Raw genomic sequence first — 115,343 nt, forward strand, 5'->3', positions numbered from 1 at the left:
TTTCATCAGACAATCTGTGTGGACACTGCACAATGCGTATCTTTAGGTAAGGAGGTGATCCAACCGCAGGTTCCCCTACGGTTACCTTGTTACGACTTCACCCCAGTCATGAATCACAAAGTGGTAAGCGCCCTCCCGAAGGTTAAGCTACCTACTTCTTTTGCAACCCACTCCCATGGTGTGACGGGCGGTGTGTACAAGGCCCGGGAACGTATTCACCGTAGCATTCTGATCTACGATTACTAGCGATTCCGACTTCATGGAGTCGAGTTGCAGACTCCAATCCGGACTACGACATACTTTATGAGGTCCGCTTGCTCTCGCGAGTTTGCTTCTCTTTGTATATGCCATTGTAGCACGTGTGTAGCCCTACTCGTAAGGGCCATGATGACTTGACGTCATCCCCACCTTCCTCCGGTTTATCACCGGCAGTCTCCTTTGAGTTCCCACCATTACGTGCTGGCAACAAAGGATAAGGGTTGCGCTCGTTGCGGGACTTAACCCAACATTTCACAACACGAGCTGACGACAGCCATGCAGCACCTGTCTCACGGTTCCCGAAGGCACTAAGCTATCTCTAGCGAATTCCGTGGATGTCAAGAGTAGGTAAGGTTCTTCGCGTTGCATCGAATTAAACCACATGCTCCACCGCTTGTGCGGGCCCCCGTCAATTCATTTGAGTTTTAACCTTGCGGCCGTACTCCCCAGGCGGTCGACTTAACGCGTTAGCTCCGGAAGCCACGCCTCAAGGGCACAACCTCCAAGTCGACATCGTTTACAGCGTGGACTACCAGGGTATCTAATCCTGTTTGCTCCCCACGCTTTCGCACCTGAGCGTCAGTCTTTGTCCAGGGGGCCGCCTTCGCCACCGGTATTCCTCCAGATCTCTACGCATTTCACCGCTACACCTGGAATTCTACCCCCCTCTACAAGACTCTAGCTTGCCAGTTTCAAATGCAGTTCCCAAGTTAAGCTCGGGGATTTCACATCTGACTTAACAAACCGCCTGCGTGCGCTTTACGCCCAGTAATTCCGATTAACGCTTGCACCCTCCGTATTACCGCGGCTGCTGGCACGGAGTTAGCCGGTGCTTCTTCTGCGAGTAACGTCAATCGCTGCAGCTATTAACTACAGCGCCTTCCTCCTCGCTGAAAGTGCTTTACAACCCTAAGGCCTTCTTCACACACGCGGCATGGCTGCATCAGGCTTGCGCCCATTGTGCAATATTCCCCACTGCTGCCTCCCGTAGGAGTCTGGACCGTGTCTCAGTTCCAGTGTGGCTGGTCATCCTCTCAGACCAGCTAGGGATCGTCGCCTAGGTGAGCCATTACCCCACCTACTAGCTAATCCCATCTGGGCACATCCGATGGCGTGAGGCCCGAAGGTCCCCCACTTTGCTCTTGCGAGGTCATGCGGTATTAGCTACCGTTTCCAGTAGTTATCCCCCTCCATCAGGCAGTTTCCCAGACATTACTCACCCGTCCGCCGCTCGTCACCCAGAGAGCAAGCTCTCCTGTGCTACCGCTCGACTTGCATGTGTTAGGCCTGCCGCCAGCGTTCAATCTGAGCCATGATCAAACTCTTCAATTAAAAGTTCGATTTGCTTAAACACGTTAAGCGGTGCTCAAAGATTACTTCGTAATAATTCAACTAAATGAATTACTGCTTGGTCACTCTAAGACTTGATATTTTTTTGCCACCGAGATGGCTGATATCGTCTTGTGAGTGCCCACACAGATTGTCTGATAAATTGTTAAAGAGCGTTCGTTGCGAGACTTAACTCAGCAACGTGGGAGGCAGATAATACGCCTTCCCACTGAAGAGTCAACCTTTTTCTCATCGAGACGCGGTGTTTTCACCGGGTTGATTCTTCCTGACTGGGCGACTTAATTCTCGTTAGAGGAGTCGTTATTCCCGGTCAGTGGAGGCGCATTATAGGGAGTTCTCAGAAGGTCGCAACCCCTAATTTCAATTATTTTATCAACCGTTCACAAATTCAACAAAAAAGCCCGAAATGGAGGATTAATCAACGAAACCCGCTCAAAACACGCCTGTTTAAAGCCCAAGGCTGGAGTAAACTCGCTTAATAATAAAGAAAGATATTCAGGAATACCCTACATGCTACTTAATGCACATCAACAAGCTGCTCAGCGAAACCTTTCCTATTTACTGGCGGAGAAGATTGCACAACGCGTTTTATCCGGCGATTACCCTGAGGGGTCGATACTTCCCGGCGAGAATGAGTTAGGGGGAATTTTTGGCGTCAGCCGGACAGCCGTGCGTGAAGCGGTGAAAACACTGGCGGCTAAGGGCATGCTTTTGCCCCGCCCGCGCATTGGCACGCGAGTCATGCCTCAGTCCTGCTGGAACTTTCTCGATCAGGACCTGCTGACCTGGTGGATGACCCGCGAAAACTTCGATCAGGTCATGGCACATTTTATCGTGCTGCGCAGAGCGCTTGAACCTCAGGCTTGTGCATTAGCCGCTGTCTCAGCCAGCAAAGAACAAAAGCATCGGCTTTCACTCTATATGAATGAAATGCGCCAGCTGCACAAAAGCTTTGACCGGGAACAGTGGATTACGGTGGATACGCACTTTCATCAACTGATCTATGAAGCGGGGAAAAACCCTTTCCTGACATCGTTCTCGAATTTATTCAGTTCGGTCTATCAGAGTTACTTTCGGGCGATCACGGGCAATGAGGTTATCAAGCTGGAACATCATCAGCGCCTGACCGATGCCATTCTTGGCGGCGATGCCAATGCGGCGCTGAAAGCCTGTCAGCATCTATTATTTAGCGACGAATGAGCCCACGGATTGACGGACCACTAATTCCGGCGTGAGCACCAGAATCTGAGGCTCTGCTTGTGGGTCTTGCAGACGGTGTAATAAGGCATCGACTGCCAGCTCACCGAGTGAATCTTTAGGCTGATGGATAGTTGTCAGCGGCGGCATCATATACTGCGCCAGCTGGATATCATCGTAGCCGATTACTGCGACATCATCCGGCACACGCAATCCACGTTGATACAATGCCTGATACGCACCGACTGCCATTGCATCATTCCCCGCAAAGACCGCATGAGGCGGCTCGGGTAACGACAGCAATTTCTCCATCGCCGGTACGCCTCCTTCGAATTCAAAATCACCGCTGACTTCATAACCGGGAGGGATGACCAGCCCGGCTTTATTCATGGCCTGACGATAACCGTTCAGCCGTTCCTGCGCGGTGGTTTTATCCAGCGGTCCGGTGATGCAGGCAATTTTGCGATAGCCCTGACGGATCAGATACTCCGTCGCCATTTCTCCGCCCAGAAGCGCATTGTCCTGAATCACATCATTCGCGCCATCAAACGGTGACCAGTCCATCATCACAATAGGTAAGGAAGGATAGCGGCTGATGGCATCTTTCGATGGCCGGTGATTTTCCGTACACATCAACAGCAGGCCATCGACACGCTTTTGCAACAGCGTTTCCAGACTGCGGTTCATGCGTTCGGCATCGCCGTCGGTATTACATAAGATCAGGCTGTAGCCACGTTCATAGCAACTGCGTTCAACACCGCGCACCACTTCCGCATAAAACGGGTTGCTGCTGGCCGTCAGTAACATGCCAATGGTGCGGGTTTGATTTAGTTTCAGGCTGCGTGCCAGCGCGGACGGTGCGTAGTTGAGCTGTTCAACGGCGGCATTCACCTTGTCGGCGATGGCATCACTGACGAACCGATTTTTGTTGATGACGTGGGAAACAGTAGAAGTTGAAACGCCCGCCAGACGGGCGACATCTTTCATGGTGGCCAATCAGGCCTCCTGCTGCGTGAGGAAATCGTCGATTTCTTTGCGCCATGGTACGGAAGGCTGAGCGCCAGGACGTGTCACTGCAATCGCGGCAGCGGCGTGAGCAAAGCGTACCGCGCTGTCCATTGCCTTACCCTCCAGTAACGCAGTCACCAGTGCGCCATTAAAAGTATCACCGGCCGCAATAGTATCCACGGCTTTGACGCGGAATCCGGCGACCTGCTTGCCTTCCCCGTTTTGGCTCAGCCAGACACCTTTACTGCCCAGCGTGATGATAACCGTCGCGATGCCTTTGTCGTGCAGGGCTTTGGCTGCTCTGGCCGCATCGTCATTATTCTCGACCTTAATCCCGGTAAGCTTCTCAGCCTCGGTTTCGTTCGGGGTGATGATATCGACCCGCGACAGCAGTTCGTCCGGCAATTCACAGGCCGGGGCAGGATTAAGAATGACCTGCGTGCCGTTTTCTTTAGCTAACTTCGCCGCCGCAATCACCGTCTCTAACGGTGATTCCAGCTGCATTAATAGAGCAGAAGCATTGATGACTTGCTGTTTATAGCGTGCAAGGTAGTCCGGCGTCACCGCACTATTGGCACCCGCATCGATACCAATGACGTTCTCACCTTCTGCATTCACGAAAATCAACGCGACGCCGGTGGTCGTTTCTTTGATGGCTTCGACAGGTTGCGTATCAATGTGGTCGCTGGCCAGCTGTTTACGCACACGCTCACCAATATCATCGTCACCCACACAGGCAATAAAAGAAATATCTGCGCCACTGCGACCGGCGGCGACCGCCTGATTCGCACCTTTGCCACCGAAAGCCACGGTGTACTGCTTGCCGATCACCGTTTCGCCCGGTTGCGGGAAGTGGTTGATATTCAGAATGTGGTCAGCATTAATACTTCCGAGTACCACCAGTTTGCCTGTTTTCATGTGGAGATCCCTGAGTCAAAGAGCGCCCCCAAAAGGAGGCGCGGGTTACAGCATCGAGCATGCGGGTATTACGGCTGAGCAACCAGTTTCAAATCAACAGGAATAACAGCCGGGACTTTTTCGCCTTTCAGCACTTTGTCAGCTGTCTGAACACCGATCACGCCGATTTGTTCCGGACGTTGTGCCACAGTCGCGCCCATTTTACCGCTGTTTACAGCTTTGATACCGTCTTCTGTGCCGTCGAAGCCGACAACCAGCACGTCAGTTTTACCGGCAGTTTGCAGGGCACGCAATGCGCCCAGCGCCATTTCGTCGTTCTGAGCGAAGACGGCTTGTACGTCCTGATGCGCAGTCAGCAGGTTCTGCATAACGTTCAGGCCTTTGGTGCGGTCGAAGTCAGCAGGCTGGCTGGCGAGGATCTGGAAATGGTGTTTCTCAGCGGCCTGGGCGAAACCTTTACCGCGTTCGCGGGCAACGGAAGTCCCGGCAATGCCTTCCAGTTCGATCACTTTGGCGTTTTCGCCCAGTTTCTTCGCGATGTAGTCACCGGCCATTTTGCCGCCGAAGGCGTTATCAGATGCCACGTGGCTGGCAACGACGCCTTTAGTCGCCTGACGGTCAAGGGTGATCACTGGAATTTTCGCCTGGTTAGCCATCGCGACAGCATTGCCTACGGCATCAGAATCGGTCGGGTTAATCAGCATCAGCTTGGTACCACGAACGGTAAGGTCCTGCACGTTTGCCAGCTCTTTCGCCGGGTTGTTCTGCGAATCGAGAACAATCAGGTTGTAGCCCAGTTTGTCGGCTTCTTTTTGCGCACCGTCTTTCATAGAAACAAAGAACGGGTTGTTCAGCGTTGAAACGACCAGCGCGATGGTGTCTTTCGCCATAACGTTAGCACTGAAAGACGCGGTGATCGCTGCGGCGGAAACCCAGACAGCCAGTTTTTTCATATTCATGGTCATAAGTCCTGTAGGAGAGTTTATTTGTTGCTTTTGTTATCCACCAGAACCGCCAGCAGAATGACAACTGCTTTCACGATCATCTGGTAGTAGGAAGAAACACCTAATAAGTTCAAACCGTTATTCAGGAAGCCAAGGATCAATGCACCGATCAGCGTTCCAACAATACGCCCTTTACCCCCGGACAGGCTGGTTCCCCCTAAAACAACGGCGGCAATCGCATCCAGCTCGTAGCCTGTACCTGCGTTAGGCTGCGCTGAAGACAAGCGCGCCACTTCGATGATACTGGCCAGAGCGGCTAACAAACCACACAGGGAGTAGACGATAATTTTGACTTTATCGACGCTGATACCTGACAGACGCGTGGCGGATTCATTGCCGCCCAGCGCGTAGATATAACGCCCTAACCGGGTGTGATGCAGCATGTACCAGGCTGCAATAAACACCACGGCCATCAGCCAGACCGGTGTCGGAATCCCCAACGGGCGCCCGATACCAAACCAGCCAAACACATCTGCCACATCATTAAAGCCGGTGCTTATAGGGCTGCCGTTGGTGTACACCATGGTGATACCGCGCAGCAGCAACATCATGACCAGCGTGGCGATAAACGCCTGCACCTTACCTTTGGCGACAATCATGCCAGTGACGGCGCCGATACCTGCGCCCAGCGCCAGCGCGCCTGCCACGGCAACCAGCGCATTCACTTCAAGCCCGACGATAGAGGCCGCAACCGCACCGGTCAGCGCCAGCAAAGAACCGACGGATAAATCAATACCTGACGTCAGGATCACCAGCGTCATGCCCACGGCCATAATGGCGTTGACGGACGTTTGCTGAAGGATGTTAAACAGGTTATTCACGGTGAAGAAATTCGGGCTCATAGAAGAGACCACGGCAATCAACACCAGCAGCGCAATCAGAGACTTCTGCTCCAACAACCACTCTTTACTGATCCAGCGCTTTTTGGCTGACAATGTCTGAGAACTCATATCTGATTACTCCTGCGTCACGCGGTATTGCTTGCCGACAGCGGCTGCCATCAACACCTCTTGCGTAGCCTGTTCTATCGGGAATTCACCGCTTAAATGACCTTCATGCATCACAAGAACCCGGTCGCTCATACCGATCACTTCCGGCATTTCTGAGGAAACCAAAATGATGCTCAGCCCTTCGCGCTTGAACTGGTTAATAAGCTGGTAAATTTCTTTTTTGGCACCGACGTCAACGCCGCGCGTCGGTTCGTCGAGGATCAGGACTTTTGGCCGCGTCATCAAACCGCGGGCAATCGCCACTTTTTGCTGATTACCACCGGAGAGCAAACCAATCGGCTGCATCATCGATGGCGTTTTAATATTGAAGAGACGGATGAAGTCGCCGACGGCCTGTTGTTCATCCGCATGCTTGAGGCGTCCCCCGCCGTGGCTAAAATAACGCAGTGCGGTCAGCGACATATTTTCTTTCACCGACATCCCGAGCACTAAGCCATCGCGTTTACGATCTTCGGAGATATAAACGATACCGTTCGCCAGACCGTCCTGCGGTGAGTGAGTCACCACTTCGCGGCCATCAAGAGAAACGTATCCACTTTTACGCGGCAGCGCGCCGTAGAGGATTTTCATCAGCTCGGTGCGACCGGCACCCATCAGCCCGGATACCCCGAGGATCTCGCCGCTGTGCAAATCAAAACTGACGTTATCCACGCCCGGCCCGCAGACATCGCGAACCTGCAAGCGCAGCGCACCGCGCTTGTGAACAATACGCGGATACTGCTCTTCCAGACGACGGCCAACCATCATTTCGATTAGGGTGTCTTCTTCCAGCTCGCTGACCGGACGCTCGGCGATAAACTGCCCGTCACGGAATACGGTGACGTCATCGCAGATCTCAAAAATTTCTTTCATGCGGTGCGAGATGTACACCACGCCGCAGCCGGCCGCCTTCAGTTCGCGAATAACGCTAAACAGGGAGGCGGTTTCAGTATCGGTCAGCGCATCCGTCGGTTCATCCATGATGATGACTTTGGATTCAAAGCTCAGCACTTTGGCGATTTCGACCATCTGCTGATCGCCAATCGATAGTTCACCGACCAGACGATCGCTTTTGTAGCGCAGATTCAGACGGGCCAGGAGTTTGTCCGCTTCGGCATACATCTTTTTCCAGTTGATGCGGCCAAAACCGTTTACAAACTCACGGCCGAGAAAAATGTTTTCAGCGATAGTCAGCTGAGGGATCAGGTTAAGTTCCTGATGGATGATGCCGATCCCCGCTTCCTGCGAAGCTTTCGGGCCACTGAACGCGGTTTCCTTGCCGAGGAAATGCACTGAGCCGGCATCTTTTTGGTAGATGCCGGTCAGCACTTTCATCATCGTGGATTTACCCGCGCCGTTTTCACCCACCAGCGCCATGACACGTCCCGGATAAACGCTGAGCGCCGCGCCGGAAAGTGCTTTTACGCCGGGGAAGGCTTTATCAATCCCTGTTAGTTGCAGCAAAGGTTGCATAAAGGCCTCAGAAGGTTACGCCGGCACACAGGATCACATTCGCATACGGCGAACATTCCCCGCTGCGGATGACAGCCCGACTTTTTTCGGTTTGCGCTTTGAATGCCTCATGACTGACGTAATCCAAAGCAATGGTGTTTCCCTGGTGTTGTTCGAGTTGTGTCAATCGGGCGAGTAACGCTTCATGGAGTTGAGGATTTTTAGTGAGGATTTCCTCTGCGAGGATAGCCCGCTCAACCTGCATCTCGTGTGTCACTACCTCTAAGACTTGTAAAAAGGTGGGAACTCCCTGGGTTAGCGCCAGATCGATGCGCTGGCAAGCTGCTGGCACCGGAAGTCCGGCATCGCCAATAACCAGCTGATCGGTATGACCTAACCGGGCAATAACAGTTGAGATTTCGGCATTTAACAGCGGTGACTTCTTCATTTTGACTCCTACAGCGAAACGTTTCGCTCACCACTGAGTTTATGAGACTGGCCGCACAAGGCAACGAAGATGTGATGGAATTGTGATCAACGTCGAAACGTTTCGCTGAATGATTCAGAAATCGGGAGGCAATTTGAGTTAGTCATTTCACAAAGGAGAAGATACAAACAAAACAGGGTACCCGAAGGTACCCTGTGAGCGGCAAAAAGCAGGATTAAATTTCCACCTGCGTACCCAGTTCGATAACGCGGTTGGGCGGGATCTCAAACTGGTCCGGCGCGCGCAAGGCGTTACGACTGAGCGCCATGAACAGCTTGCCACGGAAGTAGAGATACCATGGACGCTTGGTCAGGATCAGCGATTCATGCGACATGAAGAACGACGTTTCCATCATCCGGCACGGCAAACCTTCCAGACCACAGCGGTGGAAAATCTCTTCCACGTTCGGCGTTTCTTTAAATCCGTAACTTGCCACCACGCGCCAGAACGTCGGTGACAGCTGCTCGATAGTGACACGCCGGACGTTGTGTACATAAGGCGCGTCTTCCGTTCGCAGCGTCAGCAGTACCACGCGCTCATGCAGCACCTTGTTGTGCTTGAGGTTATGCAGCAATGCGAACGGAATGACGTTGATGGCTCGCGACATATACACCGCAGTTCCCGGAACGCGAACCGGCGGAGATTTCTCGAGCGAAGCGATCATTGCCTCCAGCGAATTCCCATGTTCGTTCATGCGGCGCATAAGACGAAAACGCTCGCTTTTCCACGTGGTCATGACGATAAACATGCACAGGCCAAGCGTCAGCGGCAACCAGCCGCCAGAGAACAGCTTAGTGGCGTTCGCTGCAAACAGCGGGATATCCATAAACAGCAGACCGATCAGCAAAATACCTACCAGGAACGGTTTCCAGTGCCAGTTTTTCAGCGCCACCGTGCAGGAAAGAATGCTGGTGAGCACCATCGTACCAGTCACCGCAATTCCGTACGCCGCGGCAAGATTGCTGGAATGTTCAAAGCTGGCAATCACAATCACCACTGCGAAATACAGCAACCAGTTAATGGCCGGGATATAAATCTGACCGGCTTCCATTTCCGAGGTGTGAATGATGCGCATCGGCGGTAAATAACCCAGTCGCACAGCCTGACGCGTCAGGGAGAACACACCGGAAATCACCGCCTGAGAGGCAATGATGGTCGCTAACGTGGCTAATACCAGTAACGGAATTAACGCCCAGTCAGGCGCCAGAAGGAAGAAGGGGTTTTTAATCGCTTCCGGATTTTTCAGCAGCAACGCGCCCTGACCGAAGTAATTGAGCACCAGGGACGGCAATACCACCGTGAACCACGCCAGACGGATCGGGAATTTCCCGAAGTGCCCCATATCGGCATACAACGCTTCCACACCGGTAATCGACAGAACGACAGCGCCGAGTGCCAGGAAGGAGAAGGATTTATGTTCGATGAAGAAGTTAACCGCCCACATTGGGTTCATGGCGCGTAAAACTTCAGGGTTCTGCATGATGCTGTTAACCCCCAGAACGGCGAGCGTCAGGAACCAGACCAGCATTACCGGGGCGAAGAGTTTGCCCACGATACCGGTCCCGTGTTTCTGAATAATGAAAAGCAGCGTCAGAACAGTAATAGAAAGAGGAACGATATAAGGATCGAGTGACGGCGCTGCAATCTCCAGACCTTCCATTGCGGAAAGTACCGAAATTGCCGGAGTGATCACCACTTCGCCATAGAAAAAGCTACCACCGATCAGGCCAAGAATCACCAGCACCGCCGTGGTGCGTGACGACGTGTTTCTGCCCGCCAAAGACATCAGCGTCAGTATACCGCCTTCCCCCGCATTGTCCGCCCGCATCACATACGTGAGGTACTTGAGCGACACAATAAGGATAAGCATCCAGAAAATCAGAGAGAGAAAACCAAATACAACGCTAGGCTCAACATTGAAACCGTAGTGTCCGGAAAAACACTCTCTTAAGGTATAGAGAGGACTGGTACCAATGTCGCCATAGACCACACCAATGGCGGCCAGGGTTACTGCTGGGAGTGACCGTTTATGTTCAGTGCTCATATTTCGTTTCTTTTTTGCTCGAACATCCGTAAGCGATGCGTGCGCTCAGTCCAATGATGCCCACTAAAAGGCGCACAGTATGCACGAATAAATCAGATTGCCTACCCTTAAATGTGCAGCTAAACCGGCGTTCAGAAGAACGAGGTCACAAATCTGATAATAGAAAATTTTTAGTAATCAACAAGCTATACAGTGAAAAATAATCATGGCTTATCGCTGCGAGCCAGTACACTATTCAATATCTAAATGGAAACCGGAAGAGACAGTATGGCGCAATCTCCCCTTCTGGCAGAACGGATCGCCCGTCTTGCTAACGCATTGGAACATGGCTTGTACGAACGACAGGACGCCATTCGTTTATGCCTGCTGGCCGCACTGTGCGGCGAAAGCGTTTTTCTGCTCGGCCCGCCGGGCATTGCAAAGAGCCTGATCGCGCGCCGTTTAAAATTCGCCTTCCGTCATGCACGTGCTTTTGAATATCTGATGACGCGATTTTCCACCCCGGAAGAAGTCTTTGGCCCGCTCTCAATTCAGGCCCTGAAAGATGAAGGCCGATATCTGCGTCTGACCGAAGGTTACTTACCGGAAGCTGAAATCGTCTTCCTTGATGAAATCTGGAAAGCGGGTCCTGCGATCCTCAATACCTTGCTGACCGCCATCAACGAACGCCGTTTCCGTAATGGCGAACGCGAAGAGCCGATCCCTTTACGCCTGCTGGTCAGCGCCTCTAACGAACTCCCTGAAGCCGACGGCAGTCTGGAAGCGTTATACGACCGTATGTTGATCCGTCTGTGGCTGGATAAGGTACAGGATAAGCAAAATTTCCGCTCACTGCTGACCAGCCGTACCAACGAAAGCGCCAATCCTGTGGCCGAATCACTGAGTATCAGTGATGAAGAGTATCAACAATGGCAGCCAGAGATTGATAAAGTCAATCTGCCGGATGCGTGTTTTGAACTGGTTTTCCAGCTTCGTCAGCGTCTTGATGCACTCGACACCGCACCTTATGTTTCAGATCGCCGCTGGAAAAAAGCGCTACGTCTGTTGCAGGCCTGCGCGTTCTTCAGCGGGCGAAACACCATTACGCCTGTTGATCTGATCCTGCTTAAAGACTGCCTGTGGCATGACCTCAATACGTATCAGCTGTTGCAAACTCAAATCGAGCAGTTGATCACCGAGCAGGCCTATCAGCAGCAAACATTACTGATGAAAATCCAGCAGTTAGATCAGCAGTGGATGCAGTACCAGCAGCAGCAAAGCTCGCGTCAGTCCGTCAAGCTCGGCAAAAAAGCCGGGATGTTCAGCCGCAAACCACAACACAGCTTGCCGGACAGCCTTTCCGCCACTCACCTGACGTTGTTACTGCAAACGCCTTTGCACCTGCATGAAATCAAAGTCACGCATTTGCTCTTCGACCGTATCACGTTGGAAGAATGGCTGAATAAAGGCGGCGTTCTGAAAGCTAAACTGAACGGCATCGGCTTTGCGCAAACCATCGATGCAGAGATTGATGATAAACAGCAGCTGCTGGTGCTGGATGTCAGTCGCCAGAGCACGCCGCTGACTCTGCCAGGCAACGAACATATCGCCGTTCCCGACGAGATGAAGAATACGCTGAGCGATCTGAGCGCAAAACTCGCCCAGCAGCGGCATGAATTTGGCCAGCAGCAAAACTGCCTGTTTGTTTCGGCGCAATGGATGGCGAAAATCGAAGCCAGCCTGCTGCAGGTCACCGAACAGCTGCGCCATCAGCAGCAGACGTTCAGCGGACACTAACAATGTTCAGCCTGGAATCTCTGGATCTGCTGCTGGCAATCAGCGAAGCCGAACTGATCGAGGAACTGATCGTCGGATTACTGGCCGCCCCCGCGCTGGCCGTTTTCTTTGAGAAATTTCCCCGCCTCAAACGCGCGCTGACCAAAGATCTTCCCGAATGGAAGCTGCGGCTGCGCCAGAGGATCCATGAAACGCCGGTCCCCCCCGATCTGGCGAAAGAATTCTACCTTTACCAGCACTGCCAGCAGACCGATATCACCACCTTTCAGACCGGGCTGCCGGAGCTGATTGATGAGCTGTTCCGACTGAACTCTCCTTTTACTACCGAGGCCCGTACATTATTCGAGAACTATGAGGAATCGCGAACGGCGCGAACCGGCAACAGTTTTCAGACTCTCTTCCTCCAGCGCTGGCGCCTGAACCTGACATTCCAGACGGTGAACGTTCATCACCAGTTACTGGAGCAGGAACAGGAGAAATTGCAGGAGGAGTTACTTCAGCGTCTTGAACTGAGCAGCGAGTTGTCTCCTTTATTAGCAGAGAACGATACCGCGGCGGGACGTCTTTGGGATATGAGTAAAGGAAAGCGTCTGCGCGGAGATATCCAGTCGCTGGCCCGCTTTGGTGCTTTCCTGCAACAACAGCCTGAGCTGGTTCAGCTGGCAGAGCAGCTGGGGCGCAGCCAGACGGTAAAAACCAGCCCGCATGAAGATGCCAAAATGGAAACGCATCGGCTGATGGTCCGCGAACCTGCGACAGTACCGGAGGAAGTGAATGGCATTCACCAGAGTGACGATATCCTGCGGCTGATGCCAACCGAACTGGGTACGCTGGGAATTCCTGAGCTCGAATATGAATTTTACCGCCGGTTACTGGAAAAAAGGCTGATGACCTATCGTCTGCAGGGCGACGTCTGGCGCGAAAAAGTGGTTAAGCGTCCGGTGGTGTATCAGCAACAGGAACCGCAGCCCCGTGGCCCGTTTGTGGTGTGTGTGGATACCTCCGGCTCGATGGGGGGATTCAATGAACAGTGTGCGAAAGCCTTTTGCCTGGCGCTGCTGAAGATCGCCCTGGCCGATAACCGTCGCTGTTACATCATGTTGTTTGCCAGCGAAGTGATCCATTATGAACTGACGTCCGCCGGTGGACTGGATCAGGCATTGCGTTTTCTCGGGCAGCATTTTCGCGGCGGCACCGATTTGGCGGCCTGCCTGAATGCTACCTTGGACAAACTGGCCTCACCGGAGTGGCATGACGCCGACGCAGTGGTGATCTCCGATTTCATCGCTCAGCGGCTGCCTGACGAGGTACAGAAGAAGGTCAAAATGCTTCAGCGGGAGAGACAGCACCGCTTCCATGCGCTGGCGATGTCACATTATGGCAAGCCCGGGATCCTGCGTATTTTCGATCATATCTGGCGCTTTGATACCGGTGTGAAAAGCCGTGTACAACGCCGCTGGCAAAGAAATTAACCTTAAGGAGAAAGAACACTATGTCTGAAATCTATCAGCTCGACGAGTTGGATCGCGGGATCCTCAATGCGTTGATGGACAACGCCAGAACACCTTACGCCGAACTTGCCAAAGTCTTCACAGTCAGCCCCGGCACCATTCACGTTCGCGTCGAAAAGATGAAGCAGGCTGGAATCATTACGGGTGCGCACATCACCGTGAATCCTAAGCAACTCGGTTACGACGTTTGCTGCTTTATTGGCATCATATTGAAAAGCGCCAAGGACTATCCGTCTGCGCTTAAAAAACTGGAAAGTATCGAAGAAGTGGTTGAAGCCTATTACACCACCGGCCACTACAGCATCTTCATTAAGATCATGTGCCGCTCCATTGATTCTCTGCAACACGTACTTATCAACAAGATCCAGACCATCGATGAGATCCAATCAACAGAGACTCTGATCTCCCTGCAGAACCCCATCACACGCACTATCCAGCCCTGAGTACTGAATTCTATACCCCTATTATCCACAGGTAGATCCCAGCTCATTCACAGCGTACAATGTCTTCCTTTTCTCGGGTGAGAGTTCTATGTCTGACGTAACCCTGATCAGTGGAAGTACACTTGGCAGTGCCGAATATGTTGCTGAACATGTGGCAGAGAAGCTGGAAGAAGCCGGTTTCTCTGCACAGATGTTTCATGGCCCGGAACTGTATGAAGTCCCTTTAGAAGGGATCTGGCTGGTGGTGTGCTCCACACACGGTGCAGGGGAGTTGCCTGATAACTTGCAACCCTTCCTGGAACAGCTGGAAGATCAGCAACCGGATCTGTCAAAAGTTCGTTTTGGTGCCTTAGGTTTAGGCAGCAGCGAATATGACACTTTCTGTGGCGCAATCAATTCTCTCGATCAGAAACTGACGTCATTAGGCGCCAAACGGATCGGCGATCGACTTGAGATCGACGTGACTCAGCATGAAATTCCTGAGGATCCCGCAGAGGTTTGGGTGATCAACTGGATTAATTTACTCAAATAAGTGTAAATTTCAGGCGATCAGATGTGGATAACTATGCTTTAAAGCAGTGTAAAACCGGTAGTTATCCCTCTAACAACTGCTGTACGCTTTTCAGGCTGTGCATAACTCTCAATTTTGATCCCAGCTTATACTGTCCAGGATCACCGATCATTCACAGCATACGATCCTTCTTAGCATATTGATCTTCATTGATAAAAATGACTTATGCACAGAGGATCGCGATCCTAATAGAAGTATTAATAAGAGATCTTTAAATAAAAAAGATCTTCTTTTAATTAGGGAAGATCCTCCGGGGCTTGTGGAAGATCTAAACTTGAGTAGAATCCCTCCTCCCAACGCCATACAAAGAAAGTTCGCTTGAACGCTGAGGTGCAGTCGCATGTTTTATCCGGATCAATTTGACGTCATTATCATCGGTGGAGGTCATGCAGGTACTGAAGCTGCCATGGCATCTGCACGTATGGGACGTCAGACCTTATTATTAACCCACAATATCGACACGCTGGGACAGATGTCGTGTAACCCGGCGATTGGCGGGATCGGGAAGGGACATCTGGTAAAAGAAGTGGACGCTCTCGGCGGACTGATGGCCACAGCTATCGACCATGCGGGCATTCAGTTTAGGATACTAAACGCGAGCAAAGGCCCTGCCGTACGGGCAACCCGTGCTCAGGCTGACCGTGTACTTTACCGTCAGGCAGTTCGTACTGCCTTAGAGAATCAGCCGAACCTGATGATCTTCCAGCAGTCAGTCGAAGATCTTATCGTGGAAAACGATCGCGTTGTTGGTGCTGTGACAAAAATGGGGCTGAAATTCCGCGCCAAAACGGTAGTACTGACCGTTGGGACCTTCCTGGACGGGAAGATCCACATTGGCCTTGAAAACTACAGCGGCGGCCGCGCAGGTGATCCTCCAGCTATCTCCCTTTCACAGCGTCTGCGTGAATTACCGTTACGTGTGAACCGCCTTAAAACAGGTACACCGCCGCGTATCGATGCCCGCTCTATTGATTTCAGCGTGCTGGCTCAACAGCACGGCGATAACCCGGCTCCGGTATTCTCTTTCATGGGTAACGTGTCGCAACATCCGCGTCAAATCCCGTGTTACATGACTTATACCAATGAAAAAACGCATGATGTGATCCGCAATAATCTGGATCGCAGCCCGATGTATGCCGGGATCATTGAAGGGATCGGCCCGCGTTATTGTCCGTCGATCGAAGATAAAGTCATGCGGTTTGCCGATCGCAATTCCCATCAGATCTTCCTCGAACCGGAAGGCCTGACCAGCAACGAAGTCTATCCAAACGGGATTTCAACCAGCTTGCCGTTTGATGTACAGATGCAGATCGTACGTTCCATGCAGGGGATGGAAAATGCGGTGATCGTTCGTCCCGGCTATGCCATCGAATATGATTTCTTTGATCCGCGGGATTTGAAACCGACGCTGGAAAGCAAATTTATCGCTGGTCTGTTCTTTGCCGGACAAATCAATGGCACAACCGGCTACGAAGAAGCGGCGGCACAGGGCCTGCTGGCAGGTATGAACGCCGCACGCAGCGCCACCGACGATGAAGGCTGGGCGCCACGCCGTGATCAGGCTTATCTGGGGGTGCTGGTAGATGACTTGTGTACTCTGGGTACCAAAGAACCGTACCGCATGTTTACCTCGCGTGCTGAATATCGTCTGATGCTGCGTGAAGATAACGCCGATTTACGTCTGACGGAAAAAGGGCGTGAATTAGGTCTGGTCGATGATGCCCGCTGGGCACGCTTTAACCAGAAGCTGGAGATGATCGAGCAGGAACGTCAGCGTCTGCGCGGGATCTGGGTCAATCCTCATCACGCACAGGTCAGTGAAATCAACACACACCTTTCCGCGCCGCTCTCAAAAGAGGCCAATGCTGAAGAGTTGCTGCGTCGGCCTGAAATGACGTATGCGCTGATCACCACATTGTCTCCATTTGCGCCGGGCGTGCCAGATATACAGGCTGCAGAACAGGTTGAGATTCAAATCAAGTACGAAGGCTACATTGCACGTCAGCAGGAAGAGATCGACAAACAGCTGCGCAATGAAAACACTTTGCTGCCAGCAGATCTGGATTACCGTCTGGTGAACAGTCTGTCGAACGAAGTGATCGCCAAGTTAAACGATCACAAGCCGACGTCGATCGGTCAGGCTTCGCGGATCTCCGGTATCACACCGGCGGCCATCTCAATTCTGCTGATCTGGCTTAAAAAACAAGGTTTGCTGCGCCGTAGCGCCTGAATAACATCTCTGATGACCGCCCTTTGATCCCAAGGCGGCGGTCATTTCTCGCTTTCCCCGCCTTTTTGGCTGCTTTATCATTCCCCCACCGGGCTGTTCCCGGAATATCGACTCTGTCAGAGGATTTTCACTGTGCAAAATAAACTGGACTCGCTGCTTGCTGCGGCAGGAATAGCGTTACCCGATCAGCAAAAACACCAACTGATTGCCTATGTTGAACTGCTGCATAAGTGGAACAAAGCCTATAACCTGACGTCGGTGCGCGATCCGATGCAAATGCTCGTGCGCCATATTCTGGACAGTATCGTAGTAAATGAGCATTTGCAGGGCAGCCGTTTCATTGATGTGGGTACGGGGCCCGGCTTACCGGGCATACCACTGGCTATCGTCCGTCCGGACTCGCATTTCACATTGCTGGACAGTCTGGGCAAGCGTGTACGCTTCCTGCGTCAGGTTCAGCATGAGCTGGGGCTGAAGAACATCGAGCCTGTACAAAGCCGTGTGGAAGAGTTTGAGCCTGAGCCGCCGTTTGATGGTGTGATAAGCCGTGCATTTGCCTCGCTGCAGGACATGTTGTCCTGGTGCCATCATCTGCCTAAGAAAGGGCAGGGCAGGTTCTATGCCCTCAAAGGTATACGTCCTGATGATGAACTTGCCACCTTACCTTCAGGTATCACTTTGGAAAGCGTGGTGAAACTGCAGGTTCCGGAACTTGACGGAGAACGTCATCTGATAATTCTCAGGGCAAACTAAAGTTGAGAATTATCAAATAATCCTTAAAAAATATGTGTGTTAACAGAGTTAAAATGAGCAGGCTAATTAAATAACGGTGACTTTCGACCAAACACCTATTTTTTACACACTGTTAGCAATTAGGTGACGTTTATTTTTAATCCGCACCGAGATAGTCACTTGTGAAATTTAACCGGCACCAGGCCGATGAAATTCAACTTGTAATGAAAATGTTGATATTTGTTGGGTAGTTGTATCATCGGATGATGTCTATTTTTAAATAAGATGTTTTCTCAACCGCATTTTTCTTAACAAATTGATTTATATCGTTTTTAAAAGGCCGGTTTAGCTAAAGACATTCGAGCGGTGCAGGGTATATAAATAGGGTCGCGTTAATTATGTGATCCAGTGCACGCTTCTTTGTCGGGTGATGAAATAACCGCAGCAAAGTAAAAAGGGCAAATTCAGCTATAGTTTCGTAATCAAAATAGTGATGAAGAGGAAAATTTAAATAATTGTTCACCTTTTCGCTACTTATCCATTGAATTCGTTCCTGTGCACCGTATAATTTGCTCGGTTTTTGCTGCTTGACTCAAAACAGTAAAGGCAGTGATATACGGCATTCAGTATACCTCCAGCTAGGTACTCGATACGGAGAGAACAAACGTCATGTCTGTATCCGGTATTTTACACAGTACGCATAGTGTGAAGGTTGCCAGAAAGCTGTTACTACTGCAGTTATTGACCTTTGTTCTGCTCAGTGCAGTCTTTGGCTTTAAAAGCCTGGAATGGACCACTTCGGCTCTTATGGGTGGTTTGGCCGCCTGGCTGCCAAATGTACTGTTCATGCTGTTTGCATGGCGCCATCAGGCGCAAACAACGGTCTCTGGACGGGTTGCCTGGTCCTTTGCTATCGGAGAGGCGCTGAAGGTGCTGGTTACGATAATCTTAATGATTGTCGCACTTGGCCTGTTTAAGGCGGCGTTCGCTCCGTTGGGGTTGGCCTATTTATCGGTGTTGATGACTCAGATTTTGGCACCGGCCGTCATTAACAGTTACCGTACTTAACTACTAAAGGGTAAGAGGCATCATGTCTGCATCAGGAGAAATCTCTACTCCACAAGAGTATATCGGTCACCATCTGACTCAGCTTCAGATAGGGACGGGATTCTGGTCGATTAACATCGATTCGATGTTTTTCTCCGTGTTCCTCGGAGTACTCTTTCTGGTTATCTTCCATCGCGTCGCTAAAAACGCCACCAGTGGTGTTCCGGGAAAACTGCAAACGGCCATCGAGCTGGTTGTGGGCTTCGTCGATAGCAACGTGCGTGACATGTATCACGGCAAAAGCAAAGTCATAGCGCCTTTGGCTCTGACTGTCTTCGTCTGGGTGTTCATGATGAACATGATGGATTTGCTGCCAATCGATTTGCTGCCGACTATCGGTGAAAAATGGCTTGGTTTGCCTGCTCTGCGTGTTGTACCCACGGCTGACGTGAATATCACGTTGTCCATGGCGCTCGGCGTATTCATTCTGATTCTTTTCTATAGCATTAAGATGAAAGGCATTGGCGGTTTCGTTAAAGAACTGACAATGCAGCCATTCAATCATCCGGTTTTCATTCCGATTAACCTGATTCTTGAGGGTGTCAGCCTGCTGTCTAAACCAGTTTCACTGGGTCTGCGACTGTTTGGCAATATGTATGCGGGTGAGTTGATCTTCATCCTTATTGCTGGCCTGCTGCCGTGGTGGTCACAGTGGATCCTGAGTGTGCCTTGGGCCATTTTCCACATCCTGATCATTACGCTGCAAGCTTTTATCTTCATGGTTCTGACGATTGTCTATCTCTCGATGGCATCTGAAAAACACTGATTTTTCTTTCAACACTACTGCGTTTTAACTGAAACAAACTGGAGACTGTCATGGAAAACCTGAGTATGGATCTGCTGTACATGGCTGCCGCTGTGATGATGGGCCTGGCGGCAATCGGTGCTGCAATCGGTATCGGCATCTTGGGTGGTAAATTTTTGGAAGGTGCTGCACGTCAGCCTGACCTGATCCCTCTGTTGCGTACACAGTTCTTTATCGTTATGGGTCTGGTCGATGCAATCCCAATGATTGCTGTTGGTCTGGGTCTGTACGTGATGTTTGCTGTCGCTTAACTCTGAGCTTGCTCACGGTTAAACGAACTACATCAAATATTTCACTTTGAAAGAGGCATTGTGCTGTGAATCTTAACGCAACAATCCTCGGCCAGGCTATCGCGTTTGTCCTGTTTGTCCTGTTCTGCATGAAGTACGTATGGCCGCCGATTATGGCAGCCATCGAAAAACGTCAGAAAGAGATTTCTGAAGGTTTGTCTTCCGCAGAACGTGCCAAAAAAGAATTGGACTTAGCGCAAGCCGATGCGACCGACCAACTGAAGAAAGCCAAAGCTGAAGCTCAGGTAATCATCGACCAGGCGAACAAGCGTAAAGCACAGATCGTCGACGAAGCGAAGACCGAAGCCGAGCAGGAACGTAACAAGATCGTAGCGCAAGCTAAGGCAGAGATTGACGCCGAACGCCAACGTGCACGTGAAGAGTTGCGTAAACAGGTCGGGATTTTGGCCATTGCTGGCGCCGAGAAGATCATCGAACGTTCCGTGGATGAAGCTGCTAACAGCGACATCGTTGATAAACTGGTCGCTGAACTGTAAGGAGGGAGGGGCTGATGTCTGAATTTGTAACTGTAGCTCGCCCCTACGCCAAAGCAGCTTTTGACTTTGCCGTTGAGCACCAAAGCTTAGATCGCTGGCAGTCTATGTTAGCGTTCACGGCTGAAGTCACGCGCAATGAAATGATTGAAGAACTGCTTTCCGGTGCAACAGCACCAGAAACGCTGTCTAAGACATTTATTGCCGTATGTGGTGAACAACTCGACGACGCAGGCCAGAACCTGATTAGGGTTATGGCTGAAAATGGACGTTTACGCGTTCTTCCGGAAGTGTTGCAGCAGTTCATCGAACTGCGCGCCTCACTGGAGGCTAGTGCTGAGGTTGAAGTCACTTCAGCAAGTCCACTGACGGAAGAACAGCAGGCAAAAATTGCTGCTGCTATGGAAAAACGTTTGTCTCGCAAAGTTAAGCTGAATTGCAAAATTGACAAGTCTGTTCTTGCCGGTGTCATTATCCGTGCAGGTGATATGGTGATTGATGGCAGCGTTCGCAGTCGTCTTGAACGCCTGGCAGACGTCTTGCAGTCTTAAGGGGACTGGAGCATGCAACTGAATTCCACCGAAATCAGCGAACTGATAAAGCAGCGCATTGCTCAGTTCAATGTAGTGAGCGAAGCTCACAATGAAGGTACTATCGTTTCCGTCAGTGACGGGATCATCCGCGTGCACGGCTTAGCCGATGTCATGCAAGGGGAAATGATTGCGTTGCCGGGTAACCGTTACGCTATCGCCCTGAACCTGGAGCGCGACTCCGTAGGTGCTGTTGTTATGGGCCCTTACGCTGACCTCGCCGAAGGGATGAAAGTAAAATGTACTGGCCGTATCCTGGAAGTTCCAGTTGGCCGTGGCCTGTTAGGTCGCGTTGTTAACACACTGGGTGCGCCAATCGACGGTAAAGGTCCGGTAGAGCATGACGGCTTCTCAGCTGTCGAAGCAATCGCACCTGGCGTTATCGAACGTCAATCCGTAGACCAGCCTGTGCAGACAGGTTACAAATCCGTTGATGCCATGATCCCAATCGGTCGTGGTCAGCGTGAACTGGTCATCGGTGACCGTCAAACCGGTAAAACTGCTCTGGCGATCGATGCGATCATCAACCAGCGCGATTCCGGCATCAAATGTATCTATGTGGCTATCGGTCAGAAAGCGTCCACCATTTCTAACGTGGTTCGTAAACTGGAAGAGCACGGCGCACTGGAAAACACCATCGTTGTTGTTGCGACTGCATCAGAATCTGCTGCACTGCAATACCTGGCACCGTACTCCGGCTGCGCAATGGGTGAATACTTCCGTGACCGCGGTGAAGACGCACTGATCGTTTATGATGACCTGTCTAAACAGGCTGTTGCTTACCGTCAGATTTCCCTGCTGCTTCGTCGTCCACCAGGTCGTGAAGCTTACCCAGGTGACGTTTTCTATCTCCACTCCCGTCTGCTGGAACGTGCTGCGCGTGTAAACGCTGAATACGTTGAAGCATTCACTAAGGGTGAAGTGAAAGGCAAAACCGGTTCCCTGACTGCGCTTCCGATCATCGAAACGCAAGCGGGCGACGTTTCCGCGTTCGTTCCAACCAACGTAATCTCGATTACTGATGGTCAGATCTTCCTGGAATCCAACCTGTTTAACGCCGGTATTCGTCCTGCGGTTAACCCGGGTATCTCGGTATCCCGTGTTGGTGGTGCTGCTCAGACCAAGATCATGAAAAAACTGTCCGGTGGTATTCGTACCGCGCTGGCACAGTATCGTGAACTGGCTGCGTTCTCCCAGTTCGCTTCCGATCTGGATGAGGCAACCCGTAAACAGCTGAACCACGGTCAGAAAGTGACTGAGCTGCTGAAACAGAAACAATACGCTCCGATGTCAATCGTGGCGCAGTCTCTGATCATCTTCGCAGCAGAACGTGGTTATCTGGAAGACGTTGAGTTGTCCAAAGTCGGTAGCTTCGAAGCGGCACTGTTGGCGTTTGCCGACCGTGAGCACGGCGAGCTTCTGCAGCAAATCAACCAAACTGGTGCGTATAACGATGAGATCGAGGGTAAATTCAAAAATATCCTCGATACCTTCAAAGCAACCCAGTCCTGGTAACACTAAGCGGCCTTGCTGTCCTGCTTTTGGCAGATAAGCAGCGGGCCGTTTGGTAATGAGGAGAAGCAGAGATGGCCGGCGGAAAAGAGATACGTAGTAAGATCAGCAGCGTGCAAAACACGCAAAAGATCACTAAAGCGATGGAAATGGTCGCCGCCTCCAAAATGCGTAAAACGCAGGAACGTATGGCGGCCAGCCGTCCTTATGCAGAAACCATTCGTGAAGTGATTGGTCACCTTGCGTTAGGTAATCTGGAATATAAGCACCCTTACCTGGATGAGCGTGACATTAAGCGCGTCGGGTATCTGGTGGTGTCTACCGACCGTGGTCTTTGTGGTGGTCTGAACATTAACCTGTTCAAAAGACTGCTGGCAGAGATGAAAGGCTGGTCCGAAAAGGGTGTTGAAGTTGATCTCGCACTGATCGGTTCCAAAGCAGCCTCTTTCTTCGGCTCCGTGGGTGGCAACGTTGTTGCTCAGGTCACTGGCATGGGGGATAACCCTTCCCTGTCAGAACTGATCGGACCGGTGAAAGTGATGTTGCAGGCTTTCGACGAAGGTCGTTTAGACAAGTTATGCGTTGTTAGCAATAAATTCGTCAATACCATGTCTCAGGAACCACGCATCGTGCAGCTGTTGCCTCTGCCACCAGCAGAAGACGGCGCACTGGCGAAGAAATCCTGGGATTACCTGTATGAGCCGGACCCTAAAGCGCTGTTGGATACCCTCCTGCGTCGCTATGTGGAATCTCAGGTTTATCAGGGCGTCGTAGAAAACCTGGCCAGCGAACAGGCCGCGCGAATGGTAGCGATGAAAGCCGCAACCGATAACGGCGGCAGCCTGATCAAAGAGCTGCAGTTGGTATACAACAAAGCTCGTCAGGCCAGCATCACTCAGGAACTCACCGAGATCGTCGGGGGAGCCTCCGCGGTTTAAGCTAGGTTTACGAATTACGTAGAGGATTCAAGATGGCTACTGGAAAGATTATCCAGGTAATCGGCGCCGTGGTGGACGTCGAGTTCCCTCAGGATGCAGTACCGAACGTGTACAATGCTCTTGAGGTAGAAAACGGTACCTCCAAACTGGTGCTGGAAGTACAGCAACAGTTAGGTGGCGGCGTTGTTCGTTGTATCGCAATGGGTACATCAGATGGCCTGCGTCGCAATCTGAAAGTGAACAACCTGGAACACCCAATTGAAGTTCCGGTGGGTGTAGCGACTCTGGGTCGCATCATGAACGTATTGGGTGAACCAATCGACATGAAAGGTGAAATCGGCGAAGAAGAACGCCGTTCAATTCACCGTCCTGCTCCTTCTTACGAAGAGCTGGCGAACTCCCAGGAATTGCTGGAAACCGGTATCAAAGTTATGGACCTGATGTGCCCGTTCGCTAAGGGCGGTAAAGTCGGTCTGTTCGGTGGTGCGGGTGTAGGTAAAACTGTAAACATGATGGAGCTGATCCGTAACATCGCGATCGAGCACTCCGGTTATTCTGTGTTTGCAGGCGTGGGTGAACGTACTCGTGAGGGTAACGACTTCTACCACGAAATGACCGACTCCAACGTTATCGACAAAGTTTCCCTGGTTTATGGCCAGATGAATGAGCCACCAGGCAACCGTCTGCGTGTAGCACTGACCGGCCTGACCATGGCGGAGAAATTCCGTGATGAGGGTCGTGACGTCCTGCTGTTCATCGATAACATTTACCGTTATACCCTGGCCGGTACTGAAGTGTCTGCACTTCTGGGCCGTATGCCTTCTGCGGTAGGTTATCAGCCAACACTGGCGGAAGAGATGGGCGTTCTGCAAGAACGTATCACCTCGACCAAAAGTGGCTCTATCACCTCCGTACAGGCCGTTTACGTCCCTGCGGATGACTTGACTGACCCATCTCCAGCCACCACCTTCGCTCACTTAGATGCGACCGTGGTACTGAGCCGTCAGATCGCGTCACTGGGTATTTACCCGGCGGTAGACCCACTGGATTCCACCAGTCGTCAGCTAGATCCACTGGTTGTTGGTCAGGAACACTATGATGTGGCTCGTGGCGTGCAGTCTATTCTGCAACGTTATCAGGAACTGAAAGACATCATCGCGATCCTGGGTATGGACGAGTTGTCAGAAGATGACAAACTGGTTGTATCCCGTGCGCGTAAGATTCAGCGTTTCCTGTCCCAGCCATTCTTCGTGGCCGAAGTCTTCACCGGTTCTCCGGGCAAGTTCGTTTCGCTGAAAGATACCATCCGTGGTTTCAAAGGCATTATGGACGGCGACTACGATCACCTGCCGGAACAAGCGTTCTACATGGTTGGCACCATTGAAGAAGCAGTGGAAAAAGCCAAGAAACTGTAACGCTAGTTTGTTGTGGTATTGAGAGAGGATGACATGGCTGAAAAAGCTTACCATCTGGATGTAGTCAGTGCGGAAAAGAGAATGTTTTCCGGCATGGTACAGAAGATCCAGGTGACGGGTAGCGAAGGCGAACTGGGTATTTTCCCGGGGCATGCTCCGCTGCTCACCGCCATCAAGCCTGGCATGGTGCGCATTGTTAAAGAACACGGGGAAGAAGAGTATATCTATCTTTCCGGCGGCATCCTTGAGGTGCAGCCGAATGCAACTACCGTGTTGGCTGATACTGCAATCCGTGGGCAAGACCTCGACGAAGCGCGCGCGCTTGAAGCTAAGCGCAAGGCGGAAGAACATATTAATAGTTCTCACGGCGACGTTGACTACGCTCAGGCGTCAGCAGAACTGGCTAAGGCGATCGCGAAACTTCGCGTTATCGAACTGACCAGGAAAGCGATGTAACGATATCAGTGTAAAAGGCGACCTTCGGGTCGCTTTTTTTTTACCTTTAAATAAGACACTTTTCAGCGTTTATCCGAAGGCGTGAATTCACGTTAATGGAATACTTGCGGAATAAGTGGACGTTTTACCCTCAGATTTTTTGCTGTAGTCTATACCGTGCTCAACCCTTACAGGCTGCGGCCTGCAGGTGGTTTTTGAAGCGAAATATGTAGTAATCCGTGCACTGAACGGGTTACTTTTGTCACTCAAATTGGATTTGTCAGGTTACCTATGTCGAACAGCACACTGAGTGTGGTGATCCTTGCCGCGGGCAAGGGAACACGCATGTACTCCAACCTTCCTAAAGTTCTTCATTCCTTGGCGGGTAAGCCAATGGTGCAACACGTGATTGATGCCGCCACGCAGGTGGGGGCGAAGAACGTGCATCTGGTCTATGGCCATGGTGGAGACTTGCTGAAGAAAAATCTGGCGGGCAGTGAACTGAACTGGGTATTACAGGCAGAGCAACTGGGTACCGGCCATGCTATGCAGCAGGCTGCGCCTTTCTTTGCAGATGATGAAGATGTGCTGATGCTGTACGGCGATGTTCCGCTGATTTCCGTCGGTACCCTGGAAAAACTGCTGAAAGCTAAACCGGAAGGCGGTATTGGTTTATTGACCGTCGTGCTTGATGACCCAACCGGCTATGGTCGCATCGTGCGTGAAAACGGCACGGTCACTGGCATTATCGAACAAAAAGATGCCAGCAAAGAACAGCTTGAAATTCAGGAAATTAACACCGGGATTCTGGTTGCCAACGGGGCATCTTTCAAACGCTGGCTCAGCAAACTGAACAACAACAATGCGCAGGGTGAATACTACATCACCGATATTATTGCGATGGCACATGCCGAAGGGCACCAGATCGCCACCGTTCATCCGGCGCGTAACAGTGAAGTGGATGGTGTGAACAACCGCCTGCAACTTTCCCGCCTTGAGCGCGTGTATCAGAGTGAACAGGCTGAACGCTTGCTGTTGGAAGGTGTGATGTTGATGGATCCTGCGCGCTTTGATCTCCGTGGTGAACTCTCCCATGGCATTGACGTGCTGATCGACACCAACGTGATTATCGAAGGCCACGTCAAACTGGGCGATCGCGTGAAAATCGGTGCGGGCTGTGTGCTGAAAAACTGTGTGATTGGCGATGATTGTGAAATCAGCCCTTACAGCGTTTTCGAAGATGCGGTGCTGGAAAGCGGTTGCACCGTCGGCCCCTTCGCCCGTTTGCGCCCTGGCGCTGAATTGGCCGAGGGCGCACACGTGGGCAACTTCGTTGAAATCAAAAAATCTCGTCTGGGCAAAGGCTCTAAAGCGGGTCACCTTTCCTATCTTGGCGATGCCGAGATAGGTGACAACGTCAATATCGGCGCGGGCACCATCACCTGTAACTATGACGGTGTGAACAAAAGCAAAACGATTATCGGCAATGACGTGTTTGTCGGCTCCGATACTCAGCTGATTGCGCCTGTTACCGTCGGCAATAACGTGACCATCGCGGCGGGCACCACCGTGACGCGCGATGTTCCTGATAACGGTTTACTGTTAAGCCGGGTGCCTCAGGTGCATAAACCTGACTGGCAAAAACCGGTGAAGAAATAATAAGCATTACATAATAATCCCCAACTTCTACAAGGCTCGGGGAACCGTAAGTACACCGGAAAACGGGGCTCGCGGATAAATCAGGTCAGGCATCAAAAAAGGTCCCGAAAGACCTTCAATAGGAATAAAACTGATGTGTGGAATTGTAGGCGCAGTAGCGCAACGCGATATTGCTGAAATTCTGTTAGAAGGTTTACGCCGTCTCGAATACCGCGGTTATGACTCAGCCGGTCTGGCTGTGATTGATGCGCAAGGGAAAATGGGCCGTTTGCGTCGTCTGGGCAAAGTCCAGATGCTGGCTGACGCGCTGGATCAACATCCACTGCACGGCGGCACCGGTATTGCGCACACCCGCTGGGCAACCCACGGCGAACCTTCAGAAGCGAACGCCCACCCGCATGTGTCCGATTACATCGCGGTGGTGCATAACGGCATTATCGAAAACCACGAACCTTTGCGTGAATTACTGATCGAACGCGGCTACCGTTTTGATTCTGAAACGGATACCGAAGTGATCGCGCATCTGGTGCATTGGGAACAACTTCAGGGCGGCACGCTGCTGGAAGTGGTTCAGCGTGTTATCCCGCAACTGCGTGGCGCATACGGTACTGTCGTGATGGACAGCCGTGATCCGTCCGTTCTGGTCGCTGCCCGTTCCGGCAGCCCGCTGGTGATCGGTCGTGGTGTAGGTGAAAACTTCATTGCTTCCGATCAGCTGGCATTGCTGCCGGTCACCCGCCGCTTCCTGTTCCTTGAAGAAGGCGATGTCGCGGAAGTGAAACGCCGCTCGGTCAGCGTGTATGACAAAAACGGTCATGCGGTTGAGCGGGAAGAAATCGAATCTAAAGTGCAGTACGACGCGGGTGATAAAGGCGTTTACCGCCACTACATGCAGAAAGAAATCTACGAACAGCCTCTGGCGATCAAAAACACTCTGGAAGGCCGTTTCAGCCACGGTGAAGTGAATCTGAGCGAACTGGGCGAAAAGGCTGACGACATTCTGTCTCGCGTTCAGCATATCCAGATCATTGCCTGCGGGACGTCGTATAACTCTGGTATGGTCGCGCGTTACTGGTTTGAATCATTGGCCGGTATGCCTTGTGATGTTGAGATCGCGTCTGAATTCCGCTATCGCAAATCTGCCGTGCGTCCGGGCAGCCTGATCATCACGTTGTCTCAGTCCGGCGAAACTGCCGATACGCTGGCTGCACTGCGCCTGTCCAAAGAGCTGGGATATCTCGGTTCTCTGGCCGTGTGTAACGTTGCCGGTTCGTCTCTGGTGCGTGAATCCGATCTGGCGCTGATGACCAAAGCGGGCACCGAAATCGGCGTGGCCTCCACCAAAGCCTTTACCACTCAGCTGACCGTTCTGCTGATGCTGGTGGCGCGCATGGGCCGTCTGAAAGGTATGGCGCCGCAGGTTGAGCACGACATCGTTCATGCGCTTCAGGCACTGCCTGCGCGTATCGAGCAGATGCTGTCGCTGGATAAAACCATCGAGTCTCTGGCAGAAGGTTTCTCTGACAAGCATCACGCCCTGTTCCTCGGTCGCGGCGATCAATATCCGATCGCGATGGAAGGAGCACTGAAGCTGAAAGAGATCTCCTATATTCATGCCGAAGCTTACGCGGCGGGTGAGCTGAAACACGGCCCGCTGGCGCTGATCGACGCGGATATGCCGGTGATCGTGATTGCACCTAATAACGAACTGCTGGAAAAGCTGAAGTCGAATATCGAAGAAGTGCGCGCCCGTGGCGGCCTGCTGTACGTCTTCGCCGATCAGAATGCCGGTTTCACTGACAGCGAAGGTATGAAGATCATCCAACTGCCACACGTTGAAGAAATCGTCGCACCGATTTTCTACACCGTTCCGCTCCAGCTGCTGTCCTACTATGTTGCGCTGATCAAAGGCACCGACGTAGACCAGCCGCGTAACCTGGCGAAGTCCGTGACGGTAGAATAAGTCATTAGGATTTCTGCTTCCGAGCGCCCCACGTGGGCGCTTTTTTTATTTCTGCAACGCAACAAGGTATAGTCCGCCTTTTACAGAGGTTCTCTGCGCAATGCCGATCTCTTCTTCCATTCGGATTAACAAATACATCAGCGACAGCGGCATATGTTCGCGGCGTGATGCTGACCGTTATGTCGAAAACGGGCGGGTATTGATTAACGATACGTTGGCCGGATTTGGCGCACAGGTCTTTGACGGCGATGTCGTGAAGGTCGATGGCCAGCCTATAGAGCAACGAGATGAAACCGATCTGGTGCTGCTCGCGTTGAATAAACCCGTGGGTATCATTACGTCGATGGATGAAAATCTGCCGGATAACATCGGTACGCTCATCCATCACAGTAAGCGTATCTTTCCGATCGGGCGATTGGATAAAGATTCGCAAGGGCTGATTTTACTGACCAATCACGGCTGTCTGGTGAACAAAATTCTGCGCGCCGGTAACAATCACGAAAAAGAATATGTGGTGACCGTCAATAAGCCAGTGACCGACGCATTTATTCTGGGCCTCAGTTCCGGCGTCCCGATGTTGGGCACGGTGACCAAAGCCTGCAAAGTGATGAAAGAGTCGGAATATGTCTTTCGTATCACGCTGATGCAGGGACTTAACCGTCAGATCCGCCGTATGTCGAAGCATTTTGGTTTTGAAGTGACACGGCTTGAACGTGTGCGGATCATGAATATTCATCTGGATAAGCTGCCGTTGGGGGAATCGCGTGAACTGACCAGTGATGAACGGACCGCATTATTTAGACAGCTTGAAGGCTCCGTGTCTGAAGAGTGACGGGTTAAAGAGTGCTTTAATTCCTCGCCGGCTCAGTAGTTAATTTTTTCGTGCTTTTCCAACGTTCAAATCAGAGCCTTCCAGCGTCACCGGAATTTTTCCTGTTCCCATCAGGAACAGCAGTGTCATTATCGTCATCGAAAACAGCCCTGCGCGGGTAACTCTCGCACGTGAACGCTGATAAATCGGCGTCAGTGCTACAAGGTCCTGCGGATTAGCCCCCTCTTTTACAATCATCAACTCAAACCCTGCATCGCTAAGATAAGGAATAACCGTCAGGTTTTTTACCGTCTGAAAGGTTTGCAGACTCATTGTTGAAACTTCGGCTGTAAATTTCTTCATGCTAAATGTCATAGCGGTCAGCATCACCATACTGACTAATGCCACGCCCAATGCCTGCCCGATATCTCTGGCTGCCGCCTGAATCCCTCCGGACTGCTGAGCGTCACGCTCCGGCAGCGCGCTTGTGATAAGAAAGGGGGCGTTTGCTGCTACGGTGCCCATGCTGGCTCCGATCAGACAGAGTCCCGACGTCACTATTGTCGTGTTAAAACTCAGTCCGTGAATGCCCAAAGCAGTGATCGCCGATCCAGCCATTCCCAGCAGTAATCCAGCCCGGCACTGACGGCGTGGATTACGCTGTCGGAAAATCAGCGGTAAGCCCATCGACGAACCGGCCAGGCAGACGGCAAATGGAATGATCATCAGGCCGGTATGTACGGCGTCCAGCCCTGCCACCACCTGCACAAAACTGACGACGACGAAAATCCCCGAACTGTACGCGAAGAAAATATACATGGTCAGATAAAGCCCGGCGCGAACCTGTGCCGTGCGTAAAAATGACTGTGGGATCATGGCACTGCCAGTGACTGTTTCGCGGAATTTTTCCCAACGCAGCACGACGACCAGAATAAGCAGGCCGCTTGCGACCAGCATCAAAGCCGGACTGAGGCCGAAAAAAGTGAAAGGAGGATTGAACGGAGTGATGAGACCCCAGGTTGATATTTGCAAAATTCCAAACACGACTAAAAACAGGCCGAGTGTTGAGAGGATAAAACCTGCAAAATCAAAGTTAACGCGTTTTTCGGGTTTTGCCGGGGAGGGAACCCTGCTTGAGCAAACCAGTATCACAATCGCCAGCCCGGCCAGAACGCCAAAAGCCCAGCGCCAGCCCAGCGTATCGAGCAGCAAACCGCACAACACCGGGCCCATCGCAAAAGAAAAACCGCTGGCAGCCCCAAGCGCACCAAAGGCAATTGCTTGCTCCCGCCCCTGAAAACTGCCAGTAATAATCCCAAACACCGCCGGGATCATCAGACTTCCGCCTATGCCTGCCAGTATCCTTGCCGCCCAGATGAAAACCGTTATTGAAGGCGAGAAAACCGCGATGATCTCAGCTAAAAAATAGAGAATGCAGCCGGTGCGGAAGGTTTTACGCCAGCCAATAATCAATCCCAACATGCCACCGGCAATCATAAATGTGCCCGCAACCAGCGGATACATGGTGTTTGCGGTGCTGATTTGTGACATTGAGGCACCGAGATCGCGGATAAGTGCGCTGGTGGCAATGCTTAGGGTAACGTTATCTGCCGACGCCAGAAACTGAGCCAGGCACAGAACCAGAAGGGGCAAGCCAATGGCCTGTCGGTTAAGGCGTATTTTCTCAGCCATAGTATTTTCCTAATGATTTCAGCTACGCAAAAGCGCGCAACCTGCAAACAGGGTGCGCGCTAAAAATATCGGATAATAATTAGGCTATTACCCGAGCTATAACATTAGTTTTTCTTTTTACGATCCTCTGCGAGGTTATCTGACGCTGCAACTTTGGTTTTAGTTGGCAGATTACGCGTACCGAACAGGAAGAGGACTGTCATTAGCGCGGTGGCAATCATCCCGGCACGAGTCGCGTTTAATCTGGACGTCTGATAAACCTGCGTCAAAGCAGGAACGTCTTTTTGTACAATGCCATGGTCAAGCATCAGGGCAGAGAAGCCCGCGTCACTCAGGTAAGGGATCACGGTCATTTCAGATACTTTGGTCTGAGTGTCCGGGCTTAAAGCCGGATCGCTACGCGCTGCCCCCTGCACACCCATGGTCACTGCTGTCAGCATCACCATGCCGCATACTGCAACACCAATCGCCTGGCCGACATTACGGGATGTTGCCTGTACGCCGCCTGACTGCTGTGCATCCCTTGATGGCAATCCACTGGTTACAATATAGCTGGAATAGGCCGAGACGATTCCCATACTCACGCCAATCAAACACATACCTATCGGTACAATCATAGAGAAGCTGGAAGGGCCGAAGCCGAAAATGCACAGCACCGAGCCGAGAGTACCTATCAACAATGCTGACTGACACATACGTTTCGGATTGGCATTTTTCCACACCACCGGTAGCCCCAGCGAGAAGATAACCACGCCTAAAGCGAACGGTAATATCATCAGGCCTGTTTGGATACCGTTCAGTCCCGCCACAACCTGCACAAAACTGACGGTCACAAAAATACCTGAGCCATAGGCCAGGAAGATAAAGGCGGTCAGATATAAACCGTTGCGAACTTGTGGTGTCGATAAGAAGGACATCGGGATCAGTGCGCTACCAACAGAAGCCTCACGATGACGTTCCCATTTCAGCATCAAAGCCAGCACGACTAAACCAAACAGCACCAGGAATGGCGCAGGGCTTAACCCAAAGAGAGTGAACGGCGCAGCAAACGGCGTGAACAAACCCCAGCTGGAAACTTTCAGGAAGCCAAGAATGACGCTGAACAGACCGATGACAGTCAACACGACGCCCGGTAAGTCGAATCGTACTTTGCGTTCTGGTTTTGCCGGCGTTGGGATGATGAAAGAACCGACGAAAATTACTACGCACAGGCAGGCGATTGCTGCGAAAGCGTAACGCCAGCCAAACTGATCTACCAGCGTGCCGCAGATAAGAGGGCCAGCTGCAAAAGAGACACCGCTGGCCGCGCCGATGGCGCCGAAAGCGACGGCCTGATCACGGCCTTTAAAGTTACTGGCGATGAGCCCCAGAACCGATGGGATCATAAAGCTGCCGCCGATACCGGAAAGCAGACGGGCACCGTAGGTGAAAATTTGCATATTCGGTGAGAAGAAGGCAGTCAGTTCGGCGCAAAACAGCAGTGCACAGCCGATACGGAAAGTTTTTTTCCAGCCGATAATCAGCCCGACCATTCCGGCCGCGACCATCAGTGAGCCTGCCGCCAGAGAGTACATGGCGTTAGCAATGCTGATTAAATCCATGGAAGCATGGAGATCTTTAACCAGCGCACCGGTGGCGATACTCAGTGTGGCGTTATCACCTGAAGTGGACAGCTGGGCCAGGCAAAGCACCAGTAAGGGAAGCCATTTGGCCCATCCTGACACCGAAGCGGTGGAGGAAGGTACAGCCAGTGGCTCGGTGGCATGTGTCGCCATAAAAAATACCTCATCAAATTTTGTTAAAAATGGGCAGCAGGAAGCCGTCCGGCTGTTTCCAGGCGGATAGGCATCCTGTCTAAAAAGGGGTTCCCTGACCGGTCAGGTCAGGGGAACAGACTATCGGGAAATTGGCTGTACTTTGCCGCCAAGCACCGTGCCCCAGACCTGAATGTCTTTCAGATGCATCGGTTCAACGGTCAGAGGGTTCTCTTCCAGAATGGTGAAGTCAGCCAGTTTGCCGCACTCAATGCTGCCAATCAGATGATCGACCTTCATGGTGTACGCGGCGCCGACGGTCATGGCATGCAGAGCATCCTCAACGCTGATTTTTTCGCGCTCGCCCAATACCCGCCCTGAGGCGGTCACACGGTTCACGGCGCACCAGCCGGTAAACAGCGGGTTAATTGGTGTGATGCCGCAGTCGCTGTGGAAAGCAAACGGAACTCCGTGGCGAACCGCGCTGCCACAGGCATTCATCCGATTAGCACGTTCCGGCCCCATGGTTTTACTGTAATGTTGATCACCCCAGTAGTAGATGTGGTTACTGAAGAAGTTAACGCACATGCCGAGGCTTTTAATGCGTTTGAACTGATCTTCACGCAGCATCTGAGCATGCTGCATGGTGGCGCGATGATTCGCTGCCGGAATGCGGTTCAGGGTTTTCTCGACGGCCTGGATAAAAGCTTCCGAGGCTTCGTCACCGTTGCAATGGCAGTGGATCTGATAACCGCGTTTCATGATTTCGTACACCTGATTTTCAACTTCGGCAGGGGTAGCATTCCAGGCGCCATTCTTCTGGGTTTTGAAATAACCCGGAGCTAACATTCTGCCTGAACCGCCCTGAATCGAACCATCGAGGAAAATCTTCATCGGGCCGAAAATCATTTTGTCATGACCGTGCTTCATCACATCGACCGCGAACTCTACGGCTTCAATAAAAGGTTTTTTCACAAACGGAGGGCCGTAAGCCACCAGCAGGCGGATGGGGAAGTCTTCAGCGCGGGTCATACGGATATAGTTGGCGGCCAGCTCAGGGTTATCGAAATCCGTTAAGCCCATGTCGGCGGCTGAAGTACAGCCTGCGCGGAAAGCTTCCTGACCAAAATTATGGATAGCTCGCTCGGTGGTCAGTGCGTCCCAAAAACCGTACTTTTGCAGCACCGGACCCATGGCAGCAAACTCAACCAGCTCACCGTGCAGCGAACCATCTTCGTTTTTAACGATGCCTTCGATCTCGCTGTCAGCAAAAATGCCGCAATCAGCCAGTGCTGCTGTGTTAGCGCCCATCAAGTGGATGCTCATGTGGATCACGGCCACCGGGCGGGTGGTCGACACGCGATCCAGATGCTGGCGGCCCAGTTTTTCGCTGCCGAAGTAGATAGGGTCGACGCCCCAGGCAATCAGTGGCGCGTTTGGATCAGTCATGGTTCTTTCGACTTTTTGCAGCGCTTCAACTACTTCATCAAAGGAGCGGCAGCCTTTCCAGATTTTACCCGTGTAGTCAGGGCGATCATAAAAACCGACATAAGGGAATTGCCACATACCGCCACCGGTGGCGTGTGAATGGGCTTCAATCAGGCCTGGAATAATAACTTTGTCGGCAAAGGTGTTATCAACAACACATTCGCCCCATTCTTTTAGCTCATCCAGTGAACCAACACCCAGGATCCGTCCGTCTTTGACTGCCACATGACTTGCTTCCGGTTGAGAAGGACACATGGTGATGATTTTTTTGGCCGAGTAAATCACAGTAGTTGGAGCAGACATAAATAATCCTCGCAGAGATGGAGTCCCTTTGGTTGCGCAAAAAAAAGCATATCCATAGGGTTTAACATTATGGAGCTATGCTATTCCTGGTATTGGATGTATAAAAGAGCCAAAACACCCCTATATAAAGGTGCCAATTTGCCCGCTTCCTTACCTTTTGAAATTACCGGACTGACCCTAAAGCCTGGACGAAAGCTATCCATACAGCTTTATGACGCATTGCGTGAATTGATTATAGGGAACCCGAGAAGCAGCGGGGTGAAACTTCCTGCCAGCCGCGAGCTGGCGGAAATGCTCGATATCTCCCGTAACACGGTGGTTAACGTCTATGAACGCCTGTTCGCTGAAGGTTTTATCGAAACGCGGGTGGGTGATGGTACCTACGTCGCGCAGCTACACTCGCCGCCGAAAACCTTGCACCCCGGCGATAACTCCATGGCTGAGCCGCAACTGCACATTGGTTACCGCCTGCCCATGGCGTCGTTGTTCAACCAACACCGTATCCACGAAGGAGTGCCCAAAGCATTCCGTATTGGTATGCCGGCAATAGATCTTTTTCCTTTTGATATCTGGAGCCGGTTGCAAACCCGCTTCTGGCGCAGTGAACCGATGTCCCATATGGGTTATGGGCATCCTGCGGGGGAGCCGCAGTTGCGGGAGCTGATTGCGCAATATTTGCGCCATTCCCGTGGTTTAAAGTGTGATCCTTCACAAATCGTCATAACGCTGGGCGCGCAACAGGCGATTATGATCTGCTCAGCATTATTGTTACGCCCCGAAGATGAAGTCGTCATTGAAAACCCCTGCTACTGGGCTGCCGCAGGGGCATTCTCCTGCCTGGGTGTCAAAATGCATGGGATAGGAGTCGATGAGGAGGGACTACAGACCGGGCATTTACAACAGATCCCCAAAGCGCGTATGGCCTATGTCAGCCCGTCCTGTCAGTATCCGACGGGAGCGACGCTCTCTATGGCGCGCCGGATGGAGATTCTGCAATGGGCAGAACAGAACAAAGCCTGGATTATTGAAGATGATTACGATGGAGAATACCGTTACAGCGGTACGCCACTCACTCCTTTGGCGGCTATCGATCAGAGCAACCGGGTGCTGTATATCGGTTCTTTCTCTAAGGTAATGTATCCGGGATTGCGTTTAGGTTATCTGGTGGCACCGAAGCAGCTGGTGGAGCAATTTTTGCTGGTGCGCACAATGGCCAGTCGTCAGCCACCGATGAATGACCAGATGGCAATGGCACTTTTCCTTAGCGAAGGGCATTTCCAGCAGCACAGCCGCCGAATGCGGCGCGCAGCGCTGGCCCGGCGCAATGCCTTGCTCGACGCCTGGAACCAGCATCTCGGCCACATTGGTCACATGCCGCAGGTCTCCTCCGGTCTGCATGTCACCATTCGTTTAGCGAACCTTGAAACAGAACAGCGTTTAATTGCACAGGCACTCTCTGTGGGTATTGAAATCACACCACTCAGCGCTTCGTGGCTGCCTGACAGCTCAGAGGAACAAACGGGACGCTATGGGCTGGTGCTGGGTTTTGCTTGTGTAAAAGTCCCCGATATTGTTCTGGCCGTCGAAGCCTTAAAGCGCGCATGGCAATAGCGTTTGCCTAAATGGCGACCTCTGTCATAAAACTGTCATATTACGTACATTTTACTGTCACCAAACTGTCCTATTTTCCTCCTGTGCCAAACACTTTAATTAACGTCGACATAAGTCGGGAAGTTTAAAACCACCAGGAGTGGAACATGAAATTGATGCGTAACACCGTCGCCGGTCTTGTAGCAGCGACTTTTTCCCTCACAGCAATGTCTGCTTTCGCTGCCTCTAACCTGACTGGCGCTGGCGGTACCTTCCCTGCACCTGTTTACGCTAAGTGGGCGGATGCTTATCAGAAAGAAACTGGCAATCAGGTTAACTATCAGGGTATCGGTTCTTCCGGCGGCGTGAAACAAATCATCGCCAAAACCGTTGATTTCGGCGCGTCCGACGCCCCGATGAAAGAAGAAGATCTGAACAAAAACGGCCTGTTCCAGTTCCCTACCGTGATCGGTGGCGTGGTACTGGCTGTGAACATCCCTGGCATCAAATCCGGTCAGCTGACGCTGGACGGCGCAACGCTGGGTGATATCTACCTCGGTAAAATCAAAAAGTGGAACGACGCGGCGATCACCAAGCTGAACCCGGGCGTGAAACTGCCAGACACCAACATCGCGGTTGTTCGCCGTGCTGACGGTTCCGGTACCTCTTTCGTGTTCACCAGCTATCTGGCGAAAGTGAACAACGAGTGGAAAGAGAAAATCGGTTCCGGCTCTACCGTTAACTGGCCTACCGGTCTGGGCGGTAAAGGTAACGACGGCGTGGCCGCATTCGTACAGCGTCTGCCAGGCTCAATCGGCTACGTAGAATACGCTTACGCAAAACAAAATAATCTGGCTTACACCAAACTGGTGGATGCCGACGGCAAAGCTATCACCCCGACTGAAGAATCCTTCAGCGCAGCGGCTAAAGGCGCTGACTGGAAGAGAACCTTCGCTCAGGATCTGACCAATCAGAAAGGTGATAACGCGTGGCCAATCAGCTCCACCACCTTCATCCTGATTTATAAAGACCAGCAAGATGCAACGAAAGGCGCTGAAGTACTGAAGTTCTTCGACTGGGCTTACAAAAACGGTAACAAGCTGACGACCGATCTGGATTACGCCGCACTGCCTGATTCTGTGGTTGAACAGATCCGCGCAGCATGGAAAACCAATATTAAAGATTCCAGCGGCAAAGCACTGTACTAGGATCTGACCTTCCGTCTGATATAGAGTACAAGTCTTCTGCTTCATTCCCTCTCCGGCCGGGGAGGGAATTAAATCTGAATTAAAAGAGAGTGGTATGGCTGAATACAAGCCGGCTATTAAGGCACCAAGCAAAAACGGTGACATCATCTTTGGCGCGCTGGTTAAACTGGCAGCGCTGATCGTGTTATTAATGCTGGGCGGTATTATCGTCTCGCTGTTTATTGCTTCTTTACCGAGCATTGAAAAGTTCGGTTTATCCTTCCTCTGGAATAAAACCTGGGACGCCCCGAACGAGCAGTTCGGCGCACTGGTGCCGATTTACGGTACCGTCGTAACCTCGATTATCGCCTTGCTGATTGCTGTACCGGTCAGCTTTGGTATCGCGTTATTCCTCACCGAACTGGCACCGAACTGGCTGAAACGTCCGCTGGGCATCGCCATTGAGCTGCTGGCGGCTATTCCCAGCATTGTTTACGGCATGTGGGGTTTATTCGTTTTTGCACCGCTGTTTGCCCAATACTTCCAGACGCCGGTCGGTGACGTACTGTCCGGCATCCCGATTGTTGGCGCCCTGTTCGCCGGCCCCGGATTTGGTATCGGTATTCTGGCTGCGGGTGTGATCCTCGCCATCATGATCATCCCTTACATCGCCTCGGTAATGCGCGACGTGTTCGAGCAAACGCCGGTGATGATGAAAGAGTCCGCTTATGGCATCGGTTGTACGACGTGGGAAGTGATCTGGCGCATCGTGTTGCCGTTCACTAAAAACGGCGTGATTGGCGGTGTGATGTTAGGGCTGGGACGCGCGTTGGGTGAAACCATGGCCGTGACCTTTATTATCGGCAACACCTACCAGCTCGACAGCGTCTCGCTGTACATGCCGGGCAACAGTATTACCTCAGCGCTGGCTAACGAATTCGCCGAAGCTGAAGCCGGTCTGCACACCGCCGCGCTGATGGAACTGGGCCTGATTCTGTTCGTGATTACTTTTATCGTTCTGGCGCTGTCGAAAGTGATGATCCTGCGTCTGGCTAAGAAAGAGGGCCGTTAAGATGACGACACTCGAAATGCAAAGCACCCCTGAACTGCTGGAGTCGCGCCGTAAACGTCAGGCATGGCGTCGCCAGAAAAATCGTCTGGCGCTGCTGGTTTCAATGATGACCATGGCGTTCGGTTTGTTCTGGCTGGTGTGGATCCTGTTTACCACCGTGGTGAAAGGCGTCGACGGAATGTCACTGGCGCTGTTCACCGAGAATACTCCGCCACCGAATACGGCGGGCGGCGGTCTGGCGAACGCCATCGCGGGCAGCGGATTACTGATTTTGTGGGCGACCGTGATCGGTACGCCACTGGGCGTGATGGCGGGGATTTATCTGGCTGAATATGGCCGCAAATCCTGGCTGGCGGAGTTCATTCGTTTCATCAATGACATTCTGCTTTCCGCGCCTTCTATCGTCGTCGGCCTGTTTGTGTACACCATTATGGTAGCAAAAATGGGGCACTTCTCCGGCTGGGCGGGCGTCCTGGCGCTGGCGCTGCTGCAGATCCCTATCGTTATCCGTACCACTGAAAACATGCTCAAACTGGTGCCGGACAGCCTGCGCGAAGCGGCTTACGCACTGGGTACGCCAAAGTGGAAGATGATCTCTGCCATCACGCTGAAAGCGTCGGTGTCCGGCATCATCACCGGTATCCTGCTGGCAATTGCCCGTATCGCCGGTGAAACCGCGCCGCTGCTGTTCACGTCACTCTCCAACCAGTTCTGGAGCACCGACATGATGCAGCCGATTGCCAACCTGCCGGTGACTATCTTCAAGTTTGCGATGAGCCCGTTTGGCGAGTGGCAACAACTGGCGTGGGCGGGCGTGCTGCTGATTACTCTGTGCGTGCTGCTGCTGAACATTCTGGCGCGTGTGATTTTCGCGCAGAAGAAACAATAATTCATGATTGACGGTAGCCGATAACGGCTGCCGTCACTGTTTTCCCGGCGTCGCGATGCGGCGCACGAATAAGAGAGATGTCTGAGAATGACTGACGCATCCAACAGCAAGATTCAGGTACGCGATCTGAACTTTTATTACGGCAAATTCCACGCGCTGAAAAATATCTCCCTGGATATTGCCAAGAACGAAGTGACCGCCTTTATCGGTCCGTCCGGCTGTGGGAAATCCACGCTGCTGCGCACGTTTAACAAAATGTATCAGCTGTATCCTGAGCAACATGCAGAAGGCGAAATCCTGCTCGATGGCGAAAATATTCTGGTCGATAAACAAGATATCGCCCTGCTGCGCGCCAAAGTCGGCATGGTGTTCCAGAAGCCAACGCCATTCCCGATGTCGATTTACGACAACATCGCGTTTGGTGTGCGTCTGTTTGAGAAGCTTTCCCGTACCGATATGGACGAACGCGTGCAGTGGGCGCTGACCAAAGCGGCGCTGTGGAATGAGTCCAAAGACAAACTGCATCAGAGCGGCTACAGCCTCTCCGGCGGCCAGCAACAGCGTCTGTGTATCGCGCGCGGTATCGCGATCCGCCCTGACGTGCTGCTGCTCGACGAACCTTGCTCGGCGCTGGACCCGATTTCCACCGGCCGTATTGAAGAGCTGATCACTGAACTGAAATCCGATTACACGGTAGTGATTGTGACGCACAACATGCAGCAGGCTGCGCGTTGTTCAGACCGCACTGCGTTTATGTATCTGGGCGAACTGATCGAATACAGCGACACCGATTCGCTGTTCACTTCGCCAGCGCGTAAACAGACTGAAGATTACATTACTGGCCGCTACGGTTGAGGTAAGAAAAATGGATAACCTGAACTTAAACAAACATATTTCCGGCCAGTTCAACGCAGAGCTTGAGCACATCCGCACCCAGGTGCTGGCGATGGGCGGTCTGGTTGAACAGCAACTGACGGATGCTATTACCGCGATGCACAATCAGGACGCGGAGCTGGCGCAGCAGGTCATCAAAGGCGATGACAAAGTGAACATGATGGAAGTGGCGATCGACGAAGCCTGCGTGCGCATTATTGCCAAGCGCCAGCCGACTGCCAGCGACCTGCGTTTAGTCATGGCTATTATCAAAACCATTTCCGAGCTGGAACGTATCGGCGACGTGGCGGATAAAATCTGCCGTACCGCGCTGGAGAAATTCTCGCATCTGCATCAGCCATTGCTGGTCAGCCTGGAATCACTGGGCCGCCACACCGTGCAGATGCTGCATGACGTACTGGATGCGTTCGCGCGCATGGATCTGGACGAAGCGGTACGTATTTACCGCGAAGACAAGAAAGTGGATCAGGAATATGAAGGCATCGTGCGCCAGCTGATGACCTACATGATGGAAGATCCGCGCACCATTCCAAGCGTCCTGACCGCGCTGTTCTGTGCCCGTTCTATCGAACGTATTGGCGACCGTTGTCAGAACATTTGTGAGTTCATCTTCTACTTTGTGAAAGGTCAGGATTTCCGTCACGTTGGCGGCGATGCATTAGATAAGCTGCTGACAGACAGCAAAGAAGCTAAAAAAGACTGATCGGTCAGCGAAATCCTGAAAACAAAAAAGGCCTCACACGAGGCCTTTTTGCTGTCCGATCAGCGGTTACTTCATCACATATCGCAGCGCCACCATCACCGCCAGCTGGCGATAATGCGCGACCTGCAGATCCACTTCGTCAGGATTTTCAAACAATGCGCCGAAAGTGTACTGGTTAGCCACCTGATGCACACACAGGCTGCTGATTAGCCGGTGAACGTCACGCGCCTGCGCGTCGTCCTTAAACAGATGGCTCTGTTTGCCACGCTCGAGAATATCTTCCAGCACCGTTAAGGCCGATTTGTTGATCTCACGGATGCTGGTGGACTGGCGGATGAAGCGCCCGCGCAGCATGTTTTCGGTCGAAACAATACGGATAAATTCCGGATGCGAGACGTGGAAATCAAAACTGGCTTCTACCAGCTTGACGATCGCTTCGGCGGGCGGAAACGCCGATAAATCCAGGTCCAGCTCGTGCTGGCGGATCCCACGATAAACGTGTTCCAGCACCAGTAAATACAGCGCTTCCTTGGTCTTATAGTGGTAAACCACCATGCGTTTTGTGGTGTTGGCGTTGGAGGCGATATTTTCCATCCGCGCGCCCATCAGGCCAGACTCGGCGAATTCGGCCAGCGCGCTGTCAAAAATACGCTGTTTCAGGCCTATCGGATCATTTTTACGTCCCGGCGCCGGGGAACTTTGGCTGCTCAGCGTCTTACCCTCATCATTAACCACATTCACGCCCCAGAGATTAACCATTGATTCGCTCAGTTACAATCCGCCGGGCGACAATCCGTGCATTCACACCCGCCCGTGGCACTTGACGAACCGGGGATCAGGGTCCACTACTGTAAGAACCGAAACCTGAAAAAAAGGATGCTATTTTGCCAGTAACTTCACGATTGCGCTCCATTGCGACGGTTTCTGTGCCCGGAACCTTGCCTGAAAAACTTAAGGCCATCGCCGCGGCGGGATTTGATGGCGTGGAAATCTTCGAAGATGACTTGTTGAAAAATCCGGTTAAACCGGTCGCTATCCGTAATCTGGCCGACTCCCTGGGATTGCAGATTTTCCTGCAGCAGCCTTTTCGCGATTTCGAAGGTGTTGCGCCGGAAAAACGCCCGGAGAAGCTCGCCAGCGCGCGACGTCAGTTTGATCTGATGAGCGAACTGGGTTGCGATCACCTGCTGGTATGCAGCAATACCGATGCCGACAGCTCAGCCGAACGTGACGTTCAGATTGCCGATCTCGCTGCGCTGGCAGAAATGGCGCAGCCGTACGACATTCGCATCGGTTATGAAGCGCTGGCGTGGGGGAAACACGTTAACCGCTATCTGCAGGCATGGGATCGCGTACGCGAAGTGAATCATCCGGCTCTGGGCATTGTGCTCGACAGTTTTCATGTTCTTGCTGTCGGTGACAATCTCGACCGGCTGGACGAAGTGCCGCTGGATAAAATCAGCTTCCTGCAACTGGCCGACGCGCCCTATAAAGACATGAACGTCCAGCAATGGAGCCGCAGTTACCGTTGTTATCCCGGACAGGGTGATTTACCGCTGGTGGATTTTGTCAGTACGCTGAATCAAAAAGGCTTCAGCGGCCCATGGTCGCTGGAAATCTTCAATGATAAAACCCTGCCGCTGGCCGATGGCTTGCGCTCGCTGGTAGAGCTGGAAAAACGGATGCTGGCGCATGACCTCGCGGTGCTTAAAGACTGATTTATCGCCAACGTGGACTGACCGCTACTGCGGTCAGTCTTCCTGCCCCCATCCAGTGCTGGCGCTTTCCGGCTAAAATCCTTAGGATACCCCCCGATTGTTTTTCCCCCATTTTGGAACTCACACATGAGCACACCACACAGCAACGCGACCGGTGGAAAAGGGCTGGCTGAGCGTTTGTTTAAACTGACGCAGCACGGCACCACGGTTCGCACTGAAACTATCGCGGGTTTAACCACCTTTCTGACTATGGTCTACATCGTTTTCGTGAACCCGCAAATCCTGGGCGTGGCGGGCATGGATAAGCAGGCCGTCTTTGTGACCACCTGCCTGATCGCCGCGTTCGGCAGCATCCTGATGGGTGTGATTGCTAACCTGCCGGTAGCGCTGGCACCGGCGATGGGGCTAAACGCGTTCTTTGCATTTGTCGTCGTGGGCGCGATGGGCGTGTCGTGGCAAGTCGGGATGGGGGCGATTTTCTGGGGCGCTGTCGGTTTGCTGCTGCTGACCATCTTCCGCATCCGCTACTGGATGATAGCCAATATTCCCATCAGCCTGCGCGTGGGGATCACCGCCGGTATCGGGCTGTTCATCGGCATGATGGGGCTGAAAAACGCCGGGATCATCGTGCCGAACCCGGACACTATCGTGACCATCGGCAATCTGACCTCGCACAACGTACTGCTTGGCGTGTTGGGCTTCTTCATTATTGCCGTGCTGGCGTCGCGTAATTTCCACGCCTCGGTGCTGGTGTCTATCGTCGTTACGACGCTGATTGGTCTGGCGATTGGCGATGTGCATTACACAGGTTTCTGGTCGATGCCGCCGAGCATCACCACCGTAGTTGGTCAGGTGGATCTGAAAGGCGCACTAAACATTGGTCTGGCAGGCGTGATTTTCTCCTTTATGCTGGTTAACCTGTTTGACTCCTCCGGTACGCTGATTGGCGTGACCGACAAAGCCGGGCTGGCCGATGCGCAGGGTAAATTCCCGCAGATGAAGCAGGCGCTGTATGTCGACAGTGTGGCCTCTGTGGCGGGCGCATTCATCGGGACATCATCAGTGGGTGCTTACATCGAAAGCACCTCAGGCGTCTCTGTGGGTGGCCGTACCGGCCTGACGGCTGTGGTCACCGGTTTGCTGTTCCTGCTGGTTATCTTTATTTCACCGCTGGCAGGCATGGTTCCGGAATACGCCGCTGCGGGCGCGCTGATTTATGTCGGCGTTCTGATGACCTCAAGTCTGGCGCGCGTATCGTGGGATGACCTGACCGAAGCCGTTCCGGCGTTTGTGACAGCCGTAATGATGCCGTTCAGTTTCTCCATTACCGAAGGTATTGCGCTGGGCTTTATCTCTTACGTCGTGATGAAACTGGGCACCGGCCGCTGGAGAGAAATCAGCCCGTGCGTGGTGGTCGTGGCGTTGCTGTTCGTGCTGAAAATCGCGTTTGTTGACGGGCATTAATTCGTAAGAACACCGTCTTCGACATTAAGAAGCCCGCTCACTTTTAAACAGTGAGCGGGCTTTTTGCATTGGGTAATGCGGGAATTATTTACTGACGCGATGGGTGTAATCAGCAAAGGCGGTGAGCTGGCCTTTAAGGAAATCCAGCGTGCCCTGGTCGATCACTTCGCCGGTCTGTTCATCGACTTTACTTTGGATCACGCCGCCCATGAACTCCGGTTTGTTCATCACCATCGCATCGAGGAAGACCAGAATCTGACGCAAATGATACTGGCAGCGAGCACCGCCAACCGGCCCCATTGAACTGGTCTGGATCAGTACCGGTTTACCGGCCAGCGGCTGGTTTGGCAGACGGGAAATCCAGTCGATGGCATTTTTCAGGCCACCCGGTACCGAGTAGTTATATTCTGGCGTCACGATGATCACACCATCGGCCTGACGAATTTGTTCCGCAATGGCCTCGATATCTGCCGGGAAACCCTCTTCCTGCTGAACGTCGGCGTCGTATAGCGGCACTGAGCCGATAGAGGGTAGTGCCTCAATGGTGACGCCGGCTGGCGCGACTTTCGGCAGCGAGCGCGCCACCATAGCGTTGTAAGACCCTTTACGAAGACTCCCTAACAGTGTGACAAACTTCAGTGGCTGAGCTGACATGGCTTTCTCCTGCTTTGGTTAACGTAGGGTTCTACCATAAACGAAAAGCCGCACCACGATATACAACGTTAATGAAAACATTGGTGAAGTTTTATTTAGCTGGCGGCAGGCTGATAAATTTCATGTAGTGCGGCGATTCAGATTGCTGATCCACTGACAGGGTTTGCGTGCGGGTAAATCCGTTTTCCGGTTCATAGCGCCAGCACTGCAAACGGATAATCGACGGTGACTGCGCGCAGGCCCAGGTTATCGATCCTTCAATGTCGCTCATCACCTGCGCTTCCGGCGTGACGGTGGAGCGTAAACGCCCGGAGGCCGGATTTAAGCTGAGCGTCAGCGGATTTTGATCGTTGATGCCAGACATCTTCAGCATGCTCTGGCGAATGCACCACAATTGCAGCGAGGACTCGATCGGATCGGATTGCATGGCAATCCAGGTTTTTTCGACGGCGGACAACTGCACCTGCTGCTGAGGATTCACCAGCGCGCTGCGGGCGTGAATAATTTCGAGATCCAGCCCGACTTTGCCTTCGCTGCTGATCAACACCCCGACCGTGCTGCCGGCATAGGCCAGGCTGAAATCCGGCAAATCGGGAGATTCAAAGCTTGGACGACCGCTGGGTAAGGTGATGACGTTTGGCAACTCGGGAATGCCGTACAAATAGAAAATCATTTCTGCCAGCAGAACGCGACCGTTCAGAAAGCGCCGGCACTGTTTTTCGGAAAGGTTTCTTGCGGATAATACGATGTCTCTGGGCACCCGGTGTGTATCAGGTTCTGCGTCCGTTACTGCCCATCTTGCAAAATGGCACGCCATTGTTCACTCCATGATTAATGGTTCGACCATATTTTCTCAACATGCGATAAGAATAACATTAAGAGAAATCATTAAAAACCGCTTAAAACCCGCGATACACCACAGTTTTTTTACGTTTCAGAAAGTTTTTCATAACGCTTTAGTGAACGCTATCACGTTGTTAGCTTCATAGTGAGAAAGAATCTCATGCGCACGATGTTCTGGTTTTTCACCCCGATGATCGGACCACCAGATATATCTACTATAGCAACATAAAGAAACATCAGAAAATGCCGTTAGTAGTTAAGCAGCGATCTCGCTGCTTTGCCGGTGAGTACCCTAATATGTTAAAAACAACACAGTCTCGCTTTATCGCATTGATCAGCTTGTTTTTTATTGTGCTGGTCATCGTTACGCTCATTGTTATCCAGGTCTTTATCGCTCCCCAACTGAAACAAACAGAAAGTGATCTGGTTGCTAATCAGGTAGATGATGTGGCGGTCGCCATCAACGATCGTCTGAATAAAGTAGAGTCACAGGTGCGTACCATCACGCAAACCGTGGCACAGATGGACAGCGACAGCATTGATCGCCTGCTGCCTGCGCTGGTTGATCAGTATGGTGACGCCGCAGTCTTTGGCGGGGGTATCTGGCCGCTGCCAAACCAGCGCGATCCCGCAAAAATTAAATTCAGCACCTTCTTTGCTCGTAATAATAATAATGAACTGACGGTCAACACCTTCTGGAACAGCGCGGAATCGCCAAATTACTTCGAACAATCCTGGTATATGGCGGCGTCAAAAGGTGAAAAAGGGCAATGCGTCTGGGCTCCGGCCTATTTCGACGACGCCAGCACCCAGCCGCGAACCAACTGCGCGATGCCGATTTACAAAGGCGACAAACAGTGGGGTGTAGCCACCATCGATGTCACGCTGGGCTTCTTTAACCAGCTGGTGACGGGGATGGAGAAAAAGGTCAATGCGACGATTTACATCGTTGAGAAAGACGGCACGATTGTCGGCACCAGCCACACCAGCGATGAAAAGCTGCCAAAACTGGCGTCACTGGGAGAACAATCCCAGCTTGCCGCGCAAATCCGCAAAAGCCTCGATCAGATCGAGGGGCAGTCGAATCTGGTAGCAGATTATGACAACGATGGCACGTCCCACACGATGTTTATGAGCAACATTCAGGGGCCGTGGTACATCGTCACGGATATGCCGACCAGCCAGTTGCTGACGCGCACGCACAGCATTCTTGCCAGTCTCGGGATGGTGCAAATCCCGATGGTCTTGCTGTTGTTAATCGTACTGATCGTCGCCATCAAAATTTTCATGCGCCAGCTGTCTGCGCTGCATAAAAACATCAGTCAGCTCTCTGCCGGGGGCGCGGATCTTACCCGTCGTTTACCGGACAGTCGCAGCCCTGAGTTCAATGCTATTAACCAGAGTTTCAACAGCTTCCTGACTTTCCTGCAATCTATCTTGCGCCAGGTCGGTGACAGCAGTATGGCCATTACCTCGGCATCGCGGCAAATCGCCAGCGGAAATCTCGATCTCTCCGCGAGAACCGAAGAACAGGCCAGCTCGATTGTGCAAACGGCCGCCTCGATGGAAGAACTTACCAGCACGGTGAAACAAAATGCCGCAAATGCCGAAGGAGCAAACCAACTGGCTCGCGATGCGTCTGCCGTTGCTGAGAAAGGGGCTGACGTAGTGAAACAAGTGGTTGTGACCATGGGCTCTATCACCCGTTCATCACACAAGATTGTCGATATCATCAGCGTGATCGACGGAATCGCTTTCCAGACTAATATTCTGGCGCTTAATGCCGCGGTGGAAGCCGCGCGTGCCGGGGAACAGGGGCGCGGTTTTGCGGTGGTAGCGTCGGAAGTACGCAGTCTGGCACAACGTTCGGCCACGTCTGCCCGGGAAATTAAAAAACTCATCGAAGACTCGGTGGCGGATATTGCCACCGGCAGCCAACTGGTGGCCACGGCGGGTACGACGATGGATGAAGTGATGGGCGGCGTAAATAACGTGGCGACGTTGATGAACGAAATCATGTCCTCCAGTCAGGAACAAAGTCTCGGCATTGAGCAGGTTAATATAGCGATCACCCAGCTGGATAACGCCACGCAGCAAAACGCCGCGCTGGTGGAACAGGTGTCTGCCGCCGCTCAGGCGATGCAGGATCAAACCGTTCAGCTGGAAACCGTGGTCGCGGGTTTCAAGCTCTGAACAAGATTGAACGTTAACGTGCAGACCGGACGAGTTTATAAAGTGCGGTCAGGGCATTGAGTGAAAGATAATAAAAAACCCACATTTTGCGATGTGGGTTTTTCCGTTCAGGCGGCTAAATCACTTACCAATACAGAAACTCGAGAAGATCCTTCCCAGCAAATCATCGGATGTGAATTCGCCGGTGATTTCGCTGAGCGACTGCTGCGCAAGACGCAACTCTTCTGCCAGCAATTCACCGGCCCACGCGCCTAACAGCTGGTCTTTACCCTGAACCAGATGCTGTGCGGCGTCTTCCAGCGCATGCAGGTGACGGCGTCGGGCGAGGAATCCGCCTTCCATGTTGTGATTGAAACCCATGACCTGTTTAAGATGATCACGCAGCAAATCGACACCGTCACCGGTGCGGGCGGAAAGGCGAATAAGTGAGTGACCATTCACTTCGGTCTGGCCTAACGCTTCGCCGGTAATGTCGGCTTTGTTGCGTACTACGACGATAGGCAATGTAGCGGGCAGGCGCGCCATAAACTCTGGCCAGATGTCAGCAGGCTCTGTCGCGGCAGTTGTCGTGCCATCCACCATGAACAGCACTAAGTCAGCCTGTTCGATCTCATTCCATGCACGTTCGATACCAATACGCTCAACTTCGTCGCTGGCTTCGCGCAGACCGGCGGTATCGATAATATGCAGAGGCATGCCATCAAGATGAATATGTTCACGCAGCACGTCGCGGGTGGTACCGGCGATATCGGTGACGATTGCCGCCTCGCGCCCCGCTAAGGCGTTCAGCAGGCTGGATTTTCCGGCGTTAGGACGTCCGGCAATCACCACTTTCATCCCTTCACGCAGCAGGCTGCCCTGACGCGCTTCGGCACGTACTGCATCAAGATCGCCCATCACGGTGTTGAGTTTGGCTTCGATTTTACCGTCAGACAGAAAGTCGATTTCCTCATCCGGGAAGTCGATCGCCGCTTCCACAAAGATTCGCAGGTGAGTGAGTGCTTCCACCAGATGATGAATTCGCTGAGAAAACGCGCCCTGCAAGGAGTTGACCGCCGAACGGGCCGCCTGCTCGGAGCTGGCATCAATGAGATCGGCGATCGCTTCGGCCTGTGCCAGATCGAGCTTATCGTTGAGGAAGGCACGTTCAGAGAATTCACCGGGACGCGCGATACGTACGTTTTCCAGCGCGATAATGCGACGGAGCAGTAAATCGAGGATCACCGGGCCGCCGTGGCCCTGTAGCTCCAGCACGTCTTCGCCGGTAAAGGAATTCGGGCCGGGGAACCACAGCGCGATGCCCTGATCCAGCGTACTGCCGTCTGCATCCTGAAACGGCAGATAATCGGCATAGCGGGGTTTGGGCAGCTTACCTAAGACAGCCAGTGCCACATCCCGCGCCGCACGGCCTGAAATGCGCAAAATGCCAACGCCGCCGCGACCGGGAGGTGTTGCCTGGGCAATAATGGTATCTGAGGTGCTCATAGCGTTTATCTCTTTTGGTCTTTTACTGATGTGCAAAAGGCGGTCAAATGACCGCCTTTGTCTTTTTATCATCAAGTTTAGCTGTCAGGACGGAAGCCGCCCTGACAATCACTTATGACTTTTTCTTGTCGCGGCTGTGCAGGCCACGTTTTTCCAGCCCGCGATAAATCAGCTGCTGCTGGAGGATGGTCACCAGGTTACTGACGATGTAGTACACCACCAGACCAGACGGGAACCACAGGAAGAACACGGTGAAGATGACCGGCATGAAGGTCATGATCTTCTGCTGCATCGGGTCGGTCACGGTCGTCGGCGACATCTTCTGAATGAAGAACATCGTGATACCCATCAGAACCGGCAGAATGTAGTACGGGTCTTGCGCTGACAGGTCATGGATCCATAGGATAAACGGCGCATGACGCAGTTCAATGGAGCCAGACAGCATGTAATACAGTGCCAGGAAGATTGGCATCTGAATGACCAGCGGCAGACAGCCACCCAACGGGTTCACTTTCTCAGACTTGTACAGCGCCATCATTTCCTGACTCATGCGCTGTTTGTCATCACCGATACGTTCACGCATGGCCGCCAGTTTCGGCTGCAACATACGCATTTTCGCCATCGAGGTGTACTGCGCGCGGGTCAGTGGATACATGATACCGCGGACAATAAAGGTGATAACGATGATCGAGAAGCCCCAGTTACCGACAAAACCGTGAATGAATTTCAACAGTTTGAACAGTGGCTGAGAGATGAACCATAACCAACCGTAATCCACTGTCAGGTCAAGGTGAGGCGCGATAGCGGCCATCTTGTCCTGAATTTCAGGGCCAACCCACAGGGTGGAAGCAACTTGTTGCTGTGCGCCCGGTGCTACGGTAAACGGTGTGCCTTTAAAGCCAATCGTTGAAATACCGTTGTTGGTCGTGGTGAAGAAAGTGTTGGTGTCTTTCGCAGAGGGGATCCACGCAGTTGCAAAGTACTGCTGCAACATCGCAACCCAACCGCCCTGAGTGGTGACATTCAGCGCTTCGCTCTTATCGAACGCATACTTCTGATATTTGTCATCGCTGGAGGAATATGCCGCGCCGCGGAACGTGTGCAGAGCAAAGTTATTGCTACCGGTATCACGGTGCTTAGGCAAATCGGTGGTTTGTTTCAGTTGGCCAAACATAGTCAGTTCAAGCGGGGCTGGCGAGGTGTTGTTGATATTGTATTCAACGTTCACTGCGTAAGAGCCGCGTTTGATCACGAAGGTTTTGGTGTAAACCGCACCGTTCTGAGCCGTATAGGTCATCGGGATGCGCAGTTCAGACTGGCCTTCAGCTAATGTGAAAGAATCCGAGCTTGCCTGGAACAGAGGACGTTCGCCGTTAGCCGGATTGTCTGGACCGTTTTTGCCTGTCAGACCGCTTTGCGCCTGATAGACGAAATTAGGAGTGGTTTCCAGTAACTGGAAAGGCTGGTTAGAACCCAGAGTCGTTGGGTAAGCAGTCAGCAGAGCCTGCTCAATGTCGCCACCACGGGTGTTGATAGTTAATGACAGAACATCACTGTTAACTGTAATTAATTTACCCTGACCGCTGTCAGGAACAGCCTGGTTAGCAGCATCACCGTTTGCAGTGTTCGCAGTCTGTTGCGTGGTCTGGTTGGCCGGTTGCGGAGCGTGGTCCGTTTGCCATGCCTGCCAGATCATGAAAGACACGAACAGCAGAGCGATGAGGAAAAGATTGCGTTGCGAATCCATCGTTAGAGTTCTCTGTTATTGTCGGTTTTCGGCGGTACGGGGTCATCACCACCTGGGTTCAAAGGATGGCATTTTAATACGCGTTTCAAAGTCAACCAACTGCCTTTTAACACGCCAAAACGACCAATTGCTTCAATACCGTATTGAGAGCAGGTTGGTCGAAAGCGGCAATGCGGCCCGAGCAAGGGACTGATGAACAACTGATAACCACGTATCAGTTTAATCAGGATGCGGGTGCCTGTCGGCAATGTCGACGCCATAATTTCTCCAACGCTTCCGTCAGCGCGCGATTATCTAAATCGGCGACACCCTTTTTGGCTACCACTACAAAATCCATCGCCGGCAGCGCGTGCTGATTCAGTCGGAAACTTTCGCGGGTAAGGCGTTTGATCCGATTGCGTTCATGAGCGCGTTTGACGTGTTTTTTTGCGACGGTAAGACCGATGCGGGGATGCCCCAGCTCGTTCAGGCGGCCGAGTATCGTAATTTGCGGCGTGCCAGCCCGTTGTGGCTGCTGGAAGACGAAAGTGAAATGACGGGGAGTTAACAAACGTAACTCCCTGGGAAAAGCGAGCTTAACCACTAATTCGATTAGCTTTATTACTTGGAAGCAGCTGACAGACGAGTACGGCCTTTCGCACGACGGCGGGCCAGAACCAGACGACCATTTTTGGTTGCCATACGAGCACGGAAACCGTGGGTGCGGTTGCGCTTCAATACGGACGGTTGGAAAGTGCGTTTCATAGCGATTTCTACCTAAACTTAAATTATTACTGATCAGTAAACGCGAAGACATTTCGGCGAAAATACGACCGATGCCCTTGTCGCAACATATAAAGAAGCGGGATTGTAATAACTGTACAGTCCTGAGTCAATTTACATTGCCAGAAAGGGTCCAAATGTTTACCAGAATGGCCCGTGGTCACACCGCAAATCCATCTGGTTATGACCATCAGGAACACAGGCTTGACACATAGGGCTGAGAATTATACGGACTCTGAGGCAAATCGCAAGGATCCTCGTCTGATCCTTATCCACAGGCCTGAGATCTTGTGTACGATCTGCTGAAAAATGCCTCAGCGGAGTCCTATTTTTTCACCAGAGTGATGATTACATCGCCTAATTTTAAAAGGATCGGCTAAGCTTACCCACTTGCCGACTGCTGCCTGTGGATAAAAAGGATCTAAACTGTCAGGAAGGGGAGGATCTCTGTGCCGGATTGCGTTATGATCCGCCATTCCGATCGCGATCCCAGCCGGGATGCCGTCGACAAAAACCGCAAAAAGCGGTTCGCACGTGACTTTATGCCGCTGACAGGGTGGCGAAAGAAATTTCCCCCATTCACCGGGCGGGACGTGTGTCAAAAATCATGATTTAAAAAATATCCTGATCCTTTTCTTTTTTGATCTTGTTCGAGTGGAGTCCGCCGTGTCACTTTCGCTTTGGCAGCAATGTCTTGCCCGTTTGCAGGATGAACTACCTGCCACAGAATTCAGTATGTGGATACGCCCCCTACAGGCGGAACTCAACGACAATACGCTGGCGCTTTACGCCCCGAATCGTTTCGTCCTGGATTGGGTTCGTGACAAATATCTAAATAATATTAATGGTTTGCTCAATGATTTCTGCGGTGCAAACGCGCCGTTGCTGCGCTTTGAAGTAGGCAGCAAACCATTAATTCAGCGCGTCAGTCAGCCTGTTGCGGCCAGCGTCAGTTCGCAGTCAGCACCGGCGATCCCACGTCTCGCTCCTTCTCGTCCAAGCTGGGACAGCTCGCCGGTACAACCTGAGCTGTCTTACCGTTCTAACGTGAATCCGAAACACACATTCGACAACTTCGTTGAAGGTAAGTCTAACCAACTGGCCCGCGCGGCGGCGCGTCAGGTGGCAGATAATCCGGGCGGCGCGTACAACCCGCTTTTCCTTTATGGCGGCACCGGTCTGGGTAAAACCCACTTATTGCACGCCGTCGGCAACGGCATCATGGCGCGTAAAGCCAATGCGAAAGTGGTGTACATGCATTCCGAGCGTTTTGTTCAGGACATGGTCAAAGCGTTGCAAAACAATGCCATCGAAGAGTTCAAACGCTACTATCGCTCCGTCGATGCGTTGCTTATCGATGACATTCAATTCTTTGCGAATAAAGAACGTTCACAGGAAGAGTTCTTCCACACCTTCAATGCGTTGCTGGAAGGTAATCAGCAGATCATTCTGACGTCGGATCGTTATCCGAAAGAGATCAATGGTGTTGAAGATCGTCTGAAATCCCGTTTCGGCTGGGGCCTGACGGTGGCGATCGAGCCGCCTGAATTAGAAACCCGCGTGGCGATCCTGATGAAAAAGGCCGACGAGAACGATATCCGTCTGCCGGGCGAAGTGGCTTTCTTTATTGCTAAACGTCTGCGTTCCAACGTGCGTGAGCTTGAAGGCGCACTGAACCGCGTGATTGCCAATGCCAACTTTACCGGGCGCGCGATCACCATCGACTTCGTTCGTGAAGCGCTGCGAGATTTGCTCGCGCTTCAGGAGAAGCTGGTCACTATCGATAATATTCAGAAAACAGTGGCCGAATATTATAAAATCAAGGTCGCTGACCTGCTTTCCAAACGGCGTTCCCGTTCGGTAGCCCGCCCACGCCAGATGGCGATGGCGCTGGCGAAAGAGCTGACCAACCACAGCCTGCCAGAAATCGGCGATGCGTTCGGTGGTCGGGACCATACCACGGTGTTGCACGCCTGCCGTAAAATCGAGCAGTTGCGTGAAGAAAGTCACGACATCAAAGAAGATTTCTCCAACTTAATCAGAACATTATCTTCCTAGCGCTATGAAATTTATTGTTGAACGTGAGCATTTGCTGAAACCACTGCAACAGGTCAGTAGCCCGCTGGGTGGACGACCGACGTTGCCTATTCTGGGTAACCTGTTATTACAGGTGACGGATGGCGCGTTGTCGCTGACCGGGACGGATTTGGAAATGGAGATGGTGGCCAAAGTCGCGCTATCTCAGCCCCATGAAGCGGGTGCCACCACGGTACCGGCGCGTAAATTCTTTGATATCTGCCGTGGATTGCCTGAAGGCGCGGAAATATCCGTCGCTCTCGACGGTGATCGCATGCTGGTACGCTCAGGCCGCAGCCGTTTCTCGCTGTCGACCCTGCCGGCAACAGATTTCCCTAATCTCGACGACTGGCAAAGCGAGGTGGAATTCACCCTGCCGCAGGCCACGTTGAAACGTCTGATCGAAGCCACGCAGTTCTCAATGGCACATCAGGATGTTCGTTATTATTTAAACGGCATGCTGTTCGAAACCGAAGGTGAAGAACTGCGTACTGTCGCAACCGACGGCCATCGCCTGGCGGTGTGTTCCATGCCCATCGGTCAGTCACTGCCGTCGCATTCGGTGATCGTGCCTCGTAAAGGTGTGATGGAGCTGGTGCGTCTGCTCGACGGCGGCGACACGACATTGCAGCTGCAAATTGGCAGCAACAATATCCGTGCTCATGTCGGCGACTTTATCTTTACGTCTAAACTCGTTGATGGCCGTTTCCCTGACTATCGCCGCGTATTGCCGAAAAATCCCGACAAAACGCTGCAGGCCGGGTGTGATTTGCTGAAACAGGCATTTGCCCGTGCAGCGATCCTGTCCAATGAAAAATTCCGTGGCGTGCGTTTGTATGTCAGCCATAACCAGCTGAAAATCACCGCCAATAACCCGGAACAGGAAGAAGCGGAAGAGATTCTGGACGTCGGCTACGAAGGCACCGAAATGGAAATCGGCTTCAACGTCAGTTACGTACTGGATGTGCTTAATGCCCTCAAGTGCGAAGACGTGAATCTGCTGCTGACCGACTCTGTGTCCAGCGTGCAGATCGAAGATGCCGCCAGCCAGTCTGCGGCCTATGTCGTTATGCCGATGAGGCTTTGATCTGAATTAATGGCCTTAACGCGCTTACTGATAAAAGATTTCCGCAACATTGAGGCGGCGGATTTAGATCCCTCGCCCGGTTTTAACTTTCTCGTCGGTCCCAACGGCAGCGGTAAAACGAGCGTGCTCGAGGCGGTGTATACGCTCGGGCACGGCCGCGCTTTTCGCAGTTTGCAGGCAGGGCGCGTAATCCGTCACGACCAACCGGAGTTCGTTCTTCACGCCCGCGTGGATGATGGCGGCGATCGTGAAGTGTCGATCGGCCTGAGCAAAAGCCGTCAGGGCGACAGTAAAGTGCGCATCGACGGCAGTGACGGCCACAAAGTGTCCGAACTGGCGCAGATGTTGCCGATGCAACTTATCACGCCCGAAGGCTTCACCCTGCTCAATGGCGGGCCGAAGTACCGGCGGGCGTTTATCGACTGGGGTTGTTTCCATCACGACCCCGGTTTTTTTATCGCCTGGAGCAACCTGAGACGGTTACTCAAGCAGCGCAACGCCGCGCTGCGTCAGGTGAGTCGTTATGCGCAAATTCGTGCCTGGGATCAGGAATTGATCCCGTTAGCCGAGCGTATTAGCGAATGGCGGGCAGCGTACAGCGAAGCGATCGCGGCTGATATCAGCGCGACCTGCGCGCAATTCCTGCCCGAATTCGACCTCAGTTTTTCTTTCCAGCGTGGATGGGACAAGGAAACTGAGTACGGCGAGTTGCTGGAGCGTAACTTTGAACGCGACAGAGCCTTAACCTATACCGCATCAGGTCCGCATAAAGCGGATTTCCGCATTCGTGCCGACGGCACGCCGGTGGAGGATTTGCTGTCCCGAGGGCAGCTGAAATTGCTGATGTGCGCGCTCCGGTTAGCGCAGGGTGAGTTTCTTACCCGACAGAGCGGGCGGCGTTGCCTGTATCTTCTTGACGATTTTGCCTCCGAGCTGGACGCCGACCGACGTCGGTTGCTGGCCGATCGCCTGAAAGCCACCCAGGCACAGGTTTTTGTCAGTGCGATAAGCGCTGAACAAGTGACCGATATGATGGGTGAAAAGGGCAAGATGTTCCGCGTGGAACAAGGTAAAATAGCCGTTCTATCACAGGACTAAAAATGAGCGAGAAACGTTGATGTCGAATTCTTATGACTCCTCAAGTATCAAGGTATTAAAAGGGCTGGACGCGGTGCGTAAGCGCCCCGGCATGTATATCGGCGATACCGATGACGGCACTGGTCTGCACCACATGGTATTCGAGGTTGTGGACAACGCTATCGACGAAGCCCTCGCGGGCCACTGTAAAGAGATTCAGGTCACGATCCATGCGGATAACTCTGTTTCCGTACAGGATGATGGTCGTGGTATTCCTACCGGCATTCACGAAGAAGAGGGCGTTTCTGCTGCTCAGGTCATCATGACCGTACTTCACGCCGGCGGTAAATTTGACGATAACTCGTACAAAGTCTCCGGCGGTCTGCATGGCGTGGGTGTTTCCGTCGTTAACGCCCTGTCGGAAAAACTTGAACTGGTTATCCGCCGTGAAGGCAAAGTGCACACCCAGACTTACGTCCACGGTGAGCCGCAGGATCCGCTGAAAGTGGTCGGTGATACCGAAGCAACCGGCACGACCGTGCGCTTCTGGCCAAGCTATGCCACTTTTACCAATCAAACGGAATTCGAGTATGACATTCTGGCGAAACGCCTGCGTGAACTGTCATTCCTGAACTCCGGTGTGGCGATCCGCCTGCTCGACAAACGTGACGGCAAGAACGATCACTTCCATTATGAAGGCGGTATCAAAGCTTTCGTGGAATACCTGAACAAAAACAAAACCCCAATCCACCCAACCGTGTTCTATTTCTCCACCGTGAAAGACGATATCGGTGTGGAAGTGGCGTTGCAGTGGAATGACGGTTTCCAGGAAAACATTTACTGCTTTACCAACAATATCCCTCAGCGCGACGGCGGCACCCATCTGGTCGGCTTCCGTTCTGCGATGACTCGTACGCTGAACGCGTATATGGATAAAGAAGGCTACAGCAAGAAATCGAAAATCAGCGCCACCGGTGATGATGCCCGTGAAGGCCTGATCGCCGTGGTTTCGGTAAAAGTGCCGGATCCTAAGTTCTCTTCTCAGACCAAAGACAAACTGGTTTCTTCCGAAGTGAAGACCGCCGTTGAGTCTCTGATGAACGAGAAGCTGGTTGATTATCTGATGGAAAACCCGGGCGACGCGAAAATCGTTGTCGGCAAAATCATCGATGCAGCCCGTGCGCGTGAAGCCGCGCGTAAAGCACGCGAAATGACCCGTCGTAAAGGCGCGCTCGATCTGGCCGGTCTGCCAGGCAAACTGGCTGACTGTCAGGAACGCGACCCGGCACATTCCGAACTGTACTTAGTGGAAGGGGACTCAGCGGGCGGGTCAGCAAAACAAGGCCGTAACCGTAAGAACCAGGCGATTCTGCCGTTGAAAGGTAAAATCCTCAACGTTGAGAAAGCGCGCTTCGACAAAATGCTCTCTTCTCAGGAAGTGGCGACGCTTATCACCGCACTCGGTTGCGGTATTGGCCGTGACGAATACAACCCGGATAAACTGCGCTATCACAGCATCATCATCATGACCGATGCCGACGTCGATGGTTCGCACATCCGTACCCTGTTACTGACATTCTTCTACCGTCAGATGCCTGAGATTGTTGAGCGTGGCCACGTGTTTATCGCGCAGCCTCCGCTGTACAAAGTGAAGAAAGGCAAACAGGAACAGTACATTAAAGATGATGAAGCAATGGATCAGTATCAGATCTCCATTGCGATGGACGGGGCAACGTTACACGCCAACGCCCATGCTCCGGCACTGGCGGGTGAACCGCTGGAGAAACTGGTCGCTGAACATCACAGCGTGCAGAAAATGATTGGCCGTATGGAACGTCGTTATCCGCGTGCGCTGCTGAACAATCTGGTCTATCAGCCAACGCTGGCGGGTGCTGAACTGGCCGATGAAGCGAAAGTGAAAGAATGGATCGAAACGCTGGTGTCTCGTCTGAACGAGAAAGAGCAGCACGGCAGCAGCTACAGTGCGATCGTGCGCGAAAATCTTGAACACCAGTTGTTCGAGCCAATCCTGCGCATTCGTACTCACGGTGTGGATACCGACTACGATCTCGATGCAGACTTCATTCAGGGCGGCGAATACCGCAAAATCTGTACGCTGGGTGAAAAACTGCGCGGCCTGATCGAAGAAGATGCTTACATCGAACGTGGTGAACGCCGTCAGCCAGTGACCAGCTTCGAGCAGGCGCTGGAATGGCTGGTGAAAGAGTCGCGTCGCGGCCTGTCGATTCAGCGTTATAAAGGTCTGGGTGAAATGAACCCAGAGCAACTGTGGGAAACCACGATGGATCCTACCCAACGCCGCATGCTGCGCGTGACGGTGAAAGATGCTATCGCGGCAGACCAGCTGTTCACTACGCTGATGGGCGATGCGGTTGAACCGCGCCGCGCTTTCATCGAAGAGAACGCCCTGAAAGCCGCCAATATCGATATCTGATTGAACGCTGGCTGAATGGCAGAACAGAGTCCGAAACGGGAAACCGCTTCGGACTTTTTTTTCGTCTGACGCGACCCGCATTCTGTCTGGCTTTACAGGTTGTGATCGCGTTAGCATTGAGAAAGATTATTCCAACTCTGAGGATGCTATGGCTATTGAATTGATTGCAATTGATATGGACGGGACGTTGCTCAATCCGCAGCACGAAGTCACGCCTGCCGTGAAAAAAGCGTTATCCGACGCACGTGCAAAAGGCGTACAGATCGTTCTGGCGACCGGGCGTCCTTTTATCGGCGTACAGCGTTATTTACAGGAACTGGATTTGCAGCAGGACGGATGTTACTGCATTACTAACAATGGCGCGCTTGTTCATAACGCGAAAGATGGCAGCGTGATCGCCGAAATAGCTCTGACGATTGATGATTATCACTACTTCGAACAACTTTCCCGTCAGCTCGGCGTACATTTCCATGCGCTGACCAAAACCGATCTGTTCACCGCGAACCGCCACGTCAGCAGCTATACCGTGCATGAGTCCTTCACCACCGGTATTCCATTGCAGTTCTGCCCGGCAGAAGAGATGGATCCGACGCTGACTTTCCCGAAAGTGATGATGATTGACGATCCGCAACTGCTGGATCGCGCCATCAGCCAGCTGCCGGAAGAAGCCAAAGCGCGTTACACCATCATGAAAAGCTCGCCGTATTTCCTCGAAATCCTCGATAAGCGCGTGAATAAAGGCGAAGGCGTGAAAGTACTGGTGGAAAAACTGGGTCTCGCACGCGAAAGCGTGATGACGCTGGGCGATCAGGAAAATGATATCGCGATGCTGGAATATGCCGGGCTCGGCGTGGCGATGGGCAATGCGCTCGACAGCGTGAAAGCCGTCAGCCAGTTCGTCACCAAAACCAATACCGAAGACGGTGTGGCGTTTGCGGTGGAGAAGTTTGTCCTGAATGTCTGAGATTGCTGAAAAGGAGCCCGCCGCGGCCATGGAAAAACAGTTAACTTCTGATGCCCGCGGGCATCAGCTGACCAACATCAACGTCTGGACGCCGGACAGCCAGTGGCTGGTGTATGACGTGCGTCCGCACGGCGGCTCTTTTACCGGTTCAACCATTGAGCGGGTGAATATCGACAGCGGTGAAACGCAAGTGATATACCGCGCTCCTGAAGGCGCACACGTCGGTGTGGCCACCGTCAGCGCGGTTCTGCCGGTACGTTACACCTTTATTCATGGCCCGGAAAACCCGGATGCCAGCTGGGAATATGATTTCCATCACCGCCGCGGTGTTATCGTCTCAGATCCATTTCGCAATGAAGCCGTCACGCTCGATGCGATGGACATCACCCCACCTTTCACACCGGGTGCGCTGCGCGGCGGTACGCACGTTCACGTCTTCAGCCCTGACGGTTCACGTCTCAGCTTCACCTATAACGACCACGTTTTGCATGAGTTGGATCCGGCTCTCGATCTGCGCAACGTCGGCGTCGCGCTGTCCGGATATCCGGTGGCTCCGGCAAAACATCATCCGCGTGAATATGATGGCAGCCATTTCTGCGTGCTGGTCAGCGAAACTACCGCGACACCTGCGCCTGGCAGTGACGATATCAACCGCGCTTATGAGGAAGGCTGGATTGGCACCGAAGGGTATCTGAAACCTGACGGCAGCCCTCAGCGTTGGGCGCTGGCGTTTATCGGCGATACGTTGTCAGCAAACGGCGAAAAACACCCTGAAATCTTCGTGGTGGATTTGCCATACATCGATGAAAATTATCTGCGTGCAGGCGAAAAACTGTTGCAGGGTACACCGGAAACGCTGCCAGCACCGCCTGCGGGCGTGAAGCAGCGGCGCATCACATTCACCGAAAAAGGCATAGCGACGCAGCCGCGCCACTGGCTGCGCACGTCGCCAGACGGCACACAGATTGCGTTTCTGATGAAAGACAAGCAGGACGTGGTGCAGGTGTGGACGGTCTCACCGAATGGCGGCGAGCCGCTGCAAATCAGCCATACGGCAACGGGCATTCAGTCTGCTTTCAGCTGGAGCCCTGACGGTAAATCGCTGGCGCTGGTGTGTGACAACAGCGTGATGCACCTTGATGTGGCAACGGGTGAGATGAACCGGCTGACGGACAGAACCGAAATTGCACCCTGCGCCGATGCGGTAGTGTATGCGCCGGATGGCAGCAAAGTGGCGTTTATGCGCCAGTGCGGTAAGTTTGCTCAGATTGCGGTGACATCAAGCTGCTAGCGCGGCTTACAAAAAACAAACCGGCCTGCGTTGGCCGGTTTGTTGATGTCTATACAGGCTATTTTTTGTGAATCGATGATTGCTGCGAATGCGTGGTTGCAGACATCGGCGGCACATGGTCGATATCGACGCCGTTACTCAGCGCGAGATTACGTTCTTCGCTGGCCTTAATGCGATCCCGGGCTGTCACGGTGCCGCTGCGGAAATAGTCATACGGCAAAAGTACGGTATCAAGCACGGCGCTGAACGGCAGATCCAGCAATAACAGAGGCGTCATCGCCCAGCTGGTGTCATCACTTTTTATCATTTCCACGTCCGAGCGTGTGCCAGAATAATATCCCGTATCGCCGCCCGTATGGGTCATGACGCTGGAACAGCCACTGGTTGCTAAAAATGCGCATCCGGTTATCAGCGGCACTAGTACAAATTTCTTCATGTTAGAACTCATCTTATGCTGTCAGGCTGAGTTTTTTCGTCAAAACGACTTATACCACTCAACTAAAAAATTTAACAAAGCATGCTGTAGCTCTGTGGCTGCGATCTCATTAAGTGTAATGACTATTTGAAATCTTGCTGAAAACTGTCCGTATTCGCTGGCAGCTCTCCGTCACGCATTTTGTCTTTTACTGTTCAAGCCAACCCAAAAATTTTCGATTTTTTTGTGGCGGCGGACTTGAAAATTTTTCTTTAGTCGCCATTTTTAATTTACGACGCAGGAAGAGATACGCCGGAAGGGTATTTCCTCTTTCTGAAAGAAATGTGTCGCGGGCCTGTCCCAAGGGAAGGTCTTAAACAAATATACTCGCTGAATATCAGGAGAAGTAGTAATGCGTAATTTTGATTTATCCCCGCTGTACCGTTCTGCTATTGGTTTTGACCGTTTGTTTAATCTTATCGAATCGGGTCAGAATCAGGGCGGCGGATATCCCCCTTACAATGTCGAGCTGGTGGATGAAAACCATTACCGGATTGCGATCGCGGTAGCCGGTTTTGCCGAATCCGAGCTGGACATCACGGCCCATGACAACATGCTGGTGGTCAAAGGTGCACATGCACCGACAGAAACCGACCGCACGTATTTATATCAGGGCATCGCTGAACGTAATTTCGAACGCAAATTCCAGCTGGCCGAACACATACAGATCAAAGCCGCCAACTTAGCGAACGGTTTGTTGTATATCGATCTGGAACGCATCGTTCCTGAATCATCCAAACCGCGGCGTATCGAAATTCTCTAATCAACGGGCTGTCTGAATTTTAAAAAACGTATGTGAAGACAGCCAGAAAATGAAAAAGTTTAGGCTTGCCGTCAGGGAGCTGCCCCGTCACATCTAAAACGGATGACGGGATCATTAATCTCGCTTCAAAGAAGGAGTTACACCATGCGTAATTACGATATTTCCCCATTACTGCGTCAGTGGATTGGTTTCGATAAATTAGCCAGTTCCATGCAGGGGGCCGATCAGGCATTTCCGCCGTACAACATCGAGAAATCAGACGATAACCATTATCGCATCTCGCTGGCGTTGGCCGGATTTAAACAAAGCGACCTGAATATTGAAGTAGAAGGCCCGCGACTAACCGTCAGCGGTACGCCGCAGCAGCCGGAAACCGAAGTCGAGTATCTGCATCAGGGGCTCGTCATCAAGCCGTTTACTCTGAGCTTCACGCTGGCTGAACATATGCACGTTTCAGCGGCGGAGTTCGTCAACGGCCTGCTGCATATCAGCCTGGTGCGTGATGTACCGCAAGCGCTGCAACCGCAGAAAATTGCTATCGGAACAGACAAGCCTGCGTTAGAAAGCTAACCGGATATATGTCGAATGAATGAAATAAAAAGGGAGGACATCACGTCCTCCCTTTACTTAACTACTTTTTATTAAATGCAACTGTTCCGGCTTTAGTACTTAACCGTTTTGATATATGTCCAGTACTTGTTGTCTTTCTTATCGGTTGGGAAGTAACCGTATTCACCGGTTTGCTTCAACTCAAAGAGTTCAGTGTCATTATTGTAAGGGTTGTAATAGACATAAATGTCCTTAGCAGTACCCTGATGATTATTAGAACTCCAGTTTTTATAACCTTTGAGATCTGCTATGTGTTGTAATGCATCTTGCTTGTTGGTACCCAGGTAGCGCCAGTAGTTATTATTGGTTTTATCCGTTGGGAAATACCAGTAGCGGCCATCAGATCGCAGCCCAGACAACATAAAGTATTCAGTCTGATAATTGTAAGGGTTATTATAAACGTACAGATCACCGATGGTACCTTTGTGATCGTTATCCGACCAATCAAAGGCGTGCTCAGAAAGAATATCAACATCAGGATAAACAGTTTTTATCCAGTCGATATATTGTGATACGCGAGGACCTGTACTGCTTTTTTCGCCACCACCATTGGTTACTGCGATAATGGTTTTTATGCCGTGATGCGTTTGCCACCAGGCAGAACCACTGTCTCCAGGGGTTGTACTACCCCATTGCTCACTTTCTTTGACCGGTTCATATCCTGCGGAAATTCCATGGTCTTGCTCAAAAATACTGTCGATGATACTCGAGGTTGTCATCCGACTTTCAATTGTCGTAAGGGCTAAACCCACACCCCATATGCCATACCCTACGAACTGAACCGGTAAACCTTTTTCTTCCATACCATCATAAAGAACAGGTTTAACAACTTTTTTGCCATTGGAATCCACGAAGTCCGCAACTTTAACTAATTTGAGGATCTCAAGGTCGGTTGAAGCGCCACCGTATCCCGCTGGCTTGTTATTTCTTTCTGGAACCGTATAAATTTTACCCGGACCTTTACCGATAATAGTTTTATAATCATCAGCGTAAAATATATAGCCAGTGTCTGCAACATCAGTTTTAGCATTATTGCAATGTGCTGCTGAAAGAATATAAACCCATTCATCATCATCACCCAACCAGGTCGCGGTGCAGCCAGAGATGTGACCTACGGAGTTGAATTCAGGCATGTGACTTTTTTCTACCAGTGATCCATTTGCTGCAGCAATGGTTCCGTTTATATTATTCAGGTCACCACCATTCTTAGTGAAAACGTATTCACTAACAGCCTGAGAGTGTGCCAGACAGGGAACTATAAGCGACATCAATACAACCGCTTTCTTTAACTTGATTTTCATAAGGCTCCTTCCTTTTATTAAATAAACCCACTTGCCTTTTATATGGGAAGGTATTTAAAGTCAACGGAAGCTACCGGTTTTACTGTTTGTCGTGTGTTTTTATACCAAAAATATTCACCTAATAAATATTTTTCCTATATATATATTTAAACTCTATTGTTAGCCAGCCTTCCGCTGATTATTTATATTATTCACGGTGTGCCGAAATTGCTCCGTAACCATAATAAATCATTATGATCAGTGGTAAACCGGTGCTGCTAAGCACCGGTATATACATGTGATAAATAGACGAAACCCAAAATAAATTATTGATTTTCCGCGTGCGCTTTTTCCACTTCTTCCGCCAAAATCTTCACGCCGCGTTCGATCTGCTCTGAATCCGGCACGTAATTCATGCGCATACACTGGTGTGTGTGCGCCCACGGATGCTCCAGCCCTGGGAAGAAGTAATCGCCCGGCACCATCAGCACGCCGCGTTGTTTCAGGCGCTGATACAGTACTTCGGTGGTGATCGGCAGATCTTTAAACCACAGCCACAGGAATATCGCGCCTTCCGGTTTATGGATCAGACAGCGTTCTTCCGGCAAATAACGGCGCAGCGTGGCAATGGTTTCCAGCACCCGCTGATAATAGAAAGGTTTAATCACCTCTTCGGAAAGTCGTAACAAATCGCCACGTACAATCATTTCATGCGCAATCGCCGGGCCGACGCTGCCGGGAGACAGGCTGATAATCCCGTTCATGTTACTGATCGCTTTGATGATTTTCTCATCGGCGATCACAATACCGCAGCGTGAACCCGGCAGGCCGAGTTTCGACAGGCTCATACACAGAATGATATTCGGGTTCCACAGCGGCGTGGCCTCGGTGAATACGATGCCCGGGAACGGCACGCCGTAGGCGTTATCGATGAGCAGCGGGATATTCTTCTGCTGCGCCAGTGCGTCGAGGCGGATCAGCTCTTCGTCGGTGATCACATTGCCGGTCGGATTGGTCGGGCGTGAAACGCAGATCAGTCCAATGTCATCGGTAATGTTGAGATGATCAAAATCGACGTGATATTTGAACTGGCCTTCCGGCAGTAATTCGATGTTCGGTTTGGCGGAAACAAACAGATTTTCATCCAGCCCGGCGTCGGCATAGCCCAAATATTCCGGTGCCAGTGGGAACAGGACTTTGGACATGCTGCCGTCGGCGCGCCGTCCGGCGAACAGGTTAAACAGGTAGAAAAAGGCGCTCTGGCTGCCGTTAGTCAGCGCGATGTTTTGCGCGTCGAGCTGCCAGCCCAGTTCTTTTTGCAACATCCCGGCCAGCGCGTGACGCAGCACGTCTTTGCCCTGCGGGCCGTCGTAGTTACACAAGGCTTCCGTCAGTTTGCCTGCGGCCAGCATTTCGCTGAGTAACGTCTGGAAATAATCCTGCATCTCAGGAATTTGCGCCGGATTGCCGCCGCCAAGCATCACAGCGCCTGGCGTGCGTAAACCGTCATTCATGTCGCCCATCAGGCGGGTGATGCCTGAAAAACGGGTAAATTTGTCACCGAAAGCAGAAAACGTCATAGAAAGCTTTGTATGTTATCGAAATGTGATGCCCACAATAACGCCTGCGGCAAAGCAGTGCAATCGGACCACCGGGTTTTGAAATGTCCTTCCCCGCCGGACGTGCAGGCAGGGAAGGAGTGAGGCAGGATTTTTTGTGAATTACTTCTTCAGCACTTCCGGGTTCACGCAAAACTCTTTCACGTCACCTTTCAGGGCGGCAATCAGGTTATCGACGGCACAGGCGGCCATGTCATAACGGGTTTCATGCGTAGCGGAACCGATGTGCGGCAATGCAACCACGTTCGGCAGGCTCAGCAGCGGGGAGTTTTTCGGCAGCGGTTCAGTCTCGAATACGTCCATGCCTGCACCATAAATTGTACCGGCTTTCAGGGCATCAATCAGTGCGGGTTCATCGATCACCGGACCGCGACCGGCGCTGATCAGGATTGCGCTGGATTTCATCTTCGCCAGCTCCTCTTTGCCGATCAGGTGGAACGTTTGTTCGGTCATCGGCAGCAAAATACACACGAAATCAGATTTTTTGAGCAGTTCATCCAGCTCGCATTTGCGGGCGCCAAACTTCTCTTCCGCTTCTTTATGCTGGCTGCGGGCGTTGTACAGAATCGGCATGTCGAAGCCGAAATGCGCGCGCTGTGCTAATGCCAGACCAATGCGGCCCATACCGATGATGCCCATGGTTTTGTGATGTACATCGATGCCGAACCAGTCCGGGCCGACGTTATCGGTCCATTCACCGGCTTTTACACGCTCGGCGACATTTACCACACGACGCGCAGTGGAAAGCACCAGTGCCATCACGGTGTCGGCCACGGTATCGGTCAGCGCGGTCGGGGTGTGCATCATCGGGATTTCACGACGCGTCAGCTCCGCCACGTCGAAATTATCGTAACCGACGGAAATGGTGGATACCGCACGCAGGCGCGGCGCATGGTCAAACAGCTCTTTATCAATCTTTCCGCCAGATCCCAGCAGCCCTTCGGCGTTTTGCAGCGCATCAAACACGGCAGGACGGTTTTCGTCAGTAATGCCATCAAATTCGGTGATAGCGAAATGCTGCTCGAGACGTTGATGCAAATCGGTTGGCAGTTTTTTGTACAGAACGATAGACGGCTTCATCAATTATTACTCCCCTGAGTTAAGGAAACATCTTCGGATTTTGTGGCGGCCTGTCGCGGTTTCACCAGCAGAGTTAACCCTGCGGAGAGCACGAGTGACACGGCCATAAAAATAAAGGAGGCGGAAGGGCTGCCGGTATTGCCGTTCAGATACCCGACAAACCAGGAACCAAAGAACGAGCCCAGCGCGCCAAGGCTGTTGATCAGAGCCATAGCGCCACCGGCGACATTCTTGGGCAGCATTTCAGGAATGATGGCGAAGAACGGGCCGTAAGGCGCATACATCGCAGCGGCGGCAACCACCAGTAAGCCATAAGACAGCCAGAAGTGGTGGCTGCCAGCGGCCCAGGAACCAAAGAACGCCAGTGCACCGATCAATAAAAGCGGCCAGACGAACAACTTACGGTTTTGCATTTTGTCGGAGGCCCACGACACCACAATCATAGCGATGGTCGCGGCCAGGTACGGCGCGGAGGACAACCAGCCCGCTTCGACCATCCCCATCTCTTTGCCATCGTGCAGAATCGACGGCAACCACAGCACAAAGCCGTAAACGCCGATACTCCAGAAGAAATATTGCAGGCAAAGCAAGACCACGCTGCGCGAGCGGAAGGCTTCGCGATAGCCGCCGACCGCCTGAATATCTTTCTGCTCTTTTGCCAGCTGGTCGCTCAGGGCTTTTTTCTCCTGCTCGCTGAGCCAGCCGACTTGTTCCGGCTTATCCTTGACGGTGAACCACCAGATAATCGCCCAGATCACCGCCGGAATGCCTTCAAAGATGAACATCTCGCGCCAGCCAAAGGATTCAATCAGATAGCCGGAAAGCACCGACATCCACAGCACGGTAACCGGGTTTCCGAGGATCAGAAAGGTATTGGCGCGGGAGCGTTCAGATTTTGTAAACCAGTTGCTGATGTACACCAGCATGGCGGGCATGACTGCGGCTTCCACTACACCAAGTGCGAAGCGTATCGCCGCCAGCACCGGAATATTGTTGACCACGCCGGTGAGAGAGGCAAATCCGCCCCACAGCAATAAGCACCAGAAAATCAGTTTCTTAACGCTGCGGCGCTCGGCGTAAATGGTGCCGGGGATTTGGAAAAAGAAATAACCCAGGAAAAACAGCGCGCCCAGCAGCGACGACATTCCTTTGGTGATACCGAGATCATCATTAATTCCGGCGGCCGAGGCGAAGCTAAAATTCGAGCGGTCAACATATGCCAGACTGTAGGTGATAAACACGATCGGCATGATGTACCACCAGCGACGCGGCGCGATCCTGGACGGCTTCATAACGGTTTCTCCTGATTATTCGTCAGAATGACTTACACCACTTTCTTTGCGATTACTCAGCGCGTAACAAGTCGACGTAATACTTAGTCACAGCGGTCAAATCTTCCCCTTCAAGCGGGAATTCGATACCGCGCGGTACACCTTGCGGCAGCGCTTTGAGCAACGTTTTCCAGCTGCCGTCGCTGTCATCGAGTGCCACGGCGTGCCATTTCCCAGCGCGTTTTTCCGCCGCTTTTACATGCACGTACCCGACGTGGCGCGCCAGACGCTCCGCCGCGGTGGCCGGATCTTGTCCGACCCACAACCAGTTCGCCATATCGAAGGTCATCGTCAGCGGCAGGCGCAGCGATTCAGCCGCAAACATAAAAGCGTTAATGCGCGAAAGAATCCCACATTCGCTCGACTGGTCATTCTCGACCACCAGTTTCACCGGCTGCGAGGCCAACAGCACTTTCAGCGGCGTCAGATCGGCACCCGGCTCAAACTCACCGAGTGAAAACTTAATGGTACGGGCGCCTAACACATTGGCCTCTTCAAAATACTGCTCAGCGTCCGGGTTCAGCTTGCCGCCCGTAACGAACAGTGCGAAGGGGACGGAATACACCGCAAACAACCCGTGTTGTTGAATTTTTTCCGCCAGCTGGGGCAATGCACCCAGTTCCGTATCGGAGAATAATTCACGGCGGATCTCCACTCCGTCAGCTTTTGCACCGGCGATAATTGAAAGCAGTTCTGCCTGCCCGCCAAGGGCTTTCACTACGCTGTTACCGTACGCGGCGGTAACGATGACGATCTCTCTTTGCATGACTCTCTATCCTGTTAATACGCACCGAATTGCGGTGCCAGCGACCGTTTAGAAGACCTAATCTTAGTGGAACAAATGGCTAAACGTGTTCTTGTTAATAATTTGTTTCGCTTTATACAACCTAATTGGAACCGGTTCCAATCGAAAGGCCGGAAAGCCAGAAACATGATCCCGCTCACGAAGAACGGGAGAGAAAAGGGGGAAGGAAAAGGAAATCAGCGGGCGGCAGTCGATGCGCGCGCAATCAGTTCGCCGGAGAATTCGATGTCTTTAACGGGTTCAGTATTGCCCTGAATACGCGTCACCAGCTGGCCAATCGCCGCAACGCCCATGTCGTAGGTCGGCTGTTTAAAGGTCGTTATCCCAACGCCCGCGAGATCGGCCCACACCAGTTCGTCAAAACCTGACAGACCAATATCCGGCCCCCAGGTAATATCCAGACGGCGTAACGCGCGCGCGACCTGAAGCGTCAGCGCACCGTTCACGCACATCACCGCTTTAGGTTTATCCGGGTGGCGAGCGACAAAATCGCGCAGCAGCGTTTCCAGCCCTTCGGTATTGCTCAGCTCGATTTCACCCTGTTCGGCGATGCACTGCGGCGATTGCTGCATACGTTGCAAAAAGGTGCGCAGGCGATCCAGACGGGTGTTGATGGTGGCGGGTTCGGTGACGAAAAGCAGCGCTTCAAAACCATTTTGCAGCAGATGATCGGTCATCATCTGTGTGGCTTCCACATTATTCAGCGCAATGACGTCGCAGGCGAAATCCGCAACTTTGCGGTCGATCAGCACCATCGGCAGGTTCGCCTGTTGCAGCGTGGAAATCGCCGCTTCGCGCATCCCGACGGCGTTCACCACAATGCCGTCTACGCGGTAGCTGCTGAGCAACTGGAGATAATGTTTTTCCTGATCAAGTTCGTTGTTAGTGTTACACACCAGCAGCGTCAGCCCTTCCTGACGGCACGCGGCTTCGACGCCACGCATCACTTCGACAGAATAGGGGTTGGTAATATCGGCGAGGATCAGCCCCACCAGACGCGTCTGACCGCTTTTCAGGCTGCGTGCCATCTGGCTGGGCTGGTAATCCAGCAGGGAAATTGCCCGTCCGATGCGCTCTTTGAGATCATCGGACAGCAGGTGTTTTTCACCGTTGAGATAACGCGAAACGCTGGTTTTGCCGGTTTTTGCTGCACTGGCCACGTCACGTATCGTGGCGCGACCCGCTGCGCCCGGCTCCTGTTTTTTGCTCACAACCTTTCTCCCCTCATGCTTATTTCACGGAGACTAGCACAGAGTGTCGAAAGGCTGTAAACGTTACTCAGCGCAATCCCTCCACCGGTCTCGCCGCCGGAACTGCCTGTTTCTGCGGACGGCTGCTCAGCGTGAAGGCGGAAATAATGGTCACACTGAAGGCAATTCCCCCGAGGATCAGGTAGGTATCGCTGAACCCGATGCGGTCGTACAAACTGCCTGCAAAGGCGGAAAGGAAAATCGCCGCCAGCTGTTTGGCGAAGTTAAAGCCGATCAGATAAATGGTCGCCGAGAACCGGACATCAAATATCTGCGTGATGTATTTGAACACGCCGACCAGCAGGAACGGCACTTCCAGCGCGTGCAGCATTTTCAGCAGAATAACTTCTGCCGCCGTGGTTGCAAACGAAGAGCCGACGATGCGAATCGACATAATGGTACCGGCCAGCAGCAGCGTATTTTTCGCGCCAATGCGGTTAATGATCCAGGGTGAACAGAACATAATCAGCGCGTTACAGAGCTCACCGGCGGTAGTGACATAGCCGAACATTTCGGTGCCGTGCTGCGGCGAGGAGAAGAACGTTTTGAAGAAGGTGGCGAACTGCTGATCGAAAACATCGTAAACGCAGGCGACGCCCACCACATATAAAATCAGCATCCACAGTTTGCGCTCTTTCAGCAACAAAGCCGCCGTTTTCAGCGAGAATTGCGACTGATTAGCGCCGAGTTTATCCAGTACCTGCGCATTTTTGTTTTCCTGCGGACGCGAAATCAGCAGCAAAATCATCAGAATGACCGCTGCGCCGGATCCCATCCAGAACACGATATCCGGGTTGATGTTAAACAGTACGCCCGCCGTTGACGCGCAAATCCCCCAGCCGAAACAGCCGAACATCCGCGCCTTGCCGTATTCGAAGGCGCTGTTGCGACTGACCCTTTCGATGTACGCCTCGGTCGCGCCCGAACCACCCGCAAAGACGAAGCCGATGTAAGCGCCGCCCAGAATAGCGCCGAGCACAATATTGATTTTCAGCAGCGGCGCGAACACGTAAATAAAGAACGGTGCGAAGAGGAACAGCAGTACGGCGATGATCCACAACAGGTGTTTCTTCAGGCCGAGTTTGTCAGAAATAATGCCGAAGAATGGCTGAAACAGAATGGCAAACAGCGACATGCTGGAGAACACGATGCCGGTTTCCGTTTTGCTCAGGCCGATAACGTCAGACAGCCAGATCGGTAAAAACGGATAACAGGTTGCCATAATGAAGAAATAGAGGAAGAAATAGCTGCCAAATATCCAGAAATTCGCATTTTTTTTATAGAAGCAACGATCGCCAGTTTGTGTAGGATTCATAGTGATTTCCTTGCCGAAACCATCAAAAACGGCACCGTAGTGCCGGCGTTTTTTATGTTTATGTATTCTTTAACTAACCGGATTACACCTGTTCAAAACCGAGCAGCAGGGCGCTTTCCGGATCCAGCACCGGCAGCGTCAGCCCGGCGTTCGCCAGCCATTCACCGCTCAGCACCGGCGCTTCATGCAGCCATGCCGGTTGCACGCGCATGGTGTGTCCGCTGCCGCCACCGGCCAGCAGCGCCGGTTCGTCCAGCACCGTCACGCGATAACGCGCATCGGCCTGCAGCCCTGGCACCCTCAGCGTTCCCGGTAATGACCAGGTTGGCATCGCCAGCTGACTTACCAGAAACACCGCGCGATCGCCGCTCTGGCTGACCACGCCGTTGACCAGCATCGCGTCATCACGGCTATCGACCCGATAGACGTCGCCGCTGTGCAGTAACGGCCTCAGCTGCTGATGCAGCCGGGTATATTTCGCGAACCCGGCACGCTCCTCCTCGCCTTCTTTCACCGGATCGAGCTCGATGCCCATATGGCCGAACAGCGCCGTCAGGCCGCGAAATTCGATGCTATGCTGGCGCGACGTGGCGTGGCACAGCTTGTTACCGATGTGCGAGCCCATCACTTCCGGCGGGAAGAAATAGCTCATGCCGCGCTGAATTTTCTGCCGCTCCAGCGCGTCATTGTTGTCCGACGTCCAGAAGCGATGGCTGCGTTTCAGCACTTCATAATCAATACGGCCACCGCCGGAGGCGCAGGATTCGAATTCAATCTGCGGGAAGCGTTCACCCAGTACGTCGAGCAGGCGATAGAACTGCTGCGTTTGTGCCGTCAGCGCCGCGCGGCCTTCATGCCCCGGCTGGACGATTTCGCGGTTCATGTCCCATTTCACATAATCAACGTCGTGCTCGCCGAGCAACCAGCTCATACGTTCTACAAGATAATCAAAGACCTGCGTATTATTGAGATCGAGCACGAACTGATGACGGCCGCTTGGTTGCTGATAACCCGGCAGCGCCAGCAGCCAGTCCGGGTGGGCGCGATACAAATCCGAATCCGGGTTAATCATTTCTGGTTCGACCCAGATACCAAACTCCATGCCGAGATTTTTAACGTGGTCGATCACCGGTTTCAGCCCGTTCGGGTATTTCCTCTCATCGAGATACCAGTCGCCAAGCGCGGCACGGTCGTGGTCGCGCCCGCGGAACCACCCATCGTCGATAATGAAGCGTTCAACGCCTAACGCGGCAGACTCCGTCGCCATTTGCATGATGTAGTCGGGATCGTGATCGAAATAAATTCCCTCCCAGGTATTGAGATGTACCGGGCGCGGTTTCTCCGTCGGGAAGCGTAAAATTTCCTCACGCACGAAGCGGTGAAACTGCTGACTCATGCGATTCAGCCCGCTGGCGGAGTAGCTGGCGTACAGCCACGGCGTTTCCAGCGTTTCACCCTGTTCGAGGCGTTGCTCGCCCGGCAGATACAGCGCTTCGGCCTGCACCAGACGGCGGCCGTCGATTTTGATGTCGGCACGCAAACGGTGGTTACCGCTCCAGCCCAGATGGATCCCCCAGACTTCGCCCTGTTCTTCGCTAAAACCCGGATGACCGATCATCATCGCCGGGAAATATTCGGAGGAGGTTTTGCCGCGACGGTTTTCCTGAATGATGCCGCCGTGATCCAGCTGCGTGCGGTGCGGCTGGAACTCTTTGATCCAACGGCCATGAAACGCCATTACTTCGGCGGCGCGTTCAGGCAGCGGCAGCGTCACGGCAAGGCGCGTCAGCTGATAGGTGCCGGATTTGAGATTGGTCAGGGCATTGCGGGTTTGCAACACGCCGCTGTCATCGAGGCGCAGTTCGCTGCGAAATTGCAGGCCGGCTGTCGCATCCTCGGTAGTGATTGTCAGCTGATTTCCCTGGTGGCGGACGTCAACGGTATCAAAGACCGGCGACCAGTCCAGACCGTCACGATGGCCTTCAACGCCCGGTGTACCGAAAGACCCGCGTCCGGTGTCAGCGCTGAAATTTAGCGGGGCTTCCACGTCCAGGCGGCCATTGGGTACCGCGCGGGCAAGGGAAATGACGTCATCGGCTGAAAACTGGCTCAGACGATTTCCCCAGTACAGGATTTCTGCGAACGGTGTGCAGCGCACGATCAGGCTGGTGTGTTCGCTGGTTAAATGGACGATCTGGTTTTCCAAAGTGTCACGACTCCACAAGGTAATTTGCAGCGATAAAACGCTATCTGGTGGAGTCACTATTGATCCGAAACGTTTCGGATGGGAAATTCGTTGATGCAAATTTGTGATATAGGGTGGAAAAATAACCTAAAGAGGAATTATAACTGTGGTGGATGAGCGGTGACGCCCGCCTGCAATTCCGGCTGCCAGAGAACCTGCAAATGGCTCATCGGTTCGTTACGGATCAGTGCCATCGTCATCTCGGCGATTTGCAGCCCGACCGCTTCGCGGGTGCCCTGACGAATAGCGGTGACGGCCACGTCGGGCAGGCTGTCAGAGGGTAAACCATCGTAGATAATCAGCGAAACCGCTCCACTTTGCAGCAGTCCGGCTTCGTACAATGCCAGCGCCGCGCCTTCGCCATGCATATTGCAGTCGCAGACCATTGCCGTAGGCGGCTGCGGTAAGGCCAGCAGCGCCTGCGTTGCCTGATAACCGGCGCGGCGGCTCGGGCTGACTTTGTTCACATACTGCGGGTTCAGCGGCAGTTTATTCGCCTTCAGGCCGTCGATATAACCCTGATGCCGCTGGCTGATAAAAGATTGCTGATTGTTTTCGCCGAGAAAGGCAATGCGCTGATGTCCCAGCCCGGCGAGATGATCGACGGCCATTTGCATACCGGCGCGGTTATCGAAATCGAACCAGGCATAATCCTGAGTCAGGCAGGTGCTGCGACCGAGTGCCAGAAACGGGAAATTGCGTTGCTGCAAATCCAGCAGGCGCGGATCGTCATTGAGCGTATGCGCCACCAACATGGCGTCCACGCGTTTGCTTTCGATCAGCCGTCGCCATGAAAAGGTTCCCAGCTCGTCCGGCACCAGCAGCAAGTCGATCTCATGTTTTGCCAGTTCGCGGGTAATACAGCCGACCATTTCGACAAACGCAGAATTGCTTAACGGATGGGATGTGAAGGGAAAGATGAGGCCAACGGCGTCGATCTTGCCCATTTTCAGACGGCGGGCGAGGGTATTGGGCCGGTAACCGCGTACATCCGCTGCCGCCTGCACCCGCGCTTTGGTATCGGCTGAAACGTCATCGTAACCGTTCAGCGCACGGCTGACGGTGGTCACAGAGAGACCGAGATCTTTGGCGATAGCTTTCAGAGACATACTGGCATCCGTTGCGCAGGTGAGATAAGCGGTTGCCGGAGGATAACATAAACGCAAAACGGAGCCTCGCGGCTCCGTTCATATTTTGTATTTCAGCGGTTTTACTGCAACGGGCTGAGGGTAATCTCAACGCGGCGGTTCTGCGCTTTACCGGCTTCGGTGCTGTTGCTGGCGATCGGATTATCCGGGCCTGCACCGGTGGTGCGTACACGACTGCCGTCGACGCCCTGAGTGATCAGCGCGCTGCCGACGCCGTCAGCACGTTGCTGGGACAGCTTCATGTTGAGCGCACGGGTACCGGTGCTATCGGTGTAACCGACTACGTTCACCGCAGTTTTAGGATACTCTTTCAGTACCATCGCCACGCCGGTCAGCGTGTTCGCGCCCGCCGGTTTCAGCGTGCTGCTGTTGGTGTCGAAGGTGACGTTGTTCGGCATGTTCAGCACGATGTTGTCGCCCTGACGGGTGACGCTGACACCGGTGCCTTTCATTTTGTCGCGCAGTTTAGATTCCTGCACATCCATGTAATACCCCGCACCGCCACCCAGCGCAGCGCCAGCAGCAGCACCGATCAGCGCGCCTTTGCCGCGATCGTGTTTGGATGAAGAAAGCATCCCAACGCCCGCCCCTAAGGCGGCGCCCAGACCCGCGCCAATGCCGGATTTACCTGCTTCTGATTCGCCGGTGTACGGGTTGGTGGTACAGGCTGACAGGCCCATCGTGACGCAAAGCACGCCAGCAACCACAAGAAGTCTTTTGTTCATCTTATTTCCTTTCTGGATGTTTTCTTTATGTTCTTTTTTCAGAACCTGACTGCTGCATTATGACTGCACGCTTTCCGTTAAGTTGCACAGAAAAAGGTGACAAAACATAAACAATTGCAACGAGCAGATATCAGCCCTGCGGCGTTCTGGCGCCATTTATGCGTAATTTTGGGGCGTTAAGCAGTAGGAGAATTCCGGTTATCCGTTTTTGTCTTTTTACGGATTTTAGAAACTTATTCAGAAATGGGCTGATGCCAGCGCAGAACCCAGGTAGGAAGATCGGTTCCGGGGTGAACCGTATCGTTCACCACTAAGAACGCTTCTTTGCGATAAAACGCCACGGCGCGGTGATTTTCCTGATAAACCTCGAGCAGCAAAAGCGGATAGTGATTTTTCACTTCACGCATTAATTGCTGCGCAATGCCTGTGCCATAAGCGCTTTCATCGACAAACAGCGCGCCGATGAACTGATGATTCAGCACGCTGATGAAGCCATTGATTCCGCCGTCTTCAGCGGTGGAAACCCAGGTCACCGCCTGCGGCAAAAAAGTTTCGCGCACCATGGGTGCGCTTTCAAACCAATAGGTTTCATCAATAAACGGATGCGCCGCCAGCGTGCTGCGCAACCACAGTCGCATAATGGCTTCGGTGTCGGCAGGCGCGGAAAGGCGGATCATACCGGTTGATTTTTCGGATGGCAGAAACAGTAAGACTGATGATCGTTCACCAGCCCGGCGGCCTGCATAAATGCGTAGCAAATCGTCGATCCGGTAAATTTAAAGCCTTTCTTTTTCAGCGCTTTAGACATCGCATCAGAAACGGCGGTTTTGGCCGGTACGCCTTCCGGGCCGAGCGGATTATTGATGACCGGTTGATGTTCGACAAAGCTCCAGATGAACTCTGAGAAATCCTCGCCGTTGGCCTGCATGGCTAAATAAATCTGCGCATTCAGGATGATCGCTTTGATTTTTCCGCGATGACGCACAATCCCGGCGTCGAGCACCAGACGCTCTACGTCGTCGTCAGTCATTTTGGCGATGCGTGCCGGATCGAAATTGTGAAAGTTCTGGCGGTAGTTTTCGCGCTTTCTCAGGATGGTGATCCACGACAACCCTGCCTGCTGGCCTTCCAGACACAGCATTTCAAACAATTCACGGCCATCTTTGACCGGCACGCCCCATTCTTTATCGTGATACTCGAGATAAATCGGTTCTTTCGAAACCCAGCTACATCGGGTGGTCGCCATTCTGTCGTCCTTTTAAGAAGCCTGAAAACGTGGGGTCAGTGTGTGGCTTCTCGGATAACTCTGCAACGTCGCAATTTCCACACCACCAACTTGACGCTGGTCGGATCTGAACAATATTTAAAGCCATTCATTACGCAATCATTACGTAGTCAGGGATTCGAACTGCAAATATTTTCGGGATATCACGACGATGACAGGCAAAAAAACCGCCGTTTTACGGCTGACACAGGGCGCGTTCGCGGTGGCAATGTGCTTAGGTTTACAGGCTTCGGCACAGGCTTACAGTCAACTGTATGTCTTCGGCGACAGCCTGAGTGACACTGGCAATATTGGCCGCTGGACCTTCGACAGCAGCTCACATCCGCTGTACGACGAAATTCTGGCGAAAAATATCGGTACCACCCTGACGCCGTCTTCCAAAGGAGGCCTGAACTATGCCGAAGGCGGCGGTGTTGCGGTGCCGGGTCTTGATTCCGACTACACCACGCAGGATCAGGTCAAAAGCTATCTGGCCTCGACCGGCGGCAAAGCCGATCCCAACGGGCTGTATATTCACTGGATTGGCGGCAACGATCTGGCCGCCGCTGCGCTGAGCCTGAACCCGATTTCCGCTGTAGAAATTGCCACTAACAGCGCCACGCAGGCCGCGTCGCAGGTGAACGATTTGCTGAAAGCCGGAGCGGGAACCGTGGTCGTGCCGACGGTGCCGAATATCGGCCTCACGCCGGTGCTGATGGAAGGCATTATTCAGGTCGGATTGCTGCCGGTTCAGCAGCAGGCGCTGGAAGCGGCCTACAAATATCTCAATGGCCAAAACACGCCGGATAACGATGCGCGAACCGAGGCGATTCACAATGCGCTGAAGGCTTCAACCACGGCCGGGCTGGATTCCGAACTGGTGCAGGATTTGCTGTCAAAAGGGCTGATCGCCGCCTATGACGCGCTGAAAAGTGTGGCGGGCGGTCTCACTGATACCTATAACACCACCGAAGATATCGCGCTGGCGAAAACCGGCGGCAACATTGCGCGTGTGGATATCAACGGGCTGTTCAACGAAGTGATTGCCGATCCGAACCTGTACGGCTTCGCCAATACCGCCGGCACTGCATGCCCGGTCGGTACCTCAGCCTCTGAATGTACGTCGAACCTGCCGGGCTTCGATAGCAGCAAAGCGTTCCTGTTTGCCGACCATTTCCATCCGACCCCGCAGGCACACGCGCTGATCGCCGAGTACATGCAGTCGGTGATTAACGGTCCTCTGGAAGTCACCGCGCTGAATCAGGGCTCGCTGGCGCTGGCGCGCAATACGCAGGGTCTGCTCGACAGCCGCTTCCAGCAGCTGCGTTCGCAGGATAACGACGCCGGTACTTTCGGCATGTTCGGCGGTTACGCCGGGCAGAGTGCGGACAGCAAAATCAATCCGTCACTGGGGGAGGGTGATCTGACGTCTAACTCGCTGAATATCGGCATGGATTATCAGATGACCGATCGCTGGATGATGGGGCTGATGATTTCCGGTTCAGACGATAAACAGGATCCGACCGACCATTACAGCTACCGCACCCGCGGCTGGATGGCGACTGCCTTTACCGGTGTGAAAATCGCCGAAAATGGCTGGATCAACGGCGATGTGCATTATGGCTCTCTGAATTACGACGATATTAACCGCAGTATCAAATTGGGGCCGACTACACGTACCGAGCGCGGCGATACCGACGGCAAACAGATCGGCGGGCGCGTCACCGCTGGCTGGGATTTCCCGGTGTTACCGGTGCTGAAAACCGGTCCGGTGGCGCAATATAGCTGGGATTACAGCAGCGTTGACGGATACAGCGAGAAGGGCAACAACAGCACCTCGATGCGCTTTGGCGACCAGACGTCCCATTCGCAAATCGGCGCGCTGGGCTGGCGTCTGAACGCTGAGCTCGGCATCGTAAATCCCTACGCGCAGGTGACCTACGACCGCCAGTTCGGCGATAAAACCTACACCGCCACGGGGGCGATCAAATCTACCCGAACGCACTTTAGCCGCACCACCGGTGAGCAGGATGATGACTGGGTGGATATGACCGTCGGGGCGAACGTGCAAATCACCCACAGCATTTCCGCCTTCGCCGCTGTCTCCCAAACCACCGGCCTGGATTCCGGCGAACAAACGTCTTACAACGCCGGGATCAGTGCCCGGTTTTAACGACGAAAGGGGCGCTCAGCCCCTTTTACTTTCCAAAAATGCGCGCCAAAACCTAAACACTCCCTCTCGGTAACGCTCAGTCGCCTGATTCTGGCTGATTATCTTCCGTTCAACGGGTATACTGTCGGACTCTCTTTAAACCCACTTTCTCGCGTGCGAATCCAACATGCAAAAGTTTGATACCAAGACATTTCAGGGCCTGATCCTGACACTGCAAGATTATTGGGCGCAGCAGGGCTGCACCATTGTTCAACCGCTGGATATGGAAGTCGGCGCGGGTACCTCGCATCCGATGACCAGCCTGCGCGCGCTTGGCCCTGAGCCATTTGCGGCAGCCTATGTTCAGCCCTCACGCCGCCCGACTGACGGTCGCTACGGTGAGAACCCGAACCGCCTGCAACACTATTATCAGTTCCAGGTGATGATCAAACCTTCCCCGGAAAACATACAGGAGCTGTACCTCGGTTCCCTGAAAGAGCTGGGTCTTGATCCGTTGATCCACGATATTCGCTTCGTTGAAGACAACTGGGAAAACCCGACGCTCGGCGCCTGGGGCCTCGGCTGGGAAGTGTGGCTGAACGGCATGGAAGTGACGCAGTTCACTTACTTCCAGCAGGTCGGCGGCCTGGAATGTAAACCTGTGACCGGTGAAATCACCTACGGTCTTGAGCGTCTGGCGATGTACATCCAGGGCGTGGACAGCGTTTACGATCTGGTCTGGAGCAATGGTCCGCTGGGCAAAACGACGTACGGCGACGTGTTCCATCAGAATGAAGTGGAGCAATCCACCTATAACTTCGAATACGCCGACGTCGATTTCCTGTTCTCCTGCTTCGAACAGCACGAGAAAGAAGCGCAAACCTTGCTGGCACTCGAAAAGCCTCTGGCATTACCTGCGTATGAGCGCATTTTGAAAGCAGCTCATTGCTTCAACCTGCTCGACGCGCGTAAAGCGATTTCTGTGACTGAACGTCAGCGCTACATTCTGCGCATCCGTACCCTGACCAAAGCGGTAGCTGAAGCGTATTACGCTTCCCGCGAAGTGCTGGGCTTCCCGATGTGCAAAAAGAACGAGAAGTGAGAAACAGTGATGACTGATAAAACATTTCTGGTGGAAATCGGCACGGAAGAACTACCACCGAAGGCTCTTCGCAGCCTTGCTGAATCTTTTGCGGCTAACCTGACAGCGGAGCTGGATGCGGCGAATCTGCCACACGGCGACGTAAAATGGTTTGCAGCCCCGCGCCGTCTGGCGCTGAAAGTCTCTGCCCTGCATGAATCTCAGGCCGATCGCGAAGTTGAAAAACGTGGCCCTGCGGTTTCTCAGGCGTTTGATGCCGAAGGCAAACCAAGCAAAGCCGCTGAAGGCTGGGCACGCGGTTGTGGTATCACCGTGGATCAGGCCGATCGTCTGGTCACCGATAAAGGCGAATGGCTGGTTTACCGTGCGCACGTCAAAGGCGAAAGCGCCCAACAGCTGCTGCCTGCGATGATCGCTACGTCATTGTCCAAACTGCCGATTCCTAAACTGATGCGCTGGGGCGATTCCGACGTGCAGTTCGTACGTCCGGTTCATACCGTAACCTTGCTGCTGGGCGATGAGCTGATCCCGGCGAAAATCCTCGGTATCGATTCTGCGCGCACTGTTCGCGGTCACCGTTTCATGGGTGAGCCGGAATTCACTATCGACAACGCCGATCAGTATCCGCAGATTTTGCTCGAACGCGGCAAAGTCATCGCGGATTACGAACAACGTAAAGCCATCATCAAACGTGATGCCGAGAAAGCAGCGAAAGAGATTGGCGGTATCGCCGATCTGGGCGAAAGCCTGCTGGAAGAAGTGGCGTCCCTGGTGGAATGGCCGGTCGTTCTGACCGCGAAATTCGAAGAGAAATTCCTGGCGGTGCCGGCTGAAGCGCTGGTTTACACCATGAAAGGCGACCAGAAGTATTTCCCGGTGTACGACGCCGCGGGCAAACTTCTGCCGAACTTCATCTTCGTGGCCAACATTGAATCGAAAGATCCGCAGCAAATCATTTCCGGTAACGAGAAAGTGGTTCGTCCGCGTCTGGCCGATGCTGAATTCTTCTTCAAGACAGACCGCAAAAAACGTCTGGAAGATAACCTGCCGCGTCTGGCTACCGTGATGTTCCAGAAACAGCTCGGTACGCTGCGTGATAAAACCGATCGTATCGAAGCCCTCTCCGGCTGGATCGCTGATAGAATCGGTGCCGACGTGGAGAACGCTAAACGCGCTGGTCTGCTGTCCAAATGTGACCTGATGACCAACATGGTCTTCGAGTTCACCGATACGCAGGGTGTGATGGGCATGCACTATGCGCGTCACGACGGCGAAGCAGAAGAAGTGGCTGTCGCGCTAAACGAGCAGTATCAGCCACGCTTTGCGGGCGACGCCTTACCGGCTTCCCCGGTGGCCTGTGCGCTGGCGATCGCCGACAAGATGGACACCCTTGCCGGTATCTTCGGCATCGGGCAGCATCCGAAAGGTGATAAAGACCCGTTCGCACTGCGTCGTGCAGCACTGGGCGTGTTGCGTATTATTGTCGAGAAAAACCTGACGCTCGATCTGCAAACCCTGACCGAAGAAGCGGTGCGCCTGTACGGTGACAAGCTGACCAACGCCAAGGTTGTTGATGAAGTGGTTGATTTCATGCTCGGTCGTTTCCGCGCGTGGTATCAGGAAGAAGGTCACGCGGTCGATACTATTCAGGCTGTACTGGCGCGTCGTCCGACCAAACCGGCTGACTTCGATGCCCGTGTGAAAGCGGTGAGCTATTTCCGCACGCTGGATGAAGCGGCTACGCTGGCTGCTGCCAACAAACGCGTTTCCAACATTCTGGCGAAATCGACCGACGTTCTGCTCGATCACGTTCACGCTTCCGTGCTCAAAGAGCCTGCTGAGCTGAAACTGGCGACGCATCTGGTGGTTCTGCGCGATAAACTCGAGCCGCTGTTTGCTGCCGGTCAGTACAAAGAAGCGCTGGTCGAACTGGCTGCGCTGCGCGAAACCGTCGACACCTTCTTCGATACCGTGATGGTGATGGATGAGAACGAAGCGGTGCGTATTAACCGTCTGACGTTGTTATCTAAGCTGCGGGAGTTGTTCCTGCAGGTAGCGGATATTTCGTTGCTTCAATAAAGTCACGCATGTGTCTCGATCTGCTCCCTTCCCTGCGAGGGGGAGGGAGCAGAGCAAAACCGGCCTGGATTCGAATATATACGCTTTATTGAAAAGCGTCGGGGCCGCAGGTATCGCATCCCCACCTTATGTTCTATCCTATAAACCGCATGGAATACATAAACTCGGCAGGGAACTTGCCGGTAAAAGAACATTGAAATCAGGAGTCAGGACTCATGACTGTAGGGATCAGAAGCGGTGCATTTTCTCGCTGGCTGGCGCCGTTTATCGCACTGCTGGTAGTGTTTCAGCTCACTGCATGCGGCGATAAAGAACCGGAACAACGCAAAGCCTTTATCGATTATTTGCAAAATACCGTGATGCGCAGCGGGCAAAATCTGCCCTCGCTGAGTGAAGACCAAAAACAACGTTTTGGTAATTATGCGAATGACTACGGCATTATTTTATCATTCTCCCGTCAGATGAAAGGCGCTGTAGACGGCAGCTTCGTACCGGTCGTCAATGCTATCGGTCAGGTGCGGACACCGCAGGATTACATAACTCAACGCGGTGCGTTGCAACAGGCGGCCAGCACGCTGAGCCTGCTGAATGCACAGCTGCGTGATTCCAAAACTAAAGCTGATACCGCGATGGCCGCACTGAAGCAGCCGGACGATTTGAAAGCAGTTTATAGCCAGGTCTACAGTACCGTGGTGACTCAGCCTGCTAACGTGCTGACTCCGCTGGTTCCTGCGCTGCAAAGCTTCACGCAGGATATCGTCTCCGTCGGTGACTATCTGCAACAGCAGGGCACTCAGGTCGCTTTCGCCAACGGCGGCGTGCAATTCCCGACGCAGCAACAGGCGACGCAGTACAACACCATGATGTCGAATCTGGTGGGCAAACAGCAGACATTGCTTCAGGCGCAGAAAGTCGCGCAGGGTGATTTCAGCAACTAAGCCCCTTCGGTCATTGTTTGAAAGCCACGTCTTAGCTGCGTGGCTTTTTTGTGGGTTTAACCGACGAGTATCACGGCAGGTTTATAAAAAATGACAATTTTTAACCTGCAAAGCTGTCTAAATTCCTCTACTTTTGATGGCAACTGTCCGTTTTTCCCGTCTTCACTTTAAGGATTTTTGATGAAACGTCAGACGATGACTTTGCTGGCTGCTTTGGTGCTGGCCCCGACGCTGGCCTCCGCTGCCGAGAGCGCGACTGCAGACTTTACCCCTGCACAGCAGGCGGCTATTGGTAAAATCGCAGCAGATTATTTGCTTCAGCACCCGGAAATTCTGGTGCAGGTCAGCCAGAAATTACAGGCGCAGCAGGCCGATCAGCAACAGCAACAAACCCTGAGCGCGGTACTGGCGAATGCCAAAAAACTCACCGGCGACCCGGCGACCCCGAGCTATGGCCCAAAAGATGCCAAAGTCGCGTTTGTCGAATTCTTCGATTATCAGTGCCTTTACTGCAGCCGCATGGCACCCGTGGTCGAGCAAACGGTGAAAGCTAATCCAAATGTGCGCTTCGTCTTCAAAGAGTGGCCAATCTTCGGCGACCGCTGGAAACCGTCAATCACCGCCGCTGAAACCGGTATGGCGGTGTGGAAAGAGAAGGGCGCGCAGGCGTATTTCGATTATCACAACAGCATTTACCGCACCGGGCATGACGAAGGCAAACTGACCGAAGCGGATATCGCCGGTGCCGTGAAAGCCGCCAAGGCTACGCAACCGACCGAAGCGCAGCGTAAAGCCACGCATGAAGCCATCGCCGCCAACGACGAACTGGCACGCACCCTGGGTTTCAGCGGTACACCGGGCTTTGTAGTGATGCCAACCAGCGGCGCAACCGCTGAAAACACTACAGTACTGCCGGGCGCAGTATCCGCCGACGATTTGCAGGCCGCCATTGTGAAGGCGCAAGGCGGGAAGTAATTCGAGGTTCAATCCGGCAGCCAATGCTGTCGGATTTCTTCATGGCTATAGTTTGGAAAGCACTTCTCAGTATTGAATGTAATGACTGAAACTGAGTAAATTTTTACTCACTTCGTTAGTTTTCTCGTGGTAACCTTCCTTTCTTCATGGATATTTATTCCTGTGAAGCAATCTCTGATTATTTAGGTCTGACATCAGAGTTCCCTCAAATTCTTACTTATTACATGGATAGTTTATGATTGTTCAATTCGCTGATTATGCTGCGTTGAAAAAAAACGAGCGTCATGAAAACCTACGCGTTAAAGAAGCGGCTGGTTTACATAAAGTGATTGATCTTTCAGCCTGGCAAGAGTTTGCCGAGTATGAGAAAGCCAAAGCGCGAGTACAGGAAGCTGCCGCTAAACTCGACTGGTAACCCAGCCTTGTCTGTCCAGTCATTGGAGTTTTTATGACTGTTCCCGCACAAAAATTTTTTCCGATTGAAAAATCAAATCGTTCTACTGAACATGACAGCATTGATGCCTTGCAACGACACCGTTCTCAGGAATTGATTATTGGATTATGTGGTGCCAGCGGCTCAGGTGTTAACACATTAAAAGAAAAGCTGATCGAACAACTTACTGCTGGGTCATATCACGTTGAGCATATCAGGCTCAGTTCATTAATAGCGAATACGAAACCCCATGATATTGCGAGTGAATTGATTTCACTAAAAGGCTATGAACATTATGTGCAGCTTCAAGATCTTGGAGATGCCCTGAGAAAAGAGCGTGGGACGATGATTGCCGCTCAAATGGCTATTCGTAATATCAGTTCCCTGCGTAATAAGTTACTGGAATTACGTCAGGCAGAAGGTGGTGATGGAAAAACGACCAGCAAAGTTGCTTATATTATCGATCAATTTAAACACCCTTCAGAAATTGAATTACTGAGAGAGGTATATCGTAATAATTTCTACCTGCTTGGCGTACTTCGAACATTGAAAGAAAGAAAAAATAACCTTAGACGAGACGGGATCAGCAAGGACGATATAGACAAGCTTGTCGAAAGGGATCGACGTTCACCCATTAAGTATGGGCAGCAAGTAGAAGAAACATTGCAATGTTCGGATTATTTTATAAAAAATGTCAGCGACATCCGCATAGAAAATGCCGTACAAAGGTTTGTTAATCTAATACATGGCGCAAAAAACCTTACACCAACACGAGATGAAACGGGTCTGTTTAACGCCAGCACTGCGGCATTACGTTCTGCATGCCTGTCACGACAAGTTGGGGCTGCCATCATGGATGACAACAACAATATTCTTGCAACCGGGTGTAATGACGTACCAACCGCAGGAGGAGGGTTGTACTCTTGTGAAAACGTTGATAATGATAAACGATGCTTTGCTGATGGGGGCTGTCAAAACGATCAGCACAAAAATCTTGTCAGAAAAGAAATTGATGTTGTACTCCAGAAATTCGATTTTACCCGAACTCAATTTACCACTATTTCTGAAGAGATAATGAAAACGACTAAATTGAAATCGTTAATTGAATACTCAAGAGCAATTCATGCCGAAATGGATGCCATAACTACTATGGCAAGAATCGCTCAAGTGAGTACGGTAGGTAAGACGCTTTATTGCACTACCTATCCTTGCCATAATTGCGCGCGACATATTATTGCCGCTGGTATTAAGCGTGTGGTGTATATCGAGCCTTATGAAAAAAGTTTAGCAGAAGATCTCCATGGAGATTCTATAAGCCACGGCGAGCCGGCGGGGGATGATATTTCTAAAGTGGTTTTCGATAATTTCGAGGGGACTGCACCGAGGAGATACGCTAAGTTCTTCGGTTACAATCGACCACGAAAAAATCAGTTGGGTAAGTCGATCACTTACGACATCAGAACGTCACATCATGTCGATTCTCAACAGCTTTATAGCTATACCGATTTTGAACTGAAAATAGTTAAAGATGTAACGACCAAAATTGGTAAAGAAATCACATTACCTCCAGCTTGATTTTGACAGTGCATTTGGGCTGCAGTTTTTCGTAGCCCCCGCTTAACCCCCTGTAATTTTCTTTCAAAATCTCCCCCGTAAACGCATTTCTGCGCGGAACAGACACGTCTGAATGCTTTTTAAGCGAAATACACAAGTCCGGCGGAAAATACTTTGTGATAAATATCACATTTTTATGATAAAGACTCGTTAACAAAAGGTGACTTAAGTCACGGTTTTAGCGCTTTGGTGGCTGCATTTTCGCCAGTGTAGCCGGGTTACAGGGTGTTTTTGTGATCGGGATCACCATAATGCAGGGGGTAGTGGGCTCATAGGTGTGATCCGCGTCACGGGATGCCGGGTGGGTACGCGATGCCTATAATCACGTGGTAGAGTCCGCCTCGCAGACAGCAATTCGACGGACGGATTTTTAAAGCAGTGGCATATAAAACCGAATTAACCGTCACCGATAATTAACTGATATCACGCGCTCTATTGTCAGCGCGTATCAATAGGGGTGCGTTTTATGTTTTCACCAGACGTTAAGATCAAAGTTCAAAACTTTGGTCGCTTCCTGAGTAACATGGTAATGCCCAACATCGGCGCGTTCATCGCCTGGGGTATCATTACCGCTCTGTTCATTCCTACCGGCTGGATTCCTAACGAAACATTAGCGAAACTGGTTGGCCCGATGATCACTTATCTCCTGCCATTGCTCATCGGTTTCACCGGTGGTCGTCTGGTTGGTGGTGATCGCGGTGGTGTGGTCGGTGCAATCACCGTAATGGGTGTGATAGTCGGTGCGGACATGCCGATGTTCCTCGGTGCGATGATTGGTGGCCCGCTGGGCGGCTGGTGTATCAAGCGCTTTGACCGTTGGGTTGACGGTAAAATCAAAAGCGGCTTTGAGATGCTGGTTAACAACTTCTCAGCCGGTATTATCGGTATGCTGCTGGCGATCCTCGCCTTCCTGGCAATCGGTCCGCTGGTAGAAGCGCTGTCTAAAGTGCTGGCTGCAGGCGTGCACATCATGGTTATTCATAACCTGTTGCCGCTGGCCTCTATCTTTGTTGAACCGGCGAAAATCCTGTTCCTCAATAACGCCATTAACCACGGTATCTTCTCTCCACTGGGCATCCAGCAGGCGACTGAAACCGGTAAATCTATCTTCTTCCTGATCGAAGCGAACCCAGGTCCGGGTATGGGCGTCCTGATGGCGTACATGTTCTTCGGTCGTGGCAGTGCCAAGCAATCTGCTGGCGGCGCGGCAATCATCCACTTCCTGGGTGGTATCCACGAAATTTATTTCCCATACGTTCTGATGAATCCACGTCTGCTGCTGGCGGTTATCCTCGGTGGTATGACCGGCGTATTCACCCTGACGCTGCTGAACGGCGGTCTGGTATCTCCGGCATCACCGGGTTCCATCCTGGCAGTGCTGGCGATGACGCCAAAAGGGGCTTACTTCGCTAACATCGCGGCTATCGTGGCAGCATTTGCGGTATCCTTCGTGGTCTCTGCACTGTTGCTGAAAACCACCAAAGCGAAAGAAGGCGACGATCTGGACGAAGCAACCCGTCGCATGCAGGACATGAAAGCCGAATCTAAAGGCGGCAAACCTTCTGCAACGGGCGTGGCGGGCGACCTGTCCACCGTACGTAAAATCATCGTAGCCTGTGACGCCGGTATGGGTTCCAGCGCAATGGGTGCCGGTGTTCTGCGTAAGAAAGTGCAGGATGCGGGGCTGACCAATATCAGCGTCACCAACAGCGCAATCAACAACTTGCCTGACGATGTGGATTTGGTGATTACCCACCGCGACCTGACTGAACGTGCCATGCGTCAGGTGCCGCATGCGCAGCATATCTCGCTGACCAACTTCCTCGACAGCGGCCTTTACACTGACCTGACTTCCCGTCTGGTTGAAGTGAACAAAGCCAGCCAGTACAAAGAGAAAGTGACCACCACGCTCGGCGACAGCATCGTGGCTGATACTGATAACGAAAACCTGTTCCGTATGAGCGAAAGCAACATCTTCCTCGGCCTGCAGGCGACCAGCAAAGAAGATGCGATCCGCTTTGCCGGTGAGCAACTGGTGAAAGGCGGTTATGTTCAGGCAGAATATGTCGAAGCGATGTTGGCCCGTGAGCAGCTGACCTCCACGTATCTGGGTGAATCCATCGCTGTGCCACACGGCACCATCGAAGCGAAAGACCGCGTACTGAAAACCGGTATTGTGTTCTGCCAGTATCCGGCGGGTATCCGCTGGGGTGAAGACGAGGATGACAGAGCGCGTCTGGTTATCGGTATCGCCGCACGTAATAATGAGCACATCAACGTGATCACTAAACTGACCACGGCGCTTGATGAAGATGGCGTGATTGACCGTCTGGCGAACACCACCAGCGTGGAAGAAGTCCTGAGTATTCTTCGCGGTTAAGCTTTAAACATTCAGAAAATATAGAGCGTCACTCAGCGGGTCTTACGAGACCCGCTTGTTGATTCGGAGCCGGGCGGCTCCCCAGCTTTACCTAATGATGGCCCCCGATTTGAAGGAAATATTATGAAAGCATTACATTTTGGCGCAGGTAACATTGGCCGCGGTTTTATCGGTAAATTATTGGCTGATGCCGGAATCGAACTGACGTTTGCGGATGTCAGCCCTGTCTTACTCGACGCGCTCAACAGCCGTAAAGGCTATGACGTGCATGTCGTGGGTGAACAGGCCATCGTTGAGCCGGTCAGCAACGTCAGCGCTGTGAACAGCGCAGGCCAGGATGCGATTAACCTGATCGCCGAAGTCGATTTAGTCACCACCGCCGTAGGCCCGACCGTGCTGGAAAAAATCGCGCCAAACGTCGCGAAAGGTCTGGTTCTGCGTCACCAGCAGGGTAACGAAAACCCGCTGAATATCATCGCCTGTGAAAATATGGTGCGCGGCACCAGCCAGTTCAAACAGCACGTATTCAACGCGCTGCCGGAAGATGAGAAAGTGTGGGTTGAAGCGCATATCGGTTTTGTCGATTCCGCCGTAGACCGCATTGTTCCGCCAGCCGCCGCCGGTACTACCGATCCGCTGGAAGTGACGGTAGAAACCTTCAGCGAGTGGATTGTCGATCAAACTCAGTTTAAAGGCACTTTGCCGAAAATCGCCGGAATGGAACTGACCGACAACCTGATGGCGTTCGTCGAGCGCAAACTCTTTACCCTGAACACCGGTCATGCGATCACCGCGTACCTCGGCCAGCAGGCCGGCCACGCCACCATTCGTGAGGCGATCCTCGACGAGAAAGTGAGACTGATCGTTCGCGGCGCGATGGTCGAAAGCGGCGAAGTGCTGATCCGTCGTTATGGCTTTGATTCGCAAAAACACGGCGCATACATCGAAAAAATTCTGTCCCGCTTTGAAAACCCGTATCTGCACGATGACGTGGAACGCGTTGGCCGTCAGCCGCTGCGTAAACTGAGCGCGGGCGACCGTCTGATCAAACCGTTGCTGGGCACGCAGGAATATCGTCTGCCGCACAATAATCTGGTGATCGGTATTGCTGCCGCGATGCGTTATCGCAGCGAGCAGGATCCACAGGCTAAAGAGCTGGCAGAGCTGCTGGAGAAAGTCGGGCCGAAAGCCGCCCTTGCCCAGATCTCAGGTCTGCCGGAAGAAGGCGAAGTCGTCGCCGAAGCCGTAAAAATCTACGAATCCATGCACTAATACTGCGTTCGTTTTGATTTCGCCAACACCAGGCAAAGAAAGCCCTGTCGGGCAGGCAGTGACTGCCCGACATGTGCGTTTCAGGGATGACGCCAAGGGCGTTAAAAGCATCGGTTCTTTATTGCAAGAAAGCCCAATGGAAAAAGCTCAGGCATTTGAAAACCGTGTCCTCGAGAAGCTCAATGCAGGTAAAACCGTGCGCAGCTTCCTGATGACGTCCGTCGAATTACTGGCCGAAGCGCTGGATATTCTGGTGGTGCAGGTTTTCCGCAAAGACGATTACGCGGTGAAATACGCGGTCGAACCGTTGCTGACCGGCACCGGTCCGCTGGGCGATCTGTCCGTGCGTCTGAAACTGATTTATGCGCTGGGTGTCATCAGCCGTCATGAATATGAAGATGCGGAATTATTGATGGCGCTGCGTGAAGAGCTGAACTACGACGGCGAAGAGTACCGGTTTACCGACGATGAAATTCTGGGGCCGTTCGGAGAGTTGCACTGCGTAACCGAGCTACCGCCTGCGCCGACCTTCCTGAGACCCGGTGAAGCCGACGAATCGCTGATCGCCATGCAACGCCAGCGTTATCAGCAAATCGTCCGCTCCACCATGGTGCTTTCCGTGACCGGCCTTATCGCCCACATCAGCAATCAGCAGCCCTCACGTCTGTCCCCCGTTCAGAAATAACGTGACTACATCATGGCATGGCGCACTTCGCCGACCAGCAGCCACAGCGCGGTAAGCGCCATCATGCCGCCCATGACTGTATTGAACAGTTTCAGTTTCCACTCAACGCGTAACGCCTGACGTAACCTGTCACCCATCACCACCCACACCAGAATGCACGGCAGGTTGATCAGCGCGAAGCCGATGCAAATCAGCAGCGTGTGATGCAGCATATTGCCATCCGGGGGCGTAAACAGAATCGCCACGTTGGTCGCCATCAGCCAGGCTTTCGGGTTGATCGCCTGAAACAGCGCGCCGCCGACCATGTTCATCGGTTGCTGTTTCTCACCTTCTTTTGGCGTGCCGGAACGGTAGATTTTCCACGACAGCCAGAATAAATAGGCACAGCCGACGGCCGCCATCGGCAGGCGTACGGCGTTCATCCAGCTCAGTAAAATCGCCAGCATTGAGGTCATCAGTGCACATTGCACGACGCAGCCGAGTGTTATCCCGAGCATCATCGGCACGCTGCGGCGCAGCCCGAAATTCACGCCGGAAGCCGCCAGCAGCAGATTGTTCGGACCCGGTGTAATCGACATCACGGTGACGTAACTGACAAAAGCGGTATCTATCATTTTTGTTTTCCTGCTCCCCTGTATTCCAGAGAACCAGAATAAAGCGTTGCAGGAGAGGGTAACAGAACCAGAAATACGCTATTGTCAGGGTTACAGATTGAGATGACGCACACTGTACCCCTCCCTTTTTCACGGAACTGACACCATGACTGATACCGCGGATCTGACTGACACTCGTTACAACCAGCTGGCGGAACAACTTGCCGAAGCCATCCGCCGTGGCACGCTCGCGCCGGGCAGTCGTTTGCCGTCGGTGCGACGCAGTGCGCAGACCTGGTCAGTCAGTATTAATACCGTGGTGGCGGCGTACCGGCGGCTGGAAGATCGCGGGTTTATCGAGGCGCGGCCGCAGTCCGGTTTTTACGTCCGTGCGGCGCTGCCTGCGCTCGAACAGCATCAGCCGCAGGAGCAGCAACATACGCAGGCGGCGGAACCGGCGGATGAAGTGCTCGATCTCATCGACAAAGTGTTCGCCGCGCAAATCGACCCGACCTACACCAATCTTTCGCTGGCTTGCCCGCAGTCCAATGACTTTTATCCGAGCGGAAAACTGGGGCGTATTATGTCGTCTCTGCTGCGCCGCCAGCCCAATCTGATTGGCCAGTATGCGCTGCCACCAGGGCATCCACCGCTGCGACAGCAAATCGCCCGCCGGGCGCTGACGCTGGGGATGATTTTAGAGCCGACTGACATCACCATCACGCACGGTTGTATGGAAGCGTTACAACTGGCGCTGCGCGTCACCACGCAACCCGGCGACAGTGTGGGGCTGGAGACGCCGACTTATTTCTATCTGCTGCCGCTGCTCGCCAGTCTGGGGCTGAAGGCGGTGGAAATCCCGACCGATCCGCAAACCGGCCTTTCGCTGGACGTGCTGGAAATGCTGCTCAGCGAAAAACGTCTGAACGCGGTGATCGCCATGTCGACGGCGCAGAATCCGCTGGGCTTCACCATGCCGTTAGCCGCGAAAAAACGGCTGGCGCGGATGATGAACGATCATCATGTGCCGCTGATCGAAGACGGCCTGTATGCGGAAATTCAGTTCGGCGCGACGCTGTCCCCGGCGGTGAAAGCGTTTGACCGCGATGGCTGGATCTTGTTTTGCACCAGTTTTACCAAAACGCTGGCGCCAGATTTTCGTATCGGCTGGATGGAGGGGGGGCGCTTTGCCGCGAAGCTGCACAAGCTGAAAGCGGTCTCATCGATGGCTGAATCTGCGCTGCTCTCGCAAACGCTGACGGTGTTTCTGGAGTCAGGCGGCTATGACCATCATCTGCGTGCGCTGCGCCGCCGGTATGCCTCACAGGTCGAGCAGGCGCGTGCGCTGATCGCCCTGCATTTCCCGCAGGGAACGCGTGCCACGCAACCGGCGGGCGGCTTCGTGATTTGGGTGGATTTCCCGGCGGGCGTCGATTGCGTGGCGTTATTCCGCCAGCTATTAGAGGATAAAATCTGCATGACGCCAGGCCAGCTTTATTCGCCGAGCGGCCGTTACACCAATGGCCTGCGGCTATCCTGTTGTTATGTGTTCGACACGCGGTATATTTCGGCCATGGTCCGCATTGGCCAGCGCGCCTGTGAGATGTGCGGTTTGCCTCCGGGGCTGGCAGAATCGCAGGAGTGAGCTGAAGAATTGCCCACTTCCTGATACACTGACGGTTATTATTCCCAATTTACAGTTTTGCCCGCTGCGGCATGAACGGATCTGACACCATGAAAGAAATCGAAAAAGCCGAGATTAAACGCCTCAGCGACATGCTTGATGCCCTGAATCACAAAGACCCTACGGTTATCCAGCAGGGTAATTCTGATCTCATCGCCAGGCACGAAGAAGAGAAAGAAAAGCTGGCCGCTGAAATTGCGCGCCTGAAAGATGTGCGGGTCAAAAAACTCAGCACCGAAGCACAGAAGCTGGAGCAGTTGCCGTTCAGCCGTGAAATCACTAAGAAAGAACAGGCTGATATGGGCACGCTGAAGAAAACCGTACGCGGAATCGTGGTCGTTCACCCGATGACCGCGCTGGGACGCGAAATGGGCCTGAAAGTGGTAACCGGTTTCGCTAAAAAAGCGTTCTGATTTTTAACGCCCTTCCCTGCGAAGGGTAGGGTTGGGGTATTAATGGCCTCTCTGCCGTTTGCAATACCCCCTCCCTGCCTCCCACCCTTGCAGGGGGAGGAGCAAGACCCTACTTCCCAAACAATCTCCGTCCAAAATCCTCAATCTTGCGGTTCACCAGACGCATCTGCATCGTCTTGCTCCAGCTGGCAGAAATCCCTGCGGCGGACATCAGACGGCGATATTGTTCTTCATCGAACGGCATGTGAAACGCGATAGAAATCGCCTCAGCGACTGAGACGTCGCTGTTGCGCGTCAGCAACTCCAGCGGACGATCGCCGCTGATATTTCCGCTGCCCACCACGCGATACAACCAGCCGCAGCGCCCGCTGCTTTGCAGTAACAGCGACAGATTTTTGCAGTCGAGAAAATGGTTCAGCTTATAACAGGGCGCACGTGGCTGCGTGACCTGAATCAGCGCCTCGCCCCAGCGGAAGATATCGCCGATAAACACATTCTCTTCAGTCATGCCCAGCGTGGAAAGGTTCTCGCCAAACGCGGGCGGATGAAAGCGCTCTTCTTCTTCAGGAAATTGCTGACGCAGCCAGGCGTAATGCTCGCGTGGAAAATGACACAGCGCGCGATCCGCGCCGCCGTGATAAGACGTTTCGGCGTGCTGATCGCCTTCCAGGCCCAGATGCGTTAATGGTATGCCGCCGTTGACCTGACGTTTGGCAATTGCGCTTGGTGAGTAATCAGGGTAGCTCTCAACAGTACCAATGTAGACGTCGGGATAATGCATAAGATCTCCGCTCGGAATCAGTCGTTGACCTCAGCATAACCTGCATCCCATGCCGTGAGTAGGAAGAATCACCCCGCGCGCCATCGGTGAGAAAGCGCGCAGGGTGAAAAGAGGGATCAGAAAGTTTCCCAGTTTTCCTGGCTGGTTTTGTTCTGCACCGGAGAAAGCGCCGGGCGACGCAGCGCATTGGCCGCCGGTGCGTGCTCCATATTGCGGTTATCCGCCAGACGGAATACCGAGACCGCCTGCGTCAGCGTAGCCGCCTGATCTTCCAAAGAATCTGCGGCAGCAGAAGACTGCTCCACCAGCGCGGCGTTCTGCTGGGTGGTGCTGTCCATCTCGACGATAGCCTGAGAAATCTGGCTGATGCCGCGGCTTTGCTCGTCAGACGCCGAAGCAATTTCACCCATAATATCGCGCACGTGCGAAACCGATTTAACGATGTCCTGCATGGTGCGACCGGTGTTTTCCACCAGTTTCGCGCCGGTATTGACGCGCTCGACCGATTCGGCAATCAGCCCTTCGATTTCTTTCGCGGCCTGAGCACTGCGCTGTGCCAGCGTGCGGACTTCAGAGGCAACCACCGAGAAGCCGCGCCCTTGTTCTCCGGCTCTTGCTGCTTCGACTGCGGCGTTCAGCGCCAGAATGTTGGTCTGGAAGGCGATGCCGTTGATCACAGAAGTAATTTCAGCAATACGCTTCGAACTGCCGGAAATCTGTTGCATGGTGTCGACAACGTCGCTGACCTGCTTACCGCCGAGCGTGGCAGTGCCGGAGGCTTCACTGGCAAGTTTGCTGGCGTGATGCGCGTTATCGGCGTTCTGTTTCACCGTTGCGCTCAGTTCTTCCATGCTGGCTGCCGTCTCTTCCACCGCAGCCGCCTGCTGTTCGGTGCGTGATGACAAATCGGTATTTCCGGCGGCGATTTCGGCCGCCGCGTGGGAAACCTGCGTCACGCCCGAGCGGATTTCGTAAATCATGGTGCTGAGGTTCTGGCTCATCGCCGCAACCGCATTCATCAGCATGCCCAGCTCGTCGCGACGCGTCGTCGGATGTGCTGCGGTCAGATCACCTTTGGCAATCAGCTCGGCGGTCTGCAAGGTGGCGCGCAGCGGCTGAGTAATCTGACGGGTGATGCGCCATGCGATTAAAATCCCGGCCAGCAGCACTGTCAGCGTTATCACCATCATCATTAACTGTGCACGGCTGATATCAGTGTGTGTATTTGCCAGCTCATTTTTGAAGATTTTTCCCACCAGCGTATTCATCTCACTGGCTTTGACCGACAGCACCTGCGAGTTCTGCTGTTCTTCATCATAGGCAGGCATATAGGCGACGACATGGCTTTTATAGTCGGCCAGCGCGGTCATCAGCGGAGCCAGTGTGGCCTGCTGATTCGGCAGTAACAGCGCGTTCAGTTTTTTGGCGTTTGCCTGCGTATCATCAATGGCCTTCAGCAATGTGGTTTCGGATTCTTTATCCATGTTCAGCAACAAGCCTCGCACGTAGTAACGCACGCTGATCAGTTTCTGAATTACTTCCGCCAGAGACAAGCGGATGGAAGGATCGGCATCTTCCACGCGCAGCTGATCTTGCAGGCGTTTCACTACCGCTTCGGTTTCAGAAAGATTCCAGCTGGCACGCACGGCGTCTTTCATATCGACGGCCTTTTTAAACGCGTCCTGCGCCTGCTGATATTCCCGGATTTTCACCGGCACCTGATCGAGATTCGCCTGGCTGGTGGCATCCCATTCCAGTGTGCCTTTAGATTGGGCAATCAGCTGCGAAAGCGCGTTGATTTTGTCCTGATTCTGCTGGAGATAGACGGGATCGTACTTAAGCTGATACAGCGTGCGGCTAAGACGCGCATCGTTGAGTAACGCATTCATCTGATTACTAAAATCGACTTTCTCAGCCCGCTGGCTGATGTCATTAAGTTTGACCATGCCTGCCACGGTGATCACGGCGGCGATCAATAATACCAATCCGAATCCCAGACCCAGTTTGGTGCCCACCTTGAGATTATTCATCCACTGCGAAAGACCCGTGCCGTTACCCATAATCGTTCTCCGTAGTACATCCCTGCGAAAATTAGCGGTTTTGTAACGCCTTTGTGAACAATCTATCGGTGGAGTAAAAATAAACTTTATGGGTGCTGCGGGGTATTTTTGATAAATGAGAGCGAAGTCGGAAAAAAGCGGGGTAAATAAAAATGATTCACTTGATTATGGTGATCAGGGTAACGTTTTCAGCATATTACACGCATAAAAAAGGCGGGTCACAGACCCGCCATTGGCGAAAACATCGTGCCCGTTAAGGGCGGCAGGGCGGAATTATTTCGCTTCAGCCAGACGTTTTGCTGCTTCGTCCCAGTTCACAACATCCCAGAATGCTTTGATGTAGTCAGGGCGTTTGTTCTGATATTTCAGGTAGTAAGCATGTTCCCAAACGTCCAGACCCAGCAGCGGGTAACCGGAAGCGCCAGAAACGGCTTCGCCCATCAGCGGGCTGTCCTGGTTAGCCGTTGAAACTACGGCCAGTTTGCCGTCTTTCAGAACCAGCCACGCCCAGCCTGAGCCGAAACGAGTGGTTGCTGCTTTTTCGAAAGTCTCTTTGAACGCGTCAACGCTGCCGAAATCGCGCTCGATAGCGGATTTCAGTTCACCCTGTAAGGTGGTGCCGGTTTTCAGGCCTTTCCAGAACAGGCTGTGGTTAGCGTGGCCACCTGCGTTATTACGCAGTGCGACTTTCTTATCCGCAGGAACTTTGTCCAGGTTCGCGATCAGCTCTTCAACAGAAAGTTTTGCCAGTTCTGGCAGACTTTCCAGTGCAGCGTTAGCGTTGTTCACGTAAGCCTGGTGATGTTTAGAGTGATGGATTTCCATCGTTTCTTTGTCGAAATGCGGTTCGAGTGCGTCGTATGCGTAAGGCAGTGATGGCAGTGAATAACTCATGTTCATCGTCTCCATAGTGTAGGGCGGCACCGTCATTGTGAGCACCGCGTAATCAGTCGGATCATTATAGTTAATTAAATGATATTGAAAATGATTATCTATGCTCCGCACTTTGTGCGGGTACTTGTAAGCCCCTGTTATACGGGGCTTAGAACCAGATAACAGCAGCGAATCCGAAATTGTCTAAAGGCACGCGGTGCTTAGACGACTACCTTAACCGCTGCGGATGCGTATACACCGTCGCGCGGCCGGGTTTGCTGAAACCGACCAGCGTCAGATTGCATTTTTCAGCGACGTCGACGGCAAGCGTCGTGGCGGCGGAAACGGCGAACAGGATTTCGATGCCGCACATCGCGGTTTTCTGCACCATTTCATAGCTGGCGCGGCTCGACACCAGTGCGGCACCTGTTTTCCATCCGCTTTGCTTTTCACGCAGGCCGAGCATTTTGTCGAGTGCCACGTGACGTCCCACGTCTTCGCAGCCACCTAATAATTCACCCTGCGACGTTATCCACGCGGCGGCGTGCGTGCAGCCGGTCAGCTGGCCAATTTCCTGCACGGATTTCAACTGACTCAGCGCCTTATCCAGATTTGCCAGTTCAAACGTTTGGGTAAACGGCAACGGCGCGAGCGGACGGAATAAATCACCCAACTGCTCGATGCCGCAAACGCCGCAACCGGTGCGGCCCGCCATGGCGCGACGTCGTTCTTTCAGCCCGGCAAAACGGCGGCTCGATAACTCGATGTTAACTTCAATACCGTTACAGTTTGGTGTCACGTCCAGCCCGTAAATATCCGCAGCCGATTCGATAATTCCTTCCGACAGCGAGAATCCCAGCGCAAAGGCTTCGAGATCTTTCGGCGACGCCATCATCACCACATGCGAAATCCCGTTATAGACCAGCGCAACGGGCACTTCTTCTGCAATCCAGTCGTCTTCCAGTTCGCCAGGATGTGTGCGCTGCATCACCGGTTTTTGGCTGGCTCCGATGATCTGAGTCACTTTTTTATCATCTTTTTTGCCCAGTTCGTTTACTTGATGGACATCCATTAGCAATAACCTTATAAACATTCCGGCTACATAAGCCGTACAAAAAAAATGGGTATCTGGCTTGAATTTTACCGCTTCCGCGTCTGACGGGGAAAGCGACAATTTGAAAAGCAATGTGTTAACAAATGATGGGAAGGAGTCTTTCATGCAAGTCAGCAGAAGACAATTATTCAAAATATGTGCAGGCGGTATGGCCGGCACCACGGCGGCTTTATTGGGTTTTACCCCGACACTGGCGCTGGCCGAAACGCGTCAGTACAAACTGCTGCGTTCGCGCGAAACCCGTAATAACTGTACTTATTGTTCGGTCGGTTGCGGAATGCTGATTTACAGCCAGGGCGATGGCGCAAAAAATGTCACTGAGAACATTTTCCACGTCGAGGGTGACGCCGATCATCCGGTCAGTCGTGGCTCGTTGTGCCCGAAAGGCGCTGGCGTGCTGGATTACATTCACAGCGAAGGGCGCCTCAAATACCCGGAATATCGCGCGCCGGGCTCTGATAAATGGCAGCGCATCAGCTGGGACGAGGCGATTTCCCGTATCGCCCGCCTGATGAAAGATGATCGCGATGCCAACTTCGTCGAGAAAAACGACAACAACGTGACGGTCAACCGCTGGCTGACCACCGGGATGCTCTGTTCCTCTGCGGCCAGTAACGAAACCGGCCTGCTGGATCAGAAATTTACCCGCGCGCTCGGGATGGTTGCTATCGACTGTCAGGCGCGTCTGTGTCACGGCCCGACCGTCGCCGCCTTAGCGCCAAGCTTTGGACGCGGGGCGATGACCAACAACTGGGTAGACATTAAAAACGCCAACGTGATTTTAATAATGGGCGGAAATGCTGCCGAAGCGCATCCGGTCGGATTCAAATGGGTGATTGAGGCAAAAACCAAAAATAACGCCAAAGTCATCGTTGTCGATCCGCGCTTTAACCGCAGCGCCGCTGTGGCCGATATCTACGCACCTATCCGCGCCGGTTCCGACACCGCCTTCCTGCTCGGCATGATCAACTACCTGATTACACATAATAAAATTCAGACCGACTACGTCAGGGAATACACCAACGCCAGCCTGCTGGTGCGGGAAGATTATGCGTTTAACGACGGCCTGTTCAGCGGCTTCGACGCCGGGAAGAAAGCCTATAACAAAGACAGCTGGCACTATCAGCTGGATGAAAACGGCGTCGCGAAACAGGATAAAACCTTGCATGATCCGCGCTGCGTGTGGAATCTGCTGAAAGAGCACGTCTCCCGGTACACGCCGGAGCTGGTGGAGCGCCTGTGCGGCACTTCGAAAGAAGATTTCCTGCTGATAAGCTCGATTCTGGCGGAAACCTGCGCCCGCGACAAAACCTCGACCATCCTGTATGCCTTGGGCTGGACGCACCACACCGGCGGCGCGCAAACCATCCGCTGTGCGGCGATGATCCAGCTGCTGCTCGGCAACATCGGCATGCCCGGCGGCGGCGTCAATGCGCTGCGTGGCCACTCGAATATTCAGGGGTATACCGACCTCGGTTTACTTTCCCTGAACCTGCCGGGCTATATGCCGCTGCCGTCGGAAAAACAGACCAACCTGACGGATTACCTGAAACAAATCACGCCGGGGCCGCTGGTCGAAAATCAGGTCAACTTCTGGAAAAACACGCCGAACTTCTTCGTCAGCATGATGAAAAGCTTCTGGGGCGACAACGCCACGGCGCAGAACGACTGGGGTTTTGACTGGCTGCCGAAATGGGACAAAAGCTACGACGTGATGCAACAGGCCGAGCTGATGACCGAAGGCAAACTGAACGGTTATATCGTGCAGGGCTTCAACCCGCTGGCGGCGTTCCCGGACAAAAATAAATCCTCGCGTGCGCTCTCAAAACTGAAATACATGGTGGTGATCGACCCGCTGGTGACCGAGTCCTCGAACTTCTGGCAAAACCACGGCGCGATGAACGACGTCAGCACCGCCGATATTCAGACCGAAGTGTTCCGTCTGCCGTCATCCTGTTTTGCGGAGGAAAACGGCTCGATTGTGAACTCCGGCCGCTGGTTGCAATGGCACTTCCAGGCCTCTGAGCCGCCGGGTGAAGCGCTGCACGACGGCAAAATCATCGCTCGCCTGTTCATGAAACTGCGCGAGCTGTACCAGAAAGAAGGCGGTGCGAACCCGCTGCCGGTGATGAATATGGCGTGGGATTATCAGGATCCGCTTGACCCGCTGCCGGAAGAAATCGCCCGTGAAGCTAACGGCAAAGCACTGGCAGATATTCATGACGAACAGGGCAATCTTCTGGCGAAAAAAGGTCAGCAACTCTCGACCTTCGCCCATCTGAAAAACGACGGTACCACCGCCAGTTTCTGCTGGATTTATGCCGGCAGCTGGACCGAAGCCGGTAATCAGATGGCGCGCCGCGATAACGCCGATCCGTCCGGTCTGGGCTGCACGTCCGGCTGGGCCTGGGCATGGCCGCTGAACCGCCGCATTCTGTATAACCGCGCGTCCGTTGACCCGCAGGGCCAGCCGTGGGATCCCAAACGCGAAATTATCCGCTGGGATGGCGCGAAGTGGATCGGTTTTGACGTGCCGGATTACAGCAACGCTGCGCCGGGCAGCGGCGTCGGGCCTTTCATCATGCAGCAGGAAGGCGTCGGGCGTCTGTTCTCTACCGATAAAATGGCCGACGGCCCGTTCCCTGAGCATTACGAACCGATCGAATCGCCGATTGGCACCAATCCGCTGCACCCGAATGTTATCTCTAACCCGGTCGCGCGTATTTTTGCCAGCGATGTGCCGAATATGGGCACGGCGAAGGATTTCCCGTACGTCGCTACTACGTATTCGATCACCGAATTGTTCCGCCACTGGACCAAGCACGCGCTGCTGAACGCCATCGCGCAGCCTGAGCAGTTTATCGAGATCGGCGAAAGTCTGGCCGCCTCGAAAGGCATCGCGCAGGGCGACGAAGTCAAAGTGTCTTCAAAGCGCGGTTTCATCGTGGCGAAAGCCGTGGTCACCAAACGCATCCGTCCGCTCACTATCGACGGGAAACACGTCGATACCATTGGCATTCCTTGCCACTGGGGCTTTGAAGGCGCCACGCGCAAAGGCTATTTAGCCAATACGCTGACGCCGTCGGTCGGTGACGCTAACTCGCAAACGCCGGAGTTTAAGGCGTTCCTGGTTAACGTGGAAAAGGTCTAACGGAGGCGAATCATGGCAATGCAATCTCAGGACATACTTCGTAAGTCCGCAACTGACGGGTTCACGCCAGCGCCGCGTGCCCGCGATCATCAGCAGGAAGTGGCGAAGCTTATCGACGTCACCACCTGCATCGGCTGCAAAGGCTGTCAGGTCGCCTGTTCCGAATGGAACGACCTGCGCGACGACGTTGGCATCAACACCGGCGTGTACGACAATCCGATGGATCTCAGTGCGAAATCCTGGACGGTGATGCGTTTCTCGGAAGTCGAGGAAAACGGCAAGCTGGAATGGCTGATCCGCAAAGACGGCTGTATGCACTGCGCCGATCCGGGCTGTCTGAAAGCCTGCCCGGCGGAAGGCGCGATCCTGCAATACGCCAACGGCATCGTCGATTTTCAGTCTGAACACTGCATCGGCTGCGGCTACTGCATCGCCGGTTGCCCGTTCAACGTGCCGCGCATCAACAAACAGGACAACCGTGCCTACAAATGCACGCTGTGCGTCGACCGCGTGAGCGTGGGTCAGGAACCGGCCTGCGTGAAAACCTGCCCGACCGGCGCGATCCACTTCGGCACCAAAGAGGAGATGAAATACCTCGCCGCAGAGCGCGTCAGCGAGCTGCAGGGGCGCGGTTTTGAACATGCCGGACTGTACGATCCACAAGGCGTCGGCGGCACGCACGTCATGTACGTGCTGCATCACGCCGATAAACCGGAGCTGTATCACGGTCTGCCGAAAGATCCGGCGATCAGTGCGGCAGTAACGTTATGGAAAGGTGTCTGGAAACCTCTCGCAGCCGTCGGATTTGCGGTGACCTTTGCTGCTGCCGCCTTCCACTTCCTCGGCGTAGGACCTAACTATGTGAAAGAGGAAGAAGAGCATGATGACGAGGAGAAAAAACCATGAAAAAAGAAAAAATGATCCAACGTTACAGCCTGATGGAACGCCTCAATCACTGGACCGTCGCGTTCTGTTTTGTGACGCTGGCGCTCAGCGGTCTGGGGTTCTTTTTTCCTTCGTTTAACTGGCTGATGAACATTTACGGCACGCCGCAGCTGGCGCGTATTCTCCATCCGTTCTTCGGCGTGGTGATGTTCGTCTCGTTCCTCGGGATGTTCTTCCGCTACTGGAAGCACAACCTGCCGGAAAAAGACGATCTGGTCTGGGCGAAAAATATCGACAAAGTGCTGGCTAACCATGAAGTGGGCGACACAGGCCGCTATAACTTTGGCCAGAAATGCGTGTTCTGGGCAGCGATCAGTTGCCTGGTTCTGCTGATGGCCAGCGGCGTCATTATCTGGCGTCCGTGGTTTGCAGATTTCTTTCCTATCCCGCTGATTCGTCTCGCCCTGCTGGTGCATTCGCTGGCAGGTATCGGGCTGATTCTGGTCATCATCATGCACGTGTACGCCGCGACCTGGGCGAAAGGTTCTATCGATGCGATGACCGGCGGTAAAGTGCCGGCATCCTGGGCGAAGTACCACCATCCACGCTGGTATCGCGAAGAGCTGGCGAAGCAGAAGCAAAAAGACGAAGACGAGAGGAAAGCCGGATGAGCATCCAGATTGTCCCGCAGGACCAACTGGCCGACGGCAAAAAAACGGCGGGAAACATCCCGCCGGTGCTGTTCGCCAACCTCAAAACCCTGTATCAGCGCCGCGCCGATCGCCTGCGCAAGCTGGCAGAAGACAGCCCGCTGGACGGGTATCTGAACTTTGCCGCGTCGGTGTGCGAAGCGCAGCAACGTGTGCTGACGGAGTTTCCGCTGAATATCGATCTCAGCGAAGAATTGCAAAAAGCCGCTGGAAAACCGCCGCTCGATTGCCATTTGTTTCCCCGTACTCCGCACTGGCTGCGGTTGCTGGACGCGCTGATCGTCGTGCTCAAACCGCAGTCCTCCGGCGCGGTACAGGCCGTGCTCGGACGCCTTGAACATGCACCCAGTCTGCAACGCGAAATGATGGCGACGCAGTTGCTGAATCAGGATTTCACGCACGTTCCTGCTGATAAAGCGCCATTTATCTGGGCCGCGCTTTCGCTCTACTGGGCGCAAATGGCAGCGCAGCTGCATGGCGTCGGGCGCGCAGATTACGGCGAAAACCGTCAGTTCTGTCCGGTTTGCGGCAGCGTGCCGGTCTCCGGGGTGATCGCGATGGGCACGATCAGCGGCCTGCGTTATCTGCACTGCAATCTGTGCGAAAGCGAATGGCACGTCGTGCGCGCCAAATGCAGCAACTGCGACGAGATGGGCAATCTGCATTACTGGTCTGTGACGGACGGTTCCGTTGAGAATGAACAGGCAGCGGTGAAGGCCGAAACCTGCGACGACTGCGGCGCTTATCTGAAAGTCATCTATCAGGAAAAAGATCCGCAGGCCGAGGCGGTTGCGGACGATCTCGCCACGCTGTTGTTAGACGATCGTATGGAAGACAAGGGCTTCACCGGCAGCGGCATCAATCCGTTTCTGTTTCCCGCGCAGTAATCTCTGAATCTGGCAGCCGCCGCGTGATGGAAAGAAAGGCGTGCGGCTGCTAGGTTTAATAGAGGTTCCGGTGAAACGTGGAGGGTTTGATGAAGTTGATCGGCAGCTATACCAGCCCGTATGTGCGAAAAATTTCCGTGATGTTGCTGGAAAAGGGCATCCCGTTCGATTTTATCAATGACATCCCCCATGAGCCGGGCTGCAAAATCACCCAGTTCAATCCCCTTGGGAAAGTGCCCGCGCTGGTTACCGACGAGGGCGAAGTGTTTTACGATTCCCCGATCATTGTTCAGTTCATCGAGCTATTGAACGTCGCCCCGACGTTGTTGCCGTGGCAGCCGCTGGAAGCCCTGCGGGTGAAGCAAATCGAAGCGCTGGCCGATGGCGTGACCGACGCCGCCGTGGCGCTGGTGCTGGAAGGCCGTCGCGATCCGGATAAACGTAACGAAGCCTGGGTTTTGCGTCAGCGTGAAAAGCTGCTGCGTGGGCTGGACGCGCTGGAAAAACTCGCCGGGAAACGCACGTTGCTCAATTCTCAAAGCCTTAACGTGGCCGATATCGCCGTCGCCTGTTCGCTGGGATACATCAACTTTCGCCGTATCGCACCGGGCTGGTGTGTCGAGCGTCCGGAGCTGATTAAACTGGTCGAACGCCTGTTCCAGCGCGAGAGTTTTGCGCGCACTACCCCCCCCGGAGGCGGTACCGCCAGCTTTGCAGTGAAAAAGGTGTGAGGCCGCTCGAAGAGTTCTCTTTACATCCCACCGGATAAGCGTCCACGGCCTACGCTTTATGCAGCGCATTGCTAAAACCTGCTGCATAAAGGAGTCCCATCATGGCTTATGATAAAAATCCTCATGCCGTCAAACCGGAAGAATACGGTTTCCCGCTCAAACTCAAAAAACAATACGAAAACTTCATTGGCGGTGAATGGGTCGCGCCGGTGAAAAACGAGTATTACGACAATCTGACGCCGGTGACCGGCGAAGTGCTGTGCAAAGTGGCGAGTTCCAGCACCGACGATATCGAGCTGGCGCTGGATGCCGCGCATAATGCCAAAGGGGAATGGGGAAAAATGCCGGTGCAGCAGCGGGCGAATTTACTGCTTAAAGTTGCCGATCGCATGGAACAAAACATCGAACTGCTGGCTAACGCCGAAACCTGGGATAACGGAAAACCGATCCGCGAAACCAGCGGTGCGGACGTTCCGCTGGCTATCGACCATTTCCGCTATTTCGCGTCCTGCATCCGAGCACAGGAAGGGGGGATCAGCGAAATCGACAGCGAAACTGTCGCTTACCATTTCCATGAACCTCTGGGCGTCGTGGCGCAAATCATCCCGTGGAACTTCCCGCTGCTGATGGCCTGCTGGAAAATGGCACCGGCGCTGGCTGCCGGTAACTGTATTGTTCTCAAACCGGCTAAACTCACGCCGCTTTCCGTACTGCTGCTGATGGAGCTGGTGCAGGACATTCTGCCGCCAGGCGTCATCAACGTGGTCAACGGCGCGGGCGGCGAAATTGGCGAATATCTGGCCACCTCCAAACGTATTGCCAAAGTCGCGTTCACCGGCTCGACTGAAGTCGGCCAGCAAATTGCCGGTTACGCCGCGCAGAATCTGATCCCGGCCACGCTGGAGCTGGGGGGGAAATCGCCAAATATTTTCTTCGCTGATGTGATGGATAAAGAAGACGAGTTCTTCGACAAAGCGCTGGAAGGATTCGCGCTGTTTGCCTTTAATCAGGGTGAAGTCTGTACCTGCCCGAGCCGCGCGCTGGTGCAGGAATCCATCTATGAACGCTTCATGGAGCGTGCGATTAAGCGCGTCGAGGCCATCAAAACCGGCAACCCGCTGGATATGGAAACGCAGATGGGCGCGCAGGTCTCTGCCGGACAGATGAAAACCATTCTGGACTACATTGAAATCGGTAAAAAAGAGGGCGCGGAAGTGCTGACCGGCGGCGCGAAGAAAAAGCTGGAAGGGTCCCTCAACGAAGGTTATTACCTGCAACCGACCATCCTGCTGGGTAAAAACAACATGCGCGTCTTCCAGGAGGAAATCTTCGGACCGGTGCTGGCGGTGACGACATTTAAAGATATGGATGAAGCGCTGCAAATTGCCAACGATACCGCCTACGGGTTGGGTGCGGGCGTCTGGAGCCGCGACGGCAACGTGGCGTATCACATGGGGCGAAACATTCAGGCGGGACGCGTCTGGACCAACTGCTACCACGCCTATCCGGCGCACGCCGCCTTCGGTGGTTACAAGCAGTCAGGCCTTGGCCGTGAAACGCATAAAATGATGTTGGATCACTATCAGCAAACGAAATGTTTACTCGTTTCGTATTCAAGCAAACCGATGGGGTTATTCTAAGCACCGGGCAGTCTGCTAAACCCCTCCCGGCCTCCCCTTCGCAGGGGGAGGAGCAAAAACGCGATCTGCTCCCTCCCCTGCGAAAGGGAGAGTTGGGGTGGGGTATTAATGGTGACTCAGAACGAAATCAAATCACGCCATTCGGCGGCATCACTACCTGACGGCTGCGCAGGAAAAACACCACCAGCGCCAGCCACGAAAGGCCGCTTAACAGGTTGAACATATTGAACATCCCCGCACCGCCTTCAACGTAAGCCACTTTCGCAAGCTCTATCCCAAGTGTGAAAATCATCATGCTGATGACACCCATCGCCGCAGAAACCGTGCCTTTGCTCATGTCGCTGGAGAACAATGTCAGGCGGTACAGACCGGCGTTTGCCACACCGATCCCAAAAGCATACAGGCTCAGACCGGCGGTCATCCACAGATAGGCGTGAGAGGAGACCACTGTCGCGGCGGCGGCGATCAGCAGGCCGATCACCATCGGACCCGCGCCCAGTTTGATCAAATATTCCACCGTGCGTTTTCCGGTCAGACGCGCCAGCGTGACGTTACCGACGATCAGCGCACCGAAAATCGGCACCTGCAACAGGCCGTAATCGTAGGTCGAAAGCCCTTCACCACTGATCAAAATCACCGGCGATTGTGCGATCCACGTCAGCAGCGGCAGGCTGGCAAAGCCAATCGCCAGCGCGCCGCACACGAACTGACGGTTCTTCAGCACGTGTTTGTAATCGCGCAGCAGGCTTGGCATGGAGAACGGTTCGCCAAGGCGCGATGCGGTTTCTGGCATCGATTTCCACAGACCCCATAGCGCAATGGCGGCGAGCGCGGCGAAAATCACGAACATCAGTTGCCACGGCGCGACGTGGATCAACGCAGCACCGGCCAGCGGGCCGAGCAGCGGGGCTATCAACGCCACGTTTGCCATCATCGCAGTGATTTTAATGCACACCGATTCCTCGAAGGATTCCTGTATCGCGGCATAACCCACTGCGCCGATAAAGCACAGGCTGATGCCTTGCAGAAAACGCATCACCATAAACTGTTCAATGTTCTGCACGAACAAAATCGCCAGGCAGGTGATGATAAAAAAGATGACGCCGGTAAGCATGACCGGACGACGTCCGCGGCGGTCAGACAGTGGCCCGAGCAGCCATTGCAGGAACATCCCGCCGGCAAGATACGCGGTCATCGAGGTAGGCACCCACTCTTCACCGGCGTTGAAATTGGCCACGACAGCCAGCATGCCCGGTTGGATCATATCGTTGCCGATATAGGTCGCGAACTCGAACAGCACCAGACACAGAGGGAACAGAAGCGCCTGCCGCCCGAGAAGGGACGCAGTATTTGGAGAATTATGCATTTTTGTTATTTCACAGACTGAGGCTAATTGTTTGAAAATTAGCGAAATAGTAGAGACTGTCCGGGCGGGTTTCGCAAGCGAGGCAGTAATGTTGGCTATTTTGCCCATTTTTTGAGCGCGGTGCAATCCTCGGATTCACCTTCAGCACAATCTGAGAATGGTACTTTTGCCTTGTTAGCCGTCTGAAAGCTGGATAGGCTGCAAACACCACATCAACGGGAAGGAATTTGCGGGTCATGAGCGAAAAAATAAGCTGGATAGATAATCTGCGCGCGCTCGCCTGCATGATGGTAGTGATGGTCCACGCCAGCACCTCGCTGGTGGTAAATTTCGCGGCGGTACATACCGCGGAGTGGACGGTGGCAAACCTGCTTAATTCGGCGTCGCGTGTTTGCGTGCCGCTGTTCTTCATGATTTCCGGGGCGCTGTTTTTTGGCGAGAGAAGCGCACAAAAACGGCATTTTCTGCGCGTAACGCTCTGCCTGTTGTTCTACAGCGCTGTCTCGCTGCTCTACATTCTCACCATGACAAAAATCGGGTTTTGGCCGTCTCTGCGGCTGATAGTGGAAAAACCGGTGTTTTATCACCTTTGGTTTTTCTACGCCATCATCGTAATTTATCTGCTTTCCCCGCTGATTCACGTCAAAGCAGTCTCCGGAAAATATTTGCTGATTGCCGGTATCCTGCTCGGCGTACTGGCGAATCCGCAACTGCCGGCGCTGAACTGGCAGAAAATCCATCTTTTACCGCTGGATCTGTATATCGGCGGCGATACGTTTTATTACGTCCTCTACGCCCTGATGGGACGCGCCATCAGCCAGCTCGACACCCGAAAATCTGGCATCACGCTGGCCGCCGCCGCTATTTTCGTTCTCAGCACACTGGCCATCGCCGCAGGCACTTACCGGCAGATGCAGATCAACCAGAACTTCGCCGACACCTTTTACGTCTACAGTGGCCCGCTGGTGTTTATCTCGGCGATGGCGCTATTTGTGACATTTAAAAATGCGCTATCAAACAGCATCCTGCCGGGATTTAGCTTGATCTCCCGGCATTCTCTGGCTATCTACGGCTTTCACGCATTGATCATTATTGCCCTGCGTAGCCGTCACCTCGATTTACCACAGTTTCCGCTGCTTAACGTCGCGTACCTGTTTATCTGCGGTTTGGGCGGTGGATTAGGGCTGGCGATGTTATTAGCGAAAATCGATCGGCGGAAGTGGGTGAGCTGAGGGTAAACTGAAATTAATTTACCTCGTGAATCTATCTTAACTATATTATTGATTCGTGTTTAATTATTGATTGTTATATTTAAAGTTAAAAATGAGTTTCAGTAATAATCTATCTTAGATACTAAATTCGAAGTCATTTCGATTTGTATATTTCATTATATCTACGTGAAAGACACAGTTACTATTTTGCCTCATTTATTTGAGCAAATGACGATGAACCTATGGCCACCCTTTGAAATTAACGGTGTTCGCTACGTGCTGGACCACCTTAGGGCCACAACTCTGACTGCCGTGAGGCCTGCCAGTAGTCATTTCGCTTCCCGTAGTATCCGCGTATTTATTATTTTTAGTGATCATTGTTTTACGGCACATACGGCAGTGTCCGAAAATTGGGTTTATCCCTATAGTATCGGGCGTCATAAACGTTATTTTTGCCATGAACGTTATTCTTGCTCAAAGCATTTACCTGAACTTGTTATTAAGCTTATTAATGACAATGCAATACTCGGCAGAACATTGCATCAACACCATGAAACTTTTTTCTATCTTGAAGAATATTTTATGGGCGTGGATTATCGTTTATTTTTTGAAATAACCCAAAGCCAGCATCCCTGCAGTGAAATACGTTTAAAAGTGACTACTGCATATCCTTTGGAAAAATGGGCAGCGCCGGTGGGAACCACAGGCCGGTTTAGCTTTTGGCATATATTTGATGCAAGACTCAATGGATTAAAACTGCCGACAAGGCGCAGATAGCAAAAAAGCGACTTAGCGTCGCTTTTTTGTCATTTCCTGCACTATCAGGTGGAGGTCTTTAGAAAACTTTCTTATCGCGGCACGGCCAGCGGCCTTTGAAGGCAGACACTGACGTACTGTTTAGCTCAGCTATTCAGTCCCACAAATCGTCAGTGGGTAAAATCTTACTCACTACCCGCTTAATTTGCAACCGGTCTTCCACTCATTCCCACCGTTCCTGCGCCCGCCTGAATTGCCTTGCAGATGAAAATCCGGCGGCCAGCGCGGCTTTTTCAATGCCTGCGCCTTGCTGAATGCGCTGCTGTGTGATGGCGATACGCAGCTGCTCATGGTAATCACGCACGCTGATGCCCAGATGCTGACGGAACAGGCGCGTCAGGTGGCGGCTGCTGATATGGGACCGGGCGGCGACGTCTTCCACCTGCCACGGAGATTCAGGTTCGGCGGCCATCAGGTTTTGTGCGCGGTGAACGGCGGGGTGCAGGTGATTGCGGTAGCGCAGCCACGGGGAGAGTTGCGGATCATCACCGGCGCGGCGGAAATAAACCACCATTTCGCGGGCGACGTCCAGCGCGGCCTGTGGCCCTGAATGCGTGGCGATGAGATGTAACGCCAGATCGATACCGGCGCTGATGCCGGCACTGGTCAGTACGAAGCGGTCTTCAACAAATATCCGGTTATCTTTTACCTGCGCGGCAGGCACCTGCTGACGTAAACGGTCGATCACGTCGTGATGCGTCGTACACTGATAACCGTCCAGCAGCCCGGCTTTTCCGGCCAGCAGGCTGCCCGAGCAGATGCATACCAGCGTGACATGGCCTTGTTCGATAGCACTTTTTTGCTGACGCAGCCAGTTACAGGTGGTCTGCGCGACCGGTGAGGAAAAATTTTCCACCGTTTCGGTCACGCCTGGCATGATCAAAATACTGCCCTGCGGCAGGGTGGCAGGGAGTGGCTGCAAATGGGACACCGTCAACCCGGTGGACATCGTCACTTCCGCCTGCGGACCGATGTAATGCAGCTGAAATTGTCCGGCCAGCCGCAGCGCTTCTGCCGGGCCAGTCAGATCTAACGACATCACGCCCGGTAGCGTCACAAAGTAGACATTTCGCTGCATATCGTTTCATTTACCCGTTCGCACAAAAGCGTATTTTCACACAGCCCGGTCGAGTTCCGCCAGCGCGCCGTCCACGTTAGTGATAGTGGCAAAGCGGTCGGCCAGCACCAGCTCGGTATGACGTTTGATTGAACCGGCGGAGAACACCTCCCCGCTGGCGTGCGTCATCGGGAACGTCATCGTCGCTTCGGTCACGAACGTCACCTTGTAGCCGATATCCGACGCCACGCGCGTCGTGGTCTCGCAGCACTGTTCGGTGCGCATTCCGGCGATAATCAGATGTGTAATGCCTTTCTCGCGCAGCCAGGCGTCCAGCCCGGACTCCAGCAACGCGTTGTGGACATTTTTGTGAACGGTTTTTTGCGGCGTATGGCTGAGGAATGTCATTGGCGTGACCAGCCCGGACGCCAGTGAGAATACGCCTTCCGCGTTAACGTGGAACACATCCACGACCGGAACATTTCGCGTCTGGCAGCCGTCGATCAGGCGGGTCAGGGCGTGCTGAAATGCCGGAAGATCGTCTTTCTGCCAGAACTCTTTTTGTTCGAAGGAACGTTGAACGTCGATATTTAACAGGGCACTATTTGTCATTTTCGGACTCCATCTGGTGAGCATGAAACCAGTGTGCGCCTGAAAAAGATGCGGGGGAATGCCAAAAACGGACATGATGCTGACCACAGCGGACGACCTGCGCCGTCCGCTGAAAACAATCAGATTTTCTGGTTGGCGCGCCAGTGGTGATAATCGATGTGGTCGGCCTGGAAATCTGTAGCTTCGGCGTTGCCGGTCAGGCGGTAGGCCAGCTGGAAGGCGAAATCGAATGCCAGTCCTAATCCTTTGCCGCTCAGCAGATTGCCGTCTTCGACGAAGGACTGATTCACGTAAACGCCGTCTTTGACATCTTTGTATAAATCCCCGGAGCACACATAGCGGCGGCCTTTCAACAGGCCGTTGCCGCCGAGCACGCGCGCAGCGGCGGAACACAGCGGACAAATCAGTTTACCGGCCTCGTCGTGGCGACGGACAAACTCCACCACCTCTCTGCTGGCCGCCAGCGCCACGGAACCTTCCGGGCCACCGGGCATCACCACCGCGTCAAACAGGCGATCGCCCTGCGCGCTCAGCAATTCATTGGCCTGCATCTGAATGCCGTGATAACTGCGCAGTGTCTGACTTTTCTGGCACGCCAGCGTGGTGACCTGAATCTCCAGCCGTTCGAGAATATCGAGCACAATTACCGCTTCACCTTCTTCAAATCCGTCTGCCAGCAGGAGTGCGACCTGCTTTTTTGCGTTGTCCGTTACCATCATGCAAATGTCCTCTGAGAAAAAAAATCAGAGGACATCATAAATTGAAACGGTGTTTTGATATTGTGATTTGCGTGGCAGACCGGAAAAATGCAGGTTAGAAAACCAGCTGCACTTTTGAGGCTTTGGATTTATCCAGTGCAAACTCCAGCGCTTCCAGTAAATCACCCTGCGGGAATTCGGCGGAGAGCAATGGCATTGGATCGACGGTTTTATTCGCCAGCCATTCCACCGCCGTGTTGAACTCTTCGGTGAAGCGGAAGCTGCCGACCCAGTTAATTTCTTTGGCAATCAGCATCATCAGCGGAAATTCATTGACCACCGGCCCCATCCCGACCTGGACCAGCGTACCGCGCGCGCGGGTGACTTCCAGACAGCGGCGGATGGATGAAGGGTGGCCGGAAGCGTCGAAGGATACATCGAAAAAGCCTTTTTCGGCCTGATACGCGGTGAAATCGCCCTGTGCGGCGTCCAGCGCTTTGTCGGCACCGACGGCGAGTGCCAGCGTGCGGCAGCGTTCGCTCGGGTCCGTCACGACAATTTGCGCCGCGCCCTGGGCTTTCGCCGCCAGCACAATCAGGCAGCCAATCGGCCCAACGCCGGACACGAATACCGTTTTGCCACGCACATCACCGGCCTGATTCACCGCGTGAATAGCAACGGCCAGCGGTTCGGCGAACACCATCAGCCGGTCACTGACCTGATTGTCGTAAGGAATGCACTGATCGCTGTCGACGATTTTGTATTGGGTAAACGCGCCGTTGATGTGCGGGAAATACATCGCGCTGCCGAAAAATTTCATCGTCGTGCATTGGTTTTCGTCGCCGGACAGGCAGTATTTACAGGTTTTGCACGGCTTGCTTGGGTTGAGCGCCACTTTCTGGCCAGGCTGTAAACGCGGGTTGTCAGATTTCTCCACCACGCCGACCACTTCATGGCCGAGCACCATCGCTTCGCGCACTTTGAAATCACCGACGGCGCCGTGTTCGTAGTAATGCAGATCGGAGCCGCAGATGCCGCCGCGGGTAATTTTCACCAAAGTACCCTGGCCTGTGTAATCAATTGTCTGGTCGATGACCGAAACGTCTTTTTTTCCGGTCACGACGCAGGATTGCGTGGCAGTAGTCATGGATTTCTCGCTCTTTAAAGGGGGCGTGTGTTGCCTGATTATCCCCAGTAAAGAGCGTTTGGGCGGTGAAAAATGTGATCGCCATCACTTTGTGCCGTGTTACGAAAACCTGTTACCCATAACTTGAACGGACTCATCTTTTTCGCGCAGGAATACTGAGGATCAGATGGGTGATCACGCCGCCGAGCAGCCCCCAGAATGCCGATCCTACGCCCAGCAACGTCACGCCGGATGCGGTGATCAGAAACGTAATGATTGCCGCGTCGCGCTGATGTTCGTTTTCCAGCGCGCGATACAAACTCCCGGCAATCGTGCCGAGCAGCGCCAGACCAGCGATGGTGTGGATCAGCGCTTCAGGCAGCGCGGTAAAGACCATGCCAATCGACCCGCCAAACACTCCGGCAATCAGATAAAACACGCCCGCCGCGACCGCGGCCATATAACGCTTTTTCGGATCGGGATGAATATCCTCGCCCATACAAATCGCGGCGGTAATGGCGGCGATACAGATGGTAAAACCGCCGAACGGTGCCAAAATCAACGCAGTCAGCGCTGTCCAGGAAATCAACGGTGAAACCGGCAGGTTGTAACCGTGCGCTTTCAGCGTGGCAATGCCGGGTGCGTTTTGCGACGCCATCGTCACTACAAAGAAAGGAATTCCGATACCGATAATCGAGGATAGCGTGAAATGCGGCATCACAAACTCCGGCGTGGCAAAGGTCAGCGTCTGGCCGTGCAGCGCGATATCGCCCTGTAATCCGGCGACGATAAGCCCTGCGGCCAGCGCGAGCACCACTGCGTAACGGGGCAGGGCGCGTTTCGCCAGCAGATAAACCAGGCACATCGTTCCCGCCAGCGCGAGATTGCTTTGCAGTGACGTGAAGGCGTTCAGCCCGAACCGCAACAGGATCCCGCCGAGCATTGCGGCCGAGAGCGCCTGTGGAATGTAATGCATCAGTCTGGCGAATAATCCTGTGACGCCGCACAGCAGAATCAGCCCGGTAGCAAACACGAAAACGCCAATCGCTTCGTTGATCGAGGTACCGGGCAGGCTGGTGACCAGCAGCGCCGCGCCAGGCGTTGACCACGCGGTCACCACCGGCGTGCGGTAATACAATGATAAACCGATGCTGGTGACGCCCATTCCCAGGCCGAGCATGCTCAGCCAGCCGCCAATCTGCCCCGCAGTGGCACCTGCCGCCTCTGCGGCCTGAAAGATAATCGCCGCAGAGCTGGTATAACCGACTAAAACCGCGACAAATCCGGCGATCACCGCCGAAAACGTGAGATCCCTGACGCTGAAACGTGACGACATGGCTGAAAAATCCTTCTGGCGAAAAGAACGACAGTTGCAATAAACTGCATGGAGATTACTTATATTTAACAGAGAGAAAGCCCATGAGCCAATCTGATCACATTGTTATTCGCCCATTAACATCCGCTGACCGTGAAGGCTGGGAAACGCTGTGGCGCGATTATCTCGATTTTTATCAGTCAAGGCTCGACCCTTCGCAGTTTGATTTCACGTTCCAGCGTCTGTCGGACCCGGACTACGCGGGTATGTTTGGCTTTTTGGCGGAATATCAGGGGAAACTGGTCGGGCTGGTGAACTGCCTGAATCACGATCACGGCTGGCATATGAATCAGGTGGTATACCTGCAGGATTTATATGTCGATGACAGCACGCGCAATCTTGGGATCGGGCAGAAGCTCATTGAAGCGGTGTACGCTTACGCCGACGAGAACGGCAAAGCCAACGTGTACTGGATGACGCAAACCACCAACCACACCGCGCGCAAACTGTATGACCGGGTTGGGCAGCCGACCAACTTTATGAAATATATCCGTTAAAGCGGTTTGCGCATGTTCATTTTGGTGGTGACGTAACCCAGGCTGGCGTACAACGCCTGTGCGCCCGGATTGCTGGCGAAAACATTCAGTTCGATCGCCACACTGCCGAGTTGGCGCAGGCGTTCCTCCATCAGACGAAACGCGGCG

General features: G+C 53.2%; 98 protein-coding genes, 1 rRNA gene and 2 pseudogenes (1 of these 101 running past the window's edge). 57 read left to right on the top strand and 44 right to left on the bottom strand.

Features of this window, described 5'->3' with window-relative positions:
- Positions 1-47: 47 nt before the first annotated feature.
- A 16S ribosomal RNA gene (locus AC0Z7K_RS08490) occupies positions 48-1,590 on the bottom strand.
- Between the two features lie 528 nt (positions 1,591-2,118).
- Here AC0Z7K_RS08490 and AC0Z7K_RS08495 point away from each other — a divergent pair.
- Positions 2,119-2,808 (top strand): FadR/GntR family transcriptional regulator, encoded by a 690-nt coding sequence (locus AC0Z7K_RS08495; protein WP_485613933.1) that lies wholly within the window; start codon positions 2,119-2,121, stop codon positions 2,806-2,808.
- On the opposite strand, the gene rbsR is transcribed toward AC0Z7K_RS08495, so the two are convergent.
- The 7 genes from rbsR to kup form a co-directional block, all read right to left on the bottom strand.
- Positions 2,791-3,801: a ribose operon transcriptional repressor RbsR gene (gene rbsR, locus AC0Z7K_RS08500; RefSeq protein ID WP_112165446.1), complete on the bottom strand. Its 1,011-nt coding sequence runs from the start codon at positions 3,799-3,801 to the stop codon at positions 2,791-2,793. The genes AC0Z7K_RS08495 and rbsR overlap by 18 nt on opposite strands.
- Entirely contained in the window at positions 3,802-4,731 is a 930-nt protein-coding gene (rbsK, locus tag AC0Z7K_RS08505; RefSeq protein WP_413529918.1) for a ribokinase, read from the bottom strand.
- A 68-nt stretch (positions 4,732-4,799) separates the two neighbouring features.
- Positions 4,800-5,690, bottom strand: coding sequence for a ribose ABC transporter substrate-binding protein RbsB (rbsB, locus tag AC0Z7K_RS08510; RefSeq protein ID WP_056775977.1), 891 nt, complete (start codon positions 5,688-5,690; stop codon positions 4,800-4,802).
- Positions 5,691-5,713: 23 nt separating this feature from the next.
- The gene (gene rbsC / locus AC0Z7K_RS08515; RefSeq protein WP_112165442.1) at positions 5,714-6,685 is read right to left on the bottom strand and encodes a ribose ABC transporter permease; all 972 of its coding nucleotides are present in this window, start codon (positions 6,683-6,685) and stop codon (positions 5,714-5,716) included.
- 6 nt (positions 6,686-6,691) lie between these two features.
- Entirely contained in the window at positions 6,692-8,197 is a 1,506-nt protein-coding gene (gene rbsA, locus AC0Z7K_RS08520) for a ribose ABC transporter ATP-binding protein RbsA (RefSeq protein ID WP_485613934.1), read from the bottom strand.
- Between the two features lie 7 nt (positions 8,198-8,204).
- Positions 8,205-8,624, bottom strand: coding sequence for a D-ribose pyranase (gene rbsD / locus AC0Z7K_RS08525; RefSeq protein WP_112165437.1), 420 nt, complete (start codon positions 8,622-8,624; stop codon positions 8,205-8,207).
- 214 nt (positions 8,625-8,838) lie between these two features.
- Positions 8,839-10,707 (bottom strand): low affinity potassium transporter Kup, encoded by a 1,869-nt coding sequence (kup, locus tag AC0Z7K_RS08530; protein ID WP_112165435.1) that lies wholly within the window; start codon positions 10,705-10,707, stop codon positions 8,839-8,841.
- Between the two features lie 267 nt (positions 10,708-10,974).
- Here kup and ravA point away from each other — a divergent pair, with 267 nt between their 5' ends.
- The 18 genes and pseudogenes from ravA to rluF form a co-directional block, all read left to right on the top strand.
- The gene (gene ravA / locus AC0Z7K_RS08535; protein ID WP_485613937.1) at positions 10,975-12,483 is read left to right on the top strand and encodes an ATPase RavA; all 1,509 of its coding nucleotides are present in this window, start codon (positions 10,975-10,977) and stop codon (positions 12,481-12,483) included.
- A gap of 2 nt (positions 12,484-12,485) precedes the next feature.
- The gene (viaA, locus tag AC0Z7K_RS08540; RefSeq protein ID WP_485613938.1) at positions 12,486-13,955 is read left to right on the top strand and encodes an ATPase RavA stimulator ViaA; all 1,470 of its coding nucleotides are present in this window, start codon (positions 12,486-12,488) and stop codon (positions 13,953-13,955) included.
- A 20-nt stretch (positions 13,956-13,975) separates the two neighbouring features.
- The gene (asnC, locus tag AC0Z7K_RS08545) at positions 13,976-14,437 is read left to right on the top strand and encodes a transcriptional regulator AsnC (RefSeq protein ID WP_056775967.1); all 462 of its coding nucleotides are present in this window, start codon (positions 13,976-13,978) and stop codon (positions 14,435-14,437) included.
- Positions 14,438-14,525: 88 nt separating this feature from the next.
- Positions 14,526-14,969, top strand: a complete 444-nt coding sequence (gene mioC / locus AC0Z7K_RS08550) for an FMN-binding protein MioC (RefSeq protein ID WP_485613940.1) — start codon at positions 14,526-14,528, stop codon at positions 14,967-14,969.
- Positions 14,970-15,348: 379 nt separating this feature from the next.
- Positions 15,349-17,238 carry a tRNA uridine-5-carboxymethylaminomethyl(34) synthesis enzyme MnmG gene (gene mnmG, locus AC0Z7K_RS08555; RefSeq protein WP_485613942.1) on the top strand — a complete coding sequence of 630 codons (1,890 nt, stop codon included), beginning with the start codon at positions 15,349-15,351 and terminating at the stop codon, positions 17,236-17,238.
- A gap of 132 nt (positions 17,239-17,370) precedes the next feature.
- Entirely contained in the window at positions 17,371-17,991 is a 621-nt protein-coding gene (gene rsmG, locus AC0Z7K_RS08560) for a 16S rRNA (guanine(527)-N(7))-methyltransferase RsmG (RefSeq protein ID WP_485613944.1), read from the top strand.
- A gap of 648 nt (positions 17,992-18,639) precedes the next feature.
- Positions 18,640-19,038, top strand: a complete 399-nt coding sequence (gene atpI / locus AC0Z7K_RS08565) for a F0F1 ATP synthase subunit I (protein WP_112165423.1) — start codon at positions 18,640-18,642, stop codon at positions 19,036-19,038.
- Positions 19,039-19,060: 22 nt separating this feature from the next.
- Positions 19,061-19,843, top strand: coding sequence for a F0F1 ATP synthase subunit A (gene atpB / locus AC0Z7K_RS08570; RefSeq protein ID WP_413529925.1), 783 nt, complete (start codon positions 19,061-19,063; stop codon positions 19,841-19,843).
- A 50-nt stretch (positions 19,844-19,893) separates the two neighbouring features.
- On the top strand, positions 19,894-20,133 hold the full coding sequence (gene atpE / locus AC0Z7K_RS08575; RefSeq protein WP_004093904.1) for a F0F1 ATP synthase subunit C: 240 nt from the start codon (positions 19,894-19,896) through the stop codon (positions 20,131-20,133).
- Positions 20,134-20,198: 65 nt separating this feature from the next.
- On the top strand, positions 20,199-20,669 hold the full coding sequence (atpF, locus tag AC0Z7K_RS08580; protein ID WP_056775959.1) for a F0F1 ATP synthase subunit B: 471 nt from the start codon (positions 20,199-20,201) through the stop codon (positions 20,667-20,669).
- Positions 20,670-20,683: 14 nt separating this feature from the next.
- The gene (atpH, locus tag AC0Z7K_RS08585; protein ID WP_112165419.1) at positions 20,684-21,217 is read left to right on the top strand and encodes a F0F1 ATP synthase subunit delta; all 534 of its coding nucleotides are present in this window, start codon (positions 20,684-20,686) and stop codon (positions 21,215-21,217) included.
- Between the two features lie 12 nt (positions 21,218-21,229).
- Positions 21,230-22,771, top strand: coding sequence for a F0F1 ATP synthase subunit alpha (gene atpA, locus AC0Z7K_RS08590; protein ID WP_056775956.1), 1,542 nt, complete (start codon positions 21,230-21,232; stop codon positions 22,769-22,771).
- A gap of 71 nt (positions 22,772-22,842) precedes the next feature.
- Positions 22,843-23,706, top strand: a complete 864-nt coding sequence (gene atpG / locus AC0Z7K_RS08595) for a F0F1 ATP synthase subunit gamma (protein ID WP_112165415.1) — start codon at positions 22,843-22,845, stop codon at positions 23,704-23,706.
- Between the two features lie 32 nt (positions 23,707-23,738).
- Positions 23,739-25,121: a F0F1 ATP synthase subunit beta gene (gene atpD / locus AC0Z7K_RS08600; RefSeq protein ID WP_056775954.1), complete on the top strand. Its 1,383-nt coding sequence runs from the start codon at positions 23,739-23,741 to the stop codon at positions 25,119-25,121.
- Positions 25,122-25,154: 33 nt separating this feature from the next.
- Positions 25,155-25,577 carry a F0F1 ATP synthase subunit epsilon gene (locus AC0Z7K_RS08605; RefSeq protein ID WP_112165412.1) on the top strand — a complete coding sequence of 141 codons (423 nt, stop codon included), beginning with the start codon at positions 25,155-25,157 and terminating at the stop codon, positions 25,575-25,577.
- 270 nt (positions 25,578-25,847) lie between these two features.
- On the top strand, positions 25,848-27,215 hold the full coding sequence (gene glmU / locus AC0Z7K_RS08610) for a bifunctional UDP-N-acetylglucosamine diphosphorylase/glucosamine-1-phosphate N-acetyltransferase GlmU (RefSeq protein WP_485613960.1): 1,368 nt from the start codon (positions 25,848-25,850) through the stop codon (positions 27,213-27,215).
- 133 nt (positions 27,216-27,348) lie between these two features.
- Positions 27,349-29,178 (top strand): glutamine--fructose-6-phosphate transaminase (isomerizing), encoded by a 1,830-nt coding sequence (gene glmS / locus AC0Z7K_RS08615; RefSeq protein ID WP_485613962.1) that lies wholly within the window; start codon positions 27,349-27,351, stop codon positions 29,176-29,178.
- Positions 29,179-29,278: 100 nt separating this feature from the next.
- Positions 29,279-30,007 (top strand): annotated as a pseudogene (gene rluF / locus AC0Z7K_RS08620) (23S rRNA pseudouridine(2604) synthase RluF); the annotation flags it as partial.
- Between the two features lie 42 nt (positions 30,008-30,049).
- Here the strand turns inward: rluF and AC0Z7K_RS08625 are convergent.
- The 3 genes from AC0Z7K_RS08625 to AC0Z7K_RS08635 form a co-directional block, all read right to left on the bottom strand.
- The gene (locus AC0Z7K_RS08625; protein WP_485613964.1) at positions 30,050-31,681 is read right to left on the bottom strand and encodes an MFS transporter; all 1,632 of its coding nucleotides are present in this window, start codon (positions 31,679-31,681) and stop codon (positions 30,050-30,052) included.
- A gap of 104 nt (positions 31,682-31,785) precedes the next feature.
- Positions 31,786-33,456 carry an MFS transporter gene (locus AC0Z7K_RS08630; protein ID WP_485613965.1) on the bottom strand — a complete coding sequence of 557 codons (1,671 nt, stop codon included), beginning with the start codon at positions 33,454-33,456 and terminating at the stop codon, positions 31,786-31,788.
- Positions 33,457-33,576: 120 nt separating this feature from the next.
- Positions 33,577-35,226, bottom strand: coding sequence for an amidohydrolase (locus AC0Z7K_RS08635; protein WP_485613967.1), 1,650 nt, complete (start codon positions 35,224-35,226; stop codon positions 33,577-33,579).
- Between the two features lie 96 nt (positions 35,227-35,322).
- On the opposite strand from AC0Z7K_RS08635, the gene pdxR reads away from it, so the two are divergent.
- The 6 genes from pdxR (at position 35,323) to phoU (ending at position 41,561) form a co-directional block, all read left to right on the top strand.
- A complete protein-coding gene (gene pdxR, locus AC0Z7K_RS08640) occupies positions 35,323-36,837 on the top strand; it encodes a MocR-like pyridoxine biosynthesis transcription factor PdxR (RefSeq protein WP_485613968.1) in 1,515 nt (504 codons plus the stop codon).
- A gap of 146 nt (positions 36,838-36,983) precedes the next feature.
- The gene (gene pstS, locus AC0Z7K_RS08645) at positions 36,984-38,024 is read left to right on the top strand and encodes a phosphate ABC transporter substrate-binding protein PstS (protein ID WP_413529932.1); all 1,041 of its coding nucleotides are present in this window, start codon (positions 36,984-36,986) and stop codon (positions 38,022-38,024) included.
- A gap of 94 nt (positions 38,025-38,118) precedes the next feature.
- On the top strand, positions 38,119-39,075 hold the full coding sequence (gene pstC / locus AC0Z7K_RS08650) for a phosphate ABC transporter permease PstC (protein ID WP_112165402.1): 957 nt from the start codon (positions 38,119-38,121) through the stop codon (positions 39,073-39,075).
- A 1-nt stretch (position 39,076) separates the two neighbouring features.
- Entirely contained in the window at positions 39,077-39,964 is an 888-nt protein-coding gene (pstA, locus tag AC0Z7K_RS08655; RefSeq protein WP_112165400.1) for a phosphate ABC transporter permease PstA, read from the top strand.
- Positions 39,965-40,051: 87 nt separating this feature from the next.
- Positions 40,052-40,819 carry a phosphate ABC transporter ATP-binding protein PstB gene (gene pstB, locus AC0Z7K_RS08660; protein ID WP_013577692.1) on the top strand — a complete coding sequence of 256 codons (768 nt, stop codon included), beginning with the start codon at positions 40,052-40,054 and terminating at the stop codon, positions 40,817-40,819.
- A gap of 10 nt (positions 40,820-40,829) precedes the next feature.
- Positions 40,830-41,561 (top strand): phosphate signaling complex protein PhoU, encoded by a 732-nt coding sequence (gene phoU / locus AC0Z7K_RS08665; RefSeq protein ID WP_413529933.1) that lies wholly within the window; start codon positions 40,830-40,832, stop codon positions 41,559-41,561.
- Positions 41,562-41,627: 66 nt separating this feature from the next.
- On the opposite strand, the gene AC0Z7K_RS08670 is transcribed toward phoU, so the two are convergent.
- Positions 41,628-42,320, bottom strand: a complete 693-nt coding sequence (locus AC0Z7K_RS08670; RefSeq protein WP_413529934.1) for a TetR/AcrR family transcriptional regulator — start codon at positions 42,318-42,320, stop codon at positions 41,628-41,630.
- A gap of 143 nt (positions 42,321-42,463) precedes the next feature.
- On the opposite strand from AC0Z7K_RS08670, the pseudogene AC0Z7K_RS08675 reads away from it, so the two are divergent.
- Positions 42,464-43,252: pseudogene (locus AC0Z7K_RS08675) on the top strand (sugar phosphate isomerase/epimerase family protein); the annotation flags it as partial.
- A gap of 153 nt (positions 43,253-43,405) precedes the next feature.
- Complete coding sequence (locus tag AC0Z7K_RS08680) at positions 43,406-44,743, top strand: NCS2 family permease (protein ID WP_413529935.1); 1,338 nt, start codon at positions 43,406-43,408, stop codon at positions 44,741-44,743.
- 84 nt (positions 44,744-44,827) lie between these two features.
- Here AC0Z7K_RS08680 and AC0Z7K_RS08685 read toward each other — a convergent pair whose 3' ends face one another.
- Positions 44,828-45,397: an NADPH-dependent FMN reductase gene (locus AC0Z7K_RS08685; protein WP_413529936.1), complete on the bottom strand. Its 570-nt coding sequence runs from the start codon at positions 45,395-45,397 to the stop codon at positions 44,828-44,830.
- Positions 45,398-45,488: 91 nt separating this feature from the next.
- Entirely contained in the window at positions 45,489-46,214 is a 726-nt protein-coding gene (locus AC0Z7K_RS08690) for a 4'-phosphopantetheinyl transferase family protein (RefSeq protein ID WP_485613970.1), read from the bottom strand.
- Positions 46,215-46,537: 323 nt separating this feature from the next.
- Here AC0Z7K_RS08690 and AC0Z7K_RS08695 point away from each other — a divergent pair, with 323 nt between their 5' ends.
- Positions 46,538-48,433 (top strand): methyl-accepting chemotaxis protein, encoded by a 1,896-nt coding sequence (locus tag AC0Z7K_RS08695; protein ID WP_413529938.1) that lies wholly within the window; start codon positions 46,538-46,540, stop codon positions 48,431-48,433.
- 120 nt (positions 48,434-48,553) lie between these two features.
- Here AC0Z7K_RS08695 and mnmE read toward each other — a convergent pair whose 3' ends face one another.
- The 5 genes from mnmE to rpmH form a co-directional block, all read right to left on the bottom strand.
- Positions 48,554-49,918: a tRNA uridine-5-carboxymethylaminomethyl(34) synthesis GTPase MnmE gene (mnmE, locus tag AC0Z7K_RS08700; protein WP_213051689.1), complete on the bottom strand. Its 1,365-nt coding sequence runs from the start codon at positions 49,916-49,918 to the stop codon at positions 48,554-48,556.
- A 112-nt stretch (positions 49,919-50,030) separates the two neighbouring features.
- Positions 50,031-51,665 carry a membrane protein insertase YidC gene (gene yidC / locus AC0Z7K_RS08705; protein WP_413529939.1) on the bottom strand — a complete coding sequence of 545 codons (1,635 nt, stop codon included), beginning with the start codon at positions 51,663-51,665 and terminating at the stop codon, positions 50,031-50,033.
- A 2-nt stretch (positions 51,666-51,667) separates the two neighbouring features.
- The gene (yidD, locus tag AC0Z7K_RS08710) at positions 51,668-51,925 is read right to left on the bottom strand and encodes a membrane protein insertion efficiency factor YidD (RefSeq protein ID WP_072158102.1); all 258 of its coding nucleotides are present in this window, start codon (positions 51,923-51,925) and stop codon (positions 51,668-51,670) included.
- Positions 51,889-52,248 carry a ribonuclease P protein component gene (rnpA, locus tag AC0Z7K_RS08715; RefSeq protein ID WP_072158101.1) on the bottom strand — a complete coding sequence of 120 codons (360 nt, stop codon included), beginning with the start codon at positions 52,246-52,248 and terminating at the stop codon, positions 51,889-51,891. The genes yidD and rnpA overlap by 37 nt, the downstream gene beginning before the upstream one ends.
- Positions 52,249-52,265: 17 nt before the next feature.
- Positions 52,266-52,409, bottom strand: a complete 144-nt coding sequence (gene rpmH / locus AC0Z7K_RS08720) for a 50S ribosomal protein L34 (RefSeq protein ID WP_072158100.1) — start codon at positions 52,407-52,409, stop codon at positions 52,266-52,268.
- A gap of 684 nt (positions 52,410-53,093) precedes the next feature.
- Between rpmH and dnaA the strand changes: the two genes are divergently transcribed.
- The 6 genes from dnaA (at position 53,094) to AC0Z7K_RS08750 (ending at position 61,377) form a co-directional block, all read left to right on the top strand.
- Positions 53,094-54,485, top strand: coding sequence for a chromosomal replication initiator protein DnaA (gene dnaA / locus AC0Z7K_RS08725; RefSeq protein WP_112165378.1), 1,392 nt, complete (start codon positions 53,094-53,096; stop codon positions 54,483-54,485).
- Positions 54,486-54,489: 4 nt separating this feature from the next.
- Positions 54,490-55,590 (top strand): DNA polymerase III subunit beta, encoded by a 1,101-nt coding sequence (gene dnaN, locus AC0Z7K_RS08730; RefSeq protein WP_195825566.1) that lies wholly within the window; start codon positions 54,490-54,492, stop codon positions 55,588-55,590.
- 9 nt (positions 55,591-55,599) lie between these two features.
- Entirely contained in the window at positions 55,600-56,688 is a 1,089-nt protein-coding gene (gene recF / locus AC0Z7K_RS08735) for a DNA replication/repair protein RecF (RefSeq protein WP_112165374.1), read from the top strand.
- A gap of 19 nt (positions 56,689-56,707) precedes the next feature.
- A complete protein-coding gene (gyrB, locus tag AC0Z7K_RS08740; RefSeq protein WP_485613971.1) occupies positions 56,708-59,122 on the top strand; it encodes a DNA topoisomerase (ATP-hydrolyzing) subunit B in 2,415 nt (804 codons plus the stop codon).
- A 148-nt stretch (positions 59,123-59,270) separates the two neighbouring features.
- On the top strand, positions 59,271-60,086 hold the full coding sequence (yidA, locus tag AC0Z7K_RS08745; RefSeq protein WP_413529941.1) for a sugar-phosphatase: 816 nt from the start codon (positions 59,271-59,273) through the stop codon (positions 60,084-60,086).
- Positions 60,087-60,114: 28 nt separating this feature from the next.
- Positions 60,115-61,377, top strand: a complete 1,263-nt coding sequence (locus AC0Z7K_RS08750; protein ID WP_485613973.1) for a YidR family protein — start codon at positions 60,115-60,117, stop codon at positions 61,375-61,377.
- A gap of 58 nt (positions 61,378-61,435) precedes the next feature.
- Here the strand turns inward: AC0Z7K_RS08750 and AC0Z7K_RS08755 are convergent, their stop codons facing one another.
- A complete protein-coding gene (locus AC0Z7K_RS08755; protein ID WP_485613975.1) occupies positions 61,436-61,813 on the bottom strand; it encodes a YceK/YidQ family lipoprotein in 378 nt (125 codons plus the stop codon).
- A gap of 391 nt (positions 61,814-62,204) precedes the next feature.
- Here AC0Z7K_RS08755 and ibpA point away from each other — a divergent pair, with 391 nt between their 5' ends.
- Both ibpA and ibpB read left to right on the top strand, forming a co-directional pair.
- Complete coding sequence (ibpA, locus tag AC0Z7K_RS08760) at positions 62,205-62,615, top strand: small heat shock chaperone IbpA (protein ID WP_413529944.1); 411 nt, start codon at positions 62,205-62,207, stop codon at positions 62,613-62,615.
- 144 nt (positions 62,616-62,759) lie between these two features.
- Positions 62,760-63,185 carry a small heat shock chaperone IbpB gene (gene ibpB / locus AC0Z7K_RS08765; protein ID WP_485613977.1) on the top strand — a complete coding sequence of 142 codons (426 nt, stop codon included), beginning with the start codon at positions 62,760-62,762 and terminating at the stop codon, positions 63,183-63,185.
- 92 nt (positions 63,186-63,277) lie between these two features.
- On the opposite strand, the gene AC0Z7K_RS08770 is transcribed toward ibpB, so the two are convergent.
- From AC0Z7K_RS08770 to AC0Z7K_RS08825, 12 genes are all read right to left on the bottom strand, one after another.
- Positions 63,278-64,525 carry a trypsin-like serine peptidase gene (locus tag AC0Z7K_RS08770; protein ID WP_485613978.1) on the bottom strand — a complete coding sequence of 416 codons (1,248 nt, stop codon included), beginning with the start codon at positions 64,523-64,525 and terminating at the stop codon, positions 63,278-63,280.
- A gap of 305 nt (positions 64,526-64,830) precedes the next feature.
- Positions 64,831-66,084 carry a valine--pyruvate transaminase gene (locus tag AC0Z7K_RS08775; RefSeq protein WP_485613979.1) on the bottom strand — a complete coding sequence of 418 codons (1,254 nt, stop codon included), beginning with the start codon at positions 66,082-66,084 and terminating at the stop codon, positions 64,831-64,833.
- Between the two features lie 141 nt (positions 66,085-66,225).
- Positions 66,226-67,203 carry a glyoxylate/hydroxypyruvate reductase GhrB gene (gene ghrB, locus AC0Z7K_RS08780; RefSeq protein ID WP_485613980.1) on the bottom strand — a complete coding sequence of 326 codons (978 nt, stop codon included), beginning with the start codon at positions 67,201-67,203 and terminating at the stop codon, positions 66,226-66,228.
- A complete protein-coding gene (locus AC0Z7K_RS08785) occupies positions 67,203-68,495 on the bottom strand; it encodes an MFS transporter (protein WP_413529949.1) in 1,293 nt (430 codons plus the stop codon). Before AC0Z7K_RS08785 ends, ghrB begins: the two co-directional genes overlap by 1 nt.
- 52 nt (positions 68,496-68,547) lie before the next feature.
- Positions 68,548-69,300, bottom strand: coding sequence for a sugar phosphate isomerase/epimerase family protein (locus AC0Z7K_RS08790; RefSeq protein ID WP_485613981.1), 753 nt, complete (start codon positions 69,298-69,300; stop codon positions 68,548-68,550).
- Positions 69,301-69,515: 215 nt separating this feature from the next.
- Entirely contained in the window at positions 69,516-70,550 is a 1,035-nt protein-coding gene (locus tag AC0Z7K_RS08795) for a LacI family DNA-binding transcriptional regulator (RefSeq protein WP_485613982.1), read from the bottom strand.
- A gap of 67 nt (positions 70,551-70,617) precedes the next feature.
- Complete coding sequence (locus AC0Z7K_RS08800; RefSeq protein ID WP_413529952.1) at positions 70,618-71,904, bottom strand: MFS transporter; 1,287 nt, start codon at positions 71,902-71,904, stop codon at positions 70,618-70,620.
- Between the two features lie 82 nt (positions 71,905-71,986).
- A complete protein-coding gene (locus AC0Z7K_RS08805; protein WP_485614252.1) occupies positions 71,987-74,110 on the bottom strand; it encodes an alpha-galactosidase in 2,124 nt (707 codons plus the stop codon).
- Positions 74,111-74,247: 137 nt separating this feature from the next.
- A complete protein-coding gene (locus tag AC0Z7K_RS08810) occupies positions 74,248-75,258 on the bottom strand; it encodes a substrate-binding domain-containing protein (protein ID WP_485613983.1) in 1,011 nt (336 codons plus the stop codon).
- A 101-nt stretch (positions 75,259-75,359) separates the two neighbouring features.
- Positions 75,360-76,022: an OmpA family lipoprotein gene (locus AC0Z7K_RS08815; RefSeq protein ID WP_413529954.1), complete on the bottom strand. Its 663-nt coding sequence runs from the start codon at positions 76,020-76,022 to the stop codon at positions 75,360-75,362.
- Positions 76,023-76,255: 233 nt separating this feature from the next.
- Entirely contained in the window at positions 76,256-76,699 is a 444-nt protein-coding gene (locus tag AC0Z7K_RS08820; RefSeq protein ID WP_485613984.1) for an N-acetyltransferase, read from the bottom strand.
- Positions 76,696-77,268: a DNA-3-methyladenine glycosylase I gene (locus tag AC0Z7K_RS08825; RefSeq protein ID WP_413529956.1), complete on the bottom strand. Its 573-nt coding sequence runs from the start codon at positions 77,266-77,268 to the stop codon at positions 76,696-76,698. Before AC0Z7K_RS08825 ends, AC0Z7K_RS08820 begins: the two co-directional genes overlap by 4 nt.
- A gap of 190 nt (positions 77,269-77,458) precedes the next feature.
- Between AC0Z7K_RS08825 and AC0Z7K_RS08830 the strand changes: the two genes are divergently transcribed.
- The 10 genes from AC0Z7K_RS08830 (at position 77,459) to AC0Z7K_RS08875 (ending at position 90,916) form a co-directional block, all read left to right on the top strand.
- Positions 77,459-79,459, top strand: a complete 2,001-nt coding sequence (locus AC0Z7K_RS08830; RefSeq protein ID WP_485613986.1) for an autotransporter outer membrane beta-barrel domain-containing protein — start codon at positions 77,459-77,461, stop codon at positions 79,457-79,459.
- Between the two features lie 166 nt (positions 79,460-79,625).
- Positions 79,626-80,540: a glycine--tRNA ligase subunit alpha gene (gene glyQ, locus AC0Z7K_RS08835; protein WP_056775883.1), complete on the top strand. Its 915-nt coding sequence runs from the start codon at positions 79,626-79,628 to the stop codon at positions 80,538-80,540.
- Positions 80,541-80,549: 9 nt separating this feature from the next.
- Positions 80,550-82,619: a glycine--tRNA ligase subunit beta gene (gene glyS / locus AC0Z7K_RS08840; protein WP_485613988.1), complete on the top strand. Its 2,070-nt coding sequence runs from the start codon at positions 80,550-80,552 to the stop codon at positions 82,617-82,619.
- A 215-nt stretch (positions 82,620-82,834) separates the two neighbouring features.
- Positions 82,835-83,557: a DUF3053 domain-containing protein gene (locus tag AC0Z7K_RS08845; protein ID WP_413529959.1), complete on the top strand. Its 723-nt coding sequence runs from the start codon at positions 82,835-82,837 to the stop codon at positions 83,555-83,557.
- A gap of 180 nt (positions 83,558-83,737) precedes the next feature.
- Positions 83,738-84,532, top strand: a complete 795-nt coding sequence (locus tag AC0Z7K_RS08850; protein ID WP_485613990.1) for a DsbA family protein — start codon at positions 83,738-83,740, stop codon at positions 84,530-84,532.
- A gap of 235 nt (positions 84,533-84,767) precedes the next feature.
- Positions 84,768-84,947 (top strand): hypothetical protein, encoded by a 180-nt coding sequence (locus AC0Z7K_RS08855; RefSeq protein ID WP_485613992.1) that lies wholly within the window; start codon positions 84,768-84,770, stop codon positions 84,945-84,947.
- Between the two features lie 33 nt (positions 84,948-84,980).
- Positions 84,981-86,540: an anti-phage dCTP deaminase gene (locus AC0Z7K_RS08860; protein ID WP_485613994.1), complete on the top strand. Its 1,560-nt coding sequence runs from the start codon at positions 84,981-84,983 to the stop codon at positions 86,538-86,540.
- Positions 86,541-87,045: 505 nt separating this feature from the next.
- The gene (locus AC0Z7K_RS08865) at positions 87,046-88,959 is read left to right on the top strand and encodes a PTS mannitol transporter subunit IICBA (RefSeq protein ID WP_413529961.1); all 1,914 of its coding nucleotides are present in this window, start codon (positions 87,046-87,048) and stop codon (positions 88,957-88,959) included.
- A 123-nt stretch (positions 88,960-89,082) separates the two neighbouring features.
- Positions 89,083-90,231, top strand: a complete 1,149-nt coding sequence (locus AC0Z7K_RS08870; protein ID WP_485613996.1) for a mannitol-1-phosphate 5-dehydrogenase — start codon at positions 89,083-89,085, stop codon at positions 90,229-90,231.
- Between the two features lie 136 nt (positions 90,232-90,367).
- Complete coding sequence (locus AC0Z7K_RS08875) at positions 90,368-90,916, top strand: MltR family transcriptional regulator (RefSeq protein WP_485613997.1); 549 nt, start codon at positions 90,368-90,370, stop codon at positions 90,914-90,916.
- A gap of 5 nt (positions 90,917-90,921) precedes the next feature.
- Here AC0Z7K_RS08875 and AC0Z7K_RS08880 read toward each other — a convergent pair whose 3' ends face one another.
- Positions 90,922-91,530 (bottom strand): LysE family translocator, encoded by a 609-nt coding sequence (locus tag AC0Z7K_RS08880; RefSeq protein ID WP_413529963.1) that lies wholly within the window; start codon positions 91,528-91,530, stop codon positions 90,922-90,924.
- Positions 91,531-91,675: 145 nt separating this feature from the next.
- On the opposite strand from AC0Z7K_RS08880, the gene AC0Z7K_RS08885 reads away from it, so the two are divergent.
- Both AC0Z7K_RS08885 and AC0Z7K_RS08890 read left to right on the top strand, forming a co-directional pair.
- Positions 91,676-93,154, top strand: a complete 1,479-nt coding sequence (locus AC0Z7K_RS08885; protein ID WP_485613999.1) for an aminotransferase-like domain-containing protein — start codon at positions 91,676-91,678, stop codon at positions 93,152-93,154.
- An 89-nt stretch (positions 93,155-93,243) separates the two neighbouring features.
- Positions 93,244-93,606 (top strand): YibL family ribosome-associated protein, encoded by a 363-nt coding sequence (locus tag AC0Z7K_RS08890; protein ID WP_485614000.1) that lies wholly within the window; start codon positions 93,244-93,246, stop codon positions 93,604-93,606.
- A gap of 109 nt (positions 93,607-93,715) precedes the next feature.
- On the opposite strand, the gene yiiM is transcribed toward AC0Z7K_RS08890, so the two are convergent.
- The 4 genes from yiiM to fdhD form a co-directional block, all read right to left on the bottom strand.
- The gene (yiiM, locus tag AC0Z7K_RS08895) at positions 93,716-94,387 is read right to left on the bottom strand and encodes a 6-hydroxyaminopurine reductase (RefSeq protein ID WP_485614002.1); all 672 of its coding nucleotides are present in this window, start codon (positions 94,385-94,387) and stop codon (positions 93,716-93,718) included.
- Between the two features lie 116 nt (positions 94,388-94,503).
- Positions 94,504-96,447, bottom strand: coding sequence for a methyl-accepting chemotaxis protein (locus AC0Z7K_RS08900; RefSeq protein WP_413529966.1), 1,944 nt, complete (start codon positions 96,445-96,447; stop codon positions 94,504-94,506).
- A gap of 273 nt (positions 96,448-96,720) precedes the next feature.
- A complete protein-coding gene (gene sodA / locus AC0Z7K_RS08905) occupies positions 96,721-97,341 on the bottom strand; it encodes a superoxide dismutase [Mn] (protein ID WP_056775847.1) in 621 nt (206 codons plus the stop codon).
- A gap of 208 nt (positions 97,342-97,549) precedes the next feature.
- Positions 97,550-98,392 carry a formate dehydrogenase accessory sulfurtransferase FdhD gene (fdhD, locus tag AC0Z7K_RS08910; RefSeq protein WP_413529970.1) on the bottom strand — a complete coding sequence of 281 codons (843 nt, stop codon included), beginning with the start codon at positions 98,390-98,392 and terminating at the stop codon, positions 97,550-97,552.
- 145 nt (positions 98,393-98,537) lie between these two features.
- Here fdhD and fdnG point away from each other — a divergent pair, with 145 nt between their 5' ends.
- The 6 genes from fdnG to exaC all read left to right on the top strand — a co-directional run bounded on the left by fdnG (position 98,538) and on the right by exaC (position 106,438).
- The gene (gene fdnG / locus AC0Z7K_RS08915; RefSeq protein WP_485614005.1) at positions 98,538-101,585 is read left to right on the top strand and encodes a formate dehydrogenase-N subunit alpha; all 3,048 of its coding nucleotides are present in this window, start codon (positions 98,538-98,540) and stop codon (positions 101,583-101,585) included.
- 12 nt (positions 101,586-101,597) lie between these two features.
- The gene (gene fdxH / locus AC0Z7K_RS08920) at positions 101,598-102,491 is read left to right on the top strand and encodes a formate dehydrogenase subunit beta (RefSeq protein WP_485614006.1); all 894 of its coding nucleotides are present in this window, start codon (positions 101,598-101,600) and stop codon (positions 102,489-102,491) included.
- The gene (fdoI, locus tag AC0Z7K_RS08925; RefSeq protein WP_485614008.1) at positions 102,488-103,141 is read left to right on the top strand and encodes a formate dehydrogenase cytochrome b556 subunit; all 654 of its coding nucleotides are present in this window, start codon (positions 102,488-102,490) and stop codon (positions 103,139-103,141) included. Before fdxH ends, fdoI begins: the two co-directional genes overlap by 4 nt.
- Positions 103,138-104,067 carry a formate dehydrogenase accessory protein FdhE gene (gene fdhE / locus AC0Z7K_RS08930; protein ID WP_485614009.1) on the top strand — a complete coding sequence of 310 codons (930 nt, stop codon included), beginning with the start codon at positions 103,138-103,140 and terminating at the stop codon, positions 104,065-104,067. Before fdoI ends, fdhE begins: the two co-directional genes overlap by 4 nt.
- Positions 104,068-104,156: 89 nt before the next feature.
- The gene (locus AC0Z7K_RS08935) at positions 104,157-104,798 is read left to right on the top strand and encodes a glutathione S-transferase (protein ID WP_413529975.1); all 642 of its coding nucleotides are present in this window, start codon (positions 104,157-104,159) and stop codon (positions 104,796-104,798) included.
- Between the two features lie 101 nt (positions 104,799-104,899).
- Entirely contained in the window at positions 104,900-106,438 is a 1,539-nt protein-coding gene (gene exaC, locus AC0Z7K_RS08940) for an acetaldehyde dehydrogenase ExaC (RefSeq protein ID WP_485614010.1), read from the top strand.
- A 127-nt stretch (positions 106,439-106,565) separates the two neighbouring features.
- Here the strand turns inward: exaC and AC0Z7K_RS08945 are convergent, their stop codons facing one another.
- Complete coding sequence (locus AC0Z7K_RS08945) at positions 106,566-107,804, bottom strand: MdfA family multidrug efflux MFS transporter (RefSeq protein WP_485614012.1); 1,239 nt, start codon at positions 107,802-107,804, stop codon at positions 106,566-106,568.
- A gap of 236 nt (positions 107,805-108,040) precedes the next feature.
- On the opposite strand from AC0Z7K_RS08945, the gene AC0Z7K_RS08950 reads away from it, so the two are divergent.
- Together AC0Z7K_RS08950 and AC0Z7K_RS08955 are read left to right on the top strand one after the other, a co-directional pair.
- The gene (locus tag AC0Z7K_RS08950; protein WP_413529978.1) at positions 108,041-109,036 is read left to right on the top strand and encodes an acyltransferase; all 996 of its coding nucleotides are present in this window, start codon (positions 108,041-108,043) and stop codon (positions 109,034-109,036) included.
- 213 nt (positions 109,037-109,249) lie between these two features.
- Positions 109,250-109,792 carry a hypothetical protein gene (locus AC0Z7K_RS08955; RefSeq protein WP_485614014.1) on the top strand — a complete coding sequence of 181 codons (543 nt, stop codon included), beginning with the start codon at positions 109,250-109,252 and terminating at the stop codon, positions 109,790-109,792.
- A gap of 202 nt (positions 109,793-109,994) precedes the next feature.
- On the opposite strand, the gene AC0Z7K_RS08960 is transcribed toward AC0Z7K_RS08955, so the two are convergent.
- From AC0Z7K_RS08960 to AC0Z7K_RS08980, 5 genes are all read right to left on the bottom strand, one after another.
- Positions 109,995-110,909: a GlxA family transcriptional regulator gene (locus AC0Z7K_RS08960; RefSeq protein ID WP_485614016.1), complete on the bottom strand. Its 915-nt coding sequence runs from the start codon at positions 110,907-110,909 to the stop codon at positions 109,995-109,997.
- Positions 110,910-110,945: 36 nt separating this feature from the next.
- On the bottom strand, positions 110,946-111,500 hold the full coding sequence (locus tag AC0Z7K_RS08965; RefSeq protein WP_485614017.1) for a cysteine hydrolase family protein: 555 nt from the start codon (positions 111,498-111,500) through the stop codon (positions 110,946-110,948).
- Between the two features lie 119 nt (positions 111,501-111,619).
- On the bottom strand, positions 111,620-112,216 hold the full coding sequence (locus tag AC0Z7K_RS08970) for a DJ-1/PfpI family protein (RefSeq protein ID WP_485614253.1): 597 nt from the start codon (positions 112,214-112,216) through the stop codon (positions 111,620-111,622).
- A 97-nt stretch (positions 112,217-112,313) separates the two neighbouring features.
- Positions 112,314-113,345, bottom strand: a complete 1,032-nt coding sequence (gene idnD / locus AC0Z7K_RS08975) for an L-idonate 5-dehydrogenase (protein WP_485614019.1) — start codon at positions 113,343-113,345, stop codon at positions 112,314-112,316.
- Positions 113,346-113,478: 133 nt separating this feature from the next.
- Positions 113,479-114,660, bottom strand: coding sequence for a benzoate/H(+) symporter BenE family transporter (locus tag AC0Z7K_RS08980; protein ID WP_485614021.1), 1,182 nt, complete (start codon positions 114,658-114,660; stop codon positions 113,479-113,481).
- An 83-nt stretch (positions 114,661-114,743) separates the two neighbouring features.
- Between AC0Z7K_RS08980 and AC0Z7K_RS08985 the strand changes: the two genes are divergently transcribed.
- Positions 114,744-115,196, top strand: a complete 453-nt coding sequence (locus tag AC0Z7K_RS08985; RefSeq protein ID WP_485614023.1) for a GNAT family N-acetyltransferase — start codon at positions 114,744-114,746, stop codon at positions 115,194-115,196.
- Here AC0Z7K_RS08985 and AC0Z7K_RS08990 read toward each other — a convergent pair.
- A protein-coding gene (locus AC0Z7K_RS08990; protein WP_485614024.1) for a GNAT family N-acetyltransferase crosses the window boundary here: on the bottom strand, positions 115,193-115,343 show its final stretch. 320 nt of this gene lie beyond the right edge of the window; only the last 151 of its 471 coding nucleotides appear in the window; its start codon lies beyond the right edge, outside the window; it ends in the stop codon at positions 115,193-115,195. The genes AC0Z7K_RS08985 and AC0Z7K_RS08990 overlap by 4 nt on opposite strands.

It is taken from the genome of Rahnella sp. 1L-D-7-B-C2 (genome assembly GCF_057290995.1).

Bases quoted from the DNA above. Each gene is read 5' to 3' on its own strand.
- AC0Z7K_RS08495 (WP_485613933.1), top strand. From the start codon at position 2,119: ATGCTACTTAATGCACATCAACAAGCTGCTCAGCGAAACCTTTCCTAT.
- rbsK (WP_413529918.1), bottom strand. From the start codon at position 4,731: ATGAAAACAGGCAAACTGGTGGTACTCGGAAGTATTAATGCTGACCAC.
- rbsB (WP_056775977.1), bottom strand. From the start codon at position 5,690: ATGAATATGAAAAAACTGGCTGTCTGGGTTTCCGCCGCAGCGATCACC.
- rbsC (WP_112165442.1), bottom strand. From the start codon at position 6,685: ATGAGTTCTCAGACATTGTCAGCCAAAAAGCGCTGGATCAGTAAAGAG.
- rbsA (WP_485613934.1), bottom strand. From the start codon at position 8,197: ATGCAACCTTTGCTGCAACTAACAGGGATTGATAAAGCCTTCCCCGGC.
- rbsD (WP_112165437.1), bottom strand. From the start codon at position 8,624: ATGAAGAAGTCACCGCTGTTAAATGCCGAAATCTCAACTGTTATTGCC.
- kup (WP_112165435.1), bottom strand. From the start codon at position 10,707: ATGAGCACTGAACATAAACGGTCACTCCCAGCAGTAACCCTGGCCGCC.
- ravA (WP_485613937.1), top strand. From the start codon at position 10,975: ATGGCGCAATCTCCCCTTCTGGCAGAACGGATCGCCCGTCTTGCTAAC.
- viaA (WP_485613938.1), top strand. From the start codon at position 12,486: ATGTTCAGCCTGGAATCTCTGGATCTGCTGCTGGCAATCAGCGAAGCC.
- asnC (WP_056775967.1), top strand. From the start codon at position 13,976: ATGTCTGAAATCTATCAGCTCGACGAGTTGGATCGCGGGATCCTCAAT.
- mioC (WP_485613940.1), top strand. From the start codon at position 14,526: ATGTCTGACGTAACCCTGATCAGTGGAAGTACACTTGGCAGTGCCGAA.
- mnmG (WP_485613942.1), top strand. From the start codon at position 15,349: ATGTTTTATCCGGATCAATTTGACGTCATTATCATCGGTGGAGGTCAT.
- atpI (WP_112165423.1), top strand. From the start codon at position 18,640: ATGTCTGTATCCGGTATTTTACACAGTACGCATAGTGTGAAGGTTGCC.
- atpB (WP_413529925.1), top strand. From the start codon at position 19,061: ATGTCTGCATCAGGAGAAATCTCTACTCCACAAGAGTATATCGGTCAC.
- atpE (WP_004093904.1), top strand. From the start codon at position 19,894: ATGGAAAACCTGAGTATGGATCTGCTGTACATGGCTGCCGCTGTGATG.
- atpH (WP_112165419.1), top strand. From the start codon at position 20,684: ATGTCTGAATTTGTAACTGTAGCTCGCCCCTACGCCAAAGCAGCTTTT.
- atpA (WP_056775956.1), top strand. From the start codon at position 21,230: ATGCAACTGAATTCCACCGAAATCAGCGAACTGATAAAGCAGCGCATT.
- atpG (WP_112165415.1), top strand. From the start codon at position 22,843: ATGGCCGGCGGAAAAGAGATACGTAGTAAGATCAGCAGCGTGCAAAAC.
- atpD (WP_056775954.1), top strand. From the start codon at position 23,739: ATGGCTACTGGAAAGATTATCCAGGTAATCGGCGCCGTGGTGGACGTC.
- AC0Z7K_RS08605 (WP_112165412.1), top strand. From the start codon at position 25,155: ATGGCTGAAAAAGCTTACCATCTGGATGTAGTCAGTGCGGAAAAGAGA.
- glmU (WP_485613960.1), top strand. From the start codon at position 25,848: ATGTCGAACAGCACACTGAGTGTGGTGATCCTTGCCGCGGGCAAGGGA.
- glmS (WP_485613962.1), top strand. From the start codon at position 27,349: ATGTGTGGAATTGTAGGCGCAGTAGCGCAACGCGATATTGCTGAAATT.
- AC0Z7K_RS08625 (WP_485613964.1), bottom strand. From the start codon at position 31,681: ATGGCTGAGAAAATACGCCTTAACCGACAGGCCATTGGCTTGCCCCTT.
- AC0Z7K_RS08630 (WP_485613965.1), bottom strand. From the start codon at position 33,456: ATGGCGACACATGCCACCGAGCCACTGGCTGTACCTTCCTCCACCGCT.
- AC0Z7K_RS08635 (WP_485613967.1), bottom strand. From the start codon at position 35,226: ATGTCTGCTCCAACTACTGTGATTTACTCGGCCAAAAAAATCATCACC.
- pdxR (WP_485613968.1), top strand. From the start codon at position 35,323: ATGTATAAAAGAGCCAAAACACCCCTATATAAAGGTGCCAATTTGCCC.
- pstS (WP_413529932.1), top strand. From the start codon at position 36,984: ATGAAATTGATGCGTAACACCGTCGCCGGTCTTGTAGCAGCGACTTTT.
- pstC (WP_112165402.1), top strand. From the start codon at position 38,119: ATGGCTGAATACAAGCCGGCTATTAAGGCACCAAGCAAAAACGGTGAC.
- pstA (WP_112165400.1), top strand. From the start codon at position 39,077: ATGACGACACTCGAAATGCAAAGCACCCCTGAACTGCTGGAGTCGCGC.
- pstB (WP_013577692.1), top strand. From the start codon at position 40,052: ATGACTGACGCATCCAACAGCAAGATTCAGGTACGCGATCTGAACTTT.
- phoU (WP_413529933.1), top strand. From the start codon at position 40,830: ATGGATAACCTGAACTTAAACAAACATATTTCCGGCCAGTTCAACGCA.
- AC0Z7K_RS08670 (WP_413529934.1), bottom strand. From the start codon at position 42,320: ATGGTTAATCTCTGGGGCGTGAATGTGGTTAATGATGAGGGTAAGACG.
- AC0Z7K_RS08680 (WP_413529935.1), top strand. From the start codon at position 43,406: ATGAGCACACCACACAGCAACGCGACCGGTGGAAAAGGGCTGGCTGAG.
- AC0Z7K_RS08685 (WP_413529936.1), bottom strand. From the start codon at position 45,397: ATGTCAGCTCAGCCACTGAAGTTTGTCACACTGTTAGGGAGTCTTCGT.
- AC0Z7K_RS08690 (WP_485613970.1), bottom strand. From the start codon at position 46,214: ATGGCGTGCCATTTTGCAAGATGGGCAGTAACGGACGCAGAACCTGAT.
- AC0Z7K_RS08695 (WP_413529938.1), top strand. From the start codon at position 46,538: ATGTTAAAAACAACACAGTCTCGCTTTATCGCATTGATCAGCTTGTTT.
- mnmE (WP_213051689.1), bottom strand. From the start codon at position 49,918: ATGAGCACCTCAGATACCATTATTGCCCAGGCAACACCTCCCGGTCGC.
- yidC (WP_413529939.1), bottom strand. From the start codon at position 51,665: ATGGATTCGCAACGCAATCTTTTCCTCATCGCTCTGCTGTTCGTGTCT.
- yidD (WP_072158102.1), bottom strand. From the start codon at position 51,925: ATGGCGTCGACATTGCCGACAGGCACCCGCATCCTGATTAAACTGATA.
- rpmH (WP_072158100.1), bottom strand. From the start codon at position 52,409: ATGAAACGCACTTTCCAACCGTCCGTATTGAAGCGCAACCGCACCCAC.
- dnaN (WP_195825566.1), top strand. From the start codon at position 54,490: ATGAAATTTATTGTTGAACGTGAGCATTTGCTGAAACCACTGCAACAG.
- recF (WP_112165374.1), top strand. From the start codon at position 55,600: ATGGCCTTAACGCGCTTACTGATAAAAGATTTCCGCAACATTGAGGCG.
- gyrB (WP_485613971.1), top strand. From the start codon at position 56,708: ATGTCGAATTCTTATGACTCCTCAAGTATCAAGGTATTAAAAGGGCTG.
- yidA (WP_413529941.1), top strand. From the start codon at position 59,271: ATGGCTATTGAATTGATTGCAATTGATATGGACGGGACGTTGCTCAAT.
- AC0Z7K_RS08750 (WP_485613973.1), top strand. From the start codon at position 60,115: ATGGAAAAACAGTTAACTTCTGATGCCCGCGGGCATCAGCTGACCAAC.
- AC0Z7K_RS08755 (WP_485613975.1), bottom strand. From the start codon at position 61,813: ATGAAGAAATTTGTACTAGTGCCGCTGATAACCGGATGCGCATTTTTA.
- ibpA (WP_413529944.1), top strand. From the start codon at position 62,205: ATGCGTAATTTTGATTTATCCCCGCTGTACCGTTCTGCTATTGGTTTT.
- ibpB (WP_485613977.1), top strand. From the start codon at position 62,760: ATGCGTAATTACGATATTTCCCCATTACTGCGTCAGTGGATTGGTTTC.
- AC0Z7K_RS08770 (WP_485613978.1), bottom strand. From the start codon at position 64,525: ATGAAAATCAAGTTAAAGAAAGCGGTTGTATTGATGTCGCTTATAGTT.
- AC0Z7K_RS08775 (WP_485613979.1), bottom strand. From the start codon at position 66,084: ATGACGTTTTCTGCTTTCGGTGACAAATTTACCCGTTTTTCAGGCATC.
- ghrB (WP_485613980.1), bottom strand. From the start codon at position 67,203: ATGAAGCCGTCTATCGTTCTGTACAAAAAACTGCCAACCGATTTGCAT.
- AC0Z7K_RS08785 (WP_413529949.1), bottom strand. From the start codon at position 68,495: ATGAAGCCGTCCAGGATCGCGCCGCGTCGCTGGTGGTACATCATGCCG.
- AC0Z7K_RS08790 (WP_485613981.1), bottom strand. From the start codon at position 69,300: ATGCAAAGAGAGATCGTCATCGTTACCGCCGCGTACGGTAACAGCGTA.
- AC0Z7K_RS08800 (WP_413529952.1), bottom strand. From the start codon at position 71,904: ATGAATCCTACACAAACTGGCGATCGTTGCTTCTATAAAAAAAATGCG.
- AC0Z7K_RS08810 (WP_485613983.1), bottom strand. From the start codon at position 75,258: ATGTCTCTGAAAGCTATCGCCAAAGATCTCGGTCTCTCTGTGACCACC.
- AC0Z7K_RS08815 (WP_413529954.1), bottom strand. From the start codon at position 76,022: ATGAACAAAAGACTTCTTGTGGTTGCTGGCGTGCTTTGCGTCACGATG.
- AC0Z7K_RS08820 (WP_485613984.1), bottom strand. From the start codon at position 76,699: ATGATCCGCCTTTCCGCGCCTGCCGACACCGAAGCCATTATGCGACTG.
- AC0Z7K_RS08825 (WP_413529956.1), bottom strand. From the start codon at position 77,268: ATGGCGACCACCCGATGTAGCTGGGTTTCGAAAGAACCGATTTATCTC.
- AC0Z7K_RS08830 (WP_485613986.1), top strand. From the start codon at position 77,459: ATGACAGGCAAAAAAACCGCCGTTTTACGGCTGACACAGGGCGCGTTC.
- glyQ (WP_056775883.1), top strand. From the start codon at position 79,626: ATGCAAAAGTTTGATACCAAGACATTTCAGGGCCTGATCCTGACACTG.
- glyS (WP_485613988.1), top strand. From the start codon at position 80,550: ATGACTGATAAAACATTTCTGGTGGAAATCGGCACGGAAGAACTACCA.
- AC0Z7K_RS08845 (WP_413529959.1), top strand. From the start codon at position 82,835: ATGACTGTAGGGATCAGAAGCGGTGCATTTTCTCGCTGGCTGGCGCCG.
- AC0Z7K_RS08850 (WP_485613990.1), top strand. From the start codon at position 83,738: ATGAAACGTCAGACGATGACTTTGCTGGCTGCTTTGGTGCTGGCCCCG.
- AC0Z7K_RS08855 (WP_485613992.1), top strand. From the start codon at position 84,768: ATGATTGTTCAATTCGCTGATTATGCTGCGTTGAAAAAAAACGAGCGT.
- AC0Z7K_RS08860 (WP_485613994.1), top strand. From the start codon at position 84,981: ATGACTGTTCCCGCACAAAAATTTTTTCCGATTGAAAAATCAAATCGT.
- AC0Z7K_RS08865 (WP_413529961.1), top strand. From the start codon at position 87,046: ATGTTTTCACCAGACGTTAAGATCAAAGTTCAAAACTTTGGTCGCTTC.
- AC0Z7K_RS08870 (WP_485613996.1), top strand. From the start codon at position 89,083: ATGAAAGCATTACATTTTGGCGCAGGTAACATTGGCCGCGGTTTTATC.
- AC0Z7K_RS08875 (WP_485613997.1), top strand. From the start codon at position 90,368: ATGGAAAAAGCTCAGGCATTTGAAAACCGTGTCCTCGAGAAGCTCAAT.
- AC0Z7K_RS08880 (WP_413529963.1), bottom strand. From the start codon at position 91,530: ATGATAGATACCGCTTTTGTCAGTTACGTCACCGTGATGTCGATTACA.
- AC0Z7K_RS08885 (WP_485613999.1), top strand. From the start codon at position 91,676: ATGACTGATACCGCGGATCTGACTGACACTCGTTACAACCAGCTGGCG.
- AC0Z7K_RS08890 (WP_485614000.1), top strand. From the start codon at position 93,244: ATGAAAGAAATCGAAAAAGCCGAGATTAAACGCCTCAGCGACATGCTT.
- yiiM (WP_485614002.1), bottom strand. From the start codon at position 94,387: ATGCATTATCCCGACGTCTACATTGGTACTGTTGAGAGCTACCCTGAT.
- AC0Z7K_RS08900 (WP_413529966.1), bottom strand. From the start codon at position 96,447: ATGGGTAACGGCACGGGTCTTTCGCAGTGGATGAATAATCTCAAGGTG.
- sodA (WP_056775847.1), bottom strand. From the start codon at position 97,341: ATGAGTTATTCACTGCCATCACTGCCTTACGCATACGACGCACTCGAA.
- fdhD (WP_413529970.1), bottom strand. From the start codon at position 98,392: ATGGATGTCCATCAAGTAAACGAACTGGGCAAAAAAGATGATAAAAAA.
- fdnG (WP_485614005.1), top strand. From the start codon at position 98,538: ATGCAAGTCAGCAGAAGACAATTATTCAAAATATGTGCAGGCGGTATG.
- fdxH (WP_485614006.1), top strand. From the start codon at position 101,598: ATGGCAATGCAATCTCAGGACATACTTCGTAAGTCCGCAACTGACGGG.
- fdoI (WP_485614008.1), top strand. From the start codon at position 102,488: ATGAAAAAAGAAAAAATGATCCAACGTTACAGCCTGATGGAACGCCTC.
- fdhE (WP_485614009.1), top strand. From the start codon at position 103,138: ATGAGCATCCAGATTGTCCCGCAGGACCAACTGGCCGACGGCAAAAAA.
- AC0Z7K_RS08935 (WP_413529975.1), top strand. From the start codon at position 104,157: ATGAAGTTGATCGGCAGCTATACCAGCCCGTATGTGCGAAAAATTTCC.
- exaC (WP_485614010.1), top strand. From the start codon at position 104,900: ATGGCTTATGATAAAAATCCTCATGCCGTCAAACCGGAAGAATACGGT.
- AC0Z7K_RS08945 (WP_485614012.1), bottom strand. From the start codon at position 107,804: ATGCATAATTCTCCAAATACTGCGTCCCTTCTCGGGCGGCAGGCGCTT.
- AC0Z7K_RS08950 (WP_413529978.1), top strand. From the start codon at position 108,041: ATGAGCGAAAAAATAAGCTGGATAGATAATCTGCGCGCGCTCGCCTGC.
- AC0Z7K_RS08955 (WP_485614014.1), top strand. From the start codon at position 109,250: ATGAACCTATGGCCACCCTTTGAAATTAACGGTGTTCGCTACGTGCTG.
- AC0Z7K_RS08960 (WP_485614016.1), bottom strand. From the start codon at position 110,909: ATGCAGCGAAATGTCTACTTTGTGACGCTACCGGGCGTGATGTCGTTA.
- AC0Z7K_RS08965 (WP_485614017.1), bottom strand. From the start codon at position 111,500: ATGACAAATAGTGCCCTGTTAAATATCGACGTTCAACGTTCCTTCGAA.
- AC0Z7K_RS08970 (WP_485614253.1), bottom strand. From the start codon at position 112,216: ATGGTAACGGACAACGCAAAAAAGCAGGTCGCACTCCTGCTGGCAGAC.
- idnD (WP_485614019.1), bottom strand. From the start codon at position 113,345: ATGACTACTGCCACGCAATCCTGCGTCGTGACCGGAAAAAAAGACGTT.
- AC0Z7K_RS08980 (WP_485614021.1), bottom strand. From the start codon at position 114,660: ATGTCGTCACGTTTCAGCGTCAGGGATCTCACGTTTTCGGCGGTGATC.
- AC0Z7K_RS08985 (WP_485614023.1), top strand. From the start codon at position 114,744: ATGAGCCAATCTGATCACATTGTTATTCGCCCATTAACATCCGCTGAC.